This is a genomic window from Polynucleobacter sp. MWH-Aus1W21 (genome assembly GCF_018687275.1).
In the GTDB taxonomy this organism is placed as follows: domain Bacteria; phylum Pseudomonadota; class Gammaproteobacteria; order Burkholderiales; family Burkholderiaceae; genus Polynucleobacter.
Genome location: NZ_CP061287.1, coordinates 1,879,505 through 1,990,795, shown reverse-complemented (window position 1 = coordinate 1,990,795; position 111,291 = coordinate 1,879,505). Strand labels below are relative to the sequence as shown.

At 51.6% G+C, this 111,291-nt stretch carries 121 protein-coding genes, 1 tRNA gene and 1 pseudogene (2 of these 123 only partly in view); 89 read left to right on the top strand and 34 right to left on the bottom strand.

Annotated elements, in window-relative coordinates:
* Positions 1-152, top strand: partial view of a hypothetical protein gene (locus ICW03_RS10325; RefSeq protein WP_215347927.1) — the final stretch only. It extends 244 nt beyond the left edge of the window; the window shows 152 of its 396 coding nt (coding positions 245-396); its start codon lies beyond the left edge, outside the window; the stop codon is at positions 150-152.
* Between the two features lie 454 nt (positions 153-606).
* Here the strand turns inward: ICW03_RS10325 and ICW03_RS10320 are convergent, their stop codons facing one another.
* Positions 607-1,878, bottom strand: coding sequence for an integrase (locus ICW03_RS10320; RefSeq protein WP_215347925.1), 1,272 nt, complete (start codon positions 1,876-1,878; stop codon positions 607-609).
* 183 nt (positions 1,879-2,061) lie between these two features.
* Positions 2,062-2,775, bottom strand: a complete 714-nt coding sequence (locus tag ICW03_RS10315; protein WP_215347923.1) for a DUF3800 domain-containing protein — start codon at positions 2,773-2,775, stop codon at positions 2,062-2,064.
* Positions 2,776-2,902: 127 nt separating this feature from the next.
* Between ICW03_RS10315 and ICW03_RS10310 the strand changes: the two genes are divergently transcribed.
* The gene (locus ICW03_RS10310; protein ID WP_215347921.1) at positions 2,903-3,109 is read left to right on the top strand and encodes a hypothetical protein; all 207 of its coding nucleotides are present in this window, start codon (positions 2,903-2,905) and stop codon (positions 3,107-3,109) included.
* A 156-nt stretch (positions 3,110-3,265) separates the two neighbouring features.
* On the opposite strand, the gene ICW03_RS10305 is transcribed toward ICW03_RS10310, so the two are convergent.
* The 3 genes from ICW03_RS10305 to ICW03_RS10295 form a co-directional block, all read right to left on the bottom strand.
* A complete protein-coding gene (locus ICW03_RS10305; protein ID WP_215347920.1) occupies positions 3,266-4,234 on the bottom strand; it encodes a YafY family protein in 969 nt (322 codons plus the stop codon).
* Positions 4,235-4,295: 61 nt separating this feature from the next.
* On the bottom strand, positions 4,296-4,544 hold the full coding sequence (locus ICW03_RS10300; RefSeq protein WP_215347918.1) for a hypothetical protein: 249 nt from the start codon (positions 4,542-4,544) through the stop codon (positions 4,296-4,298).
* Between the two features lie 3 nt (positions 4,545-4,547).
* Complete coding sequence (locus ICW03_RS10295) at positions 4,548-4,862, bottom strand: hypothetical protein (protein WP_215347916.1); 315 nt, start codon at positions 4,860-4,862, stop codon at positions 4,548-4,550.
* Between the two features lie 157 nt (positions 4,863-5,019).
* Here ICW03_RS10295 and ICW03_RS10290 point away from each other — a divergent pair, with 157 nt between their 5' ends.
* Together ICW03_RS10290 and ICW03_RS10285 are read left to right on the top strand one after the other, a co-directional pair.
* On the top strand, positions 5,020-5,370 hold the full coding sequence (locus ICW03_RS10290; RefSeq protein WP_215347914.1) for a polyhydroxyalkanoate synthesis regulator DNA-binding domain-containing protein: 351 nt from the start codon (positions 5,020-5,022) through the stop codon (positions 5,368-5,370).
* 44 nt (positions 5,371-5,414) lie between these two features.
* Complete coding sequence (locus ICW03_RS10285) at positions 5,415-6,500, top strand: DNA cytosine methyltransferase (RefSeq protein WP_215347912.1); 1,086 nt, start codon at positions 5,415-5,417, stop codon at positions 6,498-6,500.
* Here ICW03_RS10285 and ICW03_RS10280 read toward each other — a convergent pair.
* The gene (locus tag ICW03_RS10280) at positions 6,497-7,483 is read right to left on the bottom strand and encodes a restriction endonuclease PLD domain-containing protein (protein ID WP_215347910.1); all 987 of its coding nucleotides are present in this window, start codon (positions 7,481-7,483) and stop codon (positions 6,497-6,499) included. The genes ICW03_RS10285 and ICW03_RS10280 overlap by 4 nt on opposite strands.
* 780 nt (positions 7,484-8,263) lie before the next feature.
* Here ICW03_RS10280 and ICW03_RS10275 point away from each other — a divergent pair.
* The 4 genes from ICW03_RS10275 (at position 8,264) to ICW03_RS10260 (ending at position 11,976) form a co-directional block, all read left to right on the top strand.
* Positions 8,264-9,100: a DUF2806 domain-containing protein gene (locus ICW03_RS10275; protein WP_215347908.1), complete on the top strand. Its 837-nt coding sequence runs from the start codon at positions 8,264-8,266 to the stop codon at positions 9,098-9,100.
* 209 nt (positions 9,101-9,309) lie between these two features.
* Positions 9,310-10,491 carry an MFS transporter gene (locus ICW03_RS10270; RefSeq protein ID WP_215347907.1) on the top strand — a complete coding sequence of 394 codons (1,182 nt, stop codon included), beginning with the start codon at positions 9,310-9,312 and terminating at the stop codon, positions 10,489-10,491.
* Positions 10,492-10,539: 48 nt separating this feature from the next.
* Positions 10,540-10,971: a DUF3106 domain-containing protein gene (locus tag ICW03_RS10265; RefSeq protein WP_215347905.1), complete on the top strand. Its 432-nt coding sequence runs from the start codon at positions 10,540-10,542 to the stop codon at positions 10,969-10,971.
* 177 nt (positions 10,972-11,148) lie between these two features.
* Positions 11,149-11,976, top strand: a complete 828-nt coding sequence (locus ICW03_RS10260; RefSeq protein ID WP_215347903.1) for a cation transporter — start codon at positions 11,149-11,151, stop codon at positions 11,974-11,976.
* A gap of 211 nt (positions 11,977-12,187) precedes the next feature.
* Here ICW03_RS10260 and ICW03_RS10255 read toward each other — a convergent pair whose 3' ends face one another.
* From ICW03_RS10255 to ICW03_RS10245, 3 genes are all read right to left on the bottom strand, one after another.
* The gene (locus ICW03_RS10255; protein WP_215347901.1) at positions 12,188-13,111 is read right to left on the bottom strand and encodes a DUF6268 family outer membrane beta-barrel protein; all 924 of its coding nucleotides are present in this window, start codon (positions 13,109-13,111) and stop codon (positions 12,188-12,190) included.
* Positions 13,112-13,569: 458 nt separating this feature from the next.
* Positions 13,570-14,250: a hypothetical protein gene (locus ICW03_RS10250; RefSeq protein ID WP_371819877.1), complete on the bottom strand. Its 681-nt coding sequence runs from the start codon at positions 14,248-14,250 to the stop codon at positions 13,570-13,572.
* Between the two features lie 260 nt (positions 14,251-14,510).
* Positions 14,511-15,755, bottom strand: coding sequence for a hypothetical protein (locus tag ICW03_RS10245; protein WP_215347897.1), 1,245 nt, complete (start codon positions 15,753-15,755; stop codon positions 14,511-14,513).
* 216 nt (positions 15,756-15,971) lie between these two features.
* On the opposite strand from ICW03_RS10245, the gene ICW03_RS10240 reads away from it, so the two are divergent.
* From ICW03_RS10240 to ICW03_RS10140, 21 genes are all read left to right on the top strand, one after another.
* Complete coding sequence (locus ICW03_RS10240; RefSeq protein WP_101048178.1) at positions 15,972-16,319, top strand: helix-turn-helix domain-containing protein; 348 nt, start codon at positions 15,972-15,974, stop codon at positions 16,317-16,319.
* Complete coding sequence (locus ICW03_RS10235; RefSeq protein WP_251374397.1) at positions 16,316-17,230, top strand: ImmA/IrrE family metallo-endopeptidase; 915 nt, start codon at positions 16,316-16,318, stop codon at positions 17,228-17,230. The genes ICW03_RS10240 and ICW03_RS10235 overlap by 4 nt, the downstream gene beginning before the upstream one ends.
* A complete protein-coding gene (locus tag ICW03_RS10230; RefSeq protein WP_215347895.1) occupies positions 17,227-17,613 on the top strand; it encodes a hypothetical protein in 387 nt (128 codons plus the stop codon). Before ICW03_RS10235 ends, ICW03_RS10230 begins: the two co-directional genes overlap by 4 nt.
* Positions 17,614-17,938: 325 nt before the next feature.
* A complete protein-coding gene (locus ICW03_RS10225; RefSeq protein ID WP_215347893.1) occupies positions 17,939-18,406 on the top strand; it encodes a DUF2924 domain-containing protein in 468 nt (155 codons plus the stop codon).
* The gene (locus ICW03_RS10220; RefSeq protein WP_215347891.1) at positions 18,403-19,821 is read left to right on the top strand and encodes a recombinase family protein; all 1,419 of its coding nucleotides are present in this window, start codon (positions 18,403-18,405) and stop codon (positions 19,819-19,821) included. The genes ICW03_RS10225 and ICW03_RS10220 overlap by 4 nt, the downstream gene beginning before the upstream one ends.
* Positions 19,818-20,291: a hypothetical protein gene (locus ICW03_RS10215; protein WP_215347889.1), complete on the top strand. Its 474-nt coding sequence runs from the start codon at positions 19,818-19,820 to the stop codon at positions 20,289-20,291. The genes ICW03_RS10220 and ICW03_RS10215 overlap by 4 nt, the downstream gene beginning before the upstream one ends.
* Positions 20,292-20,442: 151 nt before the next feature.
* Entirely contained in the window at positions 20,443-20,781 is a 339-nt protein-coding gene (locus tag ICW03_RS10210; RefSeq protein ID WP_215347887.1) for a helix-turn-helix transcriptional regulator, read from the top strand.
* Positions 20,771-22,060, top strand: a complete 1,290-nt coding sequence (locus ICW03_RS10205; protein WP_215347885.1) for a type II toxin-antitoxin system HipA family toxin — start codon at positions 20,771-20,773, stop codon at positions 22,058-22,060. Before ICW03_RS10210 ends, ICW03_RS10205 begins: the two co-directional genes overlap by 11 nt.
* A gap of 177 nt (positions 22,061-22,237) precedes the next feature.
* Positions 22,238-22,501 (top strand): AlpA family transcriptional regulator, encoded by a 264-nt coding sequence (locus ICW03_RS10200; RefSeq protein WP_215347883.1) that lies wholly within the window; start codon positions 22,238-22,240, stop codon positions 22,499-22,501.
* A 12-nt stretch (positions 22,502-22,513) separates the two neighbouring features.
* Positions 22,514-22,993, top strand: a complete 480-nt coding sequence (locus tag ICW03_RS10195; protein WP_215347881.1) for a hypothetical protein — start codon at positions 22,514-22,516, stop codon at positions 22,991-22,993.
* 2 nt (positions 22,994-22,995) lie between these two features.
* Positions 22,996-23,745, top strand: coding sequence for a BRO family protein (locus ICW03_RS10190; protein ID WP_215347879.1), 750 nt, complete (start codon positions 22,996-22,998; stop codon positions 23,743-23,745).
* On the top strand, positions 23,745-24,563 hold the full coding sequence (locus ICW03_RS10185) for an ATP-binding protein (RefSeq protein ID WP_215347877.1): 819 nt from the start codon (positions 23,745-23,747) through the stop codon (positions 24,561-24,563). The genes ICW03_RS10190 and ICW03_RS10185 overlap by 1 nt, the downstream gene beginning before the upstream one ends.
* Positions 24,564-24,566: 3 nt before the next feature.
* On the top strand, positions 24,567-25,175 hold the full coding sequence (locus ICW03_RS10180) for a hypothetical protein (protein WP_215347875.1): 609 nt from the start codon (positions 24,567-24,569) through the stop codon (positions 25,173-25,175).
* Positions 25,176-25,184: 9 nt separating this feature from the next.
* Positions 25,185-25,670 carry a DUF6511 domain-containing protein gene (locus ICW03_RS10175; protein ID WP_215347873.1) on the top strand — a complete coding sequence of 162 codons (486 nt, stop codon included), beginning with the start codon at positions 25,185-25,187 and terminating at the stop codon, positions 25,668-25,670.
* A complete protein-coding gene (locus ICW03_RS10170) occupies positions 25,667-26,413 on the top strand; it encodes a PD-(D/E)XK nuclease family protein (protein WP_215347871.1) in 747 nt (248 codons plus the stop codon). Before ICW03_RS10175 ends, ICW03_RS10170 begins: the two co-directional genes overlap by 4 nt.
* Positions 26,400-26,609 (top strand): helix-turn-helix domain-containing protein, encoded by a 210-nt coding sequence (locus ICW03_RS10165; RefSeq protein WP_215347869.1) that lies wholly within the window; start codon positions 26,400-26,402, stop codon positions 26,607-26,609. The genes ICW03_RS10170 and ICW03_RS10165 overlap by 14 nt, the downstream gene beginning before the upstream one ends.
* The gene (locus ICW03_RS10160; RefSeq protein ID WP_215347868.1) at positions 26,602-28,872 is read left to right on the top strand and encodes a phage/plasmid primase, P4 family; all 2,271 of its coding nucleotides are present in this window, start codon (positions 26,602-26,604) and stop codon (positions 28,870-28,872) included. The genes ICW03_RS10165 and ICW03_RS10160 overlap by 8 nt, the downstream gene beginning before the upstream one ends.
* 126 nt (positions 28,873-28,998) lie before the next feature.
* Positions 28,999-29,472: a crossover junction endodeoxyribonuclease RuvC gene (locus ICW03_RS10155; protein WP_215350308.1), complete on the top strand. Its 474-nt coding sequence runs from the start codon at positions 28,999-29,001 to the stop codon at positions 29,470-29,472.
* A 1-nt stretch (position 29,473) separates the two neighbouring features.
* Positions 29,474-29,680: a hypothetical protein gene (locus ICW03_RS10150; protein WP_215347867.1), complete on the top strand. Its 207-nt coding sequence runs from the start codon at positions 29,474-29,476 to the stop codon at positions 29,678-29,680.
* A complete protein-coding gene (locus tag ICW03_RS10145) occupies positions 29,673-30,077 on the top strand; it encodes a DUF6362 family protein (protein WP_215347865.1) in 405 nt (134 codons plus the stop codon). The genes ICW03_RS10150 and ICW03_RS10145 overlap by 8 nt, the downstream gene beginning before the upstream one ends.
* A gap of 296 nt (positions 30,078-30,373) precedes the next feature.
* Positions 30,374-31,621: a site-specific DNA-methyltransferase gene (locus ICW03_RS10140; protein ID WP_305849370.1), complete on the top strand. Its 1,248-nt coding sequence runs from the start codon at positions 30,374-30,376 to the stop codon at positions 31,619-31,621.
* Here ICW03_RS10140 and ICW03_RS10135 read toward each other — a convergent pair.
* From ICW03_RS10135 to ICW03_RS11635, 4 genes are all read right to left on the bottom strand, one after another.
* Positions 31,612-31,983, bottom strand: a complete 372-nt coding sequence (locus tag ICW03_RS10135) for a hypothetical protein (RefSeq protein WP_215347861.1) — start codon at positions 31,981-31,983, stop codon at positions 31,612-31,614. The two genes, ICW03_RS10140 and ICW03_RS10135, sit on opposite strands and share 10 nt — an antisense overlap.
* 3 nt (positions 31,984-31,986) lie before the next feature.
* Positions 31,987-32,385, bottom strand: a complete 399-nt coding sequence (locus ICW03_RS10130; RefSeq protein WP_251374396.1) for a hypothetical protein — start codon at positions 32,383-32,385, stop codon at positions 31,987-31,989.
* Positions 32,354-32,800 (bottom strand): DUF3489 domain-containing protein, encoded by a 447-nt coding sequence (locus ICW03_RS10125; RefSeq protein WP_215347859.1) that lies wholly within the window; start codon positions 32,798-32,800, stop codon positions 32,354-32,356. The genes ICW03_RS10130 and ICW03_RS10125 overlap by 32 nt, the downstream gene beginning before the upstream one ends.
* A 77-nt stretch (positions 32,801-32,877) precedes the next feature.
* Entirely contained in the window at positions 32,878-33,087 is a 210-nt protein-coding gene (locus ICW03_RS11635; protein ID WP_251374395.1) for a hypothetical protein, read from the bottom strand.
* Positions 33,088-33,182: 95 nt separating this feature from the next.
* On the opposite strand from ICW03_RS11635, the gene ICW03_RS10115 reads away from it, so the two are divergent.
* The 15 genes from ICW03_RS10115 (at position 33,183) to ICW03_RS10045 (ending at position 46,451) form a co-directional block, all read left to right on the top strand.
* The gene (locus ICW03_RS10115; protein ID WP_215347855.1) at positions 33,183-33,734 is read left to right on the top strand and encodes an elements of external origin; all 552 of its coding nucleotides are present in this window, start codon (positions 33,183-33,185) and stop codon (positions 33,732-33,734) included.
* 41 nt (positions 33,735-33,775) lie between these two features.
* Complete coding sequence (locus ICW03_RS10110; RefSeq protein ID WP_215347854.1) at positions 33,776-35,713, top strand: phage terminase large subunit family protein; 1,938 nt, start codon at positions 33,776-33,778, stop codon at positions 35,711-35,713.
* Positions 35,713-35,922: a phage head-tail joining protein gene (locus ICW03_RS10105; protein WP_215347852.1), complete on the top strand. Its 210-nt coding sequence runs from the start codon at positions 35,713-35,715 to the stop codon at positions 35,920-35,922. The genes ICW03_RS10110 and ICW03_RS10105 overlap by 1 nt, the downstream gene beginning before the upstream one ends.
* A 1-nt stretch (position 35,923) precedes the next feature.
* Positions 35,924-37,426, top strand: a complete 1,503-nt coding sequence (locus tag ICW03_RS10100; protein ID WP_215347850.1) for a phage portal protein — start codon at positions 35,924-35,926, stop codon at positions 37,424-37,426.
* 13 nt (positions 37,427-37,439) lie between these two features.
* Entirely contained in the window at positions 37,440-38,834 is a 1,395-nt protein-coding gene (locus ICW03_RS10095) for a S49 family peptidase (protein ID WP_251374394.1), read from the top strand.
* Between the two features lie 12 nt (positions 38,835-38,846).
* Positions 38,847-39,224, top strand: a complete 378-nt coding sequence (locus ICW03_RS10090) for a head decoration protein (RefSeq protein WP_215347849.1) — start codon at positions 38,847-38,849, stop codon at positions 39,222-39,224.
* A 3-nt stretch (positions 39,225-39,227) separates the two neighbouring features.
* Positions 39,228-40,232, top strand: coding sequence for a major capsid protein (locus ICW03_RS10085; RefSeq protein ID WP_108401942.1), 1,005 nt, complete (start codon positions 39,228-39,230; stop codon positions 40,230-40,232).
* Positions 40,232-40,567 carry a hypothetical protein gene (locus ICW03_RS10080; protein ID WP_215347847.1) on the top strand — a complete coding sequence of 112 codons (336 nt, stop codon included), beginning with the start codon at positions 40,232-40,234 and terminating at the stop codon, positions 40,565-40,567. The genes ICW03_RS10085 and ICW03_RS10080 overlap by 1 nt, the downstream gene beginning before the upstream one ends.
* A 2-nt stretch (positions 40,568-40,569) precedes the next feature.
* On the top strand, positions 40,570-41,229 hold the full coding sequence (locus ICW03_RS10075) for a DUF6441 family protein (RefSeq protein WP_251374393.1): 660 nt from the start codon (positions 40,570-40,572) through the stop codon (positions 41,227-41,229).
* Position 41,230: 1 nt separating this feature from the next.
* Complete coding sequence (locus ICW03_RS10070) at positions 41,231-41,677, top strand: hypothetical protein (protein ID WP_215347845.1); 447 nt, start codon at positions 41,231-41,233, stop codon at positions 41,675-41,677.
* A 35-nt stretch (positions 41,678-41,712) separates the two neighbouring features.
* A complete protein-coding gene (locus ICW03_RS10065) occupies positions 41,713-42,651 on the top strand; it encodes a phage tail tube protein (RefSeq protein WP_215347843.1) in 939 nt (312 codons plus the stop codon).
* A gap of 15 nt (positions 42,652-42,666) precedes the next feature.
* On the top strand, positions 42,667-43,017 hold the full coding sequence (locus ICW03_RS10060) for a hypothetical protein (protein WP_215347841.1): 351 nt from the start codon (positions 42,667-42,669) through the stop codon (positions 43,015-43,017).
* Positions 43,018-43,142: 125 nt separating this feature from the next.
* Positions 43,143-43,334, top strand: coding sequence for a hypothetical protein (locus ICW03_RS10055; RefSeq protein ID WP_215347839.1), 192 nt, complete (start codon positions 43,143-43,145; stop codon positions 43,332-43,334).
* Positions 43,327-45,954: a phage tail tape measure C-terminal domain-containing protein gene (locus tag ICW03_RS10050; RefSeq protein ID WP_215347837.1), complete on the top strand. Its 2,628-nt coding sequence runs from the start codon at positions 43,327-43,329 to the stop codon at positions 45,952-45,954. The genes ICW03_RS10055 and ICW03_RS10050 overlap by 8 nt, the downstream gene beginning before the upstream one ends.
* A complete protein-coding gene (locus ICW03_RS10045) occupies positions 45,951-46,451 on the top strand; it encodes a hypothetical protein (RefSeq protein WP_215347835.1) in 501 nt (166 codons plus the stop codon). Before ICW03_RS10050 ends, ICW03_RS10045 begins: the two co-directional genes overlap by 4 nt.
* A gap of 209 nt (positions 46,452-46,660) precedes the next feature.
* On the opposite strand, the gene ICW03_RS10040 is transcribed toward ICW03_RS10045, so the two are convergent.
* From ICW03_RS10040 to ICW03_RS10030, 3 genes are all read right to left on the bottom strand, one after another.
* Positions 46,661-47,116 (bottom strand): hypothetical protein, encoded by a 456-nt coding sequence (locus ICW03_RS10040; RefSeq protein ID WP_215347834.1) that lies wholly within the window; start codon positions 47,114-47,116, stop codon positions 46,661-46,663.
* 282 nt (positions 47,117-47,398) lie between these two features.
* Positions 47,399-47,830: a hypothetical protein gene (locus tag ICW03_RS10035; protein ID WP_215347832.1), complete on the bottom strand. Its 432-nt coding sequence runs from the start codon at positions 47,828-47,830 to the stop codon at positions 47,399-47,401.
* Between the two features lie 42 nt (positions 47,831-47,872).
* Entirely contained in the window at positions 47,873-48,322 is a 450-nt protein-coding gene (locus ICW03_RS10030; protein ID WP_215347830.1) for a hypothetical protein, read from the bottom strand.
* A 16-nt stretch (positions 48,323-48,338) separates the two neighbouring features.
* Here ICW03_RS10030 and ICW03_RS10025 point away from each other — a divergent pair, with 16 nt between their 5' ends.
* Complete coding sequence (locus ICW03_RS10025) at positions 48,339-49,181, top strand: hypothetical protein (RefSeq protein ID WP_215347828.1); 843 nt, start codon at positions 48,339-48,341, stop codon at positions 49,179-49,181.
* On the opposite strand, the gene ICW03_RS10020 is transcribed toward ICW03_RS10025, so the two are convergent.
* Positions 49,182-49,814 (bottom strand): hypothetical protein, encoded by a 633-nt coding sequence (locus ICW03_RS10020; RefSeq protein WP_215347826.1) that lies wholly within the window; start codon positions 49,812-49,814, stop codon positions 49,182-49,184.
* Between ICW03_RS10020 and ICW03_RS10015 the strand changes: the two genes are divergently transcribed.
* From ICW03_RS10015 to ICW03_RS09965, 11 genes are all read left to right on the top strand, one after another.
* Positions 49,802-50,605, top strand: coding sequence for a hypothetical protein (locus ICW03_RS10015; RefSeq protein ID WP_215347824.1), 804 nt, complete (start codon positions 49,802-49,804; stop codon positions 50,603-50,605). The genes ICW03_RS10020 and ICW03_RS10015 overlap by 13 nt on opposite strands.
* Positions 50,605-51,399 carry a hypothetical protein gene (locus tag ICW03_RS10010; protein WP_215347822.1) on the top strand — a complete coding sequence of 265 codons (795 nt, stop codon included), beginning with the start codon at positions 50,605-50,607 and terminating at the stop codon, positions 51,397-51,399. The genes ICW03_RS10015 and ICW03_RS10010 overlap by 1 nt, the downstream gene beginning before the upstream one ends.
* Positions 51,396-52,130, top strand: coding sequence for a 2OG-Fe(II) oxygenase family protein (locus ICW03_RS10005; protein WP_215347821.1), 735 nt, complete (start codon positions 51,396-51,398; stop codon positions 52,128-52,130). The genes ICW03_RS10010 and ICW03_RS10005 overlap by 4 nt, the downstream gene beginning before the upstream one ends.
* On the top strand, positions 52,127-52,336 hold the full coding sequence (locus ICW03_RS10000; protein ID WP_215347820.1) for a hypothetical protein: 210 nt from the start codon (positions 52,127-52,129) through the stop codon (positions 52,334-52,336). The genes ICW03_RS10005 and ICW03_RS10000 overlap by 4 nt, the downstream gene beginning before the upstream one ends.
* Positions 52,333-53,754 carry a radical SAM/SPASM domain-containing protein gene (locus ICW03_RS09995; protein WP_215347819.1) on the top strand — a complete coding sequence of 474 codons (1,422 nt, stop codon included), beginning with the start codon at positions 52,333-52,335 and terminating at the stop codon, positions 53,752-53,754. Before ICW03_RS10000 ends, ICW03_RS09995 begins: the two co-directional genes overlap by 4 nt.
* Positions 53,747-54,289 (top strand): DUF1833 family protein, encoded by a 543-nt coding sequence (locus ICW03_RS09990; RefSeq protein WP_215347818.1) that lies wholly within the window; start codon positions 53,747-53,749, stop codon positions 54,287-54,289. The genes ICW03_RS09995 and ICW03_RS09990 overlap by 8 nt, the downstream gene beginning before the upstream one ends.
* Positions 54,286-54,708: an NlpC/P60 family protein gene (locus ICW03_RS09985; RefSeq protein ID WP_215347817.1), complete on the top strand. Its 423-nt coding sequence runs from the start codon at positions 54,286-54,288 to the stop codon at positions 54,706-54,708. The genes ICW03_RS09990 and ICW03_RS09985 overlap by 4 nt, the downstream gene beginning before the upstream one ends.
* Positions 54,705-56,999 (top strand): host specificity factor TipJ family phage tail protein, encoded by a 2,295-nt coding sequence (locus ICW03_RS09980; RefSeq protein WP_251374392.1) that lies wholly within the window; start codon positions 54,705-54,707, stop codon positions 56,997-56,999. Before ICW03_RS09985 ends, ICW03_RS09980 begins: the two co-directional genes overlap by 4 nt.
* A 67-nt stretch (positions 57,000-57,066) precedes the next feature.
* Positions 57,067-57,450: a hypothetical protein gene (locus ICW03_RS09975; RefSeq protein ID WP_108401922.1), complete on the top strand. Its 384-nt coding sequence runs from the start codon at positions 57,067-57,069 to the stop codon at positions 57,448-57,450.
* Entirely contained in the window at positions 57,447-57,911 is a 465-nt protein-coding gene (locus tag ICW03_RS09970; protein ID WP_215347816.1) for a glycoside hydrolase family 73 protein, read from the top strand. Before ICW03_RS09975 ends, ICW03_RS09970 begins: the two co-directional genes overlap by 4 nt.
* A gap of 41 nt (positions 57,912-57,952) precedes the next feature.
* Positions 57,953-58,405, top strand: a complete 453-nt coding sequence (locus ICW03_RS09965; RefSeq protein WP_215347815.1) for a hypothetical protein — start codon at positions 57,953-57,955, stop codon at positions 58,403-58,405.
* An 80-nt stretch (positions 58,406-58,485) separates the two neighbouring features.
* Here the strand turns inward: ICW03_RS09965 and ICW03_RS09960 are convergent, their stop codons facing one another.
* On the bottom strand, positions 58,486-58,965 hold the full coding sequence (locus ICW03_RS09960; RefSeq protein WP_215347814.1) for an ankyrin repeat domain-containing protein: 480 nt from the start codon (positions 58,963-58,965) through the stop codon (positions 58,486-58,488).
* Positions 58,962-59,354 (bottom strand): hypothetical protein, encoded by a 393-nt coding sequence (locus tag ICW03_RS09955; protein WP_215347813.1) that lies wholly within the window; start codon positions 59,352-59,354, stop codon positions 58,962-58,964. The genes ICW03_RS09960 and ICW03_RS09955 overlap by 4 nt, the downstream gene beginning before the upstream one ends.
* A 23-nt stretch (positions 59,355-59,377) precedes the next feature.
* On the opposite strand from ICW03_RS09955, the gene ICW03_RS09950 reads away from it, so the two are divergent.
* Positions 59,378-59,590: a hypothetical protein gene (locus tag ICW03_RS09950; RefSeq protein WP_215347811.1), complete on the top strand. Its 213-nt coding sequence runs from the start codon at positions 59,378-59,380 to the stop codon at positions 59,588-59,590.
* A gap of 109 nt (positions 59,591-59,699) precedes the next feature.
* On the opposite strand, the gene ICW03_RS09945 is transcribed toward ICW03_RS09950, so the two are convergent.
* The 8 genes from ICW03_RS09945 to ICW03_RS09910 are packed head-to-tail and all read right to left on the bottom strand — an operon-like array spanning position 59,700 to position 75,937.
* Complete coding sequence (locus tag ICW03_RS09945) at positions 59,700-60,092, bottom strand: hypothetical protein (RefSeq protein ID WP_215347809.1); 393 nt, start codon at positions 60,090-60,092, stop codon at positions 59,700-59,702.
* On the bottom strand, positions 60,089-60,967 hold the full coding sequence (locus tag ICW03_RS09940) for a hypothetical protein (protein WP_215347807.1): 879 nt from the start codon (positions 60,965-60,967) through the stop codon (positions 60,089-60,091). Before ICW03_RS09940 ends, ICW03_RS09945 begins: the two co-directional genes overlap by 4 nt.
* Before the next feature lie 21 nt (positions 60,968-60,988).
* Entirely contained in the window at positions 60,989-64,063 is a 3,075-nt protein-coding gene (locus ICW03_RS09935) for a type I restriction endonuclease subunit R (protein WP_215347805.1), read from the bottom strand.
* Positions 64,050-65,414, bottom strand: coding sequence for a restriction endonuclease subunit S (locus tag ICW03_RS09930; protein ID WP_215347803.1), 1,365 nt, complete (start codon positions 65,412-65,414; stop codon positions 64,050-64,052). Before ICW03_RS09930 ends, ICW03_RS09935 begins: the two co-directional genes overlap by 14 nt.
* Before the next feature lie 35 nt (positions 65,415-65,449).
* Entirely contained in the window at positions 65,450-67,855 is a 2,406-nt protein-coding gene (locus ICW03_RS09925; protein ID WP_215347801.1) for an N-6 DNA methylase, read from the bottom strand.
* 11 nt (positions 67,856-67,866) lie between these two features.
* Complete coding sequence (locus tag ICW03_RS09920) at positions 67,867-69,585, bottom strand: DUF262 domain-containing protein (RefSeq protein WP_215347799.1); 1,719 nt, start codon at positions 69,583-69,585, stop codon at positions 67,867-67,869.
* Positions 69,586-69,617: 32 nt separating this feature from the next.
* Positions 69,618-75,047: a DUF4011 domain-containing protein gene (locus ICW03_RS09915; protein ID WP_215347797.1), complete on the bottom strand. Its 5,430-nt coding sequence runs from the start codon at positions 75,045-75,047 to the stop codon at positions 69,618-69,620.
* Complete coding sequence (locus tag ICW03_RS09910) at positions 75,044-75,937, bottom strand: YafY family protein (protein WP_215347796.1); 894 nt, start codon at positions 75,935-75,937, stop codon at positions 75,044-75,046. Before ICW03_RS09910 ends, ICW03_RS09915 begins: the two co-directional genes overlap by 4 nt.
* Before the next feature lie 126 nt (positions 75,938-76,063).
* On the opposite strand from ICW03_RS09910, the gene ICW03_RS09905 reads away from it, so the two are divergent.
* The 15 genes from ICW03_RS09905 (at position 76,064) to ICW03_RS09835 (ending at position 91,455) form a co-directional block, all read left to right on the top strand.
* Positions 76,064-76,825, top strand: a complete 762-nt coding sequence (locus tag ICW03_RS09905) for a hypothetical protein (RefSeq protein WP_215347794.1) — start codon at positions 76,064-76,066, stop codon at positions 76,823-76,825.
* A 5-nt stretch (positions 76,826-76,830) separates the two neighbouring features.
* Positions 76,831-77,154: a DUF4236 domain-containing protein gene (locus ICW03_RS09900; RefSeq protein WP_215347792.1), complete on the top strand. Its 324-nt coding sequence runs from the start codon at positions 76,831-76,833 to the stop codon at positions 77,152-77,154.
* A gap of 3 nt (positions 77,155-77,157) precedes the next feature.
* Positions 77,158-77,475: a hypothetical protein gene (locus tag ICW03_RS09895; RefSeq protein ID WP_215347790.1), complete on the top strand. Its 318-nt coding sequence runs from the start codon at positions 77,158-77,160 to the stop codon at positions 77,473-77,475.
* Between the two features lie 157 nt (positions 77,476-77,632).
* Positions 77,633-78,007, top strand: a complete 375-nt coding sequence (locus ICW03_RS09890; protein ID WP_215347788.1) for a hypothetical protein — start codon at positions 77,633-77,635, stop codon at positions 78,005-78,007.
* Positions 78,004-80,496, top strand: a complete 2,493-nt coding sequence (locus ICW03_RS09885; protein WP_215347786.1) for an Hsp70 family protein — start codon at positions 78,004-78,006, stop codon at positions 80,494-80,496. The genes ICW03_RS09890 and ICW03_RS09885 overlap by 4 nt, the downstream gene beginning before the upstream one ends.
* 2 nt (positions 80,497-80,498) lie before the next feature.
* Positions 80,499-81,941, top strand: a complete 1,443-nt coding sequence (locus ICW03_RS09880; RefSeq protein WP_215347784.1) for an ATP-binding protein — start codon at positions 80,499-80,501, stop codon at positions 81,939-81,941.
* A 9-nt stretch (positions 81,942-81,950) separates the two neighbouring features.
* Entirely contained in the window at positions 81,951-83,291 is a 1,341-nt protein-coding gene (locus ICW03_RS09875; RefSeq protein WP_215347782.1) for a hypothetical protein, read from the top strand.
* Between the two features lie 97 nt (positions 83,292-83,388).
* Positions 83,389-85,071 (top strand): hypothetical protein, encoded by a 1,683-nt coding sequence (locus ICW03_RS09870; protein ID WP_215347780.1) that lies wholly within the window; start codon positions 83,389-83,391, stop codon positions 85,069-85,071.
* 63 nt (positions 85,072-85,134) lie between these two features.
* Positions 85,135-86,355 carry a tetratricopeptide repeat protein gene (locus tag ICW03_RS09865; RefSeq protein ID WP_251374508.1) on the top strand — a complete coding sequence of 407 codons (1,221 nt, stop codon included), beginning with the start codon at positions 85,135-85,137 and terminating at the stop codon, positions 86,353-86,355.
* Between the two features lie 3 nt (positions 86,356-86,358).
* On the top strand, positions 86,359-86,874 hold the full coding sequence (locus tag ICW03_RS09860) for a thermonuclease family protein (protein ID WP_215347776.1): 516 nt from the start codon (positions 86,359-86,361) through the stop codon (positions 86,872-86,874).
* Between the two features lies 1 nt (position 86,875).
* Positions 86,876-87,955, top strand: a complete 1,080-nt coding sequence (locus ICW03_RS09855; RefSeq protein ID WP_215347774.1) for a hypothetical protein — start codon at positions 86,876-86,878, stop codon at positions 87,953-87,955.
* A 28-nt stretch (positions 87,956-87,983) separates the two neighbouring features.
* A complete protein-coding gene (locus ICW03_RS09850) occupies positions 87,984-88,196 on the top strand; it encodes a hypothetical protein (RefSeq protein ID WP_215347772.1) in 213 nt (70 codons plus the stop codon).
* A 27-nt stretch (positions 88,197-88,223) separates the two neighbouring features.
* Entirely contained in the window at positions 88,224-89,378 is a 1,155-nt protein-coding gene (locus ICW03_RS09845) for a PIN domain-containing protein (protein ID WP_215347771.1), read from the top strand.
* Positions 89,379-89,879: 501 nt separating this feature from the next.
* Positions 89,880-90,119, top strand: a complete 240-nt coding sequence (locus tag ICW03_RS09840) for a hypothetical protein (RefSeq protein WP_215347769.1) — start codon at positions 89,880-89,882, stop codon at positions 90,117-90,119.
* A 64-nt stretch (positions 90,120-90,183) separates the two neighbouring features.
* Positions 90,184-91,455 carry a tyrosine-type recombinase/integrase gene (locus ICW03_RS09835; protein ID WP_215347767.1) on the top strand — a complete coding sequence of 424 codons (1,272 nt, stop codon included), beginning with the start codon at positions 90,184-90,186 and terminating at the stop codon, positions 91,453-91,455.
* A gap of 32 nt (positions 91,456-91,487) precedes the next feature.
* On the opposite strand, the gene ICW03_RS09830 is transcribed toward ICW03_RS09835, so the two are convergent.
* Genes ICW03_RS09830 through ICW03_RS09820 form a run of 3 tightly spaced genes read right to left on the bottom strand, consistent with a single transcriptional unit; the run spans position 91,488 to position 93,398 of the window.
* Positions 91,488-91,895: a hypothetical protein gene (locus ICW03_RS09830; RefSeq protein ID WP_215347765.1), complete on the bottom strand. Its 408-nt coding sequence runs from the start codon at positions 91,893-91,895 to the stop codon at positions 91,488-91,490.
* The gene (locus tag ICW03_RS09825; protein ID WP_215347763.1) at positions 91,892-92,554 is read right to left on the bottom strand and encodes an AAA family ATPase; all 663 of its coding nucleotides are present in this window, start codon (positions 92,552-92,554) and stop codon (positions 91,892-91,894) included. Before ICW03_RS09825 ends, ICW03_RS09830 begins: the two co-directional genes overlap by 4 nt.
* Positions 92,555-92,609: 55 nt before the next feature.
* Positions 92,610-93,398, bottom strand: a complete 789-nt coding sequence (locus tag ICW03_RS09820) for a hypothetical protein (RefSeq protein WP_215347761.1) — start codon at positions 93,396-93,398, stop codon at positions 92,610-92,612.
* Between the two features lie 139 nt (positions 93,399-93,537).
* On the opposite strand from ICW03_RS09820, the gene ICW03_RS09815 reads away from it, so the two are divergent.
* Entirely contained in the window at positions 93,538-94,281 is a 744-nt protein-coding gene (locus tag ICW03_RS09815) for a hypothetical protein (protein WP_215347759.1), read from the top strand.
* A 60-nt stretch (positions 94,282-94,341) separates the two neighbouring features.
* Positions 94,342-94,680 carry a hypothetical protein gene (locus ICW03_RS09810; protein ID WP_215347757.1) on the top strand — a complete coding sequence of 113 codons (339 nt, stop codon included), beginning with the start codon at positions 94,342-94,344 and terminating at the stop codon, positions 94,678-94,680.
* Here ICW03_RS09810 and ICW03_RS09805 read toward each other — a convergent pair whose 3' ends face one another.
* On the bottom strand, positions 94,681-95,247 hold the full coding sequence (locus ICW03_RS09805) for a site-specific integrase (protein ID WP_215347755.1): 567 nt from the start codon (positions 95,245-95,247) through the stop codon (positions 94,681-94,683).
* A 982-nt stretch (positions 95,248-96,229) separates the two neighbouring features.
* Here ICW03_RS09805 and ICW03_RS09800 point away from each other — a divergent pair.
* On the top strand, positions 96,230-96,694 hold the full coding sequence (locus ICW03_RS09800) for a DUF6641 family protein (RefSeq protein WP_371819875.1): 465 nt from the start codon (positions 96,230-96,232) through the stop codon (positions 96,692-96,694).
* A 257-nt stretch (positions 96,695-96,951) separates the two neighbouring features.
* A complete protein-coding gene (locus ICW03_RS09795; protein WP_215347751.1) occupies positions 96,952-97,326 on the top strand; it encodes a hypothetical protein in 375 nt (124 codons plus the stop codon).
* A gap of 444 nt (positions 97,327-97,770) precedes the next feature.
* Here ICW03_RS09795 and ICW03_RS09790 read toward each other — a convergent pair whose 3' ends face one another.
* On the bottom strand, positions 97,771-99,042 hold the full coding sequence (locus ICW03_RS09790) for a tyrosine-type recombinase/integrase (RefSeq protein WP_251374391.1): 1,272 nt from the start codon (positions 99,040-99,042) through the stop codon (positions 97,771-97,773).
* Positions 99,043-99,134: 92 nt separating this feature from the next.
* Here ICW03_RS09790 and ICW03_RS09785 point away from each other — a divergent pair, with 92 nt between their 5' ends.
* From ICW03_RS09785 to ICW03_RS09775, 3 genes are all read left to right on the top strand, one after another.
* Positions 99,135-100,028 carry an exonuclease domain-containing protein gene (locus ICW03_RS09785; protein ID WP_215347749.1) on the top strand — a complete coding sequence of 298 codons (894 nt, stop codon included), beginning with the start codon at positions 99,135-99,137 and terminating at the stop codon, positions 100,026-100,028.
* A complete protein-coding gene (locus ICW03_RS09780) occupies positions 100,025-100,453 on the top strand; it encodes a hypothetical protein (protein WP_215347747.1) in 429 nt (142 codons plus the stop codon). Before ICW03_RS09785 ends, ICW03_RS09780 begins: the two co-directional genes overlap by 4 nt.
* 139 nt (positions 100,454-100,592) lie before the next feature.
* Positions 100,593-100,669: transfer RNA gene (locus ICW03_RS09775), tRNA-Met, on the top strand.
* A gap of 48 nt (positions 100,670-100,717) precedes the next feature.
* Here ICW03_RS09775 and ICW03_RS09770 read toward each other — a convergent pair.
* The gene (locus tag ICW03_RS09770) at positions 100,718-101,716 is read right to left on the bottom strand and encodes a tripartite tricarboxylate transporter substrate binding protein (RefSeq protein WP_215347745.1); all 999 of its coding nucleotides are present in this window, start codon (positions 101,714-101,716) and stop codon (positions 100,718-100,720) included.
* Positions 101,717-101,826: 110 nt separating this feature from the next.
* On the opposite strand from ICW03_RS09770, the gene ICW03_RS09765 reads away from it, so the two are divergent.
* The 8 genes from ICW03_RS09765 to ICW03_RS09730 all read left to right on the top strand — a co-directional run bounded on the left by ICW03_RS09765 (position 101,827) and on the right by ICW03_RS09730 (position 108,944).
* On the top strand, positions 101,827-102,369 hold the full coding sequence (locus ICW03_RS09765; RefSeq protein ID WP_215347743.1) for a DUF2878 domain-containing protein: 543 nt from the start codon (positions 101,827-101,829) through the stop codon (positions 102,367-102,369).
* Positions 102,370-102,477: 108 nt separating this feature from the next.
* Positions 102,478-103,569 carry a recombinase RecA gene (recA, locus tag ICW03_RS09760; RefSeq protein WP_215347741.1) on the top strand — a complete coding sequence of 364 codons (1,092 nt, stop codon included), beginning with the start codon at positions 102,478-102,480 and terminating at the stop codon, positions 103,567-103,569.
* Positions 103,570-103,586: 17 nt separating this feature from the next.
* Positions 103,587-104,108 (top strand): recombination regulator RecX, encoded by a 522-nt coding sequence (gene recX, locus ICW03_RS09755; RefSeq protein WP_215347739.1) that lies wholly within the window; start codon positions 103,587-103,589, stop codon positions 104,106-104,108.
* Positions 104,109-104,296: 188 nt separating this feature from the next.
* Positions 104,297-105,466: an ADP-forming succinate--CoA ligase subunit beta gene (gene sucC / locus ICW03_RS09750; protein ID WP_011903667.1), complete on the top strand. Its 1,170-nt coding sequence runs from the start codon at positions 104,297-104,299 to the stop codon at positions 105,464-105,466.
* Between the two features lie 15 nt (positions 105,467-105,481).
* Positions 105,482-106,375, top strand: a complete 894-nt coding sequence (gene sucD / locus ICW03_RS09745) for a succinate--CoA ligase subunit alpha (protein WP_215347738.1) — start codon at positions 105,482-105,484, stop codon at positions 106,373-106,375.
* A 99-nt stretch (positions 106,376-106,474) separates the two neighbouring features.
* Positions 106,475-107,179, top strand: a complete 705-nt coding sequence (locus tag ICW03_RS09740; protein WP_215347736.1) for a TerC family protein — start codon at positions 106,475-106,477, stop codon at positions 107,177-107,179.
* A gap of 121 nt (positions 107,180-107,300) precedes the next feature.
* The gene (locus ICW03_RS09735; RefSeq protein WP_215347734.1) at positions 107,301-107,831 is read left to right on the top strand and encodes a pilin; all 531 of its coding nucleotides are present in this window, start codon (positions 107,301-107,303) and stop codon (positions 107,829-107,831) included.
* A gap of 63 nt (positions 107,832-107,894) precedes the next feature.
* On the top strand, positions 107,895-108,944 hold the full coding sequence (locus ICW03_RS09730; RefSeq protein WP_215347731.1) for an acyltransferase family protein: 1,050 nt from the start codon (positions 107,895-107,897) through the stop codon (positions 108,942-108,944).
* Positions 108,945-108,998: 54 nt separating this feature from the next.
* On the opposite strand, the pseudogene ICW03_RS09725 reads toward ICW03_RS09730, so the two are convergent.
* Positions 108,999-109,118 (bottom strand): annotated as a pseudogene (locus ICW03_RS09725) (cyclic pyranopterin monophosphate synthase MoaC); the annotation flags it as partial.
* A 934-nt stretch (positions 109,119-110,052) separates the two neighbouring features.
* On the opposite strand from ICW03_RS09725, the gene ICW03_RS09720 reads away from it, so the two are divergent.
* Both ICW03_RS09720 and ICW03_RS09715 read left to right on the top strand, forming a co-directional pair.
* Positions 110,053-110,958 (top strand): transferrin-binding protein-like solute binding protein, encoded by a 906-nt coding sequence (locus ICW03_RS09720; protein WP_215347730.1) that lies wholly within the window; start codon positions 110,053-110,055, stop codon positions 110,956-110,958.
* A gap of 28 nt (positions 110,959-110,986) precedes the next feature.
* Positions 110,987-111,291, top strand: partial view of a surface lipoprotein assembly modifier gene (locus ICW03_RS09715; protein ID WP_215347728.1) — the start only. The gene runs 850 nt beyond the window's last position; only the first 305 of its 1,155 coding nucleotides appear in the window; it begins with the start codon at positions 110,987-110,989; its stop codon lies beyond the right edge, outside the window.

The following is a 111,291-nucleotide window of genomic DNA, read 5'->3' as shown; positions in this document are numbered from 1 at the left end:
TAGTTGCCAAGCCAGTTGCTCAAGCTAAAATGATTGCGCCTTCACAACCTAAGTCACCTGCTACAACAGCGCCGACAATCACTACTAAATCACCACAAGACTTAAAAATGTTTCGCGATTACTTAAGAGGTGAAACACCCAAACCGCTCTAATGATTCAAAATCGCGGTTTGATCTGGCGATTGTGTTGTTTTATTGGTTGACAGATTTTTGGATTGACAGGTAATGCATAAATTAATATCTCGTCTTAAGCCTTGACATCCATTTGATAGCTATTCGTTTTGGACTTCTGTTGAGTTTTTGATGTTTTCGGAATCCTGAATCAACGTTTAAAACTCTGATTAATTTAATTAGTACGGAGCATCCTTGATTTCTGGGGATCACTTTGTAAGTTATGCGTGAATGACTAAATGGGCTACAAGTTTTGTACTCAGCCGTATATTGCAGTTTGCCAATGCTTAGTATTGTTTCATGGCGATCAATGGCATCTTGTAGGCTTTTCTCATATCTAGGCTGGGCTGGTAACTTAGAGTCAACCGAGGTAGTTTTGAGTTTTTTAGCTTTCATTGCGCTAACCCCAATGCCAGTCGTTTTAAACGACATATATTCATCCCGCCAATTTCTCCGCAGCTAATGTGGCAGTGAGCTTGCTGTAAAAGCGTTCTAGCATTTGTACAGACGTGCCCATTTGCTTTGCTAGCGTATGAATGTCCATATTCCACTCCACTAAGCTAAACGTAGCATAGGTATGCCTAAAGCTGTACAAGGTACGCTTGGATCCGTTTGTAGCAAGTAGTAAACCTGAGTCTTTCATTAACCATTTAAAGCTACTGACAAAATCATAGGGACGCTCGCCATTTGGATGTCTCCACAAATACTCTTCCCGTTTTTCTTCAATCAACTGATCTAGGCTTAAGTGATCCCATTCGGTAAAGCGTTGCTTTAATCGCTCAATCACGGGAACTGCTTCATGCCGAGCAATGAGCCAGCGTGGACCTGTTTTGCCACTGACCCATATTCTTAAGTACCTAACGGTCTTATCTGTATGCCATTCCAAGTGCTTCCATTGAATGTTCTTTGCTTCAGTGCCATGGCGCATTCCTGTTGCCATGAGTATTTCTATGTAATCCCTCAGTAGCAGTCTGCCGTTTTGCGCTTCCTCTGTTTTGCCGCCTTCGCTCCAGGTTTTCATAAAGATAAAGAGGTGATCAATTTCTTTTCTAGTAAATGCAGGTCTTGGGGTGCTTTTTTCGCCTTTAGTGCCTAGTCTTGGCACTGGATGTTTATCACTAAGCCAGCCTCGTTTAATTGCTGAATCAAATACGCGGTTGTACGCGGAGAAGTGCGTCATCATCGTTGAGCGCATGAGTTTGCGCTTCATCTTCTCTGCTCGCCACAGCTCATACTCGGCAATATCTTGGTGATTGATATTGGTTAGGAACTTTTTGCCAAAGAATGGAATGAGGTAGTTATCCAGAACGGCGATGTAATCCACATAGATCTTTTTACCCACGCCATTGTCTAAATCGCTTTGCAGTTCTACTTTGGTTGCTTCTGCGGCTGAATCAAATCGTTTGTTTAAGGGTGGTAATCCCAGCTCTTCCATAAAGCGGGCTCTATCGTAAATATCCCCAGCTTTCTTCTTGGCGTATTCCAGATCCTCGTAGCCAGTACTAACTCTGTGCCACTGCTTGTCATAAAGCCTAAAGCGCATTTGCCATTGCTTACTGCGTTCACGCTTATATAGGGTAATGTTGCCATCCCTCATATGTACTAGCCTGCCAGTAGCTAGATTTTCTAGATATTTGAGTTGGGGTGATTTTTCAGGGCTAGAGGTGCTTTGAAAGAAAAGGGCAAGCACTTCTGTTTCTTTGGGCATGTTTCTCTAGCTGAAAAACATAGCTTAATTTCGGCGTGTAGGGTTGGGCAACCTGAAAATGTCGTTTTAAACGGCTTAAAGCAGGTATTGAGGTTTGGATGTAAGGATGGATATAATTTCAGTGCGACTAGTGCGCTTGTTCCAAAGCAAGTCCTTCCTTAGGGAGGCTAGTCGTTCCAAATCCTAAGGCCAGTGTTGAATGAAAAATTCAGAACTGGCCTTAATCTTTTGCCAACATGCCTCAACCTCTTTCTCGTGCCAACTCTTTGCGGGGGCTGATGCGTGTTCATATCTGCCAGCCATATAAACAATTAAGTCAGCAACTTGAAGGAATCTGCTGTGATGCGACTGTGTGAAATACACTGTATCTAAAAGTCTTCCCAATGGGCGACCATAGTACATGGGGGTCTTGCCTTGATTTTTATATTCAGAAAAGTCCACTACCGCATTAGTAACTTCATCTGCTTCATAGTCTCCAAAGACAAGCCCAATGTCCTTGACTTTATCTAAATAGGCGCAAAATCTCTCTAGCATGAGCATTAGTCCGAGCCTATAGGGTGGCATCGCATAGTAGTATTTTGCTTTATGGTCTACGACGTTAATACAAACCAATCGAATTGGAATTTTATTTGTAATTAAAAAATTGGTTATGTCTTTAAATACCTGGATGCGTTCATCTAATTTTCTTCCTTTAGCATTCCCTTTTCCATGAAAAATATCTTTTCCATGGATTTCATTTTGCTGGGTCATTGTTCTGGAGCCAAAGAAATTAAAGGCAATTTGTGAAAGCGTACTTTCAAATTCAATAGCCTTTGAATCGGGTATTAATAAACCCCCAAGGAAGAAGTAAGGGTTTCCTACGTAGTGTTTATTTTCATCAAAATAACAAAGATGCATATAAAGCCTAGATTTCGAGTGATAAGGTTATCTTCTCAGGTTTGAGAAATTACGGCAATCTTTGCTTACTTTAAAATTAACCTCACAAGTTCAACCTATAATTTTTTTGGATTACTTGAATCTTTTGATGAGTAATAGATCTAACATAGAGTTTGTGGGCAAAGTGAAGGCCGAAAAGCTAACCTCGCTTGCTGAGGACATCAAAATAGATCAAGCTGAAATCATTGCCGACCGTGAGCATTGGGCAAAGTACGGCACAAATAAACGTAATGGCGCTAGCAAACGTGAAATCAAGGAGGAGCTGACCCGTGAACGATTCCCTTGGGAAGAGTAAGCCTACGCTAGAGTCCTTACTTAAGGATCAACAATTGATTACAGGTAGGAAATTGATTGAGCAGCAAAAGGCGACTGCAGCAGAATCAAAACGCCAAAAAGCAATATTGGACGAGGCTATAGAGTTTGAGCGCAGAAATCGAAAGATAAGATAGTGCTAATAGTTGTTTAGTGCATTTGTAAGCTCATCTTTAACTCGCTTGCGTAGACTTATTGGTGCTAATACTTCAATGCCAGACCCATATTTCAATATATCCATTACTAGTTCTGGGTCTTGGTTGTAATCAAATTCCAGAAGGTAATTACCATCTTTATCAAATGATCCAATTTGTTGTCCGTGCCATGTTTCTGCACTTACCCATCTTGCTTTTTCAGGGCTGAACTTTAACTTAGCTCTTTGACTGGCTTTGCCTGAGAAGATTCCATAACTCTCAGCAAAGTGCTCATGCAATTCTTTTTCTGAAATCTCATCGGATTTAGTGTTGGTAATAATTGCCTTGCTTATCCCATCAAGCGCAAAACTTCTTAGATCTTTTCGTAAATGACAGTAGGCATCTAAATACCAGTTATCTCTATAGAAGATCAGGCGCTGGGGCGATATTTCTCGTTCAGTAGTCTTATTTGTTCCACGTGCGTAATAAGTCATTTGAATTCGTTTGCGTTTGAGTAAGGCGCTCCCAATTTCTTCAAAATTCTCAATCGAACCTTTGCGAGCAGACATGCCAAATACTTTTAGTCTTTTGCGTAGTTCTTTGGCGGGTGTATTACTTTGTCCTAGGATCCCATCAATGATTGAGGTAAGTGGAGCAATATGCGGTTCAATCAATCCTCCTTTGTCTAGCCCTGATAAAAGGTGTTGCATGAGTACAAGTGCAGTGGCCTCTTTTTCAGAGAACCATAAACCAGGTAGCTCGATCTTTTCACCAACGACTTGTCCATCAAAACAATAGCCACCTTTAAATCTGTCATAAACAATGGAGGCATTCATTCTGCTTCGAAGATATTCCAAATCTCTTTTGAATGTGGCTTTAGATATTTCTAGCTCATTTAGAAAATCATTCAGTGGCACACACTGACGCGCCTGAATCATGTATTTGATTTTGTGTAATCTCTCTACGTCACCCATGATGGTTCTCTATTAGCTTTGATAGATCAATGTTACTGCACTGGCTCATATCATGAGCCTATCAAGAAAAGAGCTTTCTAAAATACAGCCTTCGCCAATTAACAGGCTCAGAAGCAAGTTGGGACTCTGCCATTAAGAAATCAGGCCTTTGTGCCTGTAGAGCATATTTTCTTGCTGCTTTTGAGGATGGAAGCCCAATAAGAACGGCGGCATCAATTGTTGCTTTAACAATAAATGGTTCAAATTGGGGTTTAGTTAGTGATATCTGCATTGGAACCACAATGCTAAGAATAACTGCGCTGGCAAACATGGATCAACGCTTCGATGGTGTGTAGCCAATTCGATTGCCTGAATTATCAAAGTAGTTGGTTACGCCACTAGGCGCCTTAACTTCATAACCAATCCTATTGCCTGAGTTGTCATAAACACCATTCTTAGAGCTTATGTTGTATTGGCTATTGTCCAAGTTGTATGGACTATTTCTCATGTTGTAAGGCGAGTTCTCCATGTTGTATTGGCTGTTTTGCATGTTGTACGGCGAATTATCTAAATTGGTGACTTGAGCAAAGCTCTTTTGAGCGTAAAGTGCGGCCTGAGCAAGTAGGAACAATAAAACTAGATATTTCATGTGATTCTCCTTTGGTTGATGCTTAGGAGAAGGTTAAATAGGTACAGGCTCAATAAGTGAGCCACCTGATCAATAATGTCGTTTTAAACGACATTATTTGAAGTTACTTAGAATCTGTAGATAAATTTTTAATTTTTGAATTGGCTGGGTGATTTAAATGGCAAACATAGTTCATTACGTTAAGTATCCGAATAGGCGAATCTACGACAAGAATGCGAGCTGTTATGTCCCATTTTCTAGCATTCGTAAAAAAATCATTGAAGGTAATGAGATTGTTATTTTGGATAACACCACAAAAGAGGATGTAACAAGAGAGGTGCTAATAAGCATCATTCTTGAAGAGGGTATTGCAGGCAATGAAATATTCTCAGTTGAACTGATGAAGATGATCATTAAGTTGTACGACAACCCCTTAAAAGATTTCTATGTAAACGGCTTGAATCAATCCCAGTCATTCTTAACTTCTTTGTTATCAAATTTTTCGAACAAAGAAAAAAGTGAAAAATAAATATTGAGGCTGCTTTTTGCAGATTAATAAAATATACTCAAGCAATGAAAAAAATTATCTTAGGTGAGTTGTTCTCTGGCCCTGGCGGCATCGCAATTGGCGCTGAAATGGCAAACGAAGCAATGGCAGATTCGACCGACATGAGGTTTGAGCATGGCTGGGCTGTTGATTACCACGATGAGACTGTTGCTACATATAGGCGGAATGTAAAAGGAGCAACAGAGACATCGGCTGTTGTTGCTGATGTTAGGGATATAACTGCTGATGATCTAGCCAAGATATCAAAGAAAATTGATGGATTTGCTTATGGATTCCCTTGTAATGATTTTTCATTGGTAGGGGAGCATAAGGGAATTGATGGAACGTTTGGGCCGCTGTATAGCTATGGCATTCCTATCCTGAATAAATTTAACCCCAAGTTTTTTATAGCCGAGAACGTAGGTGGCATTCGTAGCGCAAACGAAGGAAAGACATTTCTAAAGATTCTTGAAGATCTTTCGGGGGCTGGAAAAGGCTATGTTATTACTCCGCACTTATATAAGTTTGAAGAGTATGGTGTTCCTCAGGCTAGGCATAGAGTCATTATGGTTGGCATAAGAAAAGATTTGAAATTAACTTTCAATCCTCCAGTGCCAACGCATTTAAAAAAGCAAAAGACTTGTAAAGAGGCGATTGAAAAGCCGCCAATCAAGGCTAATGCAGCAAACCATGAGTTAACCAAGCAACACCCAAGAGTAGTTGCTCGCTTAAAGCATATAAAGCCTGGTGAAAATGCTTGGACAGCTAAGTTGCCAGCAGATTTAAAGCTCAATGTGACTGGCGCTCAAATTAGTCAGATCTACAAAAGACTGGACCCTACAAAGCCAGCTTACACAATTACGGGCTCAGGTGGTGGTGGAACCCATGTGTATCACTGGGCAGAACATCGCGCATTAACAAATAGGGAGCGAGCAAGACTTCAAACATTCCCTGATGAATTTGTATTCGAAGGTAATAAAGAGGCTATTCGTCGACAAATCGGAATGGCTGTGCCACCTGCTGGAGCTAAGGTTATTTTTGAAGCAATTATGAAAACGTTAGAGGGCGTGGATTACCCTTCAGTGAAATCAAACTTAGAAATACTTCCTTAAAAGCTCAAGTAATAATAGTTTTTGCGTCCTGGTAATGCTCTAAATTCTAAGTAGTCATTCCCGTACATATCTAGTGTGTCTTCGGTGATTAGCTCACCATAGCGCAATAGTCCCGCATCAATTAGCTTGTCTTTTATAAATCGCCCTAATTCAATTCTGTTTTGACTCATAAAGTCTGAGCCATCCAATAGAGTGTTGTTAGAGGTTGGACTAGCCGTCTTTCTCTTGAACAAGGCTGGCATTATGTTGCCGCTTGCGTCCACTGTGTTGATGATAAAGGGATCTTTTTGAGGGGGGACGATGCCCGTTAAACCTTGCATCTCACTCTTAGTAACACCAATCTCAACTTCGTACCAAGGTCGAAGAATATAAATTCCCTTTAAGTTCTTTCGCCCAACTCCAGCGAAAAGATTCATGTGAGATCTAGGCTGAGGTTTAATTTTTAATTTAAATGTAACAGGTAGAGAGCTGACATTTGGGGGTAATCCAATATTCTGCTTGACCGATTTCTTCTTTAATTCTTTTCTTCTGCTTGGAAAGATTAGTTGATCTATGGATTTGGCATTATTCTTTTTTAGTCTTAAAAAGTATTCGTTGAGTAAGTTAACTTCATGCTCAGAATTAATTTTGATATTAGATTCGAGCCAGTTCCCAAAGCCGGTATCAGAAAAGTTGGATGAGCCAACGCTTGCCCACTTATCTAAATCTGTTTCAAAGATATAAAACTTTCCGTGATATCTATCTTTTTGACAGAAAAATACTCCGGAATCGTTTTTGTATGTGAGTGCTAGATCATGGAACTCTCTTAAGAGTTTTTCTAGTGCCGGCGAAATTCCTTCCCAGTAGCCTAGGCCAAAAACTAAAGTAACCTGCCCACCATCCTGGAGAATTTTTTTAAAAGGCTCTAATGCCTCTTGGAATGCGCCAAGTCCAACATATCCGCTAGCGATTTTTACTGCCTTACAGTCTTTAAGGCTATTCAAGACAAAATGTCGTGCCTCAAAGATTTCGCTTTCATTGGTGATGAGATGATCATTTGCGCGGTATGTATGCATCACAATTTTTTGCCGAAGCTATTTTTTGGGTAGTGATGAATATTAACCTTTTATAACTTTTAGTAGATTTTGAGGGTTTGGCGCTAAAAATAAGTCGTTTAAAACGACAAATTCTGTACATAAGGTGTGTACCGTTTTTAAACCGTAAAAAACACCATTTTTCAAGGGAAGAAGAATCTAGGCGGCTCGAAATAGCTCTCTAGGCTAAATTACGCTAAAATCTCACCTTCGGCGAATTAGCTCAGCTGGTTAGAGCGACGGAATCATAAAGCACAGCGTCCAGGTTGTCCGACCCTAAATCCCAATAAAATCAAGCACTTAGAAAACCAAGGTTTTCACCGTAGCACACACCGTGTGACACACCACCTTGAAAGTACCGAAGAATAAGACTTTGCTGGCAAAAACTCATATGCCATATGGCATGGAGTGGAGGGTAGCGGCTGGAAGTTGTCGTTTAAAACGACGCCACAAATTCCACTTCCATTGCTTCTATCTAAATCAATTTCCTGGCTATAAACTGAGTCAATTGAATAAAGTCGATAAGAAGGCCATATGACGTTCCCAGGAGAGCGATTAGTTATCAAGTTATGGGACAGCCTCATCGACAGGGGTATTGGCTCTCTATTGAAGCCCTGGCAGATCAGAAGAGAGGGTCAGGCGATGATTGAGGTCAGAAAAGCAGAGATGCTTCAAATGGCACAAGTTGAGTTGGATGCCCTTGCCATCAAAAGAGGTGAAAAGGCTTTGTTGCCTAGCGGCGAAATAGTTGATATTGATAGTAAACCTGGAAATCAGTTAACTATTGGGTTTATTAGTGGCCAGTCAATCCAGGGAATAAAAGCCGAAGAAATTAGAAAAGAGGTCAGCGTTAATAAAGCAATTCACTATGCTGAGGAAGAATTGTTGCGAGACACCCAGTCACCATCAGATAAGTCAATTGATGGCGACTGGTTGCTGAGATGGAGGGATGGCGCATCATCAGTTTCTTCTGAAGAGTTAATTAGTCTCTGGGGCAAGGTATTGGCAGGTGAATCCAAGGGTCCAGGGACCTATTCGTTAAGAACCTTAGATTTTTTAAAGCACCTTAGTAAAGATGAGGCCGCTTTAATTGAATCAATAATGCCATTTGCATTTGAGGGTTTTATTTATAGAGGCGACGAAGCAATACTGAATGCCAACAACATCACATTTGATAAGTTGCTTAACTTACAAGAATTAGGGTTGCTCTCTGGCGTTGATACATTTGGCATGGAAAAGAATTGGAGAAGTAGTTCAGGAGATGCATTTACGCTAGCAATTGTTTCAAACGAGAAATTAATATTAGCCACAAATCCAGACCCTCAAAGAGTATTGAAAATCCATCCAGTTTGTCTGCTGACGGCTATAGGCCTTCAACTCTATAACTTAATAAAAATACCTCCTAATATTGGCATGGTGAATGTGATAGCTGAAAAAATTAAATCACAAGGATTTGATGCTCAGGTTGGAGATGTTGTGGAGATTTCAGGTAGCAAGCTCACATATAAAAACTTAAAGCCCGTTTAAGTTTCCTCTCTCGGAGCGGTAATAGATCGCGCTAATAATTTCACCAAGTGATTCAATGGTTTAGCAAGGGCGCTAATGAGTGTGCGATGGATTGTCGTTTTAAACGACAGTCTAGAAGTAGAGTTAGACATCCTCGGCCCCAGGCCACCTAGAATCAATAAAACCACCTTCGGGTGGTTTTTTCATTTGGGCTCAGTTACATTGTTGATATGAAAGCCCTCAAGAAAAGAATTCTCAGCGCCTGTTGTGGTGCTCATATTCTTCATGATGGATATACCGACCTGCTTTATGTCATGTTTCCAATTTGGCAAATGGCATTTGGTTTATCACTTGCTGATGTTGGCTCCCTAAAGACTTTGTATTCAGGAGCAATGGCTTCACTACAAGTTCCATCCAGTATGTTGTCCGAAAGGATTGGTGAAAAGCGCCTTTTGCTGTTTGGCACTTTGATTGCGGCAGTAGGATTTTTATTGTCTGGCTGGACGACCGGTTTTTTGGGTTTAGCCGCCTGCTTAGTGCTTAGCGGTATCGGTGCCAGTGTTCAACACCCCCTTTCTTCTTCATTAACTTCTCATGCTTTTGAAGGCCCTGAATTAAGGGGCGCCTTAAGCACCTATAACTTTTCTGGAGATATCGGAAAGGTCTTATTGCCATCTCTCTGTGCGGCTCTACTGGCAATTTGGGATTGGCATGCCGTAACCAGTGTGATGGGCTTATTGGGATTGATTGCTGTCATGTTGTTGGCGCTTGTATTGCCTAAAACAAAGATTGCCATTAACGCTAAGGTCCAATCAGATAAACCCTCTAGCGATAAAAGCAAAAACGCTGTGGGTAGCAACTTTCTTAATTTAGGTTTTATTTCTCTATCATCAATTGCCGTAATTGATAGTGCTACTCGGATGGGTTTTCTAACGCTATTACCTTTTCTGTTGATATCTAAAGGGGCAACGGTGACTCAGGTAGGTTTTGCCCTTAGCCTAACTTTCGCTGGTGGTGCCGCAGGCAAGTTTGTTTGTGGGTTTATTGCCGCACGATTTGGTGTAATCAAAACTACTTTGATCACTGAAATTGCTACAACCATTTTGATGGGCTTAACCTTGCCACTAAGTGTTGATGTTGTGATGTTGATGTTGCCCTTAGTTGGCGTCGCTCTAAATGGAACGTCTTCTGGGCTCTATGGAACAGTGCCTGAGTTAGTTCCGCAACATATGCGATCTAGGGCCTTTGGCGTCTTCTATACGTTAACAATTGGTGCTGGAGCTATTTCACCGCTTGTGTATGGCTTTGCTGGCGACAGGCTGGGAGTGTCTAATGCCATTGCCCTAATTGCTGTCTCGGTATTATTGACTCTACCGCTGACGCTGGGCTTGAAAAAGGCTTTTGAAGATTAGAAGTCTAAGATTAGAATGAACCATATTCAATCAAAAAAAGGGGGGTGTATGTACTCTAAAAAGTTTGTAGTGGGGTTGTTATTCGGCATCTCTGTATTTTCATTAGCGGGTGCGACCATTCCCGAGCCACCAAACCCTTTAGCAAACATCAACCTAACATTTGATCAGCGTCTTGAGCAAATGAAACAAACGGATGCTGCATTACTGAAGGCAACGCCAGAAGAGCGTAAAGAATACTGGCATAAGATGCGCGATCAAATGAAGGCGTTAAGCCCTGAAGATCGTAAGTTGGTTCACGAAAAAATGAAGGCTCAATGGCAATCTATTACCCCTGAGCAAAAAGAAAAAATGAAGGCTGAGAGAAAGGCCTTCTTTGATGGTTTAACACCAGAAGAGCAGGCCGAAATGAAAGCCCGCAAGGCTAAATGGGAGAACATGAGTCCAGAGGAAAAACAAAAGTGGCACAAGCAGTCTAGCTAGGATTAGATATCCTCGTCCCTGGTCGATTTCGCCCCGGGCCACCAAGACACACTAAAACCACCTTCGGGTGGTTTTTTTCATTTTTACTCTCCACATTCACAGTATTCGACGCTTTTGGACTTTGCCTGCGCTGTCGTTTTAAACGACAAGCCCACTTTCAGTTACATTTGTAAATACATGGAAACCCATCAAAAATCTTCTGTAACTAAAACCATATTCATCGTGCCTGCTATGGATTGTCCATCGGAAGAGCAGATGATTCGTATGGCATTGGGTTCTTTGGCGATACACGCCATGGATTTTGATATTCCCAATCGCAAATTAATCATTTGTCATAGCGAAGAGCCTAATGTAGTTCTCGATAAATTAGTTCCCTTGGGTTTTGGGGCAAAGATTGAAAGCAGCCAAGCGTTAGAAGACTTTGAAATTAAGCTAGCTCAATTAGATGCCGCCAAAGATGCTCAAGAGCGAAAAGTCCTAATTTGGCTCTTAGCATTAAACGGATTAATGTTCTTCGTTGAGATCATTGTGGGCTGGATTGCTCAATCAGCAGGACTTATCGCTGATGCTTTAGATATGTTTGCTGATGCCGCAGTCTATATGGTAGCTTTATATGCCGTTGGTAAAGCCGCACAGCACAAGCTCAAAGCCGCTAAGTTGGCTGGTGTTGTTGAATTACTTTTGGCCACTCTTGCTTTTTGGCGTACAGGTTATCAAATTTACATTGGGGCAATGCCTCAGGCAAATGCCATGATTTGGATTTCGTTACTTGCTTTGGCGGTTAATGTCACCTGTCTATATCTAATATCTAAACGCAAAAATGATGGCGTTCATATGCGAGCCAGTTATATCTTCTCTGCCAATGATGTTTTGGCTAACATAGGCGTGATTATTGCTGGCGTATTAGTTGATTGGCTTAACAGTCCGATTCCCGATTGGATTATCGGTTTAGCTATTGGATTCTTGGTATTGAGTGGCGCTATTCGGATATTAAGGTTGAAATAGAGTCAGGTATCCTCAGCCCTGGTCGATTCCGCCCCGGGCCACCAAGATTCTCAATAGCCCACTTGTTGGGCTATTTTCTTTTAAGGCTTGGCATGGTTAGCCACCATTACTTTCGGATACCCTGATTAAGAAGCGTCCTTTAAAAGGACAAATCAATTAGACATCCCTGCGTCAGTCGATGTCGTTTTAAACGACAAATTAGACGCTGAAATCAAAAACGCTTAACGAGGTTTAGAGCGACTGCGGGAGCAGTTCTGTAATTGGTGCTAAGGGCAGTATTGCCGTTGGTGTTAATGGCAGTCACACTTCCTCCCATATTGGCAAGGGCGTAAAGATCTAGGGCTGTGGTTCTATCAATCGCATAGGAAAACTTGGCAAATACGGGAATGAACTTGTTTTGACCAACGCCACCAGCGTAAGGGCCTGAATCATTTAGGCGAAAGCGATAGCTATTATAGGCTGCACCGCCCGACACTTTAAAGTCACTAGTAACCTTATAGGTTAGCTCCAGACCTGCGCCACCCGCTGGACCACCTGGGAATGGATTATTTAGATTCCAGCGATCAGAGATCTTCCAATCAATCACAATAAATGGAAATACTCGGTTCGTATCAATCTGGCGAAAGACGCCAGTACCCAGGCCTAGATTTAAGGTGGGCGAGAGTTGTTTTGAGCCATTAAAAATAGCGCCATAAGTAAGGGAGTTATTTAGATTGGCGCCAGTCTCTGCAGAAGACTCTATTGTGGGAATAAAGTTGAGCCTCCAATCAGAGTCGAGTTTGTGAGAATAGCTGAGGCCCAGTGCCGGAGTGCTAATCGTCGTCCATGGACTCTTCCCACCATAGCCGTAGCTATTCATATTGCTCCAGTTCCAAAACTGGCTGCCATAGCGAACAGAGACGCCAATTGAAGTTGCCGCTGAAATGGGTTTCAGCAAATTGAGCGTGGCGCCAGCACTAGACCACCCAAAATTCCCACCCGTATTTAGGCTGGTATTAAATTGGTTTATTCCCGTAACACTAACCGTAGCCTTAATAGCATCATTTTGTGCGACTCCATCAGGTTGGGCATGGCCTACCATAGGAATTCCAAACCAGATCAGGGATATGCTTAAGGTGGACAAATATTTTTTCATGGTCTTAGGATAACTGTTTTCTAGAATCCAAGGCTGTATAAAAAGCAATAATAAGCCTCTAATATTAAAAATATCTATTTAAACGACAGTTATTATGTCTAGATATCCTCTGCCCTGGTTCGATTCCGCCCCGGGCCACCATATCAAGACGCCCAACTGTTCTCAGTTGGGCGTTTTCATTTTGGCGACCGCAAGTTGGTGCGGGGTCCGGCGCGATTCTACGTGTGCCATGCCCCTCCAGCATCCGAGCCGGTAACGGCCCCCGAATCTCATACTCCGCTCTCTCTTCTCACAAAACTTCTGCGAACACTGACGAAGTGGCACACGCAGAACGCCTTATGTGGCAATGACTTATGCGTGTGTCGCATACGAAGGTTTTGCGTTCGACTTGCTGAGGCAAACCATGTGGTTTGTGTGTTGTCACACACAACGCGTTGAGAAAATGCCCGAAAAAGTAGTCACTCCGCAGCACAAGGCAACGCGTAGAGACCTTGCCGCTGCTGAGTGACCACCAACTTTTTATAAGCCATCAACGGAAGGTCAGCTCCAGCTTTTCCCTTGTCACGTGACTTCACCTTGAACACATCGATCGGTTTGTCGCTTTGCAAACCGGCCCGCTCCATGATTCGCTCGGCTCGCATGGGCTCACCCTTGAACGACCAAAGCGACCCAAAAACGGAGGCCTGAGCCTCGGTGAGGTTGATGTGGCCAAGCTCTGGTAACAGCACCGAGCGGAAGTCCTCAGCAAAGGGGCCGTAAACCGGTTTAGCGGGCTCACGTTGCGTTTCTGTGGGGCGTTGGCCCTGTGGGGCAATAAATGAGATTCCGCCGCCGTAAAAGGCAAACCGCTCCTGGAGCGGTAGCCAATCTATGTCAGCGGCAAATGGGTGTGCGGTCTGGTCGATAGGTTTGGGCGTGATCACCCGCAACCTAGAGGCGTTGACTCGCAGCGCATCGAGGGTCGCCGGTGCGTGAACCAAGCCGGACAAGTTGCGAGCCAGAATGACAGGTCCTTGTCGTGCATCGCCTATCCGCCAGACGCCAGGACCCACTTGATCGATTCCATCGCGGCTGTTGATCTCCATTGCCATGCGCAATCTTTGTCGCAACCAATCCTCGTTGAGCGTGACGGCTGCCATGTCCTGTGGCTCGAGCTGGATCGGACCGCATTCAGGGCATTGGCAAAGTCTGCCCCCCTTGCCATCAGCAACGACCTGCCCCCGATGCAAGTTGCAGTATGGGCAGAGTGCGTATTGCTGATTGACGGTAGCAGGCTTTATAGCGGAGCCTAGCAGTGAGCATGCCGCAAGCTCGTTCGGAGACAGCGCGTACCGAAATACGGGCGTTCCCTCAGCGAACAAGCGGCACACCAATGACCATGCGTGATGCGCAGTCACGCTCACTCCTGGAACGCCGGTTCGGACTGAAATGCGTCCTCACCGGGTTGCTGCTCGTTGGCACTGAGCGTTTGACCCGCATCAAGGATGCCAAGAGTCACGAGGTAGCCCTCCAGTTGAGCTTGCATCTTGGCGTCGAACTTGTGAAGGTTCAGCCGCCCTTTGCGGGTGATCTCGATGGTGATGACCTTGGATCGCATCTTGCCCGGCTGTGGGGGGTAGTACAGATTGATGTGCGCCGAATTGATCTGCCAGTTGCGCTTGAGCGGGTTCTCGCTGGGGAATGCTTCAGCGATCAATTCGGTCACGCACTGTTGGTCGCTTGATGCTGTTGCGGTGCATTCGATCTTGAGATCACCATGTGGGCTGAGCAGGGACAGTGTCTTGACCTGAACAGCCATGAAGCCGTCGGTCGTCAAGGCTTGAGGTACATCGAAACCCAGTCGGAGTGCAGACAGATCAAGGGTGGGCGGTTTGATGCGGTGGGCCTCCACCTTGACGCCCAGCAGGTGCTCTGAGAAGGCCTCGAGCAGCATGGTGTGGTACTTGACTCCGCCTTTGACCAGTGAGCGGGCGACACCGGTCTTGGCTGAATACTCCAGCACCATGTGAATGTTGGGATTGCCGACGCGGCGAGTCAGGTTCGAGCCTTCGAACTCGAGGCGCAACATCGCCAGGTCCTTCACATGAACAGTCAACAGGTAGACATCTGGGGAGCGCTCTAGGACATAAGCCACGCTGCCGTCACCGCACTGCAACTCTCGCTGGTAGAACGCCGAGATGGACTGCCGCATTCCGAGCAAGGCTGCCTCAGACGTGTCGGGTTTGCGTTTCACCCCAAGTTCATTCTGCTGAGCCTGTGATCCATGGCGTTCGAAGAAGTCAACGTCACCGGCCAGGTCAAAGAGTGCTGGGTAATTCACATACAGCCAGAACGAACGATGGATATCGCTTTGGTTGGAAACGAGCCCCATAAGGGCGACGCCATCCTGCCTTGCAACCTGGAACATCGCTTGTTTACCAGCCGCATCCCCAAGTGCAACACTGGCCATCAATTTGGCAATGAGCGCGTCTCGAGCAATTTCGTCTGGCCATGTCCGGATCGCTTCAATTACGGTCCGGGTGACCTCTTGGCCATCCGACCAAGACAGATCGTCGGGCAACGGCAGACCGTTAGCTGCCAGGAAGTTTTGGAGAGTGTTGTCTACGGGCAGCTCCAGCAGCACATCGACAAAGGTTTTTTTCATTTTCTTGGTCCTTATGAAATGTCGGTGTTCTGCGTGCAGGGGATGCTGGCGCTGGCCGACGGGTGGTAAACAAATACCCCGTCAAAGTAAAGTGGCGAGATACAGCGTAATTGTGTCCCGCTTATTTCCGCTTGTCAAACGACGTAGAACATCTGGGTGAATGTGTATCTCAGTGCTATACTTTGAGGCTGACTTGATTCAGACAGGAGCTTTTCCATGGCATCGACCCTAGGAGCGCGTTTACGGCGTTTACGAGAGGCCAAAAAGCTGACGTTGCAGCAGGTAGCCGACGCCGTTGGCTGTACCAAGGCGTACATCTGGGAACTGGAAATGAAGGAGGGGCAACGCCCTTCTGCCGAGCGGATTCATCTGCTGGCCAAGGTTCTGGGGGTCACGATGGAGGACCTGATGAACGAATCAAATGAGCAGGTTCCCCAAGCATCCGTTGAAGACGTGGCCTTCTTTCGCCAGTACGCTGGCATGACGGAAGAAGAAAAGCAGCGCTATCAACAAGCCCTCAAACTGATGTTCCCAACTGCGGGGCAAGAGGAAACCAAGAGTTGAGTGACAGCGCTCAACTGACCCCGAGCAAGGCAGCCAACACCATCCTGCGATGGATTCGCGTGGCCAGTGGGGAGACGGCTGCGTACACAGACCTCGACATGGTTCGAGAGGGGTTGCCTGGCACTCCCTACGGAGAAGGCGTCAAGATCATCAAGCCCCCCATGGCGTCTCCAGTGAGAAGCTCAGAGGGAATGCTGGTGTGCAACCCGAACGATCCAACCGAATGGGGCATCTTCGTTAATGAGGATGCCAGCCCTGAACGTCGTCGCTTCACGATCGCACACGAGCTGGGTCACTTTGTCCTCCACAGAGCCAAGCGGCGCACATTCAACTGCGACAAAGCAGCAGTGCATCTGAGCTTGGAAAGTGCAGGCGTCATCGAGCGCGAGGCGGATGATTTCGCAAGCAACCTTCTGATGCCAGGGGATGTACTGCGTGAGCGGATTACAAGTCAGGACGTTGACCTGCACCTTCTCAGTGGACTTGCGAAGTCATTCGGCGTCTCGTTTGAAGCGTTGTGCATTCGCTTCATCAAGTACACAGAAAAGCGAGCCATCTTGCTGCACTGGGACAACGGGTTTCTCAAATACGAATGGCGCAGCAGAAGTGCTGTACTCAGCAACACACGCATTCGTAGACTGAGCGACCCAGTGGAGCCGTTGCGAGACACTGTAGCTGCCGATGCAAGCATCGCCCAGGAGTGGACTGGTATTGATATGTCTGCTTCCGTCTGGTGCGTTGGGGAGCAGCCGTACATGAAGCTTCAAGAGTTCAAGCACAGCTACGGCGTGCGTGACCGTGTTCTGACATTGCTGATACTTGAAGATGCCGAGCCCCGCCGATGGGATAACTCTTGGAACGATCAACGCTCATTCGATAGCTATGACAAGTTCATGGGGAACGATCAATGACGACCACTTTGTTCACGTCTAAATCGGGTCAGCAGTACGACATTGATGTCACAGATGGATCGGAAATACTTGTGACAAAAGATGGGAAGAAGTGTGGGTCCATCCTGTTGAGCTACCGAGAGTGTGATGGCGATGATTACTACCACATCACCAATTTAGGGTTAGAGGGGTGCAAGGGGCAAGGCGTGGGGCGTCAATGCTTGAAGATGCACAAGGAAACGTTTGGTTCGCCATTGACCGCTGGCTCTAGCCACAATGGAAAGCAGGACGATGGAAGTCATCTCACGGGTGATGGGCCAGGCTTCATCAAGAAGATGCGCGAAGAAGGAATCGTCTGTCGCGAGCGAAATTACGACGAACCTCGCGATTACGAATTCGAATAACTAGCGGACTTTGCGCGTCCTCCACTCATCTCCACGAAAGTAGTTACTTGGAGGGGGGATGACCCATAGCATGACAAGCGTTTTCTACTGGAACGCTAATCATGCAAAACAACAAACACATCTCAAATTTCGGGGCTGGCGCAGCCCCCCGACACCCGCAGCAAGAAGTCGTTGATCTAATCGCTGTGGCGCTGCTACGGCTGCGCGAAGCCGAGGCCTCGGCGCGGAATCCTTCACCTATTCGCAACAGTAGGGAGGTTTCACTTGGCTTCGCTGGCCAGAAGAGCGTGAATGCAAACACCGATCACTAACAAGGAGTTTGCATATGACGACACACGCACAACCATCAAAAACCATCTCGGTCGCAGCACAGGTCGGGCAGCTGGCACACCTGTCAATGCGCGACATCTGGGCTCTATGGGATGAGCACTTTGACGAGAGACCGCAGCACCATCACCGGACTTGGCTTGAGTCCCGCCTGGCATACAAGATTCAAGAAAAAGCATTCGGATCTCTCAAGCCAACGACGCGAAGAAAGCTGGAGGAAATCGGCGAAACAGGGCTACTGCCCAAGCGCATGCAAGGTGATGCAGATCGCTTGCTGCCTGGCACGATGCTCACCCGCTTTTATGACGACCAGGAGCATAAAGTCGTTGTGCGTGGCGTGCGCGATTTTGAATATCGGGGACAGCGCTTTAAAAGCCTGTCGGCGATTGCACGCCTGATCGCGGGTTGCCCTTGGTCGGGACCTGCCTTCTTCGGATTGAAGTCCAACAAGAAGGAGGCTGCATGAGAAACGCACGAACAACAAACGCCGCTACCCCATCATTCATCCCAAAAAAGCGATGCGCCATCTACACGCGCAAGTCGACTGAAGAGGGGCTGGATCAGGAGTACAACAGCCTTGAGGCTCAGCGTGATGCGGGCCTATCGTTTGTGAACAGCCAACGTCATGAAGGCTGGCTGGCGCTGGATGACACATATGACGACGGAGGATTTTCCGGCGGCAACATTGATCGACCAGGGCTCAAGCGTTTGATGCAGGACATTGAAGCCAAGCGCATCGACGTTGTGGTGGTTTACAAGATCGACCGCCTCACGCGTAGCCTTCCAGACTTTGCCAAACTGGTGGAGGTGTTCGACCGCAACAACGTCTCGTTTGTATCGGTCACGCAGCAGTTCAACACGACAACATCGATGGGGCGACTCACGCTCAACATTCTGCTGTCCTTCGCTCAGTTTGAGCGTGAGGTCACGGGTGAGCGCATCAGAGACAAAATCGCAGCCAGCAAAGCCAAGGGCATGTGGATGGGCGGAACGCCTCCACTCGGGTATGACGTCGTTGATCGAAAACTGGTCATCAACGAACGTGAGGCTACGCTGGTGCGAGACATTTTCAGCCGGTACGCAGAGCACGGTTCGGCAGCGCGATTGGTTCGTGAACTGGATATCGAAGGTCACACTACCAAGTCATGGGTGACCCAGTCGGGTCAGCACCGAGAGGGGCGACCCATCGATCAGCAGTATCTGTTTTCCCTGCTGCGCAATCGCATCTACCTTGGGGAAATCAGTCACAAGGGTGAGTTCTATCCCGCGCAGCACGAGCCCATTGTGTCGTCGGAACTATGGGATCGAGTGCATGCATTTGTGAACCGTCGCAAGCAGGGGCCGAGAGAGCGCAAGGAGGACTACCCAGCGCTATTGGGTGGGTTGCTGTTTGCGCCAGACGGGCAACGCATGATCCATCACTACACCAAGAAAAAAAATGGTCGGATGTATCGGTACTACGTGCCGTACTTGGAAAGGCGGCGCTCAGCTGGTGCAACGCAAGACGGGAAAACCAAGAGCCTGGGGGCTCTGCCTGCGGCAGAAATTGAAGGTGCAGTGCTCAACGAGATCGAGCTGGCGCTCATGGAACCAGAGCCATTGATTGGTGTGTGGCGCTCATGCTTGCGCCACAGCGCAGGCGCAGATCTACAAGAAGAGCAGGTGGTGGTGTCCATGCGACGCATCGCGGATGTGTGGAAACAACTCTTCCCGGCTGAGCAGCAACGCGTTGCACAACTGCTCATTGAGCGCGTGAATTTCAGGGATGGCAGCCTGGACATCCATTGGCGTGAGGATGGCTGGATCGGTCTGGATCCTGCGATCGTGGCCCACCCCTATGTGGAGGAAGCCAAGGAATATGCGAAGGAGGTGATGGCATGACAACAGAGGCTTATCAAGGCAACCCCAGGTTGCGCAGTGTGCGAATCGATGTCGAGGGCAAGAGTCGGCAGTTCATGACGGAGAGTCAACGAGTGACGATGATCCCTCTCAAGATCCGACGCAAGCAAAACAGAAAGCTGCTCACGCCGCCGTCGGGAACGATGGCGAACGTGATGTCTGGCGGCGTGGATATCCCGATGATCAAGACATTGGGCAAGGCGTTCTACTGGCAGCGTCTTCTTGAGGACGGCAAATACGCGACGGCAACAGATCTGGCGCGAGCATTCAAGCTTGAGCCTGGTTGGGTGGCCGAGGTTCTGCGCATGACATTGCTGGCACCGGACATCATCGAAGCAATTTTGGGTGGCACTCAACCAAGACATCTAAATTTGCACTCTGTGCGCGGTCGCCATTTCCCACTGCCATGGGACTGGTCTGAACAGCGCAAACTGCTGGAGTTTGAGGGCTAGCATACCGCCAGATGATTCATTAATGAGTCCTGAAGCAGATTCATGCTCCATAAATGATGCATATTGCGCTTGACTTTACCCGCAAGACGATGGATGATGCACCATAAATGTTGCATGTCGCGACTTCGTGGGTTATTAATAAGGCATCGTCATGGTTAAACCGGTTTCCCGCCCTTATTCGCAGTACAGTCTGAACGCGCTCGAACTGCTGGGGCAACTAGTGCATGAGGCACGTGTGGCGAAGGCTTTGACCGCCGCAGATCTGGCTGCGCGCGCAAGTATCTCGCGCGCTTTGCTGGCGCGTATTGAGCGGGGCGATCCGGGCTGCTCGATTGGGGCTGTGTTTGAGGTGGCCACGATCTGTGGCGTGCCACTGTTTAATCAGGAGCAACGGCAGTTAACGACTCATTTGGCCATGCATAGAGAAAAAATGGCCTTGCTACCAAAAGCCGTCCGTACGCGAGTCAAAGGGGTGAAAGATGACTTCTAAGATCGAATCCGCGTACGCAGAGGCCTATGTTTGGGTCTGGCTGCCTGACGCAACGCAACCGGTGGTTGCAGGCTTGCTGTCCAGACAAGGCCAGCAGTTGGTGTTCAACTATGGTCGAAGCTATTTGGCTCGTCCGGACGCTATTGCCCTTTATGCCCCTGAGTTGCCACTTCAATCGGGCAGCATTCCACTCATTGCGGGATTGAGCATGCCGAGTTGCTTGCGCGATGCATCTCCCGATGCCTGGGGTCGTCGTGTGCTGATCAACCGGAAGTTGGGGGTGAAGGGAGCGGACGCTTCCGAAATTGAACTTGATGAGTTGACGTATCTATTGGAGTCGGGCTCGGACCGGATCGGGGCGTTGGATTTTCAAATGTCGGCGACCCAATACGTGCCAAGACAACCCAAGCAACCTTCGCTCGAGGAATTACAAACGGCAGCAGAAAAGGTCGAGAAGGGTGTTCCGCTTTCGCCCGAGCTGGATCAGGCATTACTCCATGGGACATCCCTCGGCGGAGCGCGCCCTAAAGTGCTGCTCGACGATGGCCAGCGAAAGTATATTGCCAAGTTTTCCGCAAGCAATGATCTCTACAGCGTGGTCAAAGCAGAGTTCATTGCCATGCGTTTGGCACGTAAGGCGGGATTGAATGTGGCCGGCGTGGATCTGCGCACGGCCATGGGAAAAGATGTTTTAGTGATTGAGCGTTTTGATCGAGTTGCCGAGGGTGATCAATGGCGTAGGCGCGCCATGGTTTCAGCGCTGACCTTGTTTGAACTTGATGAAATGATGGCCGCGTATGCGAGCTATGAGAAGCTCGCTGAGATCATTCGCCACCGATTCAGCGAGCCGAAAGCAACGCTGCGTGAACTGTTTTCACGGATTGTTTTCAACATCCTGAGTGGCAACACAGATGATCATGCGCGTAACCACGCTGCGTTCTGGAGCGGAAAGCAGTTGTCCTTGACACCCGCCTATGACATTTGCCCGCAATCACGCTCGGGGCAGCAGGCGTCGCAGGCCATGCTCATTCATGGCGGGGATCGAAGCAGCCATCTCTCTACGTGCATTGCTGCCGCCCCGTCATTTCTGCTCGCAAGAGAAGAAGCGATTGCCATCATCAACCATCAGGTGAATGTCATAGAACACGAATGGCAAGCCATTTGCGATGAAGCAAGCTTGAGTGAAGTCGACCGGGCATTGTTCTGGCGGCGGCAGTTTTTAAATCCATTCGCTTTCCTCAACGCACCGGAGGAAGTTCGTGTTCCTTTGACTGGTTGAACCAGATAGGTAACCCCATGGGTGAATAGCGGCGAGCTTTGTGCTCGCCGTTTTCATTTGTGGCGATTCATTGGCGAACCAGAAGTTTCCGCATGGTTCGCCAATTGGTCCCTCGTATGTTCGCCACCCGAAATCTCCAATGACACCTGTTCCTCAACAACGTCAAAGGAGTATTTCATGCCAGCAACGGCAACCGCACTCACCCGATCGACCCAAGAGGCGATCAACACCCTGTCACCCGGAGATCGCCGGGTGCTCAACGAAAACGAACTGGCCCAGCGCTGGGGCATCAGCCCCAAAACGCTTCAACGCTGGCGCTGTGAAGGTCGTGGCCCCAAGTACCTGAAATTGTCTAAACGCGTGAGCTACCCGCTCGAAGGCGTATTCGATTTCGAACACAACGCTCTGCACGTTTCGACGTCTGAGCGGGCCATGGCGTGAAGGGGAGATGACATGAACGATTTGTCTATTTTCCCCGCCGACATCGCCGAGATGTCCGTCACACAACTTGCCAATTTGCCTGCGCAGCAATTGGTAGAAGTTGACACCAACCTGGATCAGGCGATCGCTTGGCTCAAGGCCGCACGCACAAAGCTAGATGGCGCTCTCGACCAGCGGTTTGGTGCGCAGGGCCGCGACAGCCTGCATGCCTCTGGCCGTGACTTTGGCACTTCTCACGTCAAGATCGAAGGGCTGCACGTCAAGTTTGACCTGCCCAAGAAAGTCTCGTGGGATCAAAAGAAGCTCAAGACCATCGCCGAGCGAATCGTCGCGTCTGGTGAGACTGTTGAGAGCTACCTCGACATCAAGTTGTCTGTGCCCGAGTCCCGGTACACGAATTGGCCACCTGCATTGCAGCAGCAGTTTGCCGACGCCCGCACCGTCGAGGCAGGCAAACCCTCTTTCCACATTTCCCCTGACTCGGAGGCCTGATCATGAATCAGCAACTTGCCCCATTTGATTTTGAAGGTCGACAAGTGCGCATCGTGACTGATGCACAAGGTGAGCCATGGTTTGTGGCAGCTGATGTGCTGGCAACGATCAGCCTTGATCGCAAGGCACTCGAGCGACTCGATGACGATGAAAAGGGTGTGAACTCAATTCACACCCCTGGCGGAGTCCAAGAGATGACCACGGTCAATGAGCCCGGTCTCTACGCTCTGGTGCTCGGCAGCCGAAAAGCAGAGGCCAAACGCTTTAAGCGCTGGGTCACTCACGAGGTCCTGCCTGCTATCCGAAAGACTGGCTCCTTCGCTGTGCCCGCAATCGCTGCATTGCCCGCACCTACGCAAGACCGTGTCACATCGTTGCTCTTGATTGGTGAAGCTGTTGCCAAAGTTCCGGGTGTGAAAGCAGGCATTGCCATGGCTGCAACCCTCACGTGCATCCATGAAAACACCGGACTGGCCATTGAGACATTGCGCCGTGCGCTGCCTGCAGCCAACGAGCCGATCTGCTCCTTGAATGCCACTCAACTTGGCAAGCTGGTTGGCCTGTCAGCAAAGACCACCAACCTGCGCCTGGCCAACTTGGGACTGCAAGTGCGCAATGAGCGCGATGAGTGGGAGTTGACCGAGATCGGTGAAGCCTGGGCGGAGGCCATGCCGTATTCGCGCAATGGACACAGCGGGTACCAGATTCTCTGGAATCCGACCGTTGCCCAAGAAATGCGGGAGGTGGCGTGATGGCACTTCCGATCATTACCGCTGATCAACGCCTGCGCGAGAAAAAAGGCGTCAAGCTGGTTCTTCTTGGCAAGAGCGGCATTGGAAAAACCACGCAGCTCAAAACGCTGCCGGAGGACAAGACGCTGTTCGTCGATCTTGAGGCTGGTGACCTGGCCGTCAAAGACTGGCGAGGGGACTGCGTTCGTCCAACCACCTGGCCGGAGTTTCGTGATCTTGTTGTGTTCTTGGCAGGGCCAAACCCTGCATTGCCCCCGGAAGCTCCCTACTCGCAGGCGCACTACGCGCATGTGTGTGAGCAATACGGTGATCCGAGCCAGCTGACCAAGTACGACTGCTACTTCGTCGACAGCATCACTGTGCTGGCACGCCTGGCACTGATCTGGGCCAAGACTCAGCCGCAGGCGATGTCTGATCGAACAGGCAAACCCGATACCCGTGGTGCCTATGGCCTTTTGGGTAGCGAGATGCTCGGTGCGCTGATGCATCTGCAACACGCTCGCGGCAAGCACGTCGTGTTCGTGGCCATCCTGGACGAACGCCTCGATGACTTCAACCGCAAGGTGTTCGCCCCGCAAATCGAAGGCTCAAAGACGGCTGCCGAGTTGCCCGGCATCGTCGATGAAGTTGTGACGTTGGCCGAGATCAAGGCCGAAGACGGTGCGCCCTATCGCGCCTTCGTGACGCACACGCTCAACCCCTATGGCTTTCCAGCCAAAGACCGTTCGGGCCAGCTCGAAATGCTCGAACCCCCAAACCTGCTCGCGCTCATTGAGAAGTGCGCAGCAGCAACCCAACCTCAAAACAACAAGGAGTAAACCATGTCCGCTTGGAACGATTTCAACGATGCCGAACAACAACAATCATTTGACCTGATCCCCAAGGGCACGGTGGCTCCGGTGCGAATGACGATCAAGCCGGGTGGCCATGACGATGCCAGTCAAGGCTGGACGGGTGGCTATGCAACCCAGAGCTTTGAGACGGGGAGCATCTTCCTTGCCTGCGAGTTCGTGATTCTGGACGGTGAATACGCTCGTCGCAAGATGTGGTCGAACGTCGGCTTGCACAGCTCTAAGGGACCTGCCTGGGGAAACATGGGGCGCACATTCATTCGTGCCGTCCTGAACTCTGCTCGCAATATCCAGCCGCAGGACAACTCTCCCCAAGCATCCGCCGCACGTCGCATCCAAGGCTTCAACGAGCTCGATGGCATTGAGTTCGTGGCTCGCATCGATGTTGAGAAAGACGGACGCGGTGAACTTCGCAACGTAGTGAAGATTGCCGTGGAGCCTGACCAGCCGGAATACCCGCGTGCGTCAGCACCTGCCGCTCAGCGTCCTGCTGCGACCTATCAAGCACCTCCTGCCAGCAGTGCTTCTGCACAGGCCGGGCGCGCACCTGTCTCGGGCAAACCGAGCTGGGCTCAGTAAGGAGGGTTAATGAAATGCTGGGTCTGCAACAGACAGGCCCGGGGTTTCGGCCACACCGACAACCGTCACGGTGTGGGCCATCCCCGGCGCTACCCAATCGACTGGGTTTTTTGCTCGAAAAAATGTCAGGACGTCTTCCATGCGATGTACGGGAACTGGCAGCGCGCACTCGATGGGCGAGTCGATATGAAGGAGGTTCCCATGATTGATCCTTCTGATATCGAGCTGGCCTCCATGAAGAAGTGCCTTAGAGCATTCGGTGAGTCCGCAGGCGAAATTGGCTTTGACAAACCACTTGGGGAATATTCCGAAGAGCAAGCCCTGCGCGTTATCGATGCCATCGTGACGTGCTGGACCGATGCCATGCTGGCACATCACGAACAGACGAAGTTTCCGCCAGTGCGTGGAATGAGGCCAACGCCTGATCCTCTGGCACACCCATTCGCCGACATGGAGGATGACTTGCCTTGGGTGGTGGAAGGAGAGAAGAAATGATGGACTTCAATTCTTCTTCCAGCATCTCGGGTCAGGTCAGTGCGCTCATCGATGCCGCGCTGCAAAAGCGCCAGGCCGAACAACGTCCGAGAAGTTATCTCGGTGCATCGCGCTTAGGCGTCTCTTGCGAGCGAGCCTTGCAGTACGAGTTTGCGAAGGCTCCAGTAGATCCTGGTCGTGAGCATCCTGGTCGATTGCTTCGCATCTTTGAGCGTGGCCATCTCTCCGAGGAAAGCATGATCCAGTGGATGCGGCAAGCAGGCTTTGATCTGCGCACGACCAAACCCAATGGTGAGCAATTCGGATTTGCGGCACTCGATGGCCGCCTGGCTGGCCACATTGACGGTGTGATCGTTGATGGTCCTGATGGCTTTAAGTATCCCGCCTTGTGGGAGAACAAATGTCTTGGCTCCAAGTCCTGGCGTGACCTCGAGAAAAACAAGCTGGCGATCTCAAAGCCGATCTATCACGCACAGGTGGTGCTGTACCAGGCCTATCTGGAGCTGCATGAGAACCCTGCGGTTTTCACGGCAGTCAATGCCGACAGCATGGAGATCTATACCGAGTTGGTGCCCTTTGATGCGGCATTGGCGCAGCGCATGTCTGACCGTGCGCTCAAGGTGATCTCTGCGACCGACGCGGGCGAATTGCTCGCTCGCGCTTACCAAGACCCCACTCATTTTGAATGCCGGATGTGCTCATGGCAGGACCGGTGCTGGAGACAAATCAATGACGGACGTTAATCAAATTCTCAGCGAAAAGCTGGTCGATGCACATGAGGCGGCCTACTGCTTGAAGATGCCTTTGTACCTTTTCACACACCCCAAAGAGCGTGAGCGTCTGGGTCTGCCGCATTACCGCGTCGGAAAGATGGTTCGCTTCAAGGTGAGTGAACTGATGGAGTGGATGCAGGTGGGGGGAGAGAAGTCGGATGCTTGATTTCAATGACAACGACTCGCCTGCGCACAAAGACACGGATGCCACCAGAGAGCAGTTGCGTGCATCGCTGATTGATCGACTCGAATCGGTTCTGACGGGATTGTTCCCTGCTGGCAAGAAGCGACGCGGCAAGTTTCTGATCGGGGACGTCTTGGGCAGTCCTGGTGACAGCCTCGAGGTTGTCCTTGACGGGCAAAAGGCAGGGCTCTGGACAGATCGAGCCACTGGTGATGGCGGCGACATCTTTGATCTGATCGCCGCCTACCTCGGCGCTGACGCTCAGTCTGACTTCCCTCGGGTGCTGGACTATGCCGCTGAACTGGTTGGACAGGCTGCGCCCACCCAAACCCGTAAGGCCAAGAAGGAAGCTCCGGTAGATGAGTTGGGGCCAGCTACGGCCAAGTGGGACTACTTTGATCCCACAGGCCACCTGATCGCCGTGGTCTACCGCTATGACCCACCCGGAGGCAAGAAGGAGTTCCGTCCCTGGGATGCCAAGCGGCGCAAGATGGCTCCACCGGATCCTCGTCCGCTGTACAACCAGCCGGGGATGCTGGCTGCCGAGCGGGTGATCTTGGTCGAAGGCGAAAAGTGTGCGCAGGCATTGATCGCTGCAGGGATCACGGCCACGACGGCGATGCACGGAGCCAACGCACCGGTGGACAAGACTGACTGGTCACCTCTGGCGGGCAAGGTCGTCCTGGTCTGGCCTGATCGGGATAAGCCGGGCTGGGAGTACGCGATGGCAGCGGCGCAGGCGGTATTGGATGCTGGCGCGCTCTCGTGCGATGTGCTTTTGCCGCCAGATGACAAGGCCGATGGCTGGGATGCAGCCGATGCGTTGACCGAGGGCTTTGACGTTGTCACATTCATTGCGTCTGGTCCGCGCATGTGCGTGAAGTCCACCAAGGCCATGACAACGCAGGACGCCACGGTGTGGGCGACCGACGATGCACTGACGCTTGCGTTCACCTCCCGATACGCGGATGAGTGGCGCTATTGCGCAGCCTGGGGGAAATGGCTGGTGTGGACCGGTTGCCGTTGGCAGCCCGATGAGACCTTGATGTCACATCACCTCATTCGCGCCATCTGTCGTGAGGCTGCGCTCAAGGTGGACTCGCATCGCCTGGCCGCCAAGTTGCTGGCCAGCAGCACCGTGGGCGGTGTCGATCGCATGGCCAGGTCAGATCGCCGCCATGCCTCTACCACCGAGGAATGGGACGCGGACCTGTTCTTGCTCAACACCCCTGGCGGTGTGGTCAATCTCAAGGTGGGCGTGACGCGTCCTCACGACCGAGCTGACCGCATGACCAAGATTGCCACCGCCACTCCAAGGGGTGACTGCCCGCAGTGGAAGGCATTCTTGAACGATGTGACCGGCGGCGACCTTCTCTTGCAGGAGTACTTGCAGCGCATGGCGGGTTACTGCCTGACCGGGGCAACCAGCGCCCACGCATTGTTCTTCTTGTACGGAACCGGTGCGAACGGCAAGTCGGTGTTCGTGAACACCTTGGCCAGCATCTTGGGCGACTACGCCACGAGCGCACCCATGGACACGTTCATGGATGCTCGAGGTGACCGCCACCCAACCGACCTGGCTGGTCTGCGCGGCGCACGTTTCGTGGCATCAGTGGAAACCGAGCAAGGCAGGCGTTGGAACGAGTCCAAGGTCAAGGCCATCACGGGTGGTGACAAGGTGTCGGCGCGCTTTATGCGTCAAGACTTCTTTGAGTACATCCCGCAGTTCAAGTTGCTCATTGCGGGCAACCACAAGCCCTCGATTCGCAATGTGGACGAGGCCATGAAGCGGCGTCTGCACCTTATCCCCTTCACGGTGACGATCCCGCCTGAGAGGCGTGACGGCAAGCTGACCGAGAAACTGTACGCGGAGCGTGACGGTATTTTGGCCTGGGCGGTCGAAGGATGCCTGGCCTGGCAACGCGATGGCCTGCGTCCACCCGAGTGCGTGGTCTCTGCAACCGAAGAGTATTTCGAAGCGGAAGACGCTTTGGGTCAATGGATTGAAGAGCGCTGCATCTTGAGCAAGACCCATCGCGAAGGCGTCTCAGATCTGTTTACCGATTGGCGTGAATGGGCTGAGCGTGCTGGCGAGTACGTGGGCTCGATCAAACGGTTCTCCGAGTTGATGTCGACCCGCAAGTTCGAGAAATGCCGACTGCATGGCGGTGCACGCGCAATCGCGGGAATCAGTCTACGACCTAAGCCTCATAGCGGTGGCGGCTACCCATACCGAGACGATTGAACCAAACCATGGTGACGGATTTGACAGTCTTACTGATTAACCCCTCACGCGTGCGCGCACACACACGATAGAGGAATAACCGTGAAACCTGTCCAACCCGTCACCCGAAAAAATTCTGGAGACGAAATGAACATGACGATTCTTGCCCTGGACTTGGGCACAACGACTGGCTGGGCCTTGATGGGTTCAGACGGTCAGATCACAAGCGGCAGCCAATCCTTCAAGCCCCAACGCTTTGAAGGTGGTGGCATGCGATTCCTGAAATTCAAACGCTGGCTCACAGACGTCAAGCAATGCACCACAGGCATTGACCTGGTCGTGTTTGAAGAAGTACGCAGGCATGTGGGTGTGGATGCTGCCCATGCATACGGTGGTTTCATGGGACAACTGACCGCCTGGTGTGAGCACCATCAGATCCCCTACGAAGGCATCCCTGTGGGCACGATCAAAAAGCACGCGACCGGCAAAGGCAACGCAGGCAAGGACGAGATGATCGCAAGCGTTCAAGCGCGTGGACATCAACCTGCAGACGACAACGAAGCAGACGCAATTGCACTGGCCTATCTGGCCCGCGATCGTCAGACGACACAGGAGGTGTGAGATGAAAGTCCCAGCACAACCGTATCGCTGCGCTCTTGGAAAAGTGCAGCCTGTCGTGACAGATCTGGATGCCGTCAAGCGTTCAGGCTGGCGTGAGCAACACATCCTGGTCGTGTCAGATCAAGACGAGCGACTGGACTTCCTCGATCGTGAGTTCATTCGACGCATTGGCGAACGCCTCTATGGTCCAGGAGGCAAGCATGGCTAAAACGATCACTATCTGGACTGTTGACGATGTGGCCGCACGTTTTAGCGATGCAGCCCACACGTCATATCGCCTTCCACCCGTGCGGGTTCAGGGGTATGCCAGCCCTTGGATGAGCTTGGCCATGCAAGTGCCCAATCGCTACCCTGACCCCGAGCGTGTTTACCGCCCCATGCCACCCGGTCCTGAGGCAGTGGAACGCATGCTCGAGACCATGCGCTGGGTTCAGTGGCTGGAGGAAGAGCAACGCCATCTGGTGTGGATGCGCGCCAAGCGTTACGAGTGGCATCAAATCGGCAGACGCTTTGCTTGCGATCGGAACACGGCAGCCAGACGTTGGAAGAAGGCCATGCAACTGGTCACCGACAAGCTCAACGATGCAATCAACTCATGCGCGTAAATTGGCGTGATTTGAACAAGTTGGGGGGCAATGTGGGTGCATATGAGGCAATGCGCGAATTTACCCTGTGCAGCATTTCAGCCCAATTGAGCGTACATTTTCAGCTATGGTGTGGAAAGGAGTGCAGGCCACTCCCTCCACACAAATTTCTGGGTCCTTCCTCGCCAAATCCCTATGCGGGGGGCAAAGGCCCGAGATTTCGATAGCGACAGTTTGAAAAACCGGGTTTGCAGTTCGCACCGGGTTTGCACCTCCCCAACTCCCCCCCCAAGGACCTTATGACTCCCGAGATCAGAATGATCGCGGTGGATGCGCTCATCCCTTATGCGCGCAACGCCCGTACACACAGCGACGGCCAGGTGGCCCAGATCGCAGCTTCCATTGCCGAGTTTGGTTTCACCAACCCGATCCTGTCAGATGGTGAACGCGGTGTGATTGCTGGGCATGGCCGCTTGATGGCTGCCCGCAAGTTGGGACTCACAGAAGTGCCTGTGATCGAATTGGCACACCTGACGCCCACCCAGAAGAAGGCCTATATCCTGGCCGACAACCGGATTGCCGAGAATGCAGGCTGGGATGAAGAGCTCCTGAAGTTGGAGCTGGCTGAGTTGCAAGCTGCCGAGTACGACCTGGACCTGATGGGCTTCAGTGATGAAGAAATCGACAAGCTGCTCAATGGCGATGAACAAAGCGATGGTCTGACCGATGAAGACGCAGTACCGGAAACCCCAGTAGAACCGACCTCAAAGCCGGGCGACCTGTGGATCCTCGGCAACCATCGCTTGCTTTGCGGCGACTCTACGGTCCTGACAGATGTGGAGCGCCTGATGGGCGGCCAACTGGCTGACATGGCATTCACCGATCCACCCTACAACGTGGACTACGGTAACAGTGCCAAGGACAAGATGCGCGGCAAAGACCGTCGCATCCTCAACGACGCCCTAGGCGACGGCTTTTATCAGTTCCTCTATGACGCCTGCGTCAACCTGCTGGTGGTCACCAAAGGCGCGTGCTACGTGTGCATGAGTTCATCGGAGCTGCACACCTTGCAAAAGGCCTGGCTCGATGCTGGCGGCAAGTGGTCGACTTTCGTGATCTGGGCCAAGAACACTTTCACGCTGGGCCGGGCTGATTACCAGCGCCAGTACGAGCCGATCTTGTACGGCTGGAAGCAGGGAACCGATCACTTCTGGTGTGGCGATCGAGACCAGGCTGATGTTTGGTTCTACAACAAGCCGCGCGTCAACGACCTGCACCCGACCATGAAGCCGGTCGAGCTGGTTGAACGGGCCATTCGCAATTCGTCCAAGAGCCGCGATGTGGTTCTGGATCTGTTTGGCGGCTCTGGAACCACCTTGATTGCATGCGAGAAGACGGGCCGTCAAGCTCGTTTGATTGAACTGGATCCGAAGTTCGTCGACGTAATCGTCAAACGCTGGGAGGACTACACCGGCAAGAAGGCCGTTCGAGAAAGCGGCGGCTCAGAGCTGGAGCAAGCGCCGCTGGCCAATGAGCAAGAAGCTGTGGATCAGGTTCAGTCCTGATCTATCCGGCTCTGAATTACAAATCCGGTTAGGTATGGCAGTCCCTTGGGGATTCCGTGGCTGCGCTGGGTAGTGCGTCCTATCGTCCAGCTCATCCATTTCTCGATGGCCTTTGCAACGGCCTGGTGCATGTCAGGGTTGCTCAAAAGAGCGTCTTGAACCGCATCGGCAAAGTGACGGCCATAGCGGCTGTCCAGAAATACACGGACGGATTCAAGCGGCTCACCGGTGGCCTTGGAGATTCCCGTCATCGCTATTGGCCATGCGATGCTGGCGTAGCCGCCCATCGTTCCCCAAAAGCCCCAGGACTCGTTTTCAGTGGCAGGGATTTTGAGCGGGTCATTTGCTTGTGACTTATGCATGGCTCATCCCAATCGGGCAACGTAACGAGGGTAGTCCCCGCCAGATGGATCGATGAACAAATAGGGTCGACCAGGCGCGTGGACTTGGACGCACAGACGTCCTTGCCCCAGGTAGCCGCCCTTGCCCTTGAGCCAGTCGCGCGACTTAAAGAGATTCATTGCGAATCCGTCGAACTCTTCGGGTTCCATCTCGCGGACCTCGGTGACGTAGACGATGTAATCGCCGCTGCCTGCGATGCCGTTGATGTCGCTGGGTTTGCGTCCGAAGGGTAAGCGAATGCTCAGCTCTTGAACCTCAATCTCCTGGCCGTCGAAATCCACGGTCAAGGGTTTGCATTCGATGTTGAGGGTGATGTTTTTCATGTGAACCTCAGGCAATGCGATAGGTGCGTTGTTGGCCATCGGTTTTCTCGGAAACGATGTTCAAACCGAGCTTCTTTTTCAGGGCTCCAGCCATGCAGCCTCTGACCGTGTGCTGCTGCCACCCGGTGGCTTGAACCATCTGTTCGAGCGTTGCCCCTTCCGGGCGCTGGAGCAATTCGATCAGCGTGGCCTGCTTGGTGCCCTCGCGTTTGGCGGGGGCAGGCTTGGCTTCGAGCGCAATGCCCAGGGCGCTGCGACCTGCATCGGTGATTGCAAATTGCGTGGTGCCGTCCTCGGCTTGGCCCTGGGCGGCAATCAGATTGGCGTTGGCCAGGGATGTCAAAACCTTGAGCCGCGCACCCCCTTTGAGATTGGCCGGGAAGTCGGCCAGCAAGTGCTCTGGATGCTGGGCCGCTGCGGTGAGCAGCTTGGTTTGGGTCTCGGAGAGTTTCATGGTTTTTCCTTTAAAAAATGGTGATGTGATGAACGCTTCAATCCGCTCGCTTATCAAGCGATTTCTGAATCTTTTTGTCAGCCCTGTTGCTTCTTCGTCTTTGCCTGTAGGCCAGCCCGATAAGCCGCTTGCAGAGCTGCCTCAATCCCCCAAACCGACACGTCGTGAAAATCGAGCCGGTCCGAGTTCTGCGTCTGCAGCGTCTGGACAAAAAGATGCTCGCGTGCGATCTGCTCCAAAAGGCAAGAAGGCGCGTTGATGGCGTTTGTGGTTTTCTTGTGGTTCATGCGGCGCTCCAAAAAACGTTGATTGATGACCGTATGAACGCTTCATTTCCGAACAACATCAAGTCAATTTCTTAGCCAGACTCTTTCACTTGGGTATGACCGATCGACTCTCAATTCGGGCCTATGCGCGCCACCGAGGGGTGTCCGATACGGCGGTGCGCAAGGCCATCGAGGCCGGGCGGATCACCCCCAACGCAGACGGCACGATCAATGCGGCGCAAGCCGACGCTCAATGGAGCAAAAACACAGATGCCGCGCAGCAACGGGGCAAACACAAGCCCGTCTCCAATGAGGCGATTGCGGGAATACGGGAAACGCTGGGTGAATCAGCGGGCGCGTTTGAACCCAAAGGCGGTGGCACCACCTTGCTGCAGGCCAAGACCGCCAATGAGGTGCTCAAGGCGCAGACCAATCGGGTGCGACTGGCCCGCCTCAAAGGCGAGTTGGTCAATCGTGACCAGGCTGTTGCACACGTTTTCAAGATGGCGCGCGCCGAGCGTGATGCCTGGTTGAACTGGCCTACGCGGGTGGCTGCGCAGATGGCCGCTGACCTCAATGCCGATGGGCATACCTTGCATGTGCTGCTGGAAAAAGCCGTGCGCAATCACTTGATCGAACTTGGCGATTTGGCCGTTCGATTGGACTGAGCCCTGCTCGGGCTTGTGACTTAACGGAATGCAGGAATGTGTTGGAACACTATGACGGATTTGATGCCATTGCTGAGGCGTGGCGCGAGGGGCTCACCCCCGACCCACTGCTGACCGTGTCTGAATGGGCCGACCAGTACCGAGTGCTCTCGGGAAAGTCGGCCTCGGAGCCGGGCAAGTGGCGAACCAATCGCACGCCCTATCTCAAGGAGATCATGGACTGTCTCTCGCCGACGTCTCCCGTCGAGCGGGTGGTGTTCATGAAAGGTGCGCAGGTCGGCGGCACGGAGTGCGGCAACAACTGGATTGGCTATGTGATCCATCTGGCACCTGGCCCAATGATGGCAGTTGCGCCGACGGTCGAGATGGCCAAGCGAAACTCCAAGCAGCGGATTGACCCACTCATTGAAGAAAGCCCGACGCTTTCTAGCTTGATAGCACCTGCACGAGCAAGGGACTCGGGAAATACCATCCTGGGCAAAGAGTTCCGTGGTGGCGTGCTGGTGATGACGGGCGCAAACAGCGCCGTGGGCCTGCGCTCGATGCCAGTTCGCTATTTGTTTTTGGATGAGGTTGATGGCTACCCGGGTGACGTTGAAGGAGAAGGCGATGCGATTGCACTGGCTGAGGCTCGAACTCGAACCTTTGCCCGCAGAAAAATTTTCATCGTCTCAACGCCAACAATTTCTGGATCGTCTCGCATCGAACGCGAGTACGAACAAACAGACCAGCGACAGTTCGTGGTCCCGTGCCCGCACTGCGCGCATGAACAAGTCCTGGCATTCGAACAACTGATCTGGGAAAAAGGACTGCCCGAGACGGCGCACTACAAGTGTGAGTCGTGCGAACAGCCTATCTACGAATACCAAAAGACCGAGATGCTGGAACGGGGTCGATGGCAATCGTCGATCCCTGACTACGTTGGCAAAACGGTGGGGTTTCACCTGTCCAGTCTGTACAGCCCAGTGGGCTGGCGCAGTTGGGCCGATATCGCTGCAGCCTGGGAAGCGGCACAAGGATCAGCAACTGCCTTGAAAGCATTCAAAAACACAGAGCTGGGCGAGACCTGGGTCGAGCAAGGCGAAACCCCCGAGTGGGAGCGCCTGCTTGAGCGCCGTGAGGACTACCGGATCGGTACCGTCCCACTGGGGGCGGTTTTGCTGTGCGCCGGGGTGGACGTTCAGAAGGACCGCATCGAGGTTTCTGTCTGGGCATTCGGTCGGGGCAAAGAAGCCTGGCTGGTGGAACACCGTGTGCTGGCAGGCGACACCTCCCGCGATACGGTCTGGCAGCGACTGCGTGAAATGCTTGATGAGTCGTGGACGCATGCGTCTGGGGTGCAGTTGCGCCTCACCCGAATCGGTCTGGACACGGGCTTTGCCACGCAAGAGGCCTATGCCTTTGTGCGCAAGTGGCGTGATCCTCGGCTGCTGCCCATGAAGGGCGTAGCCCGGGGCGCTGCACTGGTTGGATTGCCGACGGCAGTGGACATGACCGTGGGCGGCAAGAAGCTGCGCCGGGGTGTTCGGGTCTATTCGGTGGTGGGTGGCATTGCCAAGCTGGAGTTCTACAACCACCTGCGCAAGACCATGGAGGTGACCGAGGACGGTGAGATCCTGTATCCCGCTGGGTACATCCATTTGCCCAAAGTCGATGCCGAGTTCGTGCAGCAGTTGTGCTCAGAGCAGTTGGTCACGCGCCGGGACCGCAATGGTTATCCAGTGCGTGAGTGGCAAAAGATCCGCGAACGCAACGAAGCACTTGATTGCTACGTCTACGCACGGGCCGCCGCGAGCCTCGCTGGCCTGGACCGATATGAGGAGCGTCATTGGCGCGAATTGGAAAAACCGCTGGGCGTGGCAGGACCACCTGAAGACGCCCAATCAACCAAGCAAGAAGCCACCCCTAGCGGTGGCTTCGTTGTTTCTAAAGGACCACAACGCGGCAGGCGCTTGATTCGCAGCCGGTGGATGAACTGATGACGACCTATACCCTTGAACATGCCCAAGCTCTGCGAGAAGCCATTGCCAGTGGTGAGCATCGGGTGACCTACGACGGCAAGACCATCGAGTACCGCACGGTCTCCGATCTCAAACTGGCCTTGGCCGAAGTGGAGGCGGCGCTCGCATCAAGCAACGGCAAAACCAAGACTCGCCAGATTCGGGTCACGACATCCAAAGGGTTCTGAGATGGCCTTTTGGAAAAAACTTACGGCCTATGTGGGCTGGAATTCAGTTCACGAGGCCGCTGGCTCAGGCCGCAGGTCGCGTGTCTGGAATCCTGGTGACCCGGGCGCGATCTCGGCGATGCTGGCCACGGGCAATCAACTGCGGGTCAAGTCTCGGGACCTGGTGCGCAGAAACGCCTGGGCGGCCAACGCGGTCGACAGCTTTGTCTCCAATGCCATCGGCACGGGGATCAAGCCGCAATCCTTGGTGGACGACCCCAAGTTTCGGGAGCGTGTCCACGCGTTGTGGTGGCAATGGGTGGAGGAGGCAGACAGTAACAACCTGACCGATTTCTACGGCTTGCAGTCACTGGCTTGCCGGGCGATGGTCGAGGGCGGTGAATGCTTGATCCGTATCCGCAATCGGCGGCAAGAGGATGGCCTGAGTGTGCCGATCCAGCTGCAAATTCTGGAGCCCGAGCACCTGCCTTTGAGCCTGAACACGATCAGTGCATCTGGCAATCCGATCCGCAGCGGCATCGAGTTTGATGCACTTGGCCGTCGCGTGGCCTACCACCTGTACCGCGAGCATCCGGGGGACCCGAGCTTGACGGTCAATGGCAACGACCTGGTGCCCGTACCCGCTGAGGAGATCGTCCACCTGTTTCGCCCCCTGCGGCCTGGACAGATTCGCGGCGAGCCCTGGCTGTCGCGGGCCTTGGTCAAACTCAACGAGCTCGATCAGTACGACGACGCAGAGCTGGTTCGCAAAAAGACGGCGGCCATGTTCGCTGGCTTCATCACGCGCCAGTCGCCTGAAGACCAATTGCTGGGAGAGGGCGAAGCTGACGATTTGGGCGTGGCCATGACGGGCTTGGAGCCGGGGACCCTGCAAGTTCTGGAGCCTGGTGAGGACGTGAAGTTCTCCGATCCAGCCGATGTGGGTGGCTCCTACGCGGAGTTCCTGCGGGTGCAGTTCCGTGCAGTCGCGGTGGCCATGGGCATCACCTACGAACAGTTGACGGGCGATCTGTCGGGTGTGAACTACTCGTCGATCCGTGCCGGTCTCCTGGAGTTCCGTCGCCGATGTGAAGCCATCCAGCACGGCGTGATAGTGCATCAGATGTGCCGTCCGATCTGGCGTGCATGGATGGATGCGGCAGTGCTCAGTGGCGTGCTGACAGCGCCGGGGTATGCCAAGAGCCGTCAAGCCGCCAGAGCTTGGCAGGCGGCGAAGGGGATCCCGCAAGGCTGGCAGTGGGTGGATCCCGAGAAGGAGTTCAAGGCCCTGCAGTTGGCCATTCGCTCTGGATTGATGAGCCGCTCTGAGGCCATCTCGTCCTTTGGTTACGACGCGGAAACGATCGACAAAGAGATCGCAGCAGACAACGCACGGGCTGATGCATTGGGACTCGTTTTGGATACGGACCCCAGGCAAGTGGCTCGCAATGGTGCCACCAACTCGGCGGCACCCACGCTTCCCCCTGACTCACCAAGCGCGTCCTTGGTGGATCAGCAAACCTGAAACCAGAGGACTTATGAACCACATCTCGTCGATGCCACATCTGGCATCGCGAATCTTTGGCACGCCCCTGTTGATTCATCCCAGAAAGCTGGATGTGATTCTCTCGGTGCTTGGCCCCCGCTTGGGATTAGCCATGTCAGACGATTCGCAACAACTTATCAAACAGTTGGCGGCACAGGCCCCGCCTGTCGCATCCACATCGCTGACATCGAACATTGCTGTCATTAGCGTGTCCGGCACCTTGGTGCGGCGAGCGGCAGCGGTCGATGCGGCTTCGGGTCTGACCAGTTACGCGGCCATCAGCGCGCAGCTTGCGCAGGCCGTGCGTGACCCAGCAGTCAATGCGATCTTGCTGGACATCGATTCACCAGGCGGTGAGGCGGGAGGTGCGTTTGATCTGGCCGACCAGATCGTGGCAGCCCGTCAGATCAAGCCCATCTGGGCCGTTGCCAACGATGACGCGTTCTCGGCGGCGTACGCCATCGCCAGCGCGGCCACGCGGGTCTATGTCACTCGAACCGGTGGTGTGGGCTCTGTTGGCGTGATCGCACTGCATGTGGATCAGTCCCAGCGAGACGCCATGAGCGGGCTTCGCTACACGGCGGTTTATGCCGGGGACCGCAAGAACGACATGTCGCCCCATGCGCCTTTGTCCACCGATGCGGCGCAAGCCCTGCAGGCCGAAGTGGACCGGCTGTATGGCCTGTTCGTGTCGACGGTCGCAGTCAACCGAAACCTCTCAGCGCAAGACGTTCAAGACACCGAAGCCGGGCTGTATTTCGCACAAGACGCTATTGCTGCCGGTCTGGCCGATGTGGTCGGGACGCTTGACGACGCACTGATCGCTCTGAGTGAAGAGCTCCAAACGAAAACGACATCCATCGCGCGAATTCAAGGTTCGGGCCGCGAGATGGGGATCTCCACGCCCGGGCCGTCTATGAAAAGGAGCGTTTGCATGCAAAACGATGCAACCCAAACTGCCGATGGGCAGACCAACCAAGAAGATCAACACCAACCAGCCGACCAGACAGGTACTGGGCCTGCAAAAGATGGCGATGCCGCGCAAAGCACGGGTGATCAACCCGGCGCTCAGGTGCAAGCCAGTGCCGCAGCTCAAGGCCACGACATCAAGGCGGCCAGTGCACAGGTGCTGGCCATTGCCGAGATGTGTCTTCTGGCGGGCAAGTCCGAGATGACGGCGGCCCTGATCGAGCGTGGTGTCTCAGTTGACCAAGCACGCAAGGAGCTGTTGGCGGCCAAGGCCTCTGGCTCTCCCGAAATCTCCAGCCGAATCTTGCCGGAAGCAGGAACCCAAACCCAAGCCAAGCCCGAAGACAGCCCCGTCGTTCGTGCGGCGCAGCAGCGCGCTCAAAAGCAGCGTGACGCAGCGCACGTCACCCACCGTTAATAGGAGAACCTGATGACTGCCATTACCAATGACCTCACCTTGGGCGACCTGCTCAAGTACGAAGAGGAAAACCTGTATTCCCGTGACCAGGTCACGGTGGTGAACGGACAAAACCTCAAGCTCGGTGCCGTGATTGGCCGAGTCAGTGCGACCCAAAAGGTCAAAGCACTCGACCCTTCTGCAACCGACGGTTCCGAGGTCGCGGCTGGCGTGGTGCTGCAAAGCATCGATGCCAGTGCCGCAGAAAAAACCAACGGCCTGATTGTTTCGCGCCAGGCCATCGTGGCGGATCACGCGCTCATCTGGCCTTCTGCCATCACCACGGAAGAAAAAACCGCAGCCATCGCTCAGCTCGAAGCGATCGGCGTCCTCGTTCGTCAAGGAGTCTAAGCAATGAACAATCCTTTCCAGTCCCCCGCGTTTTCGATGACGGCGCTCACAGCCGCCATCAACATCCTGCCCAACCAGTTCGGCAAGCTCGATCAGATCAACCTGATGCCTGCTCGCCCTGTGCGCTTTCGCCAGATCGCTGTGGAAGAGCGCAACGGCGTTCTGAATTTGCTGCCCACGCTACCCGTAGGTGCCCCTGGCACGGTGGGCAAGCGCGGTCGCCGCACTCTGCGCTCGTTCATCATCCCGCACATTCCGCACGACGATGTGGTGCTGCCCGAAGAGGTTCAAGGCCTGCGTGCCTTTGGCTCTGAAACCGACACCGAAACCATCGCGAACGTGATGGCCGAGCATCTGCAGTCGATGCGCAACAAGCATGCCATCACGCTGGAGCATTTGCGCATGGGCGCGCTCAAGGGCGTGATCCTGGATGCGGACGGCTCGGTCCTCTACAACCTCTTTGATGAGTTCGGCATTGAGCCTAAGGAGTTCAACTTCGCGCTCAACAACGAAAAAACGGACGTCAAGAAGAAGTGCCTGGATCTCAAGCGCTACCTTGAGCTCAACCTCAAAGGCGAATACATGACTGGTGTTCGCGTGCTGGTCTCCCCGGAATTCTTTGATCTGCTGACGGCTCACCCCAATGTGGTCAAGGCGTATCAGTGGTACCAGGAGAGTCTGGCGCTGCGTGCAGACCAACGCACAGGCTTCACCTTCGCAGGCGTCACCTTCGAGGAGTACCTGGGCCAGGCCTCCGATGTGGATGGCAATGTGCGCAAGTTCATCGCCTCTGGCGAAGGCCATGCCTTCCCCGAAGGCACGGTGGACACCTTTGCCACGTACTTCGCACCGGCTGACTTCAATGAGACGGTCAATACGCTGGGTCAGCCCCTGTACGCCAAGCAAGAGCCTCGTGAATTTGGTCGCGGCACGGATCTGCACACGCAGAGCAATCCGCTGCCGATGTGCCATCGCCCGGGGCTCTTGGTCAAGCTCCTGGCCAGCTGATGCCACGCGATCCGTTTGCCTTGGGTGTCAAACGGCTGTTCGCAAGTTTGGGATCCCCGGCGCAGTACTGCGCTGTGGCTGGGGAGACCATCGAACTCAAGGTCATCAGCAAGGCACCGGATTCGGTACAGGAATTCGGTCAGTCACATCTGGCGGTGACCTCGTATCGGTTTGACTTGCAAGCAGCCGATGTTGCCCGGCCTCAAGAGGGCGATCGCCTGACGTGGCGGGGTGTCATCTACGTCATTCAGGGGGATGCGCTGGTTGACCGTGATCGATTGATCTGGACGGTGAGCGCCTACCCCTTGCCTGACTATCCATCGACGGCGAGGTGAGCATGAGCGTGCGACTACTGGCTGCCCTGCAGGGCGACCTCTCCAAGATGATGGCGCAGGAGCTGAACTCGGCGCGGGTGGCGGTGACCACAGGCGTGCGAGAGGCGACGCAAGGACTCAAGAGTGAATTGCGCACGCAAATCGAAGGCTCTGGTCTGGGCTCGCGTCTGGCCAATACCTGGCGTGGGGAGGTGTACCCGAAGGGACGCCCCAGCTTGGGTTCGGCGGGGTTGGTGTACAGCCGAGCGCCTGTTGTCGTCGCGGCGCATGACCAAGGTGCGTTGATCCGTTCGAAGAACGGGTTCTGGCTCGCCATCCCGCTCCCTGCAGCAGGCACAGGGCCACGAGGCAAACGCATGACGCCTGGTCTGTGGGAGCGCATGCGTGGTCAACGACTGCGCTTTGTGTATCGCTCTGGAAAACCGTCGCTCTTGGTGGCGGACAACTTTCGGGCCAAAACAGGCAAGCGCGGAGGCTTTGCTGCGGCATCGGCATCTGCTCAGAAATCAGGACGGGGGCTGACCACCGTCCCCATTTTTCTGCTGGTACCGCAAGCCCAACTCAAGAAGAAATTCGACATCGCCAGTGCTGCCCAGCGGTGGCAAGACAGGCTGATGGTGTTGGTCACGCAGTCGTGGCCAGAAGAAAGTTCGGACACATGAAATGACGATCAAAACCAGTCAACGAGAAGCGGCGCTGGGGGCTTTGTTCACGCTGTTGGACGGACTGCCCCTGCAACCCAATGCGATACGCAGGAATTCATCCCTGCCGGAGCGGCTCAGCGAGCACGCCATGGTGTTCCTGCGCGATGGGGACATGACCCAGGTCGATGTCACCTTGTCACCTGTGACCTACCTGTGGGAGCACGCGGCAAGCATTGAAATCTATGTCGCGCACCCCGAGGCATCTGCCAGGGACGCGCGCATGGATGAGTTGCTTCAGGCGTTGGGCACCCTGGTCTTGACCGATCCGACCTTGTCTGGGCAGATTGACCACGCCGAAGTGATGCCGCCCAAATTTGAAGACGTCACCCCTGAAGGGTCTGTGGGTATCAAGGCCTGCACGCTGGACGTGGTGATGCATTACGCGAGCAGCCATCCCTTGGCCTGATCGCACCACAAACCTTAACCACTTGGAGATTCATCATGGCTCGTGCTTATGGCGCGAACGCCAGCCTATTGGCTGCGTTTGAACCCACCTACGGAAACACACCGACGGGAGACTTCGGGAAGATTCCCTTTGTCTCCACCACCCTGGGCTCGGAACAGGGCTTGATTGCCAACGATCTGATTGGCCTGGGTCGAGACCCCAGCGCGCCTATCCGTGACGTGATCAAGGTCGAGGGTGACATCGTCATTCCCATTGACCTGCGCAACATCGGCATGTGGCTCAAAGCCCTTCTGGGCAATCCTGTGAGCGTTGGAGATACCGCGCACACCCACACTTTTGTGTCTGGCAATTCAGGGCTGCCGAGCCTGTCACTGGAGACGGGACTGCCAGACATCCCGGCTTACTTCCTGGCCTCTGGTGTGATGGCCAACTCGCTGCAGGTGAAGTTCGCACGCTCTGGCGCAGCGGATGCCACCTTGGGCCTGATTGCCCAAGGCGAGGTCAAGCGCACCGCCAGCGCAGACGCGACGCCCACAACCTTGCCGATCACCCGCTTCAATCAGTTTCAGGGTTCGATCAAGAAGAATGGCCAGGACCTGGGCAATGTGGTCGCGGCGCAGTTGACCTATTCGAACAATTTGGCGCGCATCGAAACGATTCGCTCCGACGGAAAAATCGAAGGAGCCGACCCCACAGTGGCCAGCCTGACGGGCAATTTGGAGGTGCGTTTTGCGGATACGGAATTGATCGACGCCGCGACCAACAACACCCCGCTGGAGTTGACCTTCAGCTATGTCATTGACGCCACCAAGAGCCTGACCTTCATCGCGCATGAGGTCTATCTGCCCAAGCCCAAGCTCTCGATCTCTGGCCCCGGTGGCATTCAGGCCACCTTTGACTGGCAGGCTGCCAAGAACACCGCAGCCGGTCACATGCTGACCGTGCAACTCGTCAATGACGTGGTTGCGTACTGAACTTAAGAGGCAAACATGCTCAAACTCAATCTCAAACGTGAGCCTTATTGGCTCGACCTGGTCCAAGGCGTGCGCATCAAAGTCAAGCCTGCGACCACTGCGTTGGTCATGGCAGCTCGCCATGCTGCAGCTCTGATCGATGGCAAAGACCACGCGGCAGCCGGAGCGCGCACCGCCACCCTGATCACCGAGTTGGCCAAGGCTGCCATCTTGGCTTGGGAGGGTGTGGGTGACGACAAAGGCAAAGCCGCAGCCGTCACGCCGGACGGCATTTCTGCGCTCATGGAGCTGTGGCCTGTGGCCGATGCCTTCGAGCGTGAATACCTGGCTGCACTCTATCTTTTGGATGCCGAAAAAAACGGCTGAAGGCCCGCACCGAATGGCACTTCGGTGGCGGGGCCACGTACTGCGGCGCATGCGAGTCGACCTGTCCTGAGTGTCCATACCAGGTGAATTCACCCCGGACCGAAGAAGGCTGGCAGGCACTCGCGGTGCTGGATGTCTGTTCATCCCAAGTGCGTGCAGTTCAAGGCGCAGTGCTGGGCATGGACTTCAACGCGTGGATGTCCGCCAGCCAGGCATTGGATGCAGATCCCACTGCCATGACCCATTTATTCCCTGCCGTCGAGGCGGGCCTGACGCAAGCATTGAACAAACCATCTCCGGACAACCCACATGGCTGAACGTAACCTATCGATTCGACTGGCTGTCATTGACGGCGGCAAAGTCAAAGCCGAACTGGCAGATGTGGGCGAAGCCGGAGAGCGATCACTCAAAAAGATCGAGTCGGCATCGCAACCTGCCTCTGCTGGTCTGAACCTGCTGTCCAAGGCGGCCAACGATGCCTTCGTGCGCATGGAAGACGCCACTTCCCGTCTAGGGATGCTGGGCAGTGTTCTCGGTCGCCTTGGACCCGCCGGGATGATCGTGGGGGCATCCGTTGCTGCGCTCGGCTATGGCATGCATCAGCTGGTCGTGCCGGTGGCTGAAGTGGGCGAAGAGCTCAACAAGCTCTCCCAAAAAACTGCTGTCTCGGTCGAGGCCTTGTCGGCGCTGCTGTATGCCTCCGAACTGTCGGACGTGAGTGCCGAGAGCCTGACCAAGGCACTCAAATTTCTCTCGACCGCCATGTTTGATGCCAAGGTCAAGGGTGGCGAAGGCAGTGCGGCGCTCAAGGCGTTCGGGGTCTCGGCGCTGGATGCGCAGGGGCAGATTCGTCCAACTGAGCAGGTGCTTTTGGATCTGGCGGAGAAATTCGCAGCCATGCCCGACAGCGCAGAAAAGGCGGCGCTCGCCGTCAAACTGTTCGGCAAGAACGGGTTGGACATGATCCCCATGCTCAACCAGGGGCGCGATGGGTTGACCGAGATGATGGAAGAGGCCAAACGCCTCGGCCTGGTCATGTCTGCCGATGCAGCACGCGCTGCAGAGGAATTCAACGACAACATGAAGCGTTTGCACGCGGTCAACGAAGGCGTGCAGCGCCAAATCGGATCCGCGTTGTTGCCGATCCTGGCCGATCTGACGGAGCAGATGTTCCTGGCCAAAACCGAGGCCGGTGGTTTCACAAGCGAGTTGCAGGCCATCACGCACAACCGGCAACAGGTTCTGTCCTTCCTCGAGGAGGTCTCAACTGGGCTGGGATTCATTGCCGAGTCGGCAGTGCTTGCCAAGCGTGTGATCAGCCAACCGTTTGACAGTCTGCAGGTGGTTGCCAAGGACGTGGAGACCTGGATCAAGACCGACATGCTGCGCTCCATGAAGTCCATGGGCTATGACGAGACGCAGATCAATGCCGAAATCGCCAAGTTGCAAGCGGCGCGCGATCGGTTCGTCGAGGCGGCCAACGACCGCTTGACGCACCTGACGGACAACCCAGGCTACGTCAACAAGATCGAAAAGTTCTTCGATGAGCAACGCCGCACTGTGCGCGTCATGGGGCAGAAGTTTGTCCTGGAAACGGCAGAGCAAGCTGCGCAGGTTCAGAAGATCTATGACGAGTTCCTGCCCAAGATGCCTCGCAAGCCGCCCAGCGGACTGGACCTGACAGGCTTTGAGAAGAACAACGAAGGCTTGCAATTCTTGAAGCAGTTGGAGCAACGCGCGCTGCGTGTCACCCAGGGTGAAGGCGCTGAGTTGCGCGCACGGGCCTTGGAGATCGAGCGCAAAGGCTACGCAGGCATCGTCAAGGAAGCAGAGAAATACATCGATGCCATTGAGCGGATCGAAAAACAGAAGGAAGCCGACAAGAAGTTCGAGGAATACGAGAAGGAGCTGCAAAAGGTCCATCAGATCACCGAAAACTACATCGGTAACAACCGCCTCAAGCAGGAAGAGTTGCAGTTGAAGCGCCAGCTTCTGGATGTGGGCGAGGTTGAGCGGGCCGCTTTGCAGACCCGCTTCGATATGGAGAAGGCTGCTGTCATGGCGTTGCGCCAGGCTGAGCAAATCAACGATCCAGGACTCAAGGCCGAGGCCATCGCTGCGATCAACGATGCCTTGGCGCGGCAGTTGCCGATCGTCGAAGAGCTCGCACGCGCCAACGTGGAATACCAGCGCAGCTTTGACTATGGTCTTCGCAGTTCCCTGCGCACCTACATCGAGGACGCGACCAATGCGGCCAAGCAGGCTGAACGTGCGGTAACCGGTGCCTTCAAGGGCATGGAGGACGCGATGGTTCAGTTTGTGACGACCGGCAAGGTGGACTTCAACAGCTTGGCCAACTCGATCATTGCGGACCTGGTGCGCATCCAGATCCAAAAAATGATCACCTTGCCAATGGCTGGGTGGATGAGCGGACTGAACCTCTTTGGCGGTTCAGGCGGCAATGGATTGGGAGGTGCATTTCCAGCAGGCGCTACGGACCTGATGTCGGGCGGCACGATGGTGGCGCACACCGGTGGCTTGATTGGCAGCGATGTGTTGGCCACGCGCTCGGTCGGGCTGCAGCACTTTGATGGCGCGCAGCGGTTTCATACCGGTGGCTTGGTGGCGGGCGAGGTGCCCATCATTGCGCAGCCAGGTGAGGCGGTTTTCACGCCAGGCCAGTTGCGTGCCTTGGGTGGTGCATTGGCAAAAAACAATCCATCGCCGGTCAAGGTGCTGGTGAATGTGACCAACCATGCCCCAGGCGTGGATGCGAGAGTTCAAACCACCCAACAACCTGATGGCAGCACTCGGCTGGATGTGATCGTCGAGCAGATCGAGGCACGCATGAATCGCTCCATCAACCAGGGTGTTGGCATTGCCCCCACGCTTGAGCGTCGCTATGGGCTTAATCCGGCGGTAGGAGCCTTGCGATGAGTGACGTGACCTTGCCCGCTGGCATCCCTGTCTGGCCGGACACCTTGCCGCTGCCGCGCATCGAGGGCTATGGGTTGGCCCCGCAATCGAATGCGGTTCGAACGGACATCGATGCCGGGACGGCTCGGATGCGCTTGCGCTCCACGAGCACGCTTTATCGGGTGCGCGCGGAGTGGCGTTTCTCGCAGGAGGCGTTTGCTGTGTTTGATGCCTGGTGGATGCATGTCCTCAACCAAGGCGTTCTTTGGTTTGCGATGCCCTTGGCGGGTGGCCTGGGTGTTCAGGCGGTGCAGTCTCGGTTCATTGCGCCATGGGACACCGAGCTGTTGCCTGGCAACCGCTGGCAGGTCAAAGCGCAATTGGAAGTGCAGGAATTCCCTCGGCTCACTGTCGACGAGACCCAAGTTGCTGCGGTGCTGGGGCCAGATGCCATTGCGCTGGGGCAACGACTGCACACCTGGCTCACCCAATCCATGGCTGCTGCTGATTACTGGTAGATCAATTAAAGGAACCCAATCATGACCCTCAAGACCCGGCTGGATGAAGCTGTGGGAACGATCGAGGGGGATGCCCAACTGCTCCATGAGATCGTCCACGGGGATGATCAGACGACCGTGGCCACGGAAAGCGGCCAGGTCAAGAGCGTGGCCAATGTCATTCATGGGGTTCAAACCCAACTTGATGCGTCCCGCCAAGATCTGACCAATCAGGTGGCTATGGCCACCCAACAAGCAAGCAATGCTGCGCAATCGGCCAGCAGCGCATCGACATCGGCCACAACAGCCAGCACCAAGGCTACTGCGGCCAGTGATTCTGCAACCAGTGCGGCAAGTTCCGCGACGGCTGCAGCGTCTTCGGCAAACACTGCCAGTACCAAAGCCAGTGATGCCAGCAGCAGCAAAACGGCAGCCGCCACCTCGGCAACCAATGCGGCCACCAGTGCCACCAATGCAGCGAGCTCGGCAACAGCGGCGGCAGCCTCGGCCACCACCGCGACGCAAAAGGCCAGCGATGCGGCCACCAGTGCCAGCTCTGCGGCGACCTCTGCCACCACGGCCAGCAGCAAGGCAACGGACGCCCAGTCTGCTTTGGCGTCGGCGCAGTCGCAGGCCTCGCTGGCTTCTGATTGGGCGCAGAAAACTGCTGCAACGGTCGATGGCACCGGATATTCGGCGAAGTATTGGGCCGGTCAGGCAGCCAACTCGGCAGCCGTGGTCACCACCAATACGGTGATTCCGGCAGATGTGTTTGCCGGGGATGGCGTCAAGACGGACTTCACCCTCAGTCACCCCGTGGCCTATCCGGGGGCGGTTCTAGTGACGGTGGCCGGAGTCCCGCAGGCACCGTTGGACGCGTACTCTGTTCCCGCCAGCACGACCCTGCGATTCGTGTCCGCCCCGGTGACAGGTGTGGTCATCAGCGTTCGGTATCTCGACAAGGAGGCTCAATCTGGCGCAGCTTCTGCACAGGAGTGGGCCACCAAAACCAGCGGTGTGGTTTCCGGATCGACGGAATATTCGGCCAAGTACCACGCCCAGGCAGCTGCAGCGAGTGCCACTTCGGCATCATCGTCTGCGACGGCGGCATCTGGCAGTGCGACATCGGCTGCAGGCTCCGCAACAACGGCTACGACCAAGGCTGCCGATGCAGGGACGTCGGCCACCAATGCGGCAACTTCAGCCACCACGGCCACCACCAAAGCCAGCGACGCTGCGACATCGGCGACCAATGCTGCCAACAGTGCCAGCGGTGCATCTGCCTCTGCGACAACGGCAACAGCTAAGGCCACCGATGCAAACAGCAGCGCAACAGCTGCGGCAAGTTCGGCCAGCAGTGCATCTGGCAGTGCCAGTCTGGCGCAGGATTGGGCGACCAAAACGACAGCCCCCGTCAGTGGCAGTGACTATTCGGCCAAGTACTACGCGCAGTCGATTTCTGCTTCGGCATCAACTGCCACGCAAAAGGCAACGGATGCAGCGGCCAGTGCGACGTCTGCGGCTGGTTCAGCAAGTACCGCCTCGACCAAAGCCTCGGATGCCGCAACGTCGGCGACCAATGCAGCGGCTTCGGCCAGTACCGCCAGTACGCAGGCGACTGCAGCGGCAACATCAGCCACGAATGCAGCGAGCTCCGCTACTGCAGCGGGAGGTTCGGCCACCACCGCAAGTGGCAAAGCGACGGACGCGGCAAACAGTGCCACGGCGGCAGCAACCTCTGCCAGCAATGCCAACACGAGTGCCACCAATGCGGCGGCTTCGGCCTCGTCGGCAGCTGGGTCAGCCACAACGGCAACGACCAAAGCTGGAGATGCAACGGCGAGTGCAACTGCCGCTGCTAATTCGGCGACTGCGGCGGCAGGCAGTGCCACAAGCGCAGCAGGGTCGTTGACGGCATCACAGGCGCAAGCAGCTCTGGCTTCTGATTGGGCACAAAAGACCACCGGTACGGTCGACGGGAGCGGTTACTCAGCTAAATACTGGGCAGGGCAAGCGGCAGGATCGGCAGCGGCGGTGACGGCCAATACGGTCATCCCCGCCGATGTGTTCACCGGTGATGGCGTGAAGACGGATTTCACAATCAGTCGACCTGTCGGGTATCCCGGTGCGTTGATGGTGACAGTTGCCGGGGTGCCTCAAGCGCCCTTGGATGCCTACACCACGCCAGCCACAACGACGCTCAGATTCAGCTCGGCTCCTGCCAGTGGCGTTGTGATCAGCGTTCGCTACCTGGACAAGGAAGCGCAGTCTGGCGCAGCCGCAGCCGAGGAATGGGCGAACAAGACGTCGGGTCCTGTTTCAGGATCGACCGAGTATTCGGCCAAGTACTACGCACAGTCCATTGCCGCCAATGCAGCGACGGCCAGTCAGCAAGCAACCAGTGCGGCGAATTCGGCAACGGCATCGGCTGGCAGTGCCACCGCATCGGCGAATTCTGCGACGGCTTCAGCAGCATCGGCCACCCAAGCTCAGAGCTACATGAGCCAAGCACAGGGGTATGCCGCTGCAGCGGGGGGATCCAACGTCGCACCACAGGTCTTTACCGGCAATGGTTCGGCCACGGACTTCAGTCTGAGCACGGCAGCGTCCAGCGTTCACAAATTGATCGTGACGGTCAATTACGTGGTGCAGGACTCGCTCGATGCCTACGTCCTGGTCAATTCCGGGGCGACTTTGCGATTCACATCAGCACCAGCCGCCAGCGCGCGGATTGTGGTGCGTTACATCTAACTAGGAGAAATCATGGCGATTACGCGCATCCCCAAGGCGGGGCTGGATGATGCCTTGCAGACTGAAATCAATGGCAAGTTGGACAAGGCCGGTGGGACCATGACCGGAACCCTCACCATGTCCAATGGGGCGCTCTTCAAAAGCAGCGTGACGGGTGACGATGCTCGCAACACGGGCTACAAGATGGGAGACGGCCAAGACATCGGAGAGATGGGGCGCTCGAGCCAGTACTACGACGATCGGGCCAGCAACTGCAATGGCTATCTGCCCAATGGCAATTGCGCAAGCAACGCCAACTGGGTTCCCCCCAATGTGAACTGGTGGACATGGGGTCTGGGGTTTAACTATTGCGCCAACAGCGGTCAGTACGACGGAGTCGGTGGAACGAGTTATGCCAACTACGCCGTCCCTTCCGTAGGCCTGAACTATGACGGCTACTACTTGGCGCAAGATGAAATCGGTGGCGCGGAGTACCACCGCTGGTACCGAGCCTGCAATTGCAACTGCAACTGCGGCAGCTACTCCAATTGCAACTGTGGCTCCACCGCCTTCAATTGCCGAACCAATTGCAACTGCAACTGCAATTGCAACTGCAGCACCGATTGCTGAGGGGTTGAAAGATGAAAAATTCAACGACCGTTGGCGGTCGCCTGTTCAACATTCCGTCCCCACCAGAATCGTTCGGTGCTTTCCCCGTCAGTTACCGCGTCGAGCGGGACGTGCAAGCTCAGACGATCACGGTGACTCCTTGGCGCATCAACCCTGAGACGAATGAGAAGGAATATGGCTCACGCCCCTTCGTGTTCGATCCAGCGGCCATCAGGCAGCACATTGATTTGGGCAAGCACTGGGGCATCCATACCAACTGGGCCTTGGAGGCTCGCTTTGGCTGGGAGGATTTGGGACATTTGCATTCAGTGTTCCCGCAGACGAATCTGCACAAAAACCCGTTCTTGCTTGGGCGTCCTCTGCATCCACGCACGGTGTTGTTCTTCGTCCCCTTTGAAGACAGCCCGATCGAGGAGGTGGCGGTCCTGGTGTACGCACCGCAAACCATGCCACCCGAGGGCTTTGCGGAGTTTCTTGAAGTGCGCTCGCGTGTGTCGCTCTACAACGCCGTGCTGCCCTCGTTGGAGTTGGACGTTCCGAATGTCTGCGCTGCAGGTGAAGCGATCACTTGCACGGTCAGGCTCATTCAGCCTGTTTATGAAACCGAAGACATGCCTGCAATCGAAACGCGCAGTGGTGTTCTTTACCTGGAGTGCGAGGCAGGTTTTCTGCCCAAGACCAAGGTCCCTATCGTTGGTGGTGTCGCAAGTTTCAAATGGGTGGCGTTGGGGCTGGAGCCGCAGGATCAGGGACTGATCAAGGTGGGCTTCAAGTATTTCAGCCACAAGATCGGTGCTGCTGTGGAGGTGGTTTGATGTGGGCGGTGCATGCGGACAACATTCCAAGCCACATGACGGTTGCCGCATACCTGCGGCGCGAGACAGATTTCGAGGCAGCCATCAAGGCTGTTTCAGATCCGGAACTTGAGCGTCTTGTGGCGATCAGGGACGCTCCAGGTGTGCGGGTGCCGTCCAATCTGGACCACGCATTCGCAGCGGCATTTGATCGTTTTGATTCGCTGATCTGGGAGTCTCAAGTCAGTGCAGCCAGTCCGGGCCTGTTTCGCAACCTGTCATTGGCTCACACGGGACATCCCGTTGAAGCGATGGACCCCTATTTGTGCCAGGACCCGTGTCGGTACAGCGGTGCCGACCATTTGGCGTTTGCGCATCGCTCAGAGGTGGGGCGATACCTGGCCATTGGGACGATGCTCGATCAGTTCACCCTGACCATTGGGTCGGGGCGGCTGACAGTGTTGGTGCCGCCCAATCCTCGGGGTGTTCCCCTGGTGCATCCACACCGGGATACCTCGATCTTTGAAGAGCTCAGACTGGACATTTGCTTGGCTGTGTCACCGGGTGTGGTCCTGTCGATCGATGGGCAGGATGACCTGAGCTTCAACCCGGGTGAGTGCCTGTGGATGAACTGCTCGGGTTACGAGCACACCTTGGTCAATCGGAAATCCTGGTTGGGGAGTCGTTGCAGTGTGCATTTCAGCGTTTGGCCGTGGATCGAGTTTGACCACTCAACAAGGACATATAGACCGAACCGCTTTTATGGCTGCAAGCACCCAATCCAAATGATTCTTGATGGAGATCTGACCCGATGACGCCAGCCGCTACATATCAACTGCTGAGCCTCTGGCCCAGTCATGTGTTGATCGACCAACTCTCAGAGTTGGAGGATGTGCGGGAGGCCCTGGCGCAGGAGGCTGCAACCTTCTACGAGCGCCACACCCAAACGTCAGCCAAGATGGCGCATCGAGCCGACACCGTGTCAATGATGCGTGAGCAACCCAGCCAAGCGTTGTTGCGCTTGCTGGACGCCATCGAGCAGAGAGTGGCCACCTATGTGCGGCAAGCGTACACATCGCTCGATCCTTGCGAGTTGGCCATTACCTACAACACCTTCGTGAATCGCCAGCGTGGGCTGGGCAAGTGGGCCATCCCGCATCGGCATGTTGGAAATCAGTTGGTGGCCACCTATTACCCCCGAGTCCATCTCGGGGCCAATGAAGGGCGAGATGCCGTTGGCTTGCCCGGGGCATTGTGTTTTCACGATCCCAGACCGGTGCAGGCCAACTGGATGCTCCGACATGAAAACAAGCTCTTCGCACAAACGCCCCAACAAGGGGCGTTGTTCATTTTCCCGGGCTATCTGGAGCACTCCACGTTTCCTCTGTTCGACCCGGAGAGCGACAAGGTCGCCATCGTCACCAATGTGCGTTTCACGCACCGTGATGACCGGGGTGGTGACCTGACTTGGTCCGCTGAACAAATCCGTGCGCACGCCAAAGCCCAGACCCAGCACCCAAACAATCCCATGGAGCCCATTCAATGAGTCTCGATCTTTCAGTCCGTCAGGGCTACGCCGTCGAAGTGGTCCAGGTTGATGAATCGAACCTGGTGATGACCGTACTGGTCGCCAACCCCGACGGTAAAGCCGCTGGCCGTCACATCTTCAACCTCAAGACGCTGCCCGGTGCCGATTTGGCCAAGGTGTGTCGCGAGGCCTATCCCATCGCGTTCGAGGAATTCATCCCATGAAATTTACCCTGACCCTCAATGGCCAGAACAACTTTGTGCGACAGGCGCTCTACAACCCGGAGGATTCCAGTTTGGTCTGGGCTGACAACGAAGAGCGTTTGCCGCTGCCGCAGGCATTTCCAAAGCAAGAGGACATGCAGTGGCCACCGTTTTGGCATCTGCATCACCCCAGCAACCCGGCTGGCAAATCTAAAGCCATCAGGCACCTCAAGTTGCAATTGGGGCTCAAGTGCAACTACGCCTGCCAGTATTGCTCTCAGGCGCACCAGCCACATGACATTGATGGACACCCGGACGACGTCGCTCCATTCATGCAGCAACTCGAAGGCTGGTTTGCTGGTGGCGACGATGGCAAGGGTGCTGGCGTCAAGATTGAATTTTGGGGCGGTGAGCCTTTTGTGTATTGGAAGCTCCTCAAACCGCTGGGCGAGGCGGTCAAGGCTCGCTACCCGAATGCGCAGTTGTCCATCGTCACCAATGGCTCCCTCTTTGATGACGAAAAGCTCGCTTGGGTCGAGACCCTTGATGTGGGCATCGGTCTGTCGCATGACGGTCCTGCACAGTCTTACCGTGGTCCTGATCCACTGAACGACCCCGAGAGCCTGGCTCAGATCAAACGCTGGGTGTCTCGGCGCATGTCGATTGACCGCATGAGTTTCAACACGGTCTTGCATCGTCACAACCAGTCGCTCAAGTCGGTGCGCCTGTACTTTGCTGAAAAGCTGGATCTACCCGTGCAGGCCGTGGTGCTTGCCACTGAGGAGGTGATGCTTCCCTACGATCAGAGCGGATTGTCGTTGGCGCTTCATGGGAACGATCACGCCCGCTATTTGCACCAGATGTTCTGGGAGCTGGTCTCGGGCTCAGGGATGGCCGTTGGAACCATGCGCGACAAAGTGGATGAATTCATGCGCTCCCAGGCGCAGTCACGTCCATTGGCAGCATTGGGTCAAAAGTGCGGAATGGATCGTGATGACTCGATTGCGGTGGACATGAAAGGCAATGTGATGACTTGCCAGAACATGAGTGCATCGACAAACCACAAGATTGGACACGTCGATCAATTTGAAGATATCAGCCTCAATACGGCCTACCATTTCAGCACGCGAAGCGAATGTCCACGTTGTCCCGTGGCGCAGCTTTGCAAAGGCGCATGTCTGTTCCTGGAGGGTGGTTACTGGGAGGCCGCGTGCGACAACTCCTTCAGCCACAACCTGGCTGTGTTGGCGGCGGCGCTTTACTACCAGACACAGGGATTGATCCTCACGCGCATAGAAGGTGACGCCATACGTCGTGACGCTGTCACGACGATAGATGTCATTCATCTGAGCTTTGTGGAAAGCAACGGCGACATGGGCACTGTTGTCCCCCCAGAGCCTATCGTCAAACCATTTCCTGTTCGGGTGACCCATGCCTGATGCCGCACTTTCTGAGGCACTGCGGGAGGCCTATGCAAGCGCTCCGAGCAATGTGGTCATCCTGCATACCCTGGAACTCCGGCACCCGGATTTCAAAGACGATGCGGGTAATACGACGGCGATCCGGGTGGTGCGTGATCAGCAAGACTTGCTGGCCAGGCTTGAGGCGTCAGCGCCAATCAATGCAGGCCAGCAGGTCCAGTTCGTGGCCATGGGCTTTGAGCTGGATTTGCCGCCGGTGGATATCGCGCCTGTTCCTGAAATCGCGATCACCCTGGATAACGTCACCCGGGAGATTGTGAAGCACTTGGACGAGGCATCGGTTTCAGAGTCACCCATTGAGGTGACCTACCGTCCGTATCTCTCCAACGATTTGAGTGGCCCACAGATGGATCCACCTATCACGCTCGTGATCACCGAAGTGGAGGCCGACGTGCAGCGGGTCACCGCGAAGGCGCGCATGGCAGACATTGGCAACAAGACCTTTCCGTCGCGTCTGTACACCGCAACCGAGTTTCCAGGGTTAGCCCGATGACAGATGAAGATTCACCGAGATGGGCGATCCAGTACATCGGTCGTCCGTGGATTGCAGGTGAGAGAGGCCCCGAGTCATTTGACTGCTGGGGCCTTTTTCTATGGGTCCAGAAGGCGCACTTCGGTCGTGACTTGCCTGTGATCCCGGTGGATGCCCTGAATCTGCGCACGGTCCTTCATACGTTCAAAAACCACCCGGAGAGACAACGCTGGGCGGCAGTCGATGTGCCCAAGCAGGGCGATGCCGTGTTGATGCGCCAGTCGCGACACCCCGTGCATGTGGGCGTGTGGGTTGATGCGGACGGCGGTGGTGTTTTGCACTGCGCCCAGCAGATCGGGGTGGTGTTTCAGCAATTGAGTTCTCTGGCCAGTCACGGCTGGCAGGTGGAAGGGTATTACCGATGGAAGGAATTGCCATGACAAGCGCTTGCATGTCAGGCTTGCCCAGTCCTGGACTGGTCATCTGGATGCGAAACCCGTTCGAGCCCAGTGATCGGCAGGTAAGCCATGTGTTTGGCTCGCCCACGATCGCACAGTGGATAAGTCGTGATGGGATTGAGTTCGACCAGCCCACGTTGATTTTGAAAAACGGTCAGCCGGTGCTGATGGCACACAGGGCAGTGACACTGATCGATGCAGGTGACGTAGTGGCTTTGGTTACTCTGCCGCAAGGCGGTGGAGGTGGCGGCAAGAACCCGCTGAGAACAGTCCTCATGATCGCCGTTCTGGTCGTCGCCAATGCATATGGCGGCGCACTGGCTGCCTCAATGGGGTATTCAGGAACGCTGGCCACGGCGGTGGCGTCCACTGCGATCGCGGTCACGGGTTCGGTGCTCGTCAATGCGCTGGTGCCATTGCCCAATCAGTCCTTGCCCTCGGCATCGGCCAACACGACCTCCCCCAGCCCGACCTACTCTTTGCAGGCGCGTGGCAACTATGGACGTCTGTCGCAACCAGTCCCCGTGATTTATGGCCATCATTTGGTGTACCCGGATCTGGCCACCATGCCCTATACCGAGTACGAGAACAACGAGGAATATCTGCATCAGTTGCATGTCATTGGTGTGGGTCAGTTTCAGTTTGAGGAGCTGTCCATCGATGACAGCCCGATCAGCTCGTTTGCCGAGGTGCAGGCGCAGGTGATTGAGCCTGGCGGTCAGAACACCTTGTTCAACCCCGATGTGGTCACGGCCCCAGAGGTGTCCGGTCAGGAATTGATTGCTATCAGCGACTCCGGTGCCATCGTCGGTCCCTTTGCCCTGAACCCGGTGGGCACACAGATCAATCAGGTCGGTGTCGATATGGTGATGCTGCGCGGCCTGTATTACGCCAATGACAGTGGTGCATTGGAGAGCCGGTCGGTGCAATGGCGCGTCGAAGTGCGAAGCATCAACGACGATGGCGATGCCACCTCAGGCTGGCTCCATGTGGCAGATGAAACCTACTCGGCTGCAACCAACACAGCGCAACGCCTGTCGTTCAAGTATCCGGTATCGCCTGGACGTTATGAGATTCGTCTGCAACGCCTGGATGCACGAGACACCAGCAACCGAGCTGGTCACGAGCTGCGCTGGGGCCAGGCCAAGGGCTATTTGGCGGGATCGAATCTGCCCACTGACCTGACCTACTTGGCGCTCAGGATGCGCGCCACCGACAACTTGTCGCAACGCTCCTCACGGCTGGTCAACTGCCAGGTGACGCGCAAGCTCTCCATTTGGAACCCGAGCACTGGATGGTCTGCACTGCAGCCCACCCGCTCGATTGCGTGGGCCTTTGCAGATGCGGCCAAGTCCAGCTATGGCGCAGGGTTGCCTGACCGGCAATTGGACCTGGCAGCTTTGGCACGTTTGGATGCGATGTGGTCGGCACGAGGGGACACCTTCAATGCTGTGTTCGATCAGAACCAGACTGTGTGGGATGCCTTGGGGCAGATTGCCCGGACGGGGCGTGCTGTACCGTTCCTGCAGGGCGGGATTGTTCGCATCGTTCGTGATGAAGCCAAGACCATCCCGGTGGCGCTCTTTTCTGCACGAAACATCGTGCGCAACAGCTTGAAGATTCAGTACCTGATGCCAGGTGATGCCACGGCGGATGCGGTCACGATCGAATACGTCAATCCCAAGAGCTGGAAGCCTGACGAGTTCACGGTAGCCTTGCCCGGATCGCAAGCAGCCAAGCCTGCGCGTGTGAGGTTATTTGGCTGCACCGATAAGGCGCAAGGCGTTCGTGAGGGGAAATACATCGCGGCGGCCAATCGGTATCGCCGACGGATCGTGACCTTTCGCACTGAGCTGGAAGGGTTGATCCCGACCTATGGAGATTTGATTGCTCTGAGCCATGACATTCCTCGTTGGGGTGTGAGTGGCGAGGTCTTAAGCTGGGACGGCCAGACGAGAACCGTGCGGTGTTCCGAGCCGCTGAGTTGGCAGTCAGGAGCCGTTCACTACCTCGTTTTGCGAAAGCCCGATGGCTCGGTCTCTGATGCTATCGAGGTCACGCCGGGCGCAACTGCCACCCACGCCATCCTGAAAACTCTACCCGGCTTTGAGCCACAGGTCGGTGCTGACCGAGAGCGAACGCACTTTGCTTTTGGTGTGGGCCAGTCCTGGTCCCAGATGGCGCGCGTCATGAGCGTCAAGCCTAGGGCTGAGCAGGTCGAGCTGACTTGCGTGGCCGAGAACGCGTTGGTGCATACCGCCGATCAATCCTGATCTGAACCTGATTTTTGTAACCGCCCGCCGAGGAGCAATCCCGGCGGGTTTCTTTTTGGAGAAATGAATGCCAGAACCGACAAGTAGTGGGGTCGCCGGAGCAGCAGTGGCCTACAAGGCGCTGGGAGGAACAGCAGCCGCTGTTGCGAGCGGGGCCACGCTGGCTGCCGTGGTGGTCATGTTGATGACTCCGCCACGAAACAAGAGGGAGTGGGCCGTTGGCCTGATCAGCACGGTGGTGTCCAGCATCGGCGGCGGTGCATTTACCGTCGAGCACTTCGATCTGCATCACTGGGCGTTTTCAACCATGGGACTGTGTGCCATGGGCGGTTTGATCTTCGCCTGCGGCCTGCCGGGGTGGGCGATGGTGCGCTGGACGTTTGCTTTCATCGACAAGCGCCGGGATGACTCGCTTGATGCGGTGGCAAAGGATGTGAAGGAGCTGCTATGAAGCCGATTGAGTTCATCGCAATGATCGGATCTTCCGCGCAGGCTACTGCCAAGCGCACGGGCGTCTTCGCCAGCATCACGATTGCTCAGGCGGCATTGGAGTCCGGCTGGGGTGAGTCGGGCCTGGCCAAAGTGGGCAAGAACCTCTTTGGCATCAAAGCCGACAGCCGCTGGCGGGGAGAGACATTAATCCTGCAGACCAAGGAATTCATCCGTGGCCAGTGGGTTATGGTTCCTGCCAAGTGGCGCAAGTACGCCAGCTGGCAAGAAAGCATCGATGACCACGCTGCCTTCCTCAAGCAAAACCCACGCTATCAGCCGTGCTTCCAATGCCTGAGGGCTGAGGCGTTTGCACAAGCACTGGCCAAGGCCGGGTATGCCACTGATCCAGGCTATGCCGACAAGGTGATCAATCTCATGAACCAGCACAAGCTGCAAGCTTTGGACGGAGGTGCGCCATGAGCTGGATTTCCAGATTCATCTACGCCAACTGGAATTACCTGATGGGCGGTCTCGTGCTGCTGATGGTATTTATCTGTGGAGTTCAGATCGGCGAGTCCCGGATTCAACGGGAGTGGAATGCTGAAAAGTTGCGAGCGGCTCTGGTCATGGCCAAGCAAGAGCAACGCGCCGCTGATGTGCAGCAATCTCAAAGTCAAATCAATCGGGAAATCTCAAATGAATACGCCAAAAAATCAAAGGCGCTGGGCATTCGCTTGCCTAGTATTCGTCCTGACGGGGTGTGCAGCAGCACCCCAATCAGTGCCGGGAGTGTGCCCACCGTTTCCGAAGCTCCCGCAGGAGCTGCAAGCCTCCCCGCCGACGCTCTATCTCTTACCGCTGGAGATGCGGGAGCGGTGAGTTGCGCTCAGTTGAGCAAGGGCGCTGCCCAAACCACCCTGATGCTCCTCGAGGTGCAGCGGTGGTACCAAAAACAATCAGCAATTGAACCTTAAACAGAAGCCCGGCTTGTCTTAGGACAGGTCGGGCTTTTTGTCGTTTGTGCCGTCGGTAATACTTCTGGATCGATGGGAATCTAATCCTTCTTGTCTTTATCGATCAGGGAAAAAAGGGTTTTCATTGCGCTGGCGTGTGCAAATCCCTCATAGATCTTGTCATCGAGGAGCTCCCTGGCTGACGGGCCATCCTTACACTTTCCTCCAGCCTTCATCAATGCATCGACCATTTCTGTATCGTTACTTCGCCTGTAAAGGTGCGAGTACTTGGCGATATCAAGAGGGAAGTCTCCCTCGTTGTCTGGAATGTTTGGGTCTGCGCCGTGTTTAAGCAGATGAATGGCCAGTCCATAGTAGGTCTCATCAACTGCCACGTACAAAGCAGTGCGTCCCTCGTCATCACGAAAATTGATGTCATGCCCTGATTTGAGCAAGTGATCCACCAGCCTCCCGTTCCCGTCGCTGGCGGCGATGACGAGTGCGTCTGGCGCATCAAGGTATGGATATTTTGACAAGTCCAGCGGATCGTCTTCAAAATCTTGATTAGAAGTTTCGCTCATTGATCCTCCAGCTTTTTCTTGTTGTCTGTGTCAATCTCTTCAAGAAAGCTTTTCAGTTGTCCGCGACTTCCACTGCGAGGTAGACCTAACGTGATTCGCTCAATTCTGAACTCACGATCTTTTCGATTGGCCTCAGCTTTTTCTCGAGATAGCTTGAAACGGGTGGACAAGTCAGGATCTGAAAAGAACGCAATGCATTCGCCTTGATGTGCAAGAGCATCTAGCTCATCCTGGGTAATACAGAGGTGGACGTGCTTGTCGCAAGTTGAGCAATGCTTAATGCCCGCTTTATCTGTCTCCGTGAGTTCGAACCAATTTTTCGGGCATTCGAACTCCATCTCGCAGTTGAGAAATTGATGTGGAGACGTGCTTGGTGCAGGCGTCGACATGATTAAAGACTCTTTCTGGATTTGTGAGAAACGTTGCCACTTCCGCGTTGCATGACGATGCTCCCTGTATAGATGGCATCGGCCTCGAAATATCGAGTTTGGGTCACGCTGACGGAGTCATCATTGCCAATCGCAAGAAAGTAGTTACCTGGGCAGAGATTCCCGAAATTGACCGCACCACCGTTACTCCTTCTGGATTGGACAACGCGCGAATTTCCCGGGCTACCAGATCGTAGTTCCACAAGAACTCCCTCTCCAAACGTTTGAAGCGTGATGTTGTACTCAGTGTTGCATGCCGCTGCACTTCCGACCATGCCAAGGAGGAGCAGTGCAGAAATCAGATACTTATTCATGGTCATCCTCCAGGTTGTTGTCGAAATGTTTGGCCTTGATCGATTGCAGAAAGGTGATCAGGTCCTCTAAATCCGCCGCAGCAAACATTCCTGCCTGCGACAGCTCGATTGCAGATTCGCCGATGTTTAGCATGTTCTCTTGAAGAATTTTTACGGCATGCTCTTCAACAATATCTCGACCATCCAGCTTCATCGAGGAAATCCATTCACCTCGCATGTATGCCGACCGGTTGATGTTTTCGATCAAGTCGTCGACGGTGTGGAGATCGTCACGGTATTCGCCGGGTTTGTTCTCGAAGGTTGAGACTTCGCCGTTGTCTAGGCCGCCAGCTTTCTCTGAGCGCCGAGTGCCGTTGATGGTGAGAACCATTGTGTGATTGATCATCTCGACTCCTCAGGTGCAACGTCTTTGATCTCATAGATGTCTTCAAACCAGACGGTGGGTTTCCAATAATCCCTGTCGGTTGGCTTGCTCCCGACTTTGTTCCAAACGGTTGTTCGAACATACTTGCCCTTGAGAGCGGTTGCCTTGGCGAGCGTTTTGGGGATGTCCCACTTTTTGAGGAGCTTGAGTCCGTTGCTGAGCTCAATTTGCGTGTATTGGGTCGGGCCTCGTTGTCGATCTATCGTGACGACTTTTGCGTCTTCGAGAATCGCTCCATCGGTCACATCAATGACCTGGTTCTCGTAGTTGACCTTGGACATCTCCTGATCCTGGACGGCCTCTTTGGCTTCGAGTTCAGAGATGCGGGCAAGGAGCACTTTTCTGTCTTCGTTGGCCTCCTCGAGTGCAGAGACGAGGCCTTCAACTTCGCCCTTGTTCAAAAGATCGGAGAGGTCTTGCTGATTGCGGAGTTGGCCACTCTTGTAGAGAGGATGAAGGACATCGCGTATGAATTCTGGAGTGATCCGGGGGTCATCAGATTGGCGTGCGTCGGAGAGTGCCTTGGTCAGATTGGCTTCTGTGCGGATATCTGATTCAGCAGGGAGTACGGTGAAAACAGGTGGGAGCTTTTGAGTGTCCTGGCTGTCCTTGATGACCAATCGCCACCGCCCTAAGTCCTTCCTAACGGGGTAGAGGGTGACGAGGTTCGCGATGACGTGATATCGCTTGTCCGTCAGTTCGCGTCGATTTTGTTGATCGGTCCCAGTTTCGTCATAGACCAGATTCTCAAGAAAGACTTTTCGATCCGAGAGAACAGCACCAATCCGCAGCGGGATCGTGTCGAGGATTGCGTGAGTGGTTAGGTGGGCTCTCATGTTTCTCTCGTTCCTTTGCTCTTAATTTCTTGCCGACATTCCTTGTTGAAGGGAAGTCGAAGAATTCATCCCTGGGTAATAAGTCGAGTCGAAAACCATATCGGTTAGCCATCGCTTGAAATTGGGGTTGTCGCTGAATTGTTTGAACAGTTCAGTGTGGTCGGACAATAGTTCCAAAACGACCCGGTTGAGCGCCTTGTCGTGCTCAAGCTTTGCGTTCTGCTTATCGGAGTTCGCCAGAGCGTTCTGGTACGCCTTGTCTTGAGCAACACGCGCGGGGATTTCTTCGGCGATGACTCTGCGAATCTTGTCTTCGTCTTTCCAGTCGATGTTGCCGAACAGATCGTTGAAAGTCTTGACAATCGCAGAGAGCCTATCGACTTCTGCCTCGCCTTTGCCACCTCCTGTGCCTGGTGGAACTGGCTCGACAGTGGCATCGGTGTCGTCCATTGCCATCTTCAGCGCCGCTTTGGCTTCCACTCGGTAGCTATCCATGTCAATGGTTTCCAGCACCCCTTTGGACAGGTCAGCCTCCATTGGCGCGGGCAGCTTTGGAATCAGAAAGTTTAGAAAGATCGACAGTTTTTCCCACGTTGGGTGGCCGTAACTCAGGATCGCGGCAAGGAAGCCGTAGCTGCGCACGAAGGCCTTGGCTTTGCCCTTGAACTTGACTTGATCGTCCTCGCCGAGCTTGTCAGCATATTCAGCCACGCAAGCATCGAGAATGGGGTCGAGTTTGTCCCGGTCAGCGCCGCTCATGTACAGCGCCACCAAGTCTTCCACCTGCTGCCAGCTGTACACCTGCTGCCTGTCGAGCTCGTCCTTCAGATCATGTAGCTTGTTTGCGTCGGTTTCGCCGGTCTGTATGGTGGCGCGGTAGTAGTCCTGGAACGCCGCCTTCACCGCTTCGGCGTTGTCGGCGAAGTCGAGCACGAAGGTGTCGTGTTTTTGCGGGTGCGCGCGGTTCAGGCGTGACAGGGTCTGCACCGCCAGGACGCCCGCCAGCGGCTTATCCACATACATCGTATGCAGCAATGGTTCATCAAAGCCGGTGACGAACTTGTTGGCGACGATCAGGAATCGATACGGGTCTTGCTTGAGATTGGCAGGAATGTCTTTGCTCGGAAACCCGTTGAGATCGGCTTCGGTCTTCTTCTGGCCACCAATCTCGAAGTCGCCCGAGTACGCCACAATGGCTTTGTAAGGGCTCTTGATCTGCGTGAGGTAGTCCGACACCTCACGGTAGTAATCAATGGCCCGCGCGATACCGCTGCACACGATCATCGCTCGCGCCTTGCCACCGATCTTCTGTTTGCCCGCCACCTGCGCGATGAAGTGATCGACCATGATCTCGGCCTTGCGGCGGATGGCCTTGTCGTGCGATTCGACGTAGTGGCGAATCTTCTTCAGCGCCTTCACCTTGTCGAATTCCGGGTCGTCCGCCACCGTCTTGGCCACTTGGTAGAAGCTGTCGTAGGTGGTGTAGTTCTCCACTACGTCGAGGATGAACTTCTCCTGGATGGCCTGCTTGGTGGTGTAGGTCAGTTCTTCGGGCGAGCAGAACTGCACCTTGTCGCCGACTAGGGTCTTCTCGCCGAACAACTCCAGCGTCTTGTTCTTGGGCGTGGCAGTGAACGCAAAGTAGCTGGCGTTGGCCAGAAGCTTGCGCGAGGCGATACGCTTCTCGATCTCCGCGTTGACAGCGTCCTGCGTGCTGTCCTCTTCGAACTCCTCCTCGGCAGCCTTGCCGCCGAGGGCTTCGTGCATCCGCGCCGTGGTCTTGCCGCCTTGGCTGGAATGCGCTTCGTCGATCAATAGAGCGAACTTTTTGTCGCTGAGGTCGCCCAGCTCATCGAGGATGAATGGGAATTTTTGCACCGTCGTGACGATGATCTTCTTGCCCCGGCGCAGGTACTCACGCAGCTCCTGCGCGTTGTCGGAGTGGCCGAAGATCGCCGCCACGTGGTCATAACCCTTGATGGTGCGGGCAATCTGCGTGTCCAGCGCGCGCCGGTCGGTAATGACGATGATGGAGTCGAACTGCGCCGTCATCGGGTCGTCCGCGAGGCGCAGCTCCACCAACTGGTGTGCTAGCCAGGCAATTGTGTTGCTCTTGCCGCTGCCTGCCGAATGCTGGATCAGATAACGCTTACCCACCCCGTCGGTATGGGCGCGGCGCAGCAGCGCACGCACCGTGCGCAACTGATGGAAGCGCGGGAAAATCTGCTTACGCTTCTTGCGCTTCTTGCCGCTGGTATCCGCTTCTTCCTCTTCCACCACCTGCGCGTAACTTTCGATGATGTTGGCCAGCGACTCGCGGGTCAGGACCTGCTTCCAAAGGTAATCGGTCTTCAAACCATCCGGGTTGGGTGGATTGCCCGCGCCGCTGTTCCAGCCCTGGTTGAATGGAAGAAACCACGAGGCTTTGCCCTTAAGCTCGGTGCAGAACGCTGCCTCCGTGTCATCTATGGCGATGTGCGCCACGCAACGCCCCAACTGGAACAGCAGCTCCTGTGGGCTGCGCGTGGTTTGATACTGGACGATGGCGTTGGCCAGGGTCTGCTTTGTTAACGAGTTCTTCAACTCGAACGTCAGCACCGGTAGCCCATTTATGAAGATCGCCAAGTCCAGCTCGTTGCCGGAATCGTTGCTATAGCGAACCTGCCGGGTGACGCTGAAGATGTTCTTGCCGAAAGCGTCAGCTGCGGCGGCGTTGCCAGGCGTGGGCAGTAGCTTGTATAGATCGACATGTACCGGCCCGTGGCTAACGCCCTTGCGCAGCACGTCCACGACGCCGCGCTTGGTGATCTCGCCTTGCAGCCGGTGCAGGAACTGGGTGCGCTTGATACCTTCCGCTGCCAGTTCCAGCGTATCCACTGCCTTTGGCTGGGTGGCCTGCAAGAAGGCCAGCAACTGCGTTACATCCAGCGCCACGTCGCGGTTGTAGTCGGTGGATTTGCCTTGAACGTAGCCGTTGTGGGTTGCGGCGAAGTCCGTGGTAGCAAGCTCATGGCTGTACTCAGGCTGCGGCACGCCGGTCAAGCCGCGCACCACGCGCGCCTCGAACCAGCGCTCGCTGGTGTCAGTCTTCGCCATCGCCATCCTCCTCTTCGGTCACATCTTCTGAGTCATCGCCGAGCGCAGCTAGCGCCGCGTCGTCCACCATGTCCTCCGGGCCGGGCTGCCAGCCGCGCACGTCTACTTGGCCGGTGACTACATCGGCAATTAGGCGATCGCGGTATTCCCTGATCAGCTTGATTTCGTCTTCGTTGCGGGCAATGGCGTCGTCAAATATCCGGCATTCGCTCTTGATCCAATCGCAAATGAGCCTCTGCTCCTCCACTGTTGGAAGAAAAACCGGAAGCGCCTTGACCTTGGCAGCATTCAAATTTGCTTGAGTGCTTGTGCTCGCAAGATTCCTGATGTGACGCTCCAAGCTACGAAGCCAAAAGAACAGGAATTCGGGTAACAGCACGTCGCACTTCGGCTCAAGCCCGAGGATCGCTTGATTTATTGCAGCGTCTATCTCAAGTACTGCAGCTTTGCCGATGCTGGCATACATCGTGTAGAGCACTGCTCCAGCAGGGACAACGGTCAATCGCTTCGACAGTAACCCGGCTTGAGTCAGTCGCTTGGTCGAGGTAACAACGCGATCTGCCCTTGTCACATCCCCGATTAATAGCCACGGTGTTCCATCGCTGCTGTCAGACCAAAAGCTGTCAACTCCGGTATCTGGCGTGCCGCCTGCGTGAATCCGGGAAACGCAATACTTCAAGCGAGACGTATCCCAATTCACCGGCATCTCGCCTAGCCATTCAATGCCGGATGGCTTGAGCGGGACGGTAGGATCGAGGCCGCGCGTGACGCCGTGGTCGATGATGCGCAGCTTCTGTTCGGTCAGCAGCTCGATGAGTTCGCGTTTGGCCTTTATGAAGCGGGCGATTTGTGCGTCCTGCGCGCGAAGGTAGGAGACGATCTGGTCTTGCTCATGGCGCGGAGGGACAGGAATTGGAATTTGTCCAAACTGGTCGAAATATAACCGGAGGCGCATATCCATTATGCCCCTCGACCTTATTTTGAACTGCTGAAGATATTTCTTCGTCCTGAATAGAAAATGATAATAGTCGGTGTTGCACGACTTGATTGGTCTCAAAATATCATAGGCGGGACTCGTAACGCCTTGATAGTGAGAGGCGCCAATCGCTCCCATCCAAGCGAGGAGCTTGTTGCAAATTATGTCTCCTTCTTTTACTACCCAATATCCATCGGTTGTAGAGGCTTTGTTGCCGCGTTGTTCAAGGCTTTTTCTCGGTCTTACGCCAATATGGGTGTAAACAGATAGCAACTCCATCTGGTTATTTGCCGGAGCCTTTTCAATGACCAGGCGGAACATTTGTTTGGTGCGCAGAATGGCCCACGAATCAGGTAAATGTTCAAACCATTTCAAATCAGTTCGTCTGTAATCTGGGTAGGGGCAAAACATTATTGTTCTACCCCCACGATCTTGTGCAACAAACCTTCGCTTTGCTGCTCCAGCGCGAGGATGTCGGCGCGAATTTCGGCCAGTGTCCGCAACGGCACTGGCTTGTAGAAGTAGCGTGCGAACGAAATCTCGTAGCCGATCTGGGTCTTGTCAGCTGTGATCCAGGCGTCCGGAGCGTGAGGTATCACCTCGCGTGCGAAGAAGGCGTCGATGCCACCCGGCTCCTTCAATGGCACCAGCTCGGTGTCGCGCAGCTCGCTGTCGGGTTCGTACTCGACCATGAAGCGATCTTTGCCCACGGGCTCAAGGTACGCGCCATCGAAGCCGGGTTCGAAGTGTTCTCCTGCCTTGAGCTTGCTGCGTTTGGCAATAACCGGCGGGGCGGCTTCGTCGCGCCAGCTCACCGCCTTGTAGATGGCCTTCTTGTCGGACGCACCGAGCTTGTCACCCTGCGCCTTGATCGCCGCATCGAAGAGCGTGCGGAACTCGTTGTGGTTGTCGAACACGGCGCTGCCCAGAGCCTTTTGCGTCCGTTGCGCCACCTCAATCAGCTCCTTGTCGCGCAGCCATGTCGATGCGTCAAGCAGCTTCTTGCGCCGCTTGGCGGGCACGGCCTTACGGGCGGCAGGGGCTTCGCCGTCATCCCCGCTGTCGCTGTCTTCTCTGTTTTCGTCTTCGTTTTCGTCCTCGTCATCGCCTTTCAGCCACGCCTCGATGATCGGCTTGCGCTTGGCAAACTCGCTGTAGAGCGCCTCGCCGTGAGTGGCGTAGATCTCTGCGCGCAGTGCCTCATCGCCAGAGGCAAAACGCAGGGACTCGATGCGTTCGTCAGAGAGCTGGCTTTTCAGGCGCAGCGGACGCTCGACGGTGATCTTCCAATAGCCGAAATCCTGGGTGTCGAACCATTTGCTGTGTTCGGTTTCTTTGGCAGATTCCTGCGTATCACCAAGGTAAAGGTCGATGATGTGTTGGATATCGGTACCCGAGAGTTCGCAGTTTTTCTTGCCGAGGTTGCGACGCAAAGGCTGGAACCACTGCGATGCGTCGATCAACTGCACCTTGCCGCGACGCGCTTGGGCCTTCTTGTTGGCCAGTACCCAGATGTAGGTGGCGATGCCAGTGTTATAGAAAATGTTGAGCGGCAGGGCGATGATGGCTTCGAGCCAGTCGTTTTCGAGCACCCAGCGGCGGATGTTGCTTTCGCCCTGACCCGCGTCGCCGGTAAACAGTGCCGAGCCGTTATGAACAAGCGCGATGCGGCTGCCCAACTGCGTGGTGTGCTTCATTTTTTGCAGCTTGTTCACCAGGAACATAAGCTGCCCGTCGCTGGACCGGGTGATGAGCTTGAACTCGGCATCGCCATCGTGGCTGACGATGAAGCGCGAGTCGTTGAATTCCTTCTTGCCGCCCATGCGATCCAGATCGGTCTTCCAACTCTTGCCGTAGGGAGGGTTGGAGATCATGAAATCGAATTCGCGGCTGCGGAACTGGTCGGCGGACAAGGTTGATTTATCTGCGCCGCCGACGATGTTCTCGGCTTCCGCGCCCTCGCCCTTCAAGAGCAGGTCGGCCTTGCAGATGGCGTAGGTTTCGTCGCTGATCTCCTGACCGAACAGGTGGATAGACACTTCCTTGCCGTGCTGCTCTGCCAACTCGTGTAGCGCTTCCTCGGCCACGGTTAGCATGCCGCCGGTTCCGCATGAGCCGTCATAGAGCGAGTAGGTGCTGGACTCAATCCTGTCGGCCACTGGCAGGAACAGCAGTTTGGCCATGAGCTGCACCACGTCGCGTGGGGTGAAATGCTCACCAGCCTCTTCGTTGTTTTCCTCATTGAAGCGGCGGATCAGCTCCTCGAACACCGTGCCCATGCCGTGGTTGTCCAGAGCGGGCAGCTTGATGCGGCCGTCGGCATCTTTCACAGGCATCGGCGCGAGGTTGACATCAGGGTCGAGGAAGTCGTCGATCAAGTAGCCAAGGACGTGCGAATCCACCAGTTTCTGGATCTGGTTGCGGAAATTGAACTTGGTGAGGATTTCCTGAACGTTGGGTGAGAAGCCGTCGAGATACGCAATAAAGTCATCACGCAGGCGTTGACCTGCCGCACTGGCCTTGAGCTTGGCCAGAGTGAATTCCGAGACGTTGTAAAAGGCTTGTCCTGCTGCCATACGCAGCGCGCCGTCCTGCTCGGCCACTTTGTGGGTGTCGAGGAACTTCTTGCGCTCAAGCACCTCGTCCTTGGTCGCTTCGAGTACGGCGTCGAGCCGCCGTAGCACGGTAAAGGGCAGAATCACGTCGCGGTACTTGCCGCGCACATAGACGTCGCGCAGCCGGTCGTCGGCAATGTTCCAGATAAAGTCGGAGATCCACTTGATCTGGCTTTGGTCTTGTTGTTGTTTCTTCTGCATAAAAATATTCCTCAACTCGCCGACTTGCCTGTGGAGACAGCGAGATTCCAATGATCTTTGAGGACGCCCACAAGGCGTTTCTGGCGTTCGGCCAGAAGCGAGGGTGTCCACTCGTTCTCTGCTCTGACTTCCTGAGTCAACACGAAGGGCGACGCCTTGCCTTTGCCCTTGAAGTAGGCATCCTTCTTCTTAGCAAAGTCGTAGTTGCTCGCAGACGAGTTCTTGTTTCTGTCCAACGGAACCAGATTGGCTAAACGGTGCGTCCAGCCATCGCGTTCGTCTTCTTCCGGGAACCACTTGATCCAGTCCGAACTGTCGGGCGGTGTTTGCGGCAGGACGTGCTCCAGCGAAACGGCATCTTGCAGCTGTACTCCGGGTGCGCGAACCAGGGATTCAAGGCGCAAGACGAGCGCCATTCGTGCCTTGGGCAGATCGTCGTAAACGTCGCCATCAAGTGCGATGACGAACTTGCGCTTTTGCGTGTCAGTGAGATCCAGCGTGGTTAGCGCGGCCAGATCCCCTTTGAAGGTTTCCGGCTCAATTTCTTTGGTGAGCGCAGCGTAGGTTTCAATTCTTTCGTTGATGCCAACTTTGGTGACCAGCAGGAAGTAGGTCAAGCGTTCCAGTGACTGAAAGAATTCGGTTAGCAGCTTGGGCTGCTGTCGGAAGCGTTTGAAATAAACAAGTGCTGGGGGCACCCAGTCCTTGAAGTCCACGCGATTGAGCCAAGACAAATGCTCGTTGATGGTCTCGGCATGCTCGGTGGCCTCGAAGTCGGCATCGCGCACGAAGTCCCACACTTCGGCATAGGGTTTTATGACCTTGTCGACGAGATCGATGGGTGCCTTGTATTCGGTGACGTGCTCCTGGAACTCCTTGACCAGGATGTATTTCTGCTTCTTCTTGGCGTAGATGCTGCGGATGTGGCCAAACAAGTCCCCGAAAGCGTCGCGACCCAGCGAATTTTCAATCCGACTCCACTCTTTTGCGTAGGCACGACTTTTGACGTCACCAGCCGTGGTACGAATCAGGCCAAGCACCTGCGCCTTGATGATGTCAATAGGCGCGAGGTCGAGCCCCCGGTTGTTGAGTACAGAGAAGATTCGGTATGCAGCTTCAAGGTCTGGCGTGGAGATGACAACCAGCGAGCAATCGTTTGCGAGGAACTTCCACAGAGCAATCAGTTCGGCAGGCGGCAGGGCCTTAGCCTTTTCGAACAGCAGCGTGGCGTTTTCGCGGTAACGCAGACGGCTGTCTTTCAGCTTATCGGTACTGGCGACCAACTGTGCGATGCCACCAGGCTCCTGGATATTGGCGCGAAAGAAGTCTGCATCTTCCTCGCGGGCGGTCAGGCGGTACTCGTTTTTCTCGCCAAGACTTATCTTGCCCTTCTTATAGAGAAAGTCGGTGATATCGTCTGCTGCATCCGGAATCACGGTGCGCAAAACGGCGAACAACATCGTGAGCGTAGACAGACGCTGCTGGCCGTCGACTACTGATGACTTCGGGTCCCGGTCGTTCTTGATCAAAACGATGCTGCCCAGGAAGTATTGGCTGCTGGCCCCCGAGATACGCGCATCCTGCATCGCCGAGTACAAATCATCAAATAGCTCTGTGGCCTGCTCGGTTGTCCAGGCGTATGGGCGTTGGTAGTCAGGGATCTCGAACTGGTAGCTTCCTTCGAAGATCTCTCGTATCAGTTTGTCGTGGGCTTCAAGTGTCTTAGCCATTGGCTTTATCTCTTTATGTATGCTGGAAGGATTCAATTAATTTTGGGTAACGTTTCCGATCGAACAATTTCAACGATCTGAAAAGTCTTGGATGCGCTACCAGCAAGATGAAGAGCCACCTCGTCACCAACAACTGCCCCCAGAAGTGCTTGAGCTAGTGGTCGGCTTTCATTGACGATGCCGTTGGAGAAATCGTCCTTCCCGCTGGTGATCTGAACCGTCAACACATCGTTCGGCTTGGACAGATCCACGTAGCGAACCACATCCCCAACGTCGACCTCTAAATCATCCTCGGTGTCGATCAGAACGGAGTTGACTGCTTCACGTTCGATTTCGGCTTGGGCTGAGTTCTCAATCGGTTCATTTACCTCAATCACGCGTGAGATCGTCTGTCCTGCACCTTGGCCCTCTTCGATCCAGGCCTCACCAGAGGCGTGCTCAGGCTTCCAGCTCTCGCGCAGATCCTCAAGGAAGCTGATGAGCTTCTCGGTTTCCTGTCGTGGCGTGCGGAACCAGTCCGTTGACCAGATACGCCAAATGCGACCACGCCAACCCAGCGACTCAAGGATCTCTTGACGGATGCGATCACGGTCGCGAACTGACAGAGCCGAGTGGTAGGTCGCTCCGTCGCATTCGATCGCTGCCAGATACGAGCCTGGTGCGTCTGGATGTTTGACGGCAATGTCAATCCGGTATCCCGCCACGCCCAGCTGAGGGGTGACTTCGTAGCCACGCATCTTGAGCATGTCCATGACGGAGATTTCAAAGTCACTGTCTGGCTCGCGGCCTGTCTCCTCAATAGTCGGCAAAGAACCTGTGCGGGCGTACTCGAGGTAGTTGCGCAGGGCCTTGGTACCGTCCGGTGTGGTCCCATCCATCACGATGTCTTCAGGGCGCAGGGACGTGTACAGGGCGATCGACTTCTTGGCGCGGGTGAACAGCACGTTCAATCGACGCCAGCCGCCTTGACGACTGATGGGACCAAAGTTCTGGCGAACAGCGCTGGATCCTGGTGGTTTGCCGAAAGTCGTAGAGATGATGATGGCGTCGCGTTCATCACCTTGGACGTTTTCGAGGTTCTTGATGAACAAGGGCTGTCCCTCTGTTGCCCAATGATCTCGGTAGGAGTCGGCACCACGAACCGATTTAAGACGCTCTTCCAGCAGTTCGGCGATCAAGTCTCGCTGCTTGATGTTGAGAGTGACGATGCCAAGAGACTCGTTGGGGCGAGTTGCAATGTGCTCAACGACCGCATCCACGACCCGCTTGGCTTCGCGTAGATTGGTCTGGTTTTCGTAAATGGCGTCGGCCAGGTAGACGGCACGCACACCGAGCTTGCCCCCTTGCCCATACGGCGATGGGAAGATCACCAAATTGCCACGATAGAAGCTGTGGTTTGAAAAAGCGATCAATGAATGGTGCTGGGAGCGGTAATGCCAGCGCAGCGAGCGAGTTGGCCTGAAATGCGATGAGCAAACATCCAGAATGCTCTCGGCATCCGTGGTGGTGAAGTGATCGTCACCACCGTCACCGTCCTGGGTCATTCGAGAAAAGAACGACGTCGGGGGCAGCTGCTTCGGATCACCAACCACCACCAATTGACCACCACGGGCAACCGAGCCGATCGCCTCCTCGGGCTTCAACTGGGATGCTTCGTCCATGATGACGAGGTCAAACTTGATGACCCCTGGAGCCAGGTATTGCGCCACGGCTTGGGGTCCCATCATGAAGCAGGGCTTGAGCGCCTGAATCGACCCACCAGCCCGGGTGAGGATTTTCCGAACAGGCATGCGCGGGCGTTGCTGTGGCATGAGGTAGTTCAGGAGAACCATCTCAGTGCGATCGTCAACGCGGGCACCGTTTCTGCCGGGAGGCGGAGAGGCCTTGCGAGTGCATTCGTAGGCGATTGCCTTGCCACGCAGAGCAATGATCTCCTTGTCGAGTCGTTTGAACTCGTCGCGGATCTGGTTGTGTTTGAGGCCCGTGAAGCGCCCAAGCTGGGGGATGTTGCGGAAGGCTTCCCGAGTGATCGTGCTGTAGGTGCAGTAGGCGTAGGCGTCGGACAACTCGTCGGGTTTGATGCGCTTTCTCTCAAGAAGCTCGACGAACTCAGACAGGGTCAGCTCGTTGGCCTCCTTGCGGCGAGTCAGGTACAGCGACCAAGGAATCAGAAGGTCCTTGTCCTCCACAGCCTTTTGAACTGCGCCATGCAGAGCGCTGACAAACAGCTCCAAGTCCTCGTCTGCAGGTGCGCCGGTCCATGTGTCCAGTTCAAACTTTCCGAACTGGGACAGAGCATTGCTCAAGCCCTCAACCTGTTGCAGTCCCGTGTGGACGGGTTCCAATGCGGCAGCCAAGGTGCGGCAGGCTTCAATCGGATGCCCGGTGCGCAGCTTGTACTTGACCTGCGGCGACAAATTGAGACCGTCGATGCTTTGACCAAAGGACAGCGCCTCGATAGCGGTTGAGCAGTCCGTGTCCACGCCCAGATAGAGATCGCCGAGGAGCGATTTGACGCGGGTATTGGCTTGAATCTGTGACTTCAGCGACGAGCGCTCCAAGGCTGCGTCGCATCCGGTGATCACTTGGCTGAACGTCGCTTGACTGCGAGCCTCCAACTCAAGCCATTCGAATCGGTCTTCGAGGGCTTCTGTGAATTCACCGGTCTTCTCCAACACCTTGTCGAGGAGATTGCTGCCGCTGAATTCAGAGAGGCGTTTGAGCTTTGCGTTGATGTCTTTGACAGCTGCGATGGCGGACGTGATCTCCAGCTTGACCGTCGAGAATTCCCGGCGCAAGGCGCGGGCTTGGTCGGCGGTGAAGCTGATTGGGTCGATCAGGACGGCTTGGATATCTTCTGAGGCAACTTTGATACCCCGATTCCATTTCGCCAGCGCAAGGTAACCTTCCAATGGCGAGGGGGTGGCTGGCGCGGGGAAGCCGAGGAATTGCGTCCAGGTCGGCGAGGACTTCCACTGTTCTTTGAGGCCCAGCAGTTTGACAATTTGTTCGAGCTGCTCCAACCGCTTGTGGCCAGGCATTTTGAGCTTGGTGCGTTGGAGTGCCTTGTGCAGCCCTACCGCTTTGCGCCATCGGCCTTGGAAGATGCGATACCACGCGTCGCCTTCTCGCAGGGTCAGTATGGCTTGCTTGATATCTCCTTCATGCGGCAAGGTGTCCACGTAGAGCGAGTCCCCGAGATCTTTTTCAAGACCCGTCCACTCACCTTGGAGTGCAAGCAACTGCTCAAGTGCCTGGACTGCGCCATCGCGAGTCAGCCCTGGAGTCTGGAGATGAAAGTGCTCCTCTGGGGCGTCCAGCACGAGATCAGTAAAGCCGAGCAACTGCTCGAGCTTCTGCGTCGATCCGTTGTAGGGGATCTTCTTCTCGCTCAGGAACTTCACCAAATTGGCGTTGGCCGTCGAAAGCTTGCCTGCCGTCTCAACCAGTTGTTGATGCAGGGTGCGAAGCTCGTTGAGCGTGCCCAGCTCTGCGCCTAAGCTCCCTGCGATTCGCTGCAAGCCCTTGAGGTCATCTGTCCCGGACTTCGTGACGCTGGATTCGAGCTTCAGAGCGGTTTTGACCGCCCCTTCGAGACTGTGGAACTGCTCGACTTGTTTGGCGAAGGCCTCAAGTGCCTGAGCGGATTTGGCTCCTGTCTCGTCGTCCTCAAAGAATCCAGGGATGAGATGCAGCGGCAATTGCTGATTGGCAGTCTCAAGCAGTTTCTTGAGTACGGCCAATTGCTCACCGCTGAACTCCAGTGAGAGGTTGTGGACGCGGCCTCCGAGCACTTGCGAGAAGTGTTTCGATGCATCCACCAAGGCCTGCCCCCACTCATCAGCTGTTTCAAATAGCTGGGTGAGTTTGACTTCATCTCCGGGGATGAGGCGCTCAGGGTAGAAGCCCCAGAAGGTGCAGCTTGCGTCAAAGCCACCGACCGACTTGTACTGGGAGCCAAGGTAACCCAGGCAGTCCATGCGTCGACCGAACTCGAATTCGGAAATTTGAGTGGCATCGCTGATGCTGATCTGGCTGAGCATGCTCTCTTCGTTGCTCAAACCTTGACGGTGCTTTTCGGCTCGCCACATGATCTGATGCAGCGTCAAACCAAACGAGTTGTGCGCGATGGAGTTGATCAGGTCTGTGTAGGCTTTGAGATCGTGGCGGTGAGCCTCCAGCTGCTGCTGCAGACGGGGAAGATCATTGGGGTGGTTGGGCCTGAAGGTGGTGCGCTTGGCTATTTCCTCCAGAACCCGCTTCTTGTTGGTCTTGTTACTGTGCAGCTCAAGAACAAACGGATCGAGGCCAGCCAGTGACAGTCGGTTCTTCACGACTTCAAGAGCTGCCAATTTTTCGGCAACGAAGAGCACTTTCTTGCCTTCAGCCAGGCAGGCAGCAATCAAGTTTGTGATGGTCTGAGACTTGCCCGTGCCTGGTGGGCCTTCGATCACCAGGTTCTTCTTGAGTGACAAGACATCGATGAGGGCGCTGTGTTGAGAGCTGTCAGCGTCGTAGACCAGTGGGATGCTGGCCCCTGGACCTTCTTCCACCAGATGCTCTTCGGCTAGGCTTAGGCCTGCTCCACCGTCATCAGCTCTGCCCTCGAACACCTCACGAACGATTGGGTGATCAATGAGGGAGTTCTCATCTCCGTTTGAAGGCCATTTGCTTGGATCTAAATCTCGAACCAGCAGCATGTTGCTGAAACTTAGCAAGCACAGAGAGACTCGGTGCTTGAGTGCGAATCCAGGCTGCTTTTTGATGATCGTCTGAATCTCGGCAAAGTAGCCGTTGACATCGATCTGTTCTTCACCAAGTTCAGGTAAGACCAGGCCGAAGTCGTTGCGCAGCTTCTCTCGCAGTGAGAGGTTTTCGGAGATGTCGTCGCCCGTGTATTGGAGGGAGAACTGCTGGATGCCCGCAACCTCCTTCTTTTGCAGCGACACAGGTACGCTGATCAGCGGTGCTGTGAAGGTCTTGTCGCTGTCTCGCTGGTCGGGGAATTCCAAAAATCCGAGCACCAGGAACAGCATGTTCGCGCCGGTTTCCTCAATAGCCAGTGTGGCCTCGCGCTCGATCTTGCGACAGTGCTTGGCCAAGTCATCCGGGTACATCAACGCACGGACATTGGACTCATCTGAGTCTTCCCCCGCACCTGAAATGTCGTAGCCCGTAGAGACACCGACTGATTTGGCCCACTCTCTGGGCTCCGGTCGCTGCAGGCGTCCATTGCGATCGACCCAGTCTCTTCGGGCTGGTTCAGGTAGTCCTAGGACACTGATGTTGGCCTTGTTGTTGGCCTCAACCAGCTTTTGATAGATGGCGGCAGGATGACCCTCAACAAACTGCAGTGATTTGCCTGCTGTGTGCTTGAAGTTGATGAGGCGGTTTCGCCCTGTCAGATCTAGCAGTTTTAGGCGAAGTTGTTCGAGTGCGGTGGTGAGTGGGCTGTCGCTCATGCCTGTCCTTTTGTTCTTCTATAGCCCGGGGCTAAGTCAGCGCTCTCGGCGTTGGCCAGAGATTCGATATTTTGGAGCGCGAGGTGGTACTCCTCAGGATTAAGGGAGCTGTCTGCGGAGCAGTCGACTCCCCAGCGCCTCAACATGTATCCGGCAACAGCTGCTCGACAAGACACTTCGATGCGGCGTCCCTTCATTCGGTAATCAGCTTCGATGGCCGCCTGATGGGTGATCTTGGGATGAGGGATCAAGGACAGATGGACAACTTGCGACCACTGGTCATCGGCGGCGGCACCTTCACGATCAGCGATGTCTTCATCAAGTGCATGTGCGAACTGGATTCGGTTGATCACAAAGTCAGAGAACCTGTTGTTCTCACGATCGAAGGCTCGGACATGCCACCTCTTGCCGTTATCGACCAGTGCATGAGGTGCGATTTGTCGGGCTTTGTATCCGCTGGACAGGGAAAGGTACTTAATCTCTAGGACTTTGCGTCGGTAAATAGCCCTTGTTACCTGTGCCAACATTTCCGCATCGGGAATGCAAAGCGTATTTACCGACTCGGTCGGCAGTCCAGGCGGATTAGGTAAGCCATCGCCCAAGCCTGACTTAAGCCACCAAAGGACGTTTTCCGTTGACAGCTCAAATATTCGCTTGAATTTGTCAGATGGCTGATAAGTTCGTGCCCGATAGTCGTAGTCCAGATTCTTTGGGGCTAACTGCTTGTAAAGCGAAAGGTCCCGACTTGCCTGAACCGACGCAACAGAAAACCTTTGAGCTACATCTTGTCGTTGCAACTCCCCGAGAAAGTACAGCCTCGCCTCAATGAAGGCGAGCCGCTCCACTTGGGAACGGGGCGCTTGGGCCAGCTCTTTCTCGATTCGGGTCATGTTTTAAGCATGTTTCTAAAAAATATTGTCATTGGCACGATACCACTGTATCGTAATGATAACAACTCTGATACCATCTTATAAGATTAAAAAGAGTTTCTTTGTCAAATGATTTGAGGAGTACCGATGCATGACATCCCCATGTCCGAAGTGACACCAGAGTTTGCCCGTTGCTGGCAAGCCGCTGGTATGCACATCGAGCGCGCGGCGGGTGGTCAGCTCAACGCTTGGTTGAGGGCGCATTTGAACCCTCCCTTCCTCGAACATTTGTCGTTTCGACTGGGAAACCAGCTGTTCTTCTTGAGGGTCGAAGACGCAGAGGGTCAGACTGAGGGACCTGGAAGCCTGCAGGGCCTACTGAGCGTTGCCGACGGGTGCAAAGGACACGCCTGCCTGATGCCTATGCGCAAGCATGGTGGCAAATGGGAGGCCACCCTCCCTGGTTGGGGCTTGCAAGACGCGAGAACCAAGAAGCTCATCGATCCACCGGCTGAAATCAGCGACCAGAAGATCGAGATGACAGACTGGGAGTTGCAGGACTTTGCGGTCCAGGTAGTCCGTGAGCAAATCGAAAAAGAAGGTCATGAGCTGATGTCATGGCAGGCCAACCCGGGCGTGGATCCCTCGCTTTGGTTTGTTGGCAACGATGGCCCGGAGTGGGTCATTGTGAGAACCGCACGCTATCCCCAGAAAGACGCCGAGCTGCCCGGCAACTGGCGCACTGTCGCTGATAGCTGCTCGCGTATGAGTAAGCGAGGCAACTTCGCCTCCGTCTCTGTGGCTTGCATGCAGACCATCTCCGAAGGCGGCAAACTTTATCGAGGCGATCCGCTGGTGACGAACTATGCGGGGCTGCAGCCCATACACAAGATGGGGCGCGCAGCGTAAAGACGATGGGATTTCGATTTCAAAAGCGAATCAGCTTGCTTCCCGGGATTCGGCTCAATTTGAGCAAGTCCGGGGCAAGCGTCACCGTCGGCAAAAACGGCCTGTCTGTGAATCTCGGTAAGGATGGAGCAACCGGCAACGTTGGTATACCCGGAACGGGGCTCTCTTACCGACAAAAGATCACGGGCAATCCAACACCCGTCTCTGAGCAGGATGCGACCCAGCCCGAACCGATTGTCCACGCCGACGCAAGTGGGGCGGGAATTTGGAAATGGCTGTTCTTTGCAGCTGTGGTGGTGATCGTTGTTTTGCTGGCTGCGAGGGGATAGAGGATGACTCAAGCGGTGTGTTTCAAGTGCGGCGAGATGAAGCATGGAGCCTTCACTGACTGCCCTCATTGCGGGGGCAGGCCAGTCACCGATGATGAATTGGTTCTCTCATTGGCAATGACCGATCACTACTTTGACCTGGCTACCATGAAGCAAATGGGGGCTGCCGTTGCAGAAGGTAAGCCACCGCACTTAGATGAGAAATCTCGGCAAGACCTGTTAAAGCAACTGGAAAACGTCCGGAAAACACCTGTTGGGCGTTTGCTGGGCGGTGGAGCGCCAGCTCCCGAGAAGAAAAAAAGCAAGTGGTGGCCGTTTTAAGAGGATTGATGTGTGGAGCTCGTTTTAAATAATCCGTTTCGAGTGTTGGGTTTGCCAGCGACAGGAAGTTCACGGAACATCACCAAACGAATTACTGATTTTGAATGTGTAAGGTTAATGGTCGAAACTAATCTCGGCTGAAAAACTGGGGACCAATATGAATACAGAGCAAGCGGACAGAAGTGAACAACTAGAGCGATCACTCATCGACATGGCAGTAGAGAGCTGGCGCTTTGCTCGCTTATTCAGTCGTCTCGTTAGCAAACTTGATGCTGGCGAAGGCTCTCGATACGTCAATCAGCTTCGCTATTTTCAGAAGCGGCTTGAAGACAGTCTTGAAGCAAGTGGCTTGAAAATTGTTAACGTCGAAGGACAACCGTTCGACCCAGGCATGGCGGCATCGGCAATCAATATTGGTGATTTCGAGCCAGATGATGTTCTGTTGGTCGACCAAATGGTCGAGCCGATCATCATGGGCGCGGAGGGACTCCGCAAGCAAGGAACGGTAATGCTTAGGAAGGTTGCAGCATGAACTACATTGGTATCGATCTGGGCACGACGAACAGTGCCATCTGTTCTTACGACGGAGAGGCAGTACGCCTGTACAAGAGTCCGGATCAGAATGATGTAACCCCTTCTGCCATCTTTATCGATCGGCGCGGGAATAAATATTTGGGGAAGCGCGCCTATGACAGCGCGGCGAAGAACCCGGACAACGCCGCCACGAAGTTCAAGCGGATGATGGGAACAAGTACCCCCGTGAAGCTTGGCGCGGTCAACATCACCATGACGCCCGAGGAGTGTTCAGCAGAAATTCTGAAACTATGTTTCGGATATCTCCCTGAGGAAATTCGCAACAGCGGCGCGACAGGGACAGTCATCACCGTGCCAGCTGCATTCAATCAAATGCAGAAGGATGCAACGCTGGCTGCTGCGGAGATGGCTGGACTTGGTAGTGTTGCGCTTATGCAAGAGCCCGTTGCTGCTGTGATGAGTGTGATGAAGCAGCGCAAGGGTGATGGTGTTTTCCTTGTCTTTGACCTCGGCGGCGGAACTCTTGATATTGCGATCGCTGAAAGTATTAGCGGACGGGTGAGCCTTCTTGCGCACGGCGGCGTGGCCATGTGCGGTGGAACAGACTTTGACCGCTCCATTCTTGATAACGTTGTCAAACCTTGGCTCTTATCTCAATTCAATCTTCCAGAAGATTTCACTTCCAACAGCAAGTACAAGGCACTGTTAAGAATGTGCTTGTGGGCGGCAGAGAAGGCAAAAATCGAACTCTCTGCCAAAGAAGAGTCTGTCATCAGTTTGACCGAATCCGATCTGGGTGTCTCGGATCAGGATGGTACGGAGATTTATGTCGACATCCCTTTTAGTCGAAGTCAGCTTGACGCACTGATAGCACCAAAGGTGGATGAGGCCATCCAATCTGCCAGAGAAACTCTGGAAAAGGCAGGTTTAAGTGCACACGATGTAGAAAGAATAGTCTTCGTCGGAGGCCCAACTCAATACAAGCCCCTTAGGGACAAAGTCGCTTTCGAGATGGGTATTGCACCATCTACCGATGTGAATCCGATGACAGCAGTTGCCGAAGGTGCTTCAGTATTTGCGGAGTCAATCGACTGGCAATCGGATAGCAGGGGGCGAAAGAGTTCGCGTGGGGCTTTGAGTGCCGGTGGCGCATTAGATATTGCATTTAACTTTATTGCACGCACACCCGATTCGAAAGCCAAGATTGTCGTGAAGGTTGGGGGTAGTGCAGCAGCTGGAACTGAGTTCCAGATTGACAGTTTGGATTCCGGGTGGTCCTCAGGTCGTCTTGCGCTTAAAGACGGTGCGGCGGTTGAGTTAAATCTAGGAAAGCCTGGCGAAAACACGTTCAAGGTCTTCGTTTTTGACTCGAAAGGTGGGCCGGTTAGCCTTAAGGACGACAAGATCGTCATCACAAGAACTGCGGCAAGCATCGATGCAATTCCAGCGTCGCACTCCATCGGCGTGGAAGCCCGAGACAAGCTGGGAGGGCGTTTAGTGTTGGACTACCTGGTGCGCGAGGGAGATCAGCTGCCGAAGAAGGGAAAAAAGGTTTTTAAGACTGAAGAATCCCTGCGTGCAGGGAGTGCAGGGTCAATTAAGTTCAAGCTTTGGGAGGGGGAAATTTCCGACCCTGTCAATGACAACAGATTCATTGGCATGTTTGAAATCAAAGGATCCGATTTCGATGATGGAGTTATTGCCGCTGGTGCTGAGATGATTTGTGAGTATGAAATCTTGGACTCGGGCAACATCATGATGGAAGTCTCGGTTCCTTCTATCGGTGGATCATTCCACAGTGGTAGAAATTTCTACTCACGACAAGATGGTCAGATTGATTACACGCAGGCATCAAAACTCGTGGCCGAGCAATCTGAACATGCCATACAGCGGCTCGATGAAATGGAGTCGAAGATTGATGATCCCCGCCTTCAGCAGGCTAGAGAAAAGCTTGCACAGGCGGAGTCGATCAAATCCGGCGAGTCTGACCCAGAGACTGCGAAGCAGGCAATGGACAACGTCCAGGAAGCAAAGCGTCTTCTAGCGCTTGCACGAAAAGATCACCTTAAAGAAATACGCCAACTTGAACTCGACAAAGCATTAGATTTCTTTGATCGTTTGGTCCGAGAGCATGCGCGACCTACGGAAGCGAACTCGTTTGACAATTTGGTGAAGACAGCTCAACGCTCTATTGACAATAACAGTGGCGATTTTGAGGCGCACCTCGACGATCTGCGTGGCAAGAATTTCATGATTCTGTGGCGGCAAGATTGGTTCGTCATTGACCGTTTCAAATGGCTCTCAAAGGACTCGTACCTGTTCCCGGATGCACGAGAGCATGCTCAACTTTCCAGCGTTGGCGCTGAAGCACTAAAGGCCAACGACATCGACAAGCTGCGTGCAGTTGTGGCTCAGCTCGATTCCATTCGAATCGGATCTGGGGGTGACGACGAGATGATGGCCGGTGCCAACATTGTGCGGAGTTAACCATGGCGATCGATTCGTGGCTTCCAATTGGCTTCAAATTGCCCGATGGTGCAAGAACAAGGGTAGCCCTATTTGAAGGGGTGAACTGGCAAATATTGGAAACCCCTGGTGCAGGGCGCGCATTAATTGCTCTTGATGATCTAGTCAAGCACTGGGTCGTTGCCGGAATCGCAGAGGATGGGCAATTTGATGTTTTCAGTTATGGCGATCGACAACTTCGTTCGATTTCCTGCGGTGCTACTCAAGTTTTGTGTCCTGTAACAGAGGGGCACTCACCCGACTCGAAAGCAGAAGCACTCTCTTTCGCCCTTGCTTTCAAAGCGACGAGGAGCATCGACCCAGATTCACCTCTGCAAGATGCTATTTACGTTGAAAAGATTAGCCGCCTTCTTCCTACGTACAGCATTTCCTCTCGAACAGACGATGACGTTGTATTGGGCTATTGGCTTACTGGTGGTGCACCCGTATCTGCAAAATCCTTCAGGCGCTTGCATCAAACCCTAAGTTGGCTAGGAGCAAGTCACTTAAAAGATGTAGTTCAAGCTGCGGGATATGAAGTGTCTGAGGTCGTCCCAGAGAGAAGGCGTCGGAGCGCTCCTGTTGGAAATCAAGAGGGGCCTGCTGAACTGGTAAGCAAGCCATCATCTTCAAACGGCAAAGTGAAAGATAAGCCAAAGGTGTTTGAGCTCGCTGGTCGGCCTGATCTGGCAGCGTTTTTTAATGAGCACATTGTTGACATTGTTCAGAACAGAGACAGATACAAGGCTCTCGGAATCGACTTTCCTTCAGCTGTAGTTCTGCATGGCCCCCCAGGTTGCGGGAAAACTTTTGCAGTTGAACGCTTGGTCGACTTCTTAGGTTGGCCTAGTTTTCAGATTGATGCATCGAGTGTTGCCAGTCCCTACATACATGAAACCAGCAAAAAGGTGGCTGAAGTATTTGACAAGGCAATTGAGAATGCGCCATCAGTTCTTGTTATTGATGAAATGGAGGCCTTTCTCGCTGATCGCGAGATGGGAAGTGGTCACCATCGAGTCGAGGAAGTTGCTGAGTTTCTGCGGCGAATTCCAGAGGCAGTAAAGAACGATGTGTTGATCATTGCGATGACCAATCGAATCGAAATGATTGATCCTGCAATTCTTCGTCGTGGACGTTTTGATCATGTGATCAAAGTCGACTTTGCAAGTGAGGAGGAGATCCTCTCTCTTCTTGAAAAATTGCTATCAACGTTGCCGAAAGATGATTCGGTTGACCCGTTGCCATTTGCTCGTGAAATGGCCGGTCGTCCGCTATCTGATGTGACTTTCATCGTTCGTGAAGGAGCACGTCTTGCTGCGCGCGCAGGCAAAGACAAATTAGATCAAGAGAGCCTGCAGGCTGCAATGCAAGCAACTCCAGCTAGGCAAAGAGAGGGCGGATCCCATAACAAGATCGGCTTCATCTAAGGGGGATGTGTGAGTAGTGGTTTGGACAAAACACCAAAGGATGAGGCAAAAGGCTTTGCCGGTCTTTCGTCTATGGTTTCTGATGTTGGCGATGCACCCTCCATTGAAAAGCGTGACGTAGAACCTGAGCCGATTAGAGGTGCGTCGCAGCCAGTCGAGGATGCGGCCAAAAAAACTGAGCCGCAACCGCAACCGCAACCGCAACCGCAACCAAGAGCAATCTACCAAGACCCGCCTAAGTCAAGCGAGGGTGGATTCCAAGGGAAATGGCTTATAGGTATTGCCGTGGTTGTTGGGTTGATATGGCTGGCCTCGTCGGCGGGAAAAAAGTCACCTGAATATCCTCCTGCATATTCAACATCAACTAACAGCGCATCTGCAAAAGTCGACTCACCAACTTGGCAGCCTCCAACATCCGATGTGCAAGTTCCGACAAAGCCATCAGAGGAAACGCCGCCTGTCGGTACCGGATTGGTGCTGTCGCAACCTCAAATAAGGTATTGCAGCGCTGAAAGCATTCGATTGGACGCGGCCAAAGAGGCGCTGAATCCGTACAACGATTCGGATGTGAATCGTTTTAATTCACTTGTTGCTGATTACAACAGTCGCTGCAGTAGTTTCAGATATAGAAGCGGATCACTAGAAAGTGCGCGCAGTGAAGTAGAGAGATATCGGACTGAGTATGAAGCTGAAGGTCGAAAAATTTTTTCTTCCTCTACAGTCCGTCCGCGTGTTGCGTCTCCGGTGGCGAGCACGCCGCCACAACTGAGACAAGAAAGTCCTGCAGTAGTGACGGAGACAGATACTTCCCAACTCAGTCAACCCGAGGAAGAGTCAATTGAAGCTGCCTGCTCCACTGATAAGTATTTGAATGGTCCGGCGGCATATCGAGCTTGTCGTGAGCGACAGGTGGCGGCACTTCGCAAAGCCCCTAGAAGACCGGATTTAAGTGGGCTGGCCTCGGCGGAGCAAGAGTCGATAGAGGCGGCATGTTCCAACGAAAAGTACCTGAACGGCCCGGCCTCATACAACCGGTGCCTAACAAGGCAGCTAAGTGCTCTTAATTCCAACAACCGGCGCCCATCCTTGGACTCGCTTTCCAGTCCTGAACGTGAATCAATTGAAGCAGCATGCTCCAGCGACAAGTATCTGAATGGTCCTGCGGCTTACAACCGATGCTTATCCAATCAACTCAGTATGTTGAGCCGACAGTCCAGCAAGCCTGATCTCTCAAATTTGAACTACACGCAAAGACAGTCCGTTGAGGCGGCGTGTTCCTCTGATAAATATCTAAATGGTCCAGCGGCTTATAACAGTTGTTTGTCGAGACAAATTAGGCAGCTGAGATGAGCTTGAAAAATTCTTGGACTTCGTTGATGGTCACTTTATGTGAAATGGTCGAAGCTAGATCATCCAGAAACAAAAACATACAAGACAAGGGGAAGGCATGACAACTGCAGCTCGCTTCAAATACGGTGAGGGTAAGAGCACCCTGCATGTCAGCCCATTTATGGTGCTTGATGTTACGAGTAGAGACGATAGGCGAAAGATTTCCGATCAAGCAGAGCAGAAGTCTCTCGAGATTAGCCCTGATGAATGTCAAAAGGCAAGAAGTGATCTAACAAATCCAAGGAATCGGCTGAGTGTAGAGATGGCCTGGCTCCCGGGTGTTTCACCTAGACGTGCCAAACAGTTGTTGGACGGTTTGCAGCTTGATCCAATGGCCGTGCGAAACGAAACAGGACTGCCGACGCTAGCTCACTGCAATTTATTGGCGTCTGCTTTTGAGGCGGTAGATGGGGCACATGCTCCGAAAGATCTCTCTGAATTTATCCAGGAGTTGGCAAGGCTTGTTGAAGAGGTTGATGTTGATGAGGTAATTCGTGACATCAATGAAGATCGTTCTATTTCCGGATTTCCTGAGGTTAAGTCTGTTGAGCAAATAGAGACTGAATTAGCTGAGCGAAAACGCTACTTTCGTTCTGCCATCAAGGATGCCCTGAACAGGTTGCCGCCTGAAGCTCTACTGATCGCCATCACTGATTGCGTTGATGGCGCTACGAACAGTGGTGAAGATCACGCGCCTGAGTTGATAGATGAATTGGTTGATGGCTATGCAGTTGAGGTGCAGGGCGTCTTAGAGAAAGAGGCAGACAACGTAACCAAACTGATCGAAGCTGTTCGCAAGGCCGTTCCCAATGGGGAGTCGGCAACAGCTTTGGCAATAGACAGACTGGAGCGTGTCGCTAAAAATTGGGACCGGTTCGCCCAACCAATTCAACTAAGTACTAAGGCCCGTGGAATTGAGCATGAAGCCAGTCGAAAAATGGCTTACGCAATAAGGAGCCTTGCAATTGAGTTGTTCAATGAGCACGACAAAATAAACCTTTCGACTCGATTGACTCATTTGCTTGGAGAAATATTTTCAGAGTTGCCTGAGTTTTCAGACCGTGTTGAGCAAGACGCTAAAGCGCTGTCGGATATCAAATCCGAACGAGCTGAATCTGAGCAGAAGGCTAAGTCACGAGATGCTGAGTGGGCACGATCAATAAAGTTTTCTGCTGAAGTTGGCGTTGTTTTTAAAGACACCCTGGCCATTTCTGAAAATGGAATCGAGTGGAAAGAGAAGCGATACCCACTTGAATCAGTCACTGCTGTGCGTTGGGGGGCCGTTCGTCACTCTGTCAATGGAATTCCTACTGGTACGGACTACGAAATCGCTTTTGCCACACGCTCTGGGTCAACAACAATTAGTCTTCGCAAAGAATCTACGTATTCAGGGTTTCTGGCTGCGATGTGGCGCGCAGTTTGCGTCCGACTCATCATTGAGATGGGGGAGGCATTAGAGGCCGGAAAGTCATTGCACTTTGGAGACTTCGTTGTTGAAGATGGATATGTGACTCTTGTGAGGCATAAATTTCTCGGAGCAAACGAAAAGGTACGGCTTTCTTGGAGCGATGTTCACGTTTGGACTGCCAATGGTGAATTCGTCGTGGGCTCTAAAAGCGATAAAAAAACGTATGGTTCTGGCTCATACAAAGATCAATGGAACATACATCTAATAGAGCATGTTATCCGGGCGGCTTTCAAAAAAGGCGTTGACAAGCTGAGTGACTATTTCAAGGGCTGAGCTTTGATGGTCAGTCAATGTGGTGGTCGTTACCCAATGCAATGAAGATAAGGGGTTTTGAAAGTGAAAAAAATTCGAGCGCTTGTTGCCCTAACTTTGTTGTTAAACGGAATGCTTGTTGGTCTTGATGCTTCGGCAGCTACGCTGCGAGAGATTCTTGAAAAGAATGGGCGTGACTACGTTTTGAGCAATGCGAGCTCTGTTGCAACACAGCTGGATGAACGGGATAAGTTTTCGCTCGCGAGGATGCTAATGCGTAATCTGCGAGGAGGGGATGCTCCAGAAATTCTGATTCCACTTGCTCAAAAAGGTGACGTTCCATCGATTCAACTTCTGGCCATGCATTTCGGAACGGGGAAAGAAGGAATAAAGACAAGCAAGCCTCAAGCCTCATTGTGGACGTCTAGGCTGGAAACCCTTGTTTCAAGTGGAGACGATAAAAATCGAAAGGCTGCACTCGCGGCACTCTGTGAGATCTACAAGGACCCCAATCACCTTTTGTTCAATAAAGAGTTGGCAGTTAAAAGGTGTGAGGAGTATTTCAGATTGCCAGATGCCCCACTGGGGACGCAGGCGGCGTCTTACATGAACCCAAAGTCTCCACTCTACGAGCCTGTGCGGGCCGCGCCGTTGTATGAGAAATGCTTTGCCGTTGGCGACATCTACTGCAAGATCAATTTTGCTTGGGCCGGGACCGAATATTTGGAAATAGCAAAGAGAGTAACAAAGCAACGGTTGTTTGAGTATGCGTCGCTAGCTATTGATGTGGATTCAAGTGTTGGATTGAACAATCTGGGGGTTTTTTATTTGGATGGATTTGGCACTCCGAAAAATCCAGAAAAGGCAGTTGAGTTATTCGACAAGGCAGCAGCGAGGGGCGTTGTTTACGCGTTATATAACCTGCTTCAGGTGACATTTTTCAAATACGCTGAGTGGAAGGATGCGCCGAAAACAGCAGATAGAGCGATGGTGTTGATTGCCTACTATGATTATTTGAGTCCCGAGTTGGATCGATACGATTCTGTGCCGTTCAAGGAATGGGTGTTTTCAAAGGGGCGACTGCCATCGAGTGACAGTGAATTCAGTGATTTTCTGCGCGAGCGCGCCAAGGCTGGTTCAGATACATCTGCGTGTATGTTGGCAGGCCACTTAAGGAAAATTGGAAATCTGGGTGAGAGTATTCAGTATGCTGAGATGGGGCGGCGCACTTCAAACCTTAAGGTTCAACAGTGGTGTGAGAAGGAGCTTTCTCGCATAGATGTTCTCGCAGTCATCAAACCTTAAGTCATGCCGATTTCTGCCCACTCAGTCTGTCTGGCTCTTTGCGGCATTGCACTCCTTTGGAGTTCTTTATCTGCTACGGCGGCAGATATCGTCGGTCGTGTTGTTGGTGTATCGGATGGTGACACCATAACCGTTCTCGTTGACAACCATGACCGCCTAAAGGTGAGGCTCGCAGGGATTGACGCACCGGAAAAGTCTCAGCCATTTGGATCGGTCTCTAAGAAAAGCCTTTCTGACCAGGTGTTCGGGAAGACAGTGAATATCGAGTCAAATAAAAAAGACAGGTATGGTCGTTTCCTTGGTCGGGTCATTTTTAATGGTACTGATGTTTGCCTCGAACAGATTCGAGCCGGAATGGCCTGGCACTACAAGCGTTACTCGAATGATCAATCTGAGAGTCTGAGGCGTGAGTATGCTGATGCCGAGTATCAGGCGAGGCAGCTCAAAATTGGGCTTTGGAGTGAGCCCACTCCAGTCGCCCCATGGGAATTTAGGCATCAAGGGCGAGGTGGCGATTGATATGAATTGGAAGATTAGAAAATTTGAAGTGCGACTGATTGGTGCCTTCTTCTTGATGAAGAAGGTATGGGGCTTGCCAGTGGCGTTCCTTCTTCTCGGATTTGTCGCGTCAGCACATGCGCAACCGAATGGTGGACCAAATTCGGAATTCATGTGGGATGAAAGTCAACCATACACCGTATTGGATAAGGTGAGGTTCTCCAACGGTCAATTCATCCAGGTCGCTGAGGGGAAAGTTACTGGACAGTCATACACTCAGCCTGTTCGAGAGGAATGTGAGTACAAGCGACTCGAAGTTCGCAATGGAAATTCTGGGTCTTTGCAGTACATCAGTGGGGCTTGCGATGGGATAGTACACATCCGAGCTGCATACCCAGATGAAAAGAACGCAAAACTAGCGATCGTCACTACGAATTGCGGTGGCACGATGTGTAGTACGTGGAATGATCATTACATAGTGTTTTTGGCAGATTCCGGCATTCGTGTGACTCGCGTAGGCACCAGCTTCTATGGCCCGAAGAACAAGATCACAAAATACGGATTTGCTTTTGATGGGCAACGCCTTAGTAGATCGTCTGTGATTAATTTTTACGACGGAACTGAGAACGATTTGGGAGATTTGTTGCCATCGACGCGGATATTTGTAAAGCAAGACGGTTACGTTGATGTTCGTTTCGACAAAAAATTCCTACGCTTCGTCGGAGAGCATCCGGATACCGTCCTAGGTGACGAGCAGGTCCGAGCATCGGTGGTTCAGAAGATCAAGCCAGAGCGATTTCGAGCATTCAGAACTGCAATGAGCGGCCCAGGATCTTCGCATGTTCATAACGGAAGATTTCTTGTGATGAATGGCTGCATGAAGAGCAATTGTCCCTGGGAATTTGGGACTGTTGTTTTGGATGGATTCACGGGGGCATTGAATGTCATGAGATTTGCTCCGGATGAAAATGTTTTTGATCATGCATCTTCAGTGCCTCTCAAAAATGATGTCGATGGCGTTTGGCTAGGCGAAGTTGACACTCAGCAAAAGTTCAGACTGTCTATAGAAGGTGGGCGTCTATGGGCAACAAGGAAGCGTTAAAGATAACTGGCGAGAAAAGGAACTTTCTATGTACATAAGTATGAAATATGTCGTTCTGTACGTTGGTGCGGGTGCGGCCACTGGATGGTTTTCAAAGGGAGACCGTACCGCCAGCTTGATTGGGCTGGGTGTCGCGGCCTTGATTGGGGCGTCTTTCGGAATTTCATACGCTGTAGTTAGTGCGATTGAGTTTGGGATTGGTCTTGGGTTGGCGACTATGCTTCGGAAGAAACAGGAATAGTTCAACTACTTGTAATAAAGAGGCCATATGCCAAATGGATTGCCAAGCGCGCAAGCATTGTTGGAAGAAAAGAGCGTTGGTTTCTTCTCGATCGATACGGACGTAATTCAGAGCCATGCGTACAAATTTTCCGCCGGTGCGTTACGTGCATTGCCGCTGCAGAGACCGGCTTGGCTGACCATCCAGCAAACAGAAATTGTTGAGCGGGAGGTCCACACCCATCGAATGGAGCCGGTTTCCAAGGTCGCCAAAGAGTTGAATGCGGCAATTGCAAAACTGCAACGCCTATCAGGTCTGAATTTCACCCCTGTCACTGAACAAATCAAAGCGCTTGATTCCGAATCTGTTACCTCGCGCAATTTTTCCAGAGAGTTCAAGGCCTTTGTGGCAAGCTTAGGTGGGGGTGTCTTACCAATTGCTGGGCCAGATTTGGCGCGACAGATGTTTGACCGCTATTTCCAAGAAGCGGCACCATTTGAAGCCAGAAAGAAGTCCGAATTTCCCGATGCTGCCGCGCTCCTGACGCTGGAAAACCATGCCAAGGCAACCCAAAAGCAAGGCATCTTGATCTCACGGGACGGCGGTTGGGCAGATTTCGCCAAGCACAGTGATTGGCTCTACTGTGTGAAATCCTTGGATGAATTCGCTGCGCTGTTCAAGTCCACCAATCCGGTGGCAGCGGGCGTGACCGCGAAAGTCAGCGCGGAGCTTGGAAGCACCGCCAGCAGTCTTTCTACATTGGTGCAGGCCGCAGTTGAAAACCATGTAGCCGGTGCATATTGGAATGCAGATGATGTCTGGACGGGGTTTTGTCATCGTGTTGAGGCAGAGGTGGATCAAGCGCACTACCTCGCTCACTCGGTGGACCTAGCTGGAATCGGTACATGGTTGGTGGAACATGACCCTACCATTTGCATCATCGAGGTCAGGGCAACAGTTCAGGTTTCTGTGGACGTGAATGTTGAATTCTTTATATACGACACCATCGACCATGAAGAGCTTAATTTTGGCTCTCTAGAGGTCTCACGCGATCATGAGATGGAAGTGGATGTGTTCATCACCTTGCGTGGCGATCTTGCGCATGCGGCAGTTGATGAACTTGATCCATCAATTGAATTGGCCGGTGGCGAGTACGACGTTGAAGTTGGAGAGGTTGAGCCCGATTTCGATATGGAACCATAGCCATCAAGCGCTGAAGTGGTTTTCGGGCAGGGCCATCGGCGGAGGCAAGATGCGCTAGAAGGGGATACAATCGGTCCCAAGCAAGCGCCAGCTCAGCTGGGGCAAGCAGTCGACACACGCACTGGACGGTAATTTTCCGAACCAGTGAGGTGGTTGGAGTAAGTCCTTGGATTCGCCCCGTATTCCTCATTGGGGGGCGTTTTCAGGACGGCATACCTCACTCCTGCGGGATGAGCGTTTGGCGTAGTGCTATACTCCACCACCAAGAAACACCAAAACCACCTTCGGGTGGTTTTCTTTTAGATCTCTATAAATGACTGTTTCGGGTCGTTCTCTGTCTCCAGCAATAAATGATTCTGTGTGACCGCTTCTCACTCCATAACAGCCACCCCCCATTCATGCGCTGTCGTTTAAAACGACACTTCAATAAGCTCTTTGATAGTGCAGAGGATTAATAGGTAATCCCCCCGTTTCAATCCACATTCCCTAAAAACTGAAAAAGTGACAACACTACAAATGCAAAATGACTGGGACCCTGAGAAGGCGGTGGATCAGGTAGTTAGCCTTGGCATATTCAATGGTCCGTTAATGAATGATGCTGTTTATAAATTTAAGCGCTATGAAGATGCCGGCCTTAATTATGTCGGAATTAATAAACACGAAGATGATGATGTTGGTCTTTACGATACGGTATTAAGCGCACAAGGCTATAAGGAATCTTTTAAAAATATACCCATTTAGGTTGTCCAAATAAAACTCTGAAAATAAACTTGCTGAATGAGTTCAAAATTTCTACAGCAAGTTCATGTCTAAGGACGTAGTCACCAAGCTTACAAATCTAGAAGTTCTACCCTCATCACCTCAGTATCATCAGCCCAAGTTATCAACGCTTCATTTCGCAGAACCCCAATCGCTGCTTTTACGTGACGGTGAAGTGGTTATCTTCCGCAGGCCAAATAGCCCACTCTGGCAATGTCGTTTTAAACGACATGACAGCACATGGGATAGAGTTTCAACCAAGCAAGCATCAATTGAACATGCCGTCAGAGTTGCCTGCGACTTATACGATGAAGCCAGATTTCGCCAGCGCTTAGGACTTGCGCAAAAAGCTCCGACGTTCGCAGAAATAGCGCACACCACTCTTTATGAAATGCGACGTGATTTGGGCGAAGGTATAGGAAAGAGTGTTTATCTAAGCTATATCACTTGTATTGAGAAATACTTCCTGCCCTACTTTCAGGACAAGCGGTTAGAAGAAATAACTTATACAGACGTTCATGAGTTTGAGATTTGGCGAAATAGACAAATGCGCTTAGTGCCTAAAGCCAGTACCCTTATGAACTTTTCTAGTGCTTGGACAAAGCTACAGCAAACAGCAGTCAATAAAGGCTGGATTAGTGAGCGTGTAGCAATACCAAAATTAACTTCACGAGGGCACAAAGGTAAAACTCGCCCAGCATTTAGTCGTGAAGAGATTGATAAGTTACTTGCTTATATGGAGCAATGGGCTAAAGAGGGCCGTTTAGAGATTGAGCGCGAGATTCGCCCATTAGTGCGAGATTACGTTGAGATGCTTCTATTAACTGGAATGCGGCATGGAACTGAAGCATTAAATATTTGCTGGAATAACATTGAATGGCATACCAATAATGGTAAAAAGTACTTGCGTATATGGGTAGATGGCAAGACTGGTGGGCGTTGGTTAATTGCTAAGCATAGAGCGATTGATGTTCTCAAGCGTTTACACAGTCGTCAAAAGGCCGTATATGACATTCCATTTGATAGATTATTTGAATCTCGTGCTCCTCAAAAGATATTTGTAATGGCGGACGGACATCAGCCATTGCGTATAGATGGGACATTTAAGAAGCTCATGCGAGACAGTGGGCTAGCTAAGAGTCAAGATGGGCAAATGCGTACCTTGTACTCATTGCGACATACTTACGCAACATTAGAGCTACTAGAGAATAAGACGGATATTCACACGCTGGCTAAGCAAATGGGAAATAGTGCCGCCATGATTGAGAGGCACTATTCAAAACTGACTCCCACTATGGCGGCTGAGCAATTGGCGTAAAAAAGCCCACTAAAAAGTGGGCTTAAAGAGAGTTAATTGAGTTGCTGAATTTCTATGCCCTCAATAAAAGTTGGGCGTTTCTTTGGCATTTCATATTGAGTATTCAATCCTTCAGAAGGATTATATGAATCAGGGTGAATTAGCACGACTCTACTATTATTTAAATATGCTGATAAGGTCGCAAGAATTACGCAATCATCACAAAAATTCTTCCACCTTTGATTGCTAGATACGGCTAGGTGAGGATTAGAGTCAAAAAACTTGTCTTCCAAAGGCAGTGAATATTCAAGTCTTTTAAGCAAGCCCTTCAAAAATGATTCATCTTTTTGGGTGCGGTATTTATTCATATGCCATTCAAGATTAGACTGACTTGCCATAACAATGGTTGATAAACCAAATGGTGCCATGTAGACGCCATGGTGAATATCTCGACTTTTCATATCGCTACTCCTTTCCGCCTAGCTAACCGCTTGAGGCCATGATTAAGATTTCTAAATGACCCATTTGCCAATGAAATAGCCTCTAATAAAACTTCGTCGTTTAAAAAGACATTTTTATTTTGGGCAATTTCTTTTGCTAATGGCAAATACTCCTCAGGAGCGCCCGCATTCATTTCAATCAATACGCATCTATCTTTTAGACCTTTATCAAGCTCAGATATGTTGTTGGTTGTCAGAATAAAAACTGCCCTATGGGTATTCATAGCTGATTTCAAACTCTGCTGAGCTAACTTGGTTAAGTTATCGACTTCATCAAGGATGATGTAGTGAAGCCCGCTAGAGTTAAAGGACATGACGTTTAAGATATTGCCTATAAGCGTCATTACCTGTGGCCCATTGAATCCTTGCTGACAGCCAATAAAGGTTTCTGGGCTATTTAAGCCTACGCCAGCTTTACCTTTTTCGATTGCGTCAGGTAGCAAGTTCGCGAGAGTGGTTTTTCCTGTCCCATAGACTCCGTAAAGAAGTAATCCTGATTTGCCGCTTGAAGGTATCTCTTCGATATTTGTGACAATATCTTCGATTCGTAATCGACTTTCAGGATTGCTGTAGTGGATGTCAAAAACATTTTGAGGTGCATTTTGGTTCTCCTTATTCATTTTTAATTCCTTTCAATAGGTAAGGAATGGCGGCATAAGGCCGCCATTCTGTCAGTTAGGCTGCTTTAGCTAACTTCGCTTCGGCATCATTAGCCGCATCGACAACTCGTTTTGCTTCAACAGTAATTTCTTGCTGTTTCGCATAAAGAGCCGCAAATGCCGCTTTAACAAGACTTGCGTTACGAAGAACAGCTTTAACGTCAAAGCCGCCCTGACTGTTTTGCTCCGCCAACAGTACGCAGGTGTCACCCATAAAATCAGCATCTGCCACCATTGAAAGCATTTCTGAATTTGCGCTACCAAGAGGCTTCATTTTTTCAAAATGCTCTTTTGCCATTTCAGCTTTATCTGTAACGCTTACAAATGTTTCACTATGCCCCAACTTAATTTCTTGAACCCCGCCTTCCTTTTCAATCCAGTCAGCAAGTTCTGAGAAAGACACATTTAACTTTTGAGCCTTTCGTAAAACAATTGAATAGGTGCTCAAGCGACGTCTATCAATGTCGCCGAATACAGCGCGAATAACTCGTGTGATTAAAGGCTTAGTTTTGTTGTACTTATAGTTACGTGATTTATAAAACTTCTCAAGCGCAACTAAACGAGCCTTAGCATCACCAATTGAAAGCTCTCCGCAAAACTGTAAGCACTGAGCTAGCACTTGATACAACGCTTGATTGCTCGTTCTGTACGCACCTTCTTCCCAAGTAATGCGGCTTTCTTCCATTGCCCCTAAAAGCTTTGACGCATTAGTAGCAATAGAAGCCTTACGAGCCTTCTTTTGTTTGTCGTTTAAAACGACGTTGCTAGTTGCTGTTGTTTCTACTACGGTTGTTAATGTATTCATGATTAACTCTCTTTCTATGTGTATTAAAAGTATGGTTGCTTGTTAAGAATTTAACCGCTTGCCATGAGATAGATACTAAGGCTACATAGCACTTTTTCTGATACACTAATAGACATCCTGCTATTTAAAAGTTAAGAAAATGAAAGTAAGATTTCTCGCCGACGCTCCTAATTTCGGAACTAAAAATAAGCCCGCAAAAATATCGCTTCAAACCAGAAGCCCTTATTACTGGTGGTGGGTTTATTTGCGCCGTAATGAGGATTACTTAAAGTGCTGTGAGAATGGCGGCAAGGGCAAGTACGCAAAACTCTATAAAGATTTTGGGGATGTGCGAGAAGATAACTTCAAGAAGTGGTGGAAGGAAAAAGGAGTCGAGCTATTTTCTGAAAAGCATGTATCGGAAGGTGGTGATATGGTGCTAATGGAGTTGACAGATAAGGCACAGTGGAATAAATCGTGGACTGACGATAAAGTCCTTGTAGTGGCTATGCCGCTGACATCTAGTAAAAGATATTTACAGAGTCGATTTAATGCGTTGTTAAACAAGAGACACACAATTAAAAGAGGGCGTCAGTACAAAACATTCGAAGAAAGCTCTGCTAAGTACCCGCTTGCTAAAAATTACACTATTAGAAATCTAGAAACTACTTTAGCTGTTTACGATGAATATCTAAAGCACAAAGGACAAATTCCCAAAGTTCCTTATTGGAAGATTGGGCAAAGTATGCGTTTGGTACCCTCCGCAATGACAACGGATAACATGAGCATGAACGAGCGACAGGTTTATAGAAATGTCATGGGCGCAAGCGTAAAGCGATATATCACTAACGCAGAGAAGATGATTGCCAATGCCGGATTGGGTAAGTTTCCGTTGAGTAAATAGTGTCGTTTTAAACGACAAATTTGATATCCTGTTAAAACTTAAACTAAGCGTGGAGAAATTATGGATTTCTATCTAAAAGCACCAGCTTGGAATGATGCAAAATGTCCCGACTTATCTTCTACAGCAACCGAAAGGAACTTTAAAACTGTAAAAGCCGACAGAGTAATCAAAGTTGTTAATGCGATGTATAGAAATGCTGAAGTCAGCGGAACTTTTGTTCTTGCGCCTTCTGTGAAGTTACCCTTGGGTAAGGTTGGAAAAAAGAGAGTGGAAGTTTATTGTTGTTGGTTTGGGCATAAGCTTCCATCGGAAAAGGGCATTAAGTTGCTGGTACAGCTAGTCTCAGCAGAAGTAAAGCAAGACTATGTTGGCGAAGTTGTCACCAACATAGCGAAATAGTTAAACAAGCTCCACAGCGGCTTTAAGCTGTGTTGGGCTTGAATATAGATAGCTAGCAGTAGTACTGATGTTTCTATGTCCAGCTAGGCTCTTCAATATATGGATAGCTGTACCTTTATTGGCAAGGCCAGTTAGAAAGCTACGTCTTCCGCTATGACTACTCGCACCATCTAAGCCTACGTTGCGATATAGGTAAAAGAAGTACTGGGCTAGGGAGTTAGCTGAGAAACCTGCTTGTTTCTGTGTGTAGAACAAAGGCTTGCTGGCATCTCTAATGCGTAATACTCGCAAATACTGGCTAATTTCCTTGCGCATACGTTCATTTAAGTAAACAGTACGGGCATGCTTTCCCTTGGTTTGCTCGGGCATTAAGCGTACTTCATCCTTAATTGTGTTGTCGCTGTTTAAAACGTCGTTTATACGTAGTGCGGCAACTTCACCTACTCGCATACCCGCGTAGTGTGTAAGTAGCAACATAGCGCGATTACGTGCGCTGTGCCTACGTGTAGCGACGTGATCTAAAACTCTGCGTAGTTCTTGTGGATTTAAAACTCTAGCTTGTGACATACGTTCTCCCTGAAATGTAATAAATACAGAGCTACAGTATGTTTTCTTATGTTTGGTGAGAGCAACCGAAAATGGCTAAGAAAGAACCTTCCACAATTCAAAGACTTAGCTGATTTCATAATCTTTTATTAATTAGATTATGTTTTCGTGGCATTTTCGCCACGATATTTCATGAAGTATTTATAAGCCCTACAAGCTGTTTGATTTCGGGTTCTGCTACCCAAGTAAGCGAAAGCTTCTAATCATCGCTTAAACGAAGGATTTACCCTGAATGGGTCTACAGCTATTAAATTTCTGGGCTACGAAAAATTAATAGGTAGCTGAAGCTTTTCGGGTGGTGATTTTCTACCTATACCCCCCTTAGTAGTAAGCGAGCTAACACTCGCTTGTGATTTCGCTTGTCGCTCATCACATTTCTTTCTTCTTAAATTGTTTGTATTGGCTTTCTCTAGATTCAACCTACACTGAGCCTTAAGCAACAGGCTCAGTTATAGAGAAGAAATAAGGAAAAGGACTTTCTCTGAGTTCTTTACTACACCACTTAGGGCACAACCCAATTGGGTAAGGGCGGTTTTGCTGTCTCCTTTTATGTGCGGCCGTAAAACGCAACAATGACATCAGCATTAAGTGGCTACCAATGTCTTGTTCGCAAGTTGCTGTGTAAGCAGGGCTTGCTCGTGATTCATTTAATCTTTGTGCTGAAATATTCTTGTATCAATTAGTAAGCAACTCTAATGACGTCCTGTAAAGGATAGTGATACTAAGTCTCTGCTACTGCCCAGAATTTCCATGACTGCGACTCTAAGTCCAGCTTTAGGGTGACATAACGACTGGGTGTCACTGCCCTTGTTTCAGTAGTAATTTATAAAGTTATTTAGTTAAACCTAATAAAAGAAGAGTAGAAATGAATGTGATTATTAGGTTCATGTGGCTTTTGGCATAAAGAGGTTGCTCTTTCAAAAAGGCCGACAATAAATTAAGTGTGCCCATTCATACAAAGGAGAAAACGATGAGCGCACTTAATAGTTTGAAGTTGGTTAATTCTAAAAAACCAACAGCAATTCCACCCATCCTTCATCGCCGTCATAAGTTAGGCAACAAAGTCTGGGAGCAAATCCAATTAGCTAAAGCCCAAAAGGAAGGTGGCACTTACAGCGTTAAGAAATATAAAAGCATTAAAGACGCTGATGGTTCTCGTAAAACAATTGAGCATCAAAAGCGGGTACGTCCCTGGTGGTTTGTTGCTAATGATGGCAAGGTTTGCTTAAACATCCGCTATGGAAGTCGCGTTATTGAATTTGCTAAAGGCAAGTCTGCTGTAGAGGTTGCTAGTGCTGATGAGCTGATTAAAGCCCTTGAGATTGTGAAGGGGGCAGTAGAAGCCGGAGAGCTCGATACACAAATTGAGCAAGCTAGCGGCGCTGTACGTGCAGGGTTTGGTAAGTGAGTAACCAAGTGCTAATGCTAATCATAGTGTTAGCACTTTTTCTTTGGATTGATTAAATGAAAACTTTTGAAGCCTACGTACGGGCTAATGGCTACGTCGTCAAAACAAGAATCATGGCAAGTAGCTCGCAAGACGCTTACTTTTTACTGATTGGGCAATATGGGGTGGAGAACATCGTACATTTGCCCATGGAGGTTTAGTTATCGATTCCCTAGTTTCTCGTACGTTCCCGCTAAATATAAGGAAAGGAGAAACGTATGAGAATGTACGAAATTGCCAATGCAGAAGATCAACTAGGGCTACTGCGAATCATTATGAATAACACTTGGAGTGCTATTAGCCAACAAGCTAGTGCCCAGGCTAAACAAAAGGCGGCAGAAGCAAGCAAACCCAAAGCCAAAGCTCCGAAAGCCCCAAAGCCCAAAGCAGTGAAATTGCCGCAAAGGCCGACGCCCAGTCCAATACCTCAGCAAGCAAGGCCAGCGCCGCCTACTGTAACTAAGCCAGCACCCCAATATAAAACGATTGCTCCATCAAAGCTAAAAGCACAACCTACCATCACTACGAGATCGCCAGAAGAGCAAAGAATGTTTCAGGCTTACTTAAAAGGCGAGACACCCAAACCGCTCTAATGATTCAAAATCGCGGTTTGATCTGTGGGATATGGTTTTTAACGGTTGACAGATTTTCTGGTTGACAGGTAATGCGTAAATCAATACCGAGTCTTTAATCTTGGCATCCACTTTGTTGTGATTCTCTTCTCATGCCTATTGAATTTCTGTTGTTTACGTAGGCCAGAGTTTGTATTTAAAACTCTGGTTAATTTAATCAATAACGAGCACCCTTGATTTCTATGTATTGCTTTACAGGTGATGCGCGAATGACTAAGGGGCTTATGTGTTTTGTGCTCACAGGTATAGCTCAAGTACCCAATACTCAGTATTTTCTCGTTACTGTTAATGGCGTCTTGTAGGCTTTGATCAAATCTCTCATAGCAAGACCAGCGTGAGTCAACCGAAGTAGTTTTAAGTTTTCTAGGTTTCATATGTTTAGCAGTCGTTTAAAACGACAAATCTTTAACCCGCCAACTTCTCCGCAGCTAATGTGGCTGTGAGCTTGCTATAAAAGCGTTCTAGCATTTGTACAGACGTGCCCATTTGCTTTGCTAGCGTGTGAATATCCATGCCCCATTCAACTAAGCTAAACGTAGCGTAGGTGTGTCTAAAGCTGTACAAAGTGCGCTTAGCACCAGTTGTAGAAAGCAATAGCCCTGAGTCTTTCATCAGCCATTTAAAACTACTAACAAAGTCATATGGGCGTTCACCATTGGGATGGCGCCATAAGAATTCTTCACGCTTTTCTTCCAGTAATTGATCAAGCGTTAAATGATCCCATTCCTTAAAGCGTTGTTTTAGGCGCTCTATTACTGGAACTGCCTCATGCCTTGCTATAAGCCAGCGTGGGCCCGTTTTTCCACTTACCCATATTCGTAGGTATCTAATGCTCTTGTCTGTATGCCACTCTAAGTGTCGCCATTGAATATTGAATGCTTCTGTGCCATGACGCATTCCTGTAGCTAGGAGTACTTCTATGTAATCTCTTAGAAGTAGTCTTCCGTTATGCGCTTCCTCGGTTTTGCCTCCTTCACTCCATGTTTTTAGAAACTCTAATAAGTAGTCAATTTCCTTTCTTGTGAAAGCAGGTCTTGGCTTACTCTTTTCGCCCTTAGTGCCCAGCCTTGGAACTGGATGCTTATCGCTGAGCCAACCCCTTTTAATTGCTAAATCAAATACTCTGTTGTAAGCGGAGAAGTGAGTCATCATTGTGGATTGCATGAGTTTGCGTTTCATCTTCTCGCTACGCCAAACTTCATATTCCGCAATATCTTGATGGCTGATGCTAGTCAGGTGCTTCTTACCAAAGAACGGGATTAGATAGTTGTCGATTACTGATATGTAATCTACATAGATCTTTTTACCCACCCCGTTATCCAGGTCGCTTTGTAGCTCTACCTTAGTTGCTTCTGCGGCTGAATCAAAGCGTTTATTAAGCGGCGGTAATCCCAGCTCTTCCATAAAGCGGGCTCTATCGTATATGTCGCCAGCTTTCTTCTTGGCGTATTCGAGATCTTCGTAGCCAGTGCTGACTCTGTGCCACTTCTTATCAAATAGCCTAAAGCGCATTTGCCACTGTTTGCTTCGTTCACGCTTATAAAGAGTGATGTTGCCATCCCTCATATGTACTAGCTTGCCAGTGGCTAGGTTTTCTAGGTATTTGAGCTGAGGGGATTTTTCAGTGGTGGGGGTGCTTTGAAAGAAAAGGGTGAGCAGCTCAGTTTCTTTAGGCATGTTTCTCTAGCTGAAAAACATAGCTTAATTTCGGTGTGCAGGGTTGGGCAAGACCGATTTTGTTTTTTCTAGCCCTATAGTAAAGTTCAAGAATGGCAAATTACGCAATCATTGTTGATCTAGAAACTACTGGCTTAGATAGTGGTAGAGATCAAATTATTGAAATTGGAGCAATTAAAGTAGATCTCGATACTGGCGAAGTAATAGATCAATTTCAGACTCTTACAAAGCCTGATGATGTCTACGGATTCTTTGACGATGAAGATGAGGATATTGAAGATAGTGATGTGGAGCCCGACAGGTTGGATCCTTTTATCGTTGAGCTAACTGGAATTACTGATGAAATGCTTGAAGGTGCGCCCAGCAATCCAGAGGCTGTAGAGGCTTTCTTTCAGTTTGCTGGCGACTTGCAGATATGGGCGTATAACGCAGGGTTTGATAGTAAATTTTTAAATAACCATACAGAAGAACATCGTCCATTAAAGGATGTCTTGGCTTTAGCAAGAAGAGCTTTCCCGGAATTGGAAAATCATAAGCTGTCTACAGTCGCGCAACAACTCAATGTTTCTGTGGAGGGAGCTCATCGAGCTATCGCTGATTGTTTAATAACTAAAGAAGTTTTATTACGGGGAATTAAGTATCAGATAGAAAATCCACATCCATTTCATCATGGCTTTAAAGCATCAGACTATCTACCAAAAGAAGAGGGTATATTTTTTGGCAAGATAATTGTTTTCACAGGTGCGCTGGTGACAATGACTAGGGATGGGGCAGCAACTCATGCTAGTCAGTTTGGATTTAAGATTGGCTCAAGCGTAACAAAGAAGACTAATTACTTGGTGGTGGGAATTCAAGACTTAACAACTCTTGCAGGGCACGATAAAAGTACTAAGCAACGAAAGGCTGAAGAACTAATCGCAGAAGGGGTTAAGATTGAAATTCTTACTGAAAATGACTTTATAAAAATGTGTGGGATTGCTACATGACTTCTGAAAATTCCGATGTAATCAGAAAGCAAGTTGAGCAGTATCTAAGTAATAAAGACTTAGAAATTGAGCTTGAGGATACAAATAAGGAATACACAATCGTTTATTCCACAAATATCCTTGCTCAGGAGTCTGATGACACTAGCAAATTAACTAGAAATTATTGGATTAATCAAAATAAGAATGGCGGACAAATCAGCTCCCCTTGGGGCTCATATGAGCATGCCCAACAGTTATCGCTTGTTGCAAACCTCATAATCTTTGCCAAATATAAGATCAAGAGCATCACAAAGGGCTGGAAGATGATTTGTCAGAAGTGTGGATCTGAGCAGCAAGGACCGATTTGGAGAAATAGCCTTAAATCATGTGAGCAGTGTGGCACCCAGTACAAACCTGAAGATAAAACAAAAATCTCTGCGTCCTGACCCGTCGTTTAAAACGACAATTTTTGTAGACAAGGTGTGTACCGCGTATTTACCGTAAAAACACCGTTTTTCATGGGAAGAAGAATTTAGACGGCTTGAAATAGCTCTCTAGGCTAAATTACGCTAAAATACCGAGTTCGGCGAATTAGCTCAGCTGGTTAGAGCGACGGAATCATAATCCGCAGGTCCGGGGTTCAAATCCCTGATTCGCCACCAAATATAGGGCTAGAAGAGAATCTTCTAGCCCTTTTCTTATGCAGGCGCTCAATCGGCGCGAATATTAGCCTTTAAGACAACTTCTTTCCAAATGCGTTGTTGTTGGGCTATTAAGGCAGCAAATTCCGCTGGGGGACCTCCACCTATAACAGCATCTTCGCTTGCAAATCGTTCTGCTACTGCCGGTGTTCTGAGAGCCTTATAGGATTCCTCCTGAATGCGTTTAATGATGTTCTTGGGAGTTTTTGCTGGAACTAGGATTCCATACCATTGAACAGATTCAAATCCCTTATAGCCCGATTCCGCAACAGTTGGAACGTTTGGCAAAGAAGCAATTCTTTGGGGTGTACCAACTGCAATTGCCCTTAGCTTGCCTGAGCGAATGTATTGCAATAGGGCGGGGGTGCCAGCAGAAAAAACTTGAATCCTGCCCGCCAGAAGATCGGTTAATGCAGGTCCGGTTCCCTTGTAAGGAATGTGGGTGATATCCATTCCGGTAGTCAGCTTAAGGTATTCCATAGCGAGATGTCCCGCGCTGGCGTTGCCTGCAGAGCCGTAATTTAATTTACCAGGATTGTTCTTGGCATAGGCTATGAGTTCCTTGAGATTTTCAACTGGCAATTCTGGATTTACAACAAATAAGCTGGGCACTGTAGCAAGCAGGGTGACTGGAGCAAAGTCTTTATTAACGTCATATCCTGTATTTGAAAAGATGTAGGGATTCACCGCCATGGATCCAACATGCCCCAGGATCATGGTGTAACCATCTGGCGCAGATTTCGCAACTTCTTGCATAGCTGGGACACCGCCACCACCAGCTTTATTTTCCAATATGACTGGATAAGGTAGTTGACGAGAAAGTTCTTGACCAACCGTACGCGCAACGATATCGGATGTTCCCCCGGGGACAAATGGCACAATAAAGCGAATAGGTTTTTGTGGCCAAGTTGATTGAGAAAAGCTGGCGCTTAAGTAAGTAGCTAATGTTGTTGCAAGGCAACCATGTAGCATTAGGCGACGCTGTTTGTTGGTAATTGCATTTTTCATACTTTGTCTCTCATCCAGTTTGATGTTTTTGTATTTTTATATGCGGCAGCTTTTTAAGTGCTCGCTTAAGATTCAATTTTGAATGATATTGGACGGATCCGGTCTGGCACATGAATAAATTTTGGAACTTTCTACTTTTCCAGGCGGGTTGGTTTGCTTGTGTCTTGGGCGCAGCCAATCAACGGGTGTTTTGGGCTGCTCTCGGAACATTTGTCTATATAGCTGTCCATGCCTGGCGCTCACCTTCTCCAAGAACAGAAATCAGTCTTTTACTCAAAGTGTTCATCTTTGGTTTGGCGGCGGATACCCTCATCATGCATTTAGGTTATTTGGATTTTCGAGATGATTGGCCATCGCCGTACTTATCACCCTTGTGGATGTGGGTCTTGTGGGTTTTGGTGGCAACCACTATTAATGGTTCTTTGACGTGGTTGCGAGGAAGACCCGTTTTAGGGGCTGTTTTAGGCGGTATTGCTGGGCCGATGTCGTATGAAGCAGGTATTCGGATGGGGGCTGGGGGATGGGGCCCTGGCGGCCAAATTACTGGATTTATCCTGGTTGGGGTAGTCTGGGCCGTGGCTATTCCTCTCTTTTTCTACTGGGACCAAGCCAATCAAGCCCAGCCTAGCAAAAAATCCGTAAATTCGCTTTAAAAGTCGCTTGCAAATACTACTGTTTTTATATACAGTAACTCCTAAGTTGTTACACAGTAGATAAAACTTCGGGAAAAAGCCCAGTACATAGCGAAAAGGGAATCAAAAATGGCCTTGGATGACAAAAGAAAATCAGCCTCTTCAGAATTTGAAGGAATGAGCGGAGACAAGCAAAAAGCACTAACAGCAGCACTGGCGCAAATTGAGAAGCAATTTGGTAAAGGCTCAATCATGCGATTGGGTGATGCTGAAATTAGTCAAGATATTCAGGTGGTATCAAGCGGTTCACTGGGGTTGGATATTGCTCTTGGAGTTGGTGGTTTGGCGCGCGGTCGTGTAATTGAAATTTATGGCCCAGAATCTTCTGGCAAAACAACGCTCACATTGCACGCAATCGCAGAAATGCAAAAGCTCGGCGGTACTTGCGCGTTTATCGATGCAGAGCATGCACTGGATGTTCAGTACGCATCACGCCTTGGTGTTGATGTAAATAATCTTTTAATCTCTCAGCCAGATACTGGCGAACAAGCTTTAGAAATTGCAGATGCATTGGTGCGCTCTGGTTCTATTGACTTGATCGTGATCGACTCTGTTGCTGCCTTAGTCCCTAAGGCTGAGATCGAAGGCGATATGGGCGACTCTTTGCCTGGCTTGCAAGCTCGTTTGATGAGTCAGGCCTTGCGTAAGTTGACCGGCGCAATCAAGCGCACTAACACTACCGTGATCTTTATTAATCAGATTCGTATGAAAATTGGTGTGATGTTTGGTTCACCAGAGACAACCACTGGCGGCAATGCTCTGAAGTTCTATGCATCTATGCGTTTAGACATTCGCCGTATCGGTAGCATCAAAAAAGGTGATGAGGTTGTTGGTAACGAAACTCGCGTTAAGGTTGTGAAGAACAAAGTTTCCCCTCCATTCCGTGAAGCCATTTTTGACATCATGTACGGCGCTGGTATTTCTAGAGAAGGCGAAATTATTGATATGGGTGTCGAAGCAGACCTCGTTGAAAAGTCAGGCTCTTGGTATAGCTACAACGGCGACCGCATTGGTCAGGGTAAAGATAATGTGCGTGAGTTCTTAAAAGAGAATCCAGCTATTGCTCAAGATATCGAGAAAAAGATTCGTGAGAAGCTTGGTGTCAAGGCTGGTTCAGCAGTAGTGACTGATGTACTTGCTGAGGAAGAAGAAGTCGAATAACAGCGTTGAATAATTCAATGTCAGATTTAAGTAGCAATAAAAAGCCCAAACAAAGCCCGAGTCTCAAAGCTCGGGCTTTGCGACTTTTATCCCTACGGGAATATAGTCGCAAGAGCTTGGCTGCCAAATTAGCTGAATCTGAGGCTAGATGGGGTAAATTAGGTGGAGATCAGGCCGAGCAAACTCCAGAGGCTAGAAATATCCAAATTGAGGCAGTTTTGGATGATTTTGAGGCTCGTGGGTGGTTGTCTGATGAGCGTTTTGCGGAGGCCTTGGTTCGTCGTCGTAGTGAGCGGTACGGCATGAGAAAGATTGCCGACGAGCTCGAAAGGGCGGGTGTAGATTCAAAGCAGTCAGCCAAATTGCTGGGAGCATTAAAAGAGACTGAATTTCAGCGCGCCTACGAGCTTTGGATGCGCAAATATGGTCAGCGAGCCACGGATCAAAAAGAGCGTGCTCGACAATATCGATTTCTAGCTTCTAAGGGCTTTGGATCGGATATCGTTGCCAAGATCATTGGCGGACAAACCCCTGATTAGGGCAATTACGGATCAGAAAACCCTATTTGCGGCGTTGCAGCATGATAGACTTATGGAGTCGGTCAAGCCGTTCGCATTTATTCAAAATTGGCTAATTTAGCTATTTCTAGAGTAAGCATGGGATCAAGGCAACATCGGTTTAACTTATCCTCATTGCTTGCTAAAAAAGATACCGTTTCGGAGTAATTATGAAAATTCACGAGTACCAAGGCAAAGAACTTCTTCGCCAATTTAATGTGCCAGTTCCTAACGGCATCCCTGCATTTAGTGTTGATGAGGCGGTGAAAGCTGCTGAAAAACTGGGAGGCCCAGTATGGGTTGTGAAGGCACAGATTCATGCTGGTGGTCGCGGTAAAGGCGGTGGTGTGAAATTGGCTAGAAGCATGGACGAAGTGAAGAAATATGCTTCTGAAATTTTGGGCATGCAGCTCAAGACGCATCAAACTGGACCTGAAGGTCAAAAAGTAAATCGCCTCTTAATTGAAGATGGCGCTGATATTAAAAAAGAGTACTACTTCAGTATCGTTACAGACCGTGGCACACAGAAGAATGTGATCATGGCCTCTAGCGAAGGCGGTATGGATATTGAAGAAGTTGCAGAATCTCACCCAGAAAAAATTATCAAAGTATTTGTTGATCCAATGGTTGGTTTGACAGATGCGGATTGCGACATTGTTGCTAAAGGTATTGGCGTTCCTGAGGCGTCTATTCCAATGGCACGTGACGTATTCAAAAATCTTTACAAGACTTACTGGGATACCGATGCATCATTGGTTGAAATCAACCCATTAATTCTCGAAGGTAACGGCAAAATCAAGGCTTTGGACGCAAAGTTCAACTTTGATCCAAATGCATTGTTCCGTCATCCAGAAATCGTTGCTTACCGCGATATCGATGAGGAAGATGCCGCTGAAATCGAGGCTTCCAAATTTGACCTCGCTTACATCTCTCTCGACGGCAATATTGGCTGTTTGGTTAATGGTGCGGGCTTGGCGATGGCCACAATGGACACTATTAAGTTGTTTGGTGGCGAACCTGCAAACTTCTTAGACGTTGGTGGTGGTGCTACAGCAGAAAAAGTTACTGAAGCATTCAAGATCATGTTGAAGAACAAGAGTGTTGAAGCAATTTTGGTAAACATCTTCGGCGGCATTATGCGTTGCGATGTGATTGCTGACGGTGTTGTTACTGCATGTAAAGCAGTAAACCTCACGGTACCTTTGGTCGTGCGTATGAAGGGTACAAACGAAGAGTTGGGCAAGAAGATTCTTGCGGACTCAGGTTTGCCAATTATTAGCGCCGACTCAATGGCTGAAGCCGCTACAAAGGTAGTTGCTGCTGTTGCCAAAAACAAATAATTCAGGAATTTCAATATGTCTATTTTGATCAATAAAAACACCAAAGTCATTACACAAGGTATTACTGGTAAGACAGGTCAGTTCCATACTGAAAAATGTCAGGAATACGCAAACGGTAAGAATTGTTTCGTTGCCGGTGTAAACCCTAAAAAAGCTGGTGAGTCTATTTTTAACATTCCAATTTATGGAACTGTTAAAGAGGCTGCTCAGCAAACTGGTGCAACCACTTCTGTAATTTATGTACCGCCTCCAGGTGCTGCTGCTGCGATTTGGGAAGCGGTTGAGGCTGACCTCGACTTCGTTATCTGTATTACTGAAGGCATTCCTGTGCGTGACATGCTTGAAGTGCGTAATAAGATGCATGCAAAAGAAGCTGCTGGCGGCAAAAAGACTTTATTGCTTGGCCCTAACTGCCCAGGCATCATCACTCCAGATGAAATCAAGATCGGCATCATGCCTGGTCATATTCATAAGAAAGGCCGCATTGGTGTTGTTAGCCGTTCCGGTACATTGACTTATGAAGCGGTTGGTCAGTTGACATCAATTGGTTTAGGTCAGTCCACAGCAGTTGGTATCGGTGGCGACCCAATCAATGGTTTGAAGCACATCGATATTATGAGAATGTTCAATGAAGATCCAGAGACTGATGCTGTGATCATGATTGGTGAAATCGGCGGTCCAGACGAGGCTGAAGCTGCTCGCTGGTGCAAAGACAATATGAAAAAGCCAGTAGTTGGCTTTATTGCCGGCGTAACAGCGCCTCCAGGCAAGCGTATGGGTCACGCAGGCGCGTTGATTTCTGGCGGTGCCGATACTGCTGATGCGAAATTGGCTGTAATGGAAGAATGTGGCTTCAAAGTCACAAAGAATCCATCAGAAATGGCTGCTTTATTGAAAGCCATGTTGTAATTAGTGTTTTGGAAAAGGGTGCTGCTAAAACGGCATCCTTTTTTGTAGTGCCAAGTAGTTAAAAATAAAATAAAACATAAGAGAAACGTAGGAGACACCATGGATTTATCAGCATTTTCAGACGCTACCTTTTGGGCAGCGCTCTTATCAATCATCGTTGCAAATATTTTGCTATCCGGTGATAACGCAGTTGTGATCGCTTTAGCATCACGCAACTTGCCGCCAGCACAGCAAAAGAAAGCGATTTTCTGGGGCAGTGCTGCCGCAATTGTTTTGCGGGTAGTGCTTACTATTACAGCAGTAGCATTGCTTACTTTGCCGTACTTAAAAATCGTTGGCGGTTTGTTATTGCTCTATATCGGTATTCAGCTTTTATCGGATAGCGGTGGCGAAGAACATATGGAAGCCAAGACCAGCATTTGGGCCGCTATTCGTACGATCTTAATTGCCGACCTAGTAATGAGTTTGGACAACGTATTGGCTGTTGCAGCTGCAGCTCAAAAAGGTCCGGAAGAGACTCGTCTACTCTTGTTGATTATTGGCTTGGGAATGTCTATTCCGTTGATCATTTTTGGTAGCGCCATGCTGTTGAAGGTGATGGAGCGTTTCCCAATCATTATTACTTTGGGTGCTGGCCTTTTAGGTTTGTTGGCTGGCGGTATGTTGGTGGATGATCCTGCGATCAAAGACAGCATTCAGGCTGCATTAGGTGATGCCAAGCTTGCTTTTGAGGTTATTGGTGTCGCTATTGTAATTTTGGCGGGCACTTATCTTAAGAAGAAGAACGCTGCAAAAGCGCATTGATTTTCTTACGGATGAATCAGAAAAGCCGGCCTTCACAGCCGGCTTTTTCATTTGTAACTGCCCTTGAATGCAAAAGGCGTAGACTGGATCATGAGGTATTTCACCTTAGGAGCCAGAATATATGCAAAGCATTAGTAGCCAATTTGAAAATCTCAAAACCCCTCAAGATCAAAATCTAGAATCTGGATTTACTTTGATCGAGGTGATGGTTGTCGTGGCCATTATTGGTATCTTAGTTGCGGTAGCGGTACCTCAATATCAAGATTACATCGCTCGAAGTCGCGTTGTGGAAGGTATGAATTTGTCATCCAGCGCTAAGCTCGCCGTAACGGAGGCTTTTGCAAGTCGTGGAACTGTATCAATGGATGATGCAACTAGTGGGGCTTTCACTTTTACGCCAACTCGTAGTGTTAAGTTAATAGAAATCACACCATCTGGCGCTATTGCAATTGACTATCAAGTAAGCGTGGCTCCAGAGGGTAAAAATACCCTCCATTTAGTTCCCACCAATGAACCTGATGCAAATGCACCTAGGGCATTAGATCTATCAAAGCCAGAAGGTTCAACTTGGGCGGGTGGTTGGTCTTGTCGATCAACTGAAACCAATTTATTGCCGCAATTATTGCCTTCAGAGTGCCGCATTACTAGGTAAAGCCTTTCTACCTTCAATGTATCCTATGGGCTATGTCTGATATCAATACCTCATGGATGTAGCATGCTGAAAAATTCCTCTTGGAGATCGGAAGATAGAGATGCATTTTTGGATATTGCCAAAGGATTGGCAATCATCCTGGTCGTATTGGGCCATGTGATTCAGGGTAGCGCTCAAAACTTTGATGAGCTCATTGGGTTTAGAGTGATCTACTCGTTTCACATGCCCTTATTCGTATTTTTATCGGGCGCTGTTGCTGCAATCGCCTTTAAGCCCGAGAGGGTGGAGCAGGGCTTTAAGGCTAGCTTGCTACTAGCAAAGTCGAAGATATTTAAAGCGGTGATTCGATTGTTGCTCCCCTTTATTTCTTGGTGCGCAATCAATCAACTCATATACCACCATAGCAGTGATGTCTTATCAGCTCTGGTACTAGCTTTTAGGCGACCAGACACAGCACTCTGGTTTTTGCTGGCCATTTTTTATTGCATCATGCTAACTTGCGTTTTCGATATTCTCTTATCAGCGATCTATCTGATGTCTCAAAAGGTGGGCTTGAATGACATTGCTGAGTTGCTCTCAGACGGGCGCATTCAAATTCTCGTGATGATTGTGCTCTGGTTGTTGATTAGGGAGCATACACCTAGGGGTGCTGGGGTCAGCCTATTGCGACCATACTTCCTTTACTACTTGCTCGGTATGGGTTTTTATCGTTACCTATATCCCAACATGTCTACTTGGAAATATTTAGTGTCATGTGGATTGTTTTTAGCGCTCATTCCATTTTGGTCGAGAACTGCGCCAAATAATTTTGTAGACCCTATGGGCCTAACTTTTATTGGTGCAAAGTTTTTATATTTCTACGCTGGGTTGGTAGCAATTACTGGAGCATTTGCAATATTGAGTCTTGCAAAATGGGTTTCATTGAGGAAAAAAGGCATTGCACAGAACTTTTTAATTTTATGCGGTCAGTTATCGCTGGGCATATATGCGATCCACTACTTTTTCCTGAGCTACTCACCCAAGGTCTTGGCCCCATTGCTTCTTAGTGTTGGGCTGTCATATGGAATTAATCGAATCCCAGTATTAAGAACAATTTTATTGGGAGAAAAATAGAGGCTGTTAGCTATGCTAAAAGTTGCATGCTCTTGAAGCTACTAAGGTTAGCGTTTACTTTCCTGCTTCCCAAGCACCACTCTTTTCTAAGAGTTTGATATCACCCATGACCATGCCACGATCTACTGCTTTGCACATATCGTAGATTGTGAGTAGGGCAACTTGAACTGCGGTGGGAAGCCCAGTAAAAACAACGAACTAAGAAAAATTAAAAGTCAAAGAGTCGAACTCTGCTTAGTTAAATTAACAAACTAGTGGGACCAAATTGGGTCTCGAAAAAGTAGAACAAGAGTTGTATGAGACTGAATCTATAAGCATATTAGCTAAGCGCAAATCGATGTTTATGATGGCTCAGTAGGACGCATGCCATCCGAATACTAGATGGGCTGATACCCCTTTACGCTTTTCTAGAAGCTGTCCGTACCATACCCCTAGCCCATATTTTTTAAAAAGGGTCCCATCCAGATAACCCCTTTACCTTGATTTTTTTAAGCGATTTGGTGTTTATATTATTTATGGATGATAAAAGGTTGTTGTATAAATAAGCAATTTTCATAACTACTTATGTCAAAAGCACACTCTCTTACTTAATTGCACTCTAAATACCGCCCAGATATAGATGGATAAAGAGCTATTTTAGTTTTTATTTGCTTGATTCCATTTTGGTCACGAACTGCAGAGTTTTATTATTCTAGTTTTATCGATTTTCCATGTGAAGCCCGATATTTTTATATGGGTATTGTCGCAATTTCAGGGGCGTATATTGTTCTTGGTTTTGCGAGAGCAAATACCTCTTCTAATATTAGAGTTTCAAAAAAATTTCTTATGTTTTTGCAGGCAAATTTCGCTAGAGATCTATGCACCCCATTATTTTTTATTGACCTATACGTCAACTATAATTACCCCACTAGCACTAAGTATTGCGATTAGTTTTTTACTAAATAATATTCTAATTGTTTAATCTATATTTTTAGCAGAATCACCATTTTATATAAGAAAATAGAAAGTCAAGCCTTTAGGAGTGCCATTTATTGGCGTTAATGGTAGTCATGCTCAAGATCTGTAAAAAATAGTTTAAGATGATTTGATATTCACCATAAAGTAAATTATGAAATACATACTAATATTAATTACACTTTTCTTGCTTGTTGCTTGTTCCGGTGCCAAAACGAATAACAGTGGTGTTGTAAATGCATTTACTAGCTGGAATGCAAGTTCTCCAAATTCAGCGGTTAATTTTACTGCTGGCAACTCATCCTCAGTGTCTTCTGTAGGCTCCATTTCCCAACAAGATTCAAGCATCTCGGGTTCAATGATTTTTGATGGCGCCAGAAATTTAAATAGCGCAACATTTACTCCATTTGGAGGTACGACAATTACTTTTAGTATTGCAAATGGATCCACAATTTTCTTGGATTCTAGCGGTGGCAATTATTTTCTTAAGGATAAAGCTGGTTCAACCATAGGAATTACACCAAATCCATATTTACAAGGTTTTCAGTATCAAACCTACGGTGCTTGGGGTCCAGCTATTACAAGTGGCTCTGGAGGAGGTTCGGGCACGAGTACATTGACCTCTTCCTATGCCATCAGTATTGGAAGCGCTACGGCAGGAAGCGCTATCCCGGTTGTTGGTTCAGCTACGTTCACAGGAACGGCTGGAGGGTATTATTACGTGTCTGCCTCCCAAACAAATGTCACAAGCGCATCTATGTCTGCAACAGTTAATTTTTCTTCAAGAAGTATTAATTTTTCAACTTCAAATACTAGTACTGTAAACACTGCTACCGGTGGTTATGCTAATGCAGCTTCCCTTAACTTAGCTGGAACTATGAATTATGCAGCAGGCTCCGGAAGATTTTCTGGGCCAGTGACAACCCCTGGCGGCGGCGCTCTTCAAGGAAATCTTTTGGGTGCATTTTATGGCCCCAACGCTAATGAAGTCGGCGGAACTTTTTCCCTAAATTCACCCACAGGAGCAACGTTTGTTGGTGGTTTCGGTGGCAAGCGCTAGTCATTTTTATAAATACTTAAGGGTGCTAATGTTGGCACCCTTTTTTGTTTGTTCCCTTGCAAATGCATTAACTCCTAGGGAGATTCAAGCTCAGTTCAATATAGGCACTTCTCTAATGGAGGAAATGCCGGAAGAAGCGGTTCAAGTATTTCGTAATCTGTATGAGCAATCTTCAACAATTCGCATCCAATTAGAGCTAGCTAGAAGCTTATATTTGGCAGGTCGCCTTGAGGAAGCTAAAGATGAGTTTATTAATATTCTTAACAGGCCCATTCCCATTACAGTTCGAGATAAGGTCGAGTGGTACTTAAGTGAAATCCAAAAAAGACAGAC

What these genes read in the sequence shown, in the direction of transcription:
- ICW03_RS10320 (WP_215347925.1), bottom strand. Translation starts at nt 1,878, where the DNA reads ATGCCCAAAGAAACAGAAGTGCTTGCCCTTTTCTTTCAAAGCACCTCT.
- ICW03_RS10315 (WP_215347923.1), bottom strand. Translation starts at nt 2,775, where the DNA reads ATGCATCTTTGTTATTTTGATGAAAATAAACACTACGTAGGAAACCCT.
- ICW03_RS10310 (WP_215347921.1), top strand. Translation starts at nt 2,903, where the DNA reads ATGAGTAATAGATCTAACATAGAGTTTGTGGGCAAAGTGAAGGCCGAA.
- ICW03_RS10305 (WP_215347920.1), bottom strand. Translation starts at nt 4,234, where the DNA reads ATGGGTGACGTAGAGAGATTACACAAAATCAAATACATGATTCAGGCG.
- ICW03_RS10300 (WP_215347918.1), bottom strand. Translation starts at nt 4,544, where the DNA reads ATGTTTGCCAGCGCAGTTATTCTTAGCATTGTGGTTCCAATGCAGATA.
- ICW03_RS10295 (WP_215347916.1), bottom strand. Translation starts at nt 4,862, where the DNA reads ATGAAATATCTAGTTTTATTGTTCCTACTTGCTCAGGCCGCACTTTAC.
- ICW03_RS10290 (WP_215347914.1), top strand. Translation starts at nt 5,020, where the DNA reads ATGGCAAACATAGTTCATTACGTTAAGTATCCGAATAGGCGAATCTAC.
- ICW03_RS10285 (WP_215347912.1), top strand. Translation starts at nt 5,415, where the DNA reads ATGAAAAAAATTATCTTAGGTGAGTTGTTCTCTGGCCCTGGCGGCATC.
- ICW03_RS10270 (WP_215347907.1), top strand. Translation starts at nt 9,310, where the DNA reads ATGAAAGCCCTCAAGAAAAGAATTCTCAGCGCCTGTTGTGGTGCTCAT.
- ICW03_RS10265 (WP_215347905.1), top strand. Translation starts at nt 10,540, where the DNA reads ATGTACTCTAAAAAGTTTGTAGTGGGGTTGTTATTCGGCATCTCTGTA.
- ICW03_RS10260 (WP_215347903.1), top strand. Translation starts at nt 11,149, where the DNA reads ATGGAAACCCATCAAAAATCTTCTGTAACTAAAACCATATTCATCGTG.
- ICW03_RS10255 (WP_215347901.1), bottom strand. Translation starts at nt 13,111, where the DNA reads ATGAAAAAATATTTGTCCACCTTAAGCATATCCCTGATCTGGTTTGGA.
- ICW03_RS10250 (WP_371819877.1), bottom strand. Translation starts at nt 14,250, where the DNA reads ATGGCAGCCGTCACGCTCAACGAGGATTGGTTGCGACAAAGATTGCGC.
- ICW03_RS10245 (WP_215347897.1), bottom strand. Translation starts at nt 15,755, where the DNA reads ATGAAAAAAACCTTTGTCGATGTGCTGCTGGAGCTGCCCGTAGACAAC.
- ICW03_RS10240 (WP_101048178.1), top strand. Translation starts at nt 15,972, where the DNA reads ATGGCATCGACCCTAGGAGCGCGTTTACGGCGTTTACGAGAGGCCAAA.
- ICW03_RS10230 (WP_215347895.1), top strand. Translation starts at nt 17,227, where the DNA reads ATGACGACCACTTTGTTCACGTCTAAATCGGGTCAGCAGTACGACATT.
- ICW03_RS10225 (WP_215347893.1), top strand. Translation starts at nt 17,939, where the DNA reads ATGACGACACACGCACAACCATCAAAAACCATCTCGGTCGCAGCACAG.
- ICW03_RS10220 (WP_215347891.1), top strand. Translation starts at nt 18,403, where the DNA reads ATGAGAAACGCACGAACAACAAACGCCGCTACCCCATCATTCATCCCA.
- ICW03_RS10215 (WP_215347889.1), top strand. Translation starts at nt 19,818, where the DNA reads ATGACAACAGAGGCTTATCAAGGCAACCCCAGGTTGCGCAGTGTGCGA.
- ICW03_RS10210 (WP_215347887.1), top strand. Translation starts at nt 20,443, where the DNA reads ATGGTTAAACCGGTTTCCCGCCCTTATTCGCAGTACAGTCTGAACGCG.
- ICW03_RS10205 (WP_215347885.1), top strand. Translation starts at nt 20,771, where the DNA reads ATGACTTCTAAGATCGAATCCGCGTACGCAGAGGCCTATGTTTGGGTC.
- ICW03_RS10200 (WP_215347883.1), top strand. Translation starts at nt 22,238, where the DNA reads ATGCCAGCAACGGCAACCGCACTCACCCGATCGACCCAAGAGGCGATC.
- ICW03_RS10195 (WP_215347881.1), top strand. Translation starts at nt 22,514, where the DNA reads ATGAACGATTTGTCTATTTTCCCCGCCGACATCGCCGAGATGTCCGTC.
- ICW03_RS10190 (WP_215347879.1), top strand. Translation starts at nt 22,996, where the DNA reads ATGAATCAGCAACTTGCCCCATTTGATTTTGAAGGTCGACAAGTGCGC.
- ICW03_RS10185 (WP_215347877.1), top strand. Translation starts at nt 23,745, where the DNA reads ATGGCACTTCCGATCATTACCGCTGATCAACGCCTGCGCGAGAAAAAA.
- ICW03_RS10180 (WP_215347875.1), top strand. Translation starts at nt 24,567, where the DNA reads ATGTCCGCTTGGAACGATTTCAACGATGCCGAACAACAACAATCATTT.
- ICW03_RS10175 (WP_215347873.1), top strand. Translation starts at nt 25,185, where the DNA reads ATGAAATGCTGGGTCTGCAACAGACAGGCCCGGGGTTTCGGCCACACC.
- ICW03_RS10170 (WP_215347871.1), top strand. Translation starts at nt 25,667, where the DNA reads ATGATGGACTTCAATTCTTCTTCCAGCATCTCGGGTCAGGTCAGTGCG.
- ICW03_RS10165 (WP_215347869.1), top strand. Translation starts at nt 26,400, where the DNA reads ATGACGGACGTTAATCAAATTCTCAGCGAAAAGCTGGTCGATGCACAT.
- ICW03_RS10160 (WP_215347868.1), top strand. Translation starts at nt 26,602, where the DNA reads ATGCTTGATTTCAATGACAACGACTCGCCTGCGCACAAAGACACGGAT.
- ICW03_RS10155 (WP_215350308.1), top strand. Translation starts at nt 28,999, where the DNA reads ATGAACATGACGATTCTTGCCCTGGACTTGGGCACAACGACTGGCTGG.
- ICW03_RS10150 (WP_215347867.1), top strand. Translation starts at nt 29,474, where the DNA reads ATGAAAGTCCCAGCACAACCGTATCGCTGCGCTCTTGGAAAAGTGCAG.
- ICW03_RS10145 (WP_215347865.1), top strand. Translation starts at nt 29,673, where the DNA reads ATGGCTAAAACGATCACTATCTGGACTGTTGACGATGTGGCCGCACGT.
- ICW03_RS10140 (WP_305849370.1), top strand. Translation starts at nt 30,374, where the DNA reads ATGATCGCGGTGGATGCGCTCATCCCTTATGCGCGCAACGCCCGTACA.
- ICW03_RS10135 (WP_215347861.1), bottom strand. Translation starts at nt 31,983, where the DNA reads ATGCATAAGTCACAAGCAAATGACCCGCTCAAAATCCCTGCCACTGAA.
- ICW03_RS10130 (WP_251374396.1), bottom strand. Translation starts at nt 32,385, where the DNA reads ATGGCCAACAACGCACCTATCGCATTGCCTGAGGTTCACATGAAAAAC.
- ICW03_RS10125 (WP_215347859.1), bottom strand. Translation starts at nt 32,800, where the DNA reads ATGAAACTCTCCGAGACCCAAACCAAGCTGCTCACCGCAGCGGCCCAG.
- ICW03_RS11635 (WP_251374395.1), bottom strand. Translation starts at nt 33,087, where the DNA reads ATGAACCACAAGAAAACCACAAACGCCATCAACGCGCCTTCTTGCCTT.
- ICW03_RS10115 (WP_215347855.1), top strand. Translation starts at nt 33,183, where the DNA reads ATGACCGATCGACTCTCAATTCGGGCCTATGCGCGCCACCGAGGGGTG.
- ICW03_RS10105 (WP_215347852.1), top strand. Translation starts at nt 35,713, where the DNA reads ATGACGACCTATACCCTTGAACATGCCCAAGCTCTGCGAGAAGCCATT.
- ICW03_RS10100 (WP_215347850.1), top strand. Translation starts at nt 35,924, where the DNA reads ATGGCCTTTTGGAAAAAACTTACGGCCTATGTGGGCTGGAATTCAGTT.
- ICW03_RS10095 (WP_251374394.1), top strand. Translation starts at nt 37,440, where the DNA reads ATGAACCACATCTCGTCGATGCCACATCTGGCATCGCGAATCTTTGGC.
- ICW03_RS10090 (WP_215347849.1), top strand. Translation starts at nt 38,847, where the DNA reads ATGACTGCCATTACCAATGACCTCACCTTGGGCGACCTGCTCAAGTAC.
- ICW03_RS10085 (WP_108401942.1), top strand. Translation starts at nt 39,228, where the DNA reads ATGAACAATCCTTTCCAGTCCCCCGCGTTTTCGATGACGGCGCTCACA.
- ICW03_RS10080 (WP_215347847.1), top strand. Translation starts at nt 40,232, where the DNA reads ATGCCACGCGATCCGTTTGCCTTGGGTGTCAAACGGCTGTTCGCAAGT.
- ICW03_RS10075 (WP_251374393.1), top strand. Translation starts at nt 40,570, where the DNA reads ATGAGCGTGCGACTACTGGCTGCCCTGCAGGGCGACCTCTCCAAGATG.
- ICW03_RS10070 (WP_215347845.1), top strand. Translation starts at nt 41,231, where the DNA reads ATGACGATCAAAACCAGTCAACGAGAAGCGGCGCTGGGGGCTTTGTTC.
- ICW03_RS10065 (WP_215347843.1), top strand. Translation starts at nt 41,713, where the DNA reads ATGGCTCGTGCTTATGGCGCGAACGCCAGCCTATTGGCTGCGTTTGAA.
- ICW03_RS10060 (WP_215347841.1), top strand. Translation starts at nt 42,667, where the DNA reads ATGCTCAAACTCAATCTCAAACGTGAGCCTTATTGGCTCGACCTGGTC.
- ICW03_RS10050 (WP_215347837.1), top strand. Translation starts at nt 43,327, where the DNA reads ATGGCTGAACGTAACCTATCGATTCGACTGGCTGTCATTGACGGCGGC.
- ICW03_RS10045 (WP_215347835.1), top strand. Translation starts at nt 45,951, where the DNA reads ATGAGTGACGTGACCTTGCCCGCTGGCATCCCTGTCTGGCCGGACACC.
- ICW03_RS10015 (WP_215347824.1), top strand. Translation starts at nt 49,802, where the DNA reads ATGAAAAATTCAACGACCGTTGGCGGTCGCCTGTTCAACATTCCGTCC.
- ICW03_RS10010 (WP_215347822.1), top strand. Translation starts at nt 50,605, where the DNA reads ATGTGGGCGGTGCATGCGGACAACATTCCAAGCCACATGACGGTTGCC.
- ICW03_RS10005 (WP_215347821.1), top strand. Translation starts at nt 51,396, where the DNA reads ATGACGCCAGCCGCTACATATCAACTGCTGAGCCTCTGGCCCAGTCAT.
- ICW03_RS10000 (WP_215347820.1), top strand. Translation starts at nt 52,127, where the DNA reads ATGAGTCTCGATCTTTCAGTCCGTCAGGGCTACGCCGTCGAAGTGGTC.
- ICW03_RS09995 (WP_215347819.1), top strand. Translation starts at nt 52,333, where the DNA reads ATGAAATTTACCCTGACCCTCAATGGCCAGAACAACTTTGTGCGACAG.
- ICW03_RS09990 (WP_215347818.1), top strand. Translation starts at nt 53,747, where the DNA reads ATGCCTGATGCCGCACTTTCTGAGGCACTGCGGGAGGCCTATGCAAGC.
- ICW03_RS09985 (WP_215347817.1), top strand. Translation starts at nt 54,286, where the DNA reads ATGACAGATGAAGATTCACCGAGATGGGCGATCCAGTACATCGGTCGT.
- ICW03_RS09980 (WP_251374392.1), top strand. Translation starts at nt 54,705, where the DNA reads ATGACAAGCGCTTGCATGTCAGGCTTGCCCAGTCCTGGACTGGTCATC.
- ICW03_RS09975 (WP_108401922.1), top strand. Translation starts at nt 57,067, where the DNA reads ATGCCAGAACCGACAAGTAGTGGGGTCGCCGGAGCAGCAGTGGCCTAC.
- ICW03_RS09970 (WP_215347816.1), top strand. Translation starts at nt 57,447, where the DNA reads ATGAAGCCGATTGAGTTCATCGCAATGATCGGATCTTCCGCGCAGGCT.
- ICW03_RS09965 (WP_215347815.1), top strand. Translation starts at nt 57,953, where the DNA reads ATGGGCGGTCTCGTGCTGCTGATGGTATTTATCTGTGGAGTTCAGATC.
- ICW03_RS09960 (WP_215347814.1), bottom strand. Translation starts at nt 58,965, where the DNA reads ATGAGCGAAACTTCTAATCAAGATTTTGAAGACGATCCGCTGGACTTG.
- ICW03_RS09955 (WP_215347813.1), bottom strand. Translation starts at nt 59,354, where the DNA reads ATGTCGACGCCTGCACCAAGCACGTCTCCACATCAATTTCTCAACTGC.
- ICW03_RS09945 (WP_215347809.1), bottom strand. Translation starts at nt 60,092, where the DNA reads ATGATCAATCACACAATGGTTCTCACCATCAACGGCACTCGGCGCTCA.
- ICW03_RS09940 (WP_215347807.1), bottom strand. Translation starts at nt 60,967, where the DNA reads ATGAGAGCCCACCTAACCACTCACGCAATCCTCGACACGATCCCGCTG.
- ICW03_RS09935 (WP_215347805.1), bottom strand. Translation starts at nt 64,063, where the DNA reads ATGGCGAAGACTGACACCAGCGAGCGCTGGTTCGAGGCGCGCGTGGTG.
- ICW03_RS09925 (WP_215347801.1), bottom strand. Translation starts at nt 67,855, where the DNA reads ATGCAGAAGAAACAACAACAAGACCAAAGCCAGATCAAGTGGATCTCC.
- ICW03_RS09920 (WP_215347799.1), bottom strand. Translation starts at nt 69,585, where the DNA reads ATGGCTAAGACACTTGAAGCCCACGACAAACTGATACGAGAGATCTTC.
- ICW03_RS09915 (WP_215347797.1), bottom strand. Translation starts at nt 75,047, where the DNA reads ATGAGCGACAGCCCACTCACCACCGCACTCGAACAACTTCGCCTAAAA.
- ICW03_RS09910 (WP_215347796.1), bottom strand. Translation starts at nt 75,937, where the DNA reads ATGACCCGAATCGAGAAAGAGCTGGCCCAAGCGCCCCGTTCCCAAGTG.
- ICW03_RS09905 (WP_215347794.1), top strand. Translation starts at nt 76,064, where the DNA reads ATGCATGACATCCCCATGTCCGAAGTGACACCAGAGTTTGCCCGTTGC.
- ICW03_RS09900 (WP_215347792.1), top strand. Translation starts at nt 76,831, where the DNA reads ATGGGATTTCGATTTCAAAAGCGAATCAGCTTGCTTCCCGGGATTCGG.
- ICW03_RS09895 (WP_215347790.1), top strand. Translation starts at nt 77,158, where the DNA reads ATGACTCAAGCGGTGTGTTTCAAGTGCGGCGAGATGAAGCATGGAGCC.
- ICW03_RS09890 (WP_215347788.1), top strand. Translation starts at nt 77,633, where the DNA reads ATGAATACAGAGCAAGCGGACAGAAGTGAACAACTAGAGCGATCACTC.
- ICW03_RS09885 (WP_215347786.1), top strand. Translation starts at nt 78,004, where the DNA reads ATGAACTACATTGGTATCGATCTGGGCACGACGAACAGTGCCATCTGT.
- ICW03_RS09880 (WP_215347784.1), top strand. Translation starts at nt 80,499, where the DNA reads ATGGCGATCGATTCGTGGCTTCCAATTGGCTTCAAATTGCCCGATGGT.
- ICW03_RS09870 (WP_215347780.1), top strand. Translation starts at nt 83,389, where the DNA reads ATGACAACTGCAGCTCGCTTCAAATACGGTGAGGGTAAGAGCACCCTG.
- ICW03_RS09860 (WP_215347776.1), top strand. Translation starts at nt 86,359, where the DNA reads ATGCCGATTTCTGCCCACTCAGTCTGTCTGGCTCTTTGCGGCATTGCA.
- ICW03_RS09855 (WP_215347774.1), top strand. Translation starts at nt 86,876, where the DNA reads ATGAATTGGAAGATTAGAAAATTTGAAGTGCGACTGATTGGTGCCTTC.
- ICW03_RS09850 (WP_215347772.1), top strand. Translation starts at nt 87,984, where the DNA reads ATGTACATAAGTATGAAATATGTCGTTCTGTACGTTGGTGCGGGTGCG.
- ICW03_RS09845 (WP_215347771.1), top strand. Translation starts at nt 88,224, where the DNA reads ATGCCAAATGGATTGCCAAGCGCGCAAGCATTGTTGGAAGAAAAGAGC.
- ICW03_RS09835 (WP_215347767.1), top strand. Translation starts at nt 90,184, where the DNA reads ATGTCTAAGGACGTAGTCACCAAGCTTACAAATCTAGAAGTTCTACCC.
- ICW03_RS09830 (WP_215347765.1), bottom strand. Translation starts at nt 91,895, where the DNA reads ATGAAAAGTCGAGATATTCACCATGGCGTCTACATGGCACCATTTGGT.
- ICW03_RS09825 (WP_215347763.1), bottom strand. Translation starts at nt 92,554, where the DNA reads ATGAATAAGGAGAACCAAAATGCACCTCAAAATGTTTTTGACATCCAC.
- ICW03_RS09820 (WP_215347761.1), bottom strand. Translation starts at nt 93,398, where the DNA reads ATGAATACATTAACAACCGTAGTAGAAACAACAGCAACTAGCAACGTC.
- ICW03_RS09815 (WP_215347759.1), top strand. Translation starts at nt 93,538, where the DNA reads ATGAAAGTAAGATTTCTCGCCGACGCTCCTAATTTCGGAACTAAAAAT.
- ICW03_RS09810 (WP_215347757.1), top strand. Translation starts at nt 94,342, where the DNA reads ATGGATTTCTATCTAAAAGCACCAGCTTGGAATGATGCAAAATGTCCC.
- ICW03_RS09805 (WP_215347755.1), bottom strand. Translation starts at nt 95,247, where the DNA reads ATGTCACAAGCTAGAGTTTTAAATCCACAAGAACTACGCAGAGTTTTA.
- ICW03_RS09795 (WP_215347751.1), top strand. Translation starts at nt 96,952, where the DNA reads ATGAGAATGTACGAAATTGCCAATGCAGAAGATCAACTAGGGCTACTG.
- ICW03_RS09790 (WP_251374391.1), bottom strand. Translation starts at nt 99,042, where the DNA reads ATGCCTAAAGAAACTGAGCTGCTCACCCTTTTCTTTCAAAGCACCCCC.
- ICW03_RS09785 (WP_215347749.1), top strand. Translation starts at nt 99,135, where the DNA reads ATGGCAAATTACGCAATCATTGTTGATCTAGAAACTACTGGCTTAGAT.
- ICW03_RS09780 (WP_215347747.1), top strand. Translation starts at nt 100,025, where the DNA reads ATGACTTCTGAAAATTCCGATGTAATCAGAAAGCAAGTTGAGCAGTAT.
- ICW03_RS09770 (WP_215347745.1), bottom strand. Translation starts at nt 101,716, where the DNA reads ATGAAAAATGCAATTACCAACAAACAGCGTCGCCTAATGCTACATGGT.
- ICW03_RS09765 (WP_215347743.1), top strand. Translation starts at nt 101,827, where the DNA reads ATGAATAAATTTTGGAACTTTCTACTTTTCCAGGCGGGTTGGTTTGCT.
- recA (WP_215347741.1), top strand. Translation starts at nt 102,478, where the DNA reads ATGGCCTTGGATGACAAAAGAAAATCAGCCTCTTCAGAATTTGAAGGA.
- recX (WP_215347739.1), top strand. Translation starts at nt 103,587, where the DNA reads ATGTCAGATTTAAGTAGCAATAAAAAGCCCAAACAAAGCCCGAGTCTC.
- sucC (WP_011903667.1), top strand. Translation starts at nt 104,297, where the DNA reads ATGAAAATTCACGAGTACCAAGGCAAAGAACTTCTTCGCCAATTTAAT.
- sucD (WP_215347738.1), top strand. Translation starts at nt 105,482, where the DNA reads ATGTCTATTTTGATCAATAAAAACACCAAAGTCATTACACAAGGTATT.
- ICW03_RS09740 (WP_215347736.1), top strand. Translation starts at nt 106,475, where the DNA reads ATGGATTTATCAGCATTTTCAGACGCTACCTTTTGGGCAGCGCTCTTA.
- ICW03_RS09735 (WP_215347734.1), top strand. Translation starts at nt 107,301, where the DNA reads ATGCAAAGCATTAGTAGCCAATTTGAAAATCTCAAAACCCCTCAAGAT.
- ICW03_RS09730 (WP_215347731.1), top strand. Translation starts at nt 107,895, where the DNA reads ATGCTGAAAAATTCCTCTTGGAGATCGGAAGATAGAGATGCATTTTTG.
- ICW03_RS09720 (WP_215347730.1), top strand. Translation starts at nt 110,053, where the DNA reads ATGAAATACATACTAATATTAATTACACTTTTCTTGCTTGTTGCTTGT.